The 113,326-nt window shown below is 69.1% G+C and carries 112 protein-coding genes and 2 tRNA genes (2 of these 114 running past the window's edge); 59 read left to right on the top strand and 55 right to left on the bottom strand.

All coding sequences use genetic code 11. From position 1 onward, the window contains the following. The 7 genes from pyrF to PP359_RS01655 all read left to right on the top strand — a co-directional run. A protein-coding gene (gene pyrF, locus PP359_RS01685; RefSeq protein ID WP_036317913.1) for an orotidine-5'-phosphate decarboxylase crosses the window boundary here: on the top strand, positions 1-672 show its 3' portion. 180 nt of this gene lie to the left of the window's left edge; the window shows 672 of its 852 coding nt (coding positions 181-852); its start codon lies beyond the left edge, outside the window; it ends in the stop codon at positions 670-672. Next, positions 665-1,561 carry a guanylate kinase gene (gmk, locus tag PP359_RS01680; protein ID WP_499249777.1) on the top strand — a complete coding sequence of 299 codons (897 nt, stop codon included), beginning with the start codon at positions 665-667 and terminating at the stop codon, positions 1,559-1,561. Before pyrF ends, gmk begins: the two co-directional genes overlap by 8 nt. 220 nt (positions 1,562-1,781) lie before the next feature. Further along, complete coding sequence (gene rpoZ, locus PP359_RS01675) at positions 1,782-2,036, top strand: DNA-directed RNA polymerase subunit omega (protein WP_005055218.1); 255 nt, start codon at positions 1,782-1,784, stop codon at positions 2,034-2,036. 118 nt (positions 2,037-2,154) lie between these two features. Further along, complete coding sequence (gene metK, locus PP359_RS01670; protein WP_039416011.1) at positions 2,155-3,348, top strand: methionine adenosyltransferase; 1,194 nt, start codon at positions 2,155-2,157, stop codon at positions 3,346-3,348. 9 nt (positions 3,349-3,357) lie between these two features. Continuing rightward, a complete protein-coding gene (locus tag PP359_RS01665; protein ID WP_499249776.1) occupies positions 3,358-5,364 on the top strand; it encodes a primosomal protein N' family DNA-binding protein in 2,007 nt (668 codons plus the stop codon). A gap of 41 nt (positions 5,365-5,405) precedes the next feature. Beyond that, on the top strand, positions 5,406-6,347 hold the full coding sequence (gene fmt, locus PP359_RS01660; protein ID WP_499249775.1) for a methionyl-tRNA formyltransferase: 942 nt from the start codon (positions 5,406-5,408) through the stop codon (positions 6,345-6,347). Next, positions 6,344-7,702, top strand: a complete 1,359-nt coding sequence (locus PP359_RS01655) for an RsmB/NOP family class I SAM-dependent RNA methyltransferase (RefSeq protein WP_499249774.1) — start codon at positions 6,344-6,346, stop codon at positions 7,700-7,702. The genes fmt and PP359_RS01655 overlap by 4 nt, the downstream gene beginning before the upstream one ends. A gap of 15 nt (positions 7,703-7,717) precedes the next feature. On the opposite strand, the gene PP359_RS01650 is transcribed toward PP359_RS01655, so the two are convergent. Further along, complete coding sequence (locus PP359_RS01650; RefSeq protein ID WP_499249773.1) at positions 7,718-9,007, bottom strand: hypothetical protein; 1,290 nt, start codon at positions 9,005-9,007, stop codon at positions 7,718-7,720. A gap of 120 nt (positions 9,008-9,127) precedes the next feature. Between PP359_RS01650 and rpe the strand changes: the two genes are divergently transcribed. The 14 genes from rpe to pyk all read left to right on the top strand — a co-directional run bounded on the left by rpe (position 9,128) and on the right by pyk (position 24,491). Then, a complete protein-coding gene (gene rpe, locus PP359_RS01645) occupies positions 9,128-9,790 on the top strand; it encodes a ribulose-phosphate 3-epimerase (RefSeq protein WP_269429768.1) in 663 nt (220 codons plus the stop codon). A gap of 58 nt (positions 9,791-9,848) precedes the next feature. After that, the gene (locus PP359_RS01640) at positions 9,849-10,112 is read left to right on the top strand and encodes a phosphoribosyl-ATP diphosphatase (protein WP_005055234.1); all 264 of its coding nucleotides are present in this window, start codon (positions 9,849-9,851) and stop codon (positions 10,110-10,112) included. A gap of 46 nt (positions 10,113-10,158) precedes the next feature. Then, positions 10,159-11,001 carry an ATP phosphoribosyltransferase gene (hisG, locus tag PP359_RS01635; RefSeq protein ID WP_036314931.1) on the top strand — a complete coding sequence of 281 codons (843 nt, stop codon included), beginning with the start codon at positions 10,159-10,161 and terminating at the stop codon, positions 10,999-11,001. Position 11,002: 1 nt separating this feature from the next. Continuing rightward, positions 11,003-11,767, top strand: a complete 765-nt coding sequence (gene hisF / locus PP359_RS01630; protein ID WP_499249772.1) for an imidazole glycerol phosphate synthase subunit HisF — start codon at positions 11,003-11,005, stop codon at positions 11,765-11,767. After that, the gene (gene hisI, locus PP359_RS01625; RefSeq protein ID WP_036314925.1) at positions 11,764-12,147 is read left to right on the top strand and encodes a phosphoribosyl-AMP cyclohydrolase; all 384 of its coding nucleotides are present in this window, start codon (positions 11,764-11,766) and stop codon (positions 12,145-12,147) included. Before hisF ends, hisI begins: the two co-directional genes overlap by 4 nt. Beyond that, complete coding sequence (locus tag PP359_RS01620) at positions 12,144-12,758, top strand: Trp biosynthesis-associated membrane protein (RefSeq protein ID WP_499249771.1); 615 nt, start codon at positions 12,144-12,146, stop codon at positions 12,756-12,758. Before hisI ends, PP359_RS01620 begins: the two co-directional genes overlap by 4 nt. A gap of 37 nt (positions 12,759-12,795) precedes the next feature. Then, positions 12,796-13,026, top strand: coding sequence for a DUF6704 family protein (locus PP359_RS01615; protein WP_036289479.1), 231 nt, complete (start codon positions 12,796-12,798; stop codon positions 13,024-13,026). A 1-nt stretch (position 13,027) separates the two neighbouring features. Beyond that, complete coding sequence (gene trpC / locus PP359_RS01610; RefSeq protein ID WP_499249770.1) at positions 13,028-13,804, top strand: indole-3-glycerol phosphate synthase TrpC; 777 nt, start codon at positions 13,028-13,030, stop codon at positions 13,802-13,804. Then, entirely contained in the window at positions 13,801-15,009 is a 1,209-nt protein-coding gene (gene trpB, locus PP359_RS01605) for a tryptophan synthase subunit beta (RefSeq protein ID WP_499249769.1), read from the top strand. Before trpC ends, trpB begins: the two co-directional genes overlap by 4 nt. Further along, the gene (gene trpA / locus PP359_RS01600) at positions 15,006-15,791 is read left to right on the top strand and encodes a tryptophan synthase subunit alpha (protein ID WP_036314909.1); all 786 of its coding nucleotides are present in this window, start codon (positions 15,006-15,008) and stop codon (positions 15,789-15,791) included. The genes trpB and trpA overlap by 4 nt, the downstream gene beginning before the upstream one ends. A gap of 51 nt (positions 15,792-15,842) precedes the next feature. Continuing rightward, positions 15,843-16,823: a prolipoprotein diacylglyceryl transferase gene (gene lgt / locus PP359_RS01595; RefSeq protein ID WP_294978491.1), complete on the top strand. Its 981-nt coding sequence runs from the start codon at positions 15,843-15,845 to the stop codon at positions 16,821-16,823. A 110-nt stretch (positions 16,824-16,933) separates the two neighbouring features. Further along, positions 16,934-21,535, top strand: coding sequence for a glutamate synthase large subunit (gene gltB, locus PP359_RS01590; RefSeq protein WP_499249768.1), 4,602 nt, complete (start codon positions 16,934-16,936; stop codon positions 21,533-21,535). Continuing rightward, positions 21,528-22,997 carry a glutamate synthase subunit beta gene (locus PP359_RS01585; protein WP_036315317.1) on the top strand — a complete coding sequence of 490 codons (1,470 nt, stop codon included), beginning with the start codon at positions 21,528-21,530 and terminating at the stop codon, positions 22,995-22,997. Before gltB ends, PP359_RS01585 begins: the two co-directional genes overlap by 8 nt. A 45-nt stretch (positions 22,998-23,042) precedes the next feature. Next, on the top strand, positions 23,043-24,491 hold the full coding sequence (gene pyk / locus PP359_RS01580; RefSeq protein WP_112931578.1) for a pyruvate kinase: 1,449 nt from the start codon (positions 23,043-23,045) through the stop codon (positions 24,489-24,491). A 59-nt stretch (positions 24,492-24,550) separates the two neighbouring features. On the opposite strand, the gene PP359_RS01575 is transcribed toward pyk, so the two are convergent. Beyond that, a tRNA-Leu gene (locus tag PP359_RS01575) sits at positions 24,551-24,631 on the bottom strand. A 56-nt stretch (positions 24,632-24,687) separates the two neighbouring features. Here PP359_RS01575 and PP359_RS01570 point away from each other — a divergent pair. After that, positions 24,688-25,308, top strand: coding sequence for an ANTAR domain-containing response regulator (locus tag PP359_RS01570; protein WP_036315320.1), 621 nt, complete (start codon positions 24,688-24,690; stop codon positions 25,306-25,308). 29 nt (positions 25,309-25,337) lie between these two features. Here the strand turns inward: PP359_RS01570 and PP359_RS01565 are convergent, their stop codons facing one another. Next, positions 25,338-25,769: a hotdog fold thioesterase gene (locus PP359_RS01565; protein WP_036315323.1), complete on the bottom strand. Its 432-nt coding sequence runs from the start codon at positions 25,767-25,769 to the stop codon at positions 25,338-25,340. A 65-nt stretch (positions 25,770-25,834) separates the two neighbouring features. Here PP359_RS01565 and polA point away from each other — a divergent pair, with 65 nt between their 5' ends. The 6 genes from polA (at position 25,835) to PP359_RS01535 (ending at position 33,983) form a co-directional block, all read left to right on the top strand. Next, positions 25,835-28,507: a DNA polymerase I gene (gene polA / locus PP359_RS01560; protein ID WP_499249767.1), complete on the top strand. Its 2,673-nt coding sequence runs from the start codon at positions 25,835-25,837 to the stop codon at positions 28,505-28,507. Positions 28,508-28,616: 109 nt separating this feature from the next. After that, a complete protein-coding gene (locus PP359_RS01555; protein WP_499249766.1) occupies positions 28,617-30,293 on the top strand; it encodes a DUF885 domain-containing protein in 1,677 nt (558 codons plus the stop codon). A gap of 54 nt (positions 30,294-30,347) precedes the next feature. Next, entirely contained in the window at positions 30,348-31,382 is a 1,035-nt protein-coding gene (locus PP359_RS01550; protein WP_499249765.1) for an LLM class flavin-dependent oxidoreductase, read from the top strand. Between the two features lie 13 nt (positions 31,383-31,395). Continuing rightward, entirely contained in the window at positions 31,396-32,766 is a 1,371-nt protein-coding gene (locus PP359_RS01545; protein WP_499249764.1) for an MFS transporter, read from the top strand. Between the two features lie 105 nt (positions 32,767-32,871). After that, positions 32,872-33,633, top strand: coding sequence for an SGNH/GDSL hydrolase family protein (locus PP359_RS01540; RefSeq protein ID WP_499249763.1), 762 nt, complete (start codon positions 32,872-32,874; stop codon positions 33,631-33,633). Positions 33,634-33,725: 92 nt separating this feature from the next. Next, positions 33,726-33,983 (top strand): DUF6458 family protein, encoded by a 258-nt coding sequence (locus PP359_RS01535; protein WP_039416034.1) that lies wholly within the window; start codon positions 33,726-33,728, stop codon positions 33,981-33,983. 27 nt (positions 33,984-34,010) lie between these two features. Here the strand turns inward: PP359_RS01535 and PP359_RS01530 are convergent, their stop codons facing one another. From PP359_RS01530 to PP359_RS01515, 4 genes are all read right to left on the bottom strand, one after another. Next, positions 34,011-35,348, bottom strand: coding sequence for an MFS transporter (locus tag PP359_RS01530; RefSeq protein ID WP_499249762.1), 1,338 nt, complete (start codon positions 35,346-35,348; stop codon positions 34,011-34,013). Positions 35,349-35,357: 9 nt separating this feature from the next. Then, complete coding sequence (locus PP359_RS01525; protein ID WP_499249761.1) at positions 35,358-35,840, bottom strand: DUF2087 domain-containing protein; 483 nt, start codon at positions 35,838-35,840, stop codon at positions 35,358-35,360. Positions 35,841-36,150: 310 nt separating this feature from the next. After that, on the bottom strand, positions 36,151-37,137 hold the full coding sequence (locus tag PP359_RS01520) for an SDR family NAD(P)-dependent oxidoreductase (protein WP_499249760.1): 987 nt from the start codon (positions 37,135-37,137) through the stop codon (positions 36,151-36,153). Next, positions 37,134-38,057 carry an oxidoreductase gene (locus tag PP359_RS01515; protein WP_499249759.1) on the bottom strand — a complete coding sequence of 308 codons (924 nt, stop codon included), beginning with the start codon at positions 38,055-38,057 and terminating at the stop codon, positions 37,134-37,136. Before PP359_RS01515 ends, PP359_RS01520 begins: the two co-directional genes overlap by 4 nt. A gap of 122 nt (positions 38,058-38,179) precedes the next feature. Between PP359_RS01515 and PP359_RS01510 the strand changes: the two genes are divergently transcribed. Continuing rightward, on the top strand, positions 38,180-38,728 hold the full coding sequence (locus PP359_RS01510; RefSeq protein WP_499249758.1) for a TetR/AcrR family transcriptional regulator: 549 nt from the start codon (positions 38,180-38,182) through the stop codon (positions 38,726-38,728). A 401-nt stretch (positions 38,729-39,129) separates the two neighbouring features. Next, entirely contained in the window at positions 39,130-39,681 is a 552-nt protein-coding gene (locus PP359_RS01505; protein ID WP_036317726.1) for an HdeD family acid-resistance protein, read from the top strand. A gap of 65 nt (positions 39,682-39,746) precedes the next feature. Here the strand turns inward: PP359_RS01505 and PP359_RS01500 are convergent, their stop codons facing one another. Both PP359_RS01500 and PP359_RS01495 read right to left on the bottom strand, forming a co-directional pair. Continuing rightward, complete coding sequence (locus PP359_RS01500) at positions 39,747-41,729, bottom strand: S9 family peptidase (protein WP_499249757.1); 1,983 nt, start codon at positions 41,727-41,729, stop codon at positions 39,747-39,749. Between the two features lie 2 nt (positions 41,730-41,731). Beyond that, positions 41,732-42,496 carry an SDR family oxidoreductase gene (locus PP359_RS01495; RefSeq protein ID WP_039416052.1) on the bottom strand — a complete coding sequence of 255 codons (765 nt, stop codon included), beginning with the start codon at positions 42,494-42,496 and terminating at the stop codon, positions 41,732-41,734. Between the two features lie 151 nt (positions 42,497-42,647). Between PP359_RS01495 and PP359_RS01490 the strand changes: the two genes are divergently transcribed. From PP359_RS01490 to PP359_RS01475, 4 genes are all read left to right on the top strand, one after another. Next, positions 42,648-43,163: an NfeD family protein gene (locus tag PP359_RS01490; RefSeq protein WP_036316504.1), complete on the top strand. Its 516-nt coding sequence runs from the start codon at positions 42,648-42,650 to the stop codon at positions 43,161-43,163. Then, positions 43,163-44,122 carry an SPFH domain-containing protein gene (locus tag PP359_RS01485; protein ID WP_112931589.1) on the top strand — a complete coding sequence of 320 codons (960 nt, stop codon included), beginning with the start codon at positions 43,163-43,165 and terminating at the stop codon, positions 44,120-44,122. Before PP359_RS01490 ends, PP359_RS01485 begins: the two co-directional genes overlap by 1 nt. After that, positions 44,119-44,892 (top strand): glycerophosphodiester phosphodiesterase family protein, encoded by a 774-nt coding sequence (locus PP359_RS01480; RefSeq protein WP_036316508.1) that lies wholly within the window; start codon positions 44,119-44,121, stop codon positions 44,890-44,892. The genes PP359_RS01485 and PP359_RS01480 overlap by 4 nt, the downstream gene beginning before the upstream one ends. A 101-nt stretch (positions 44,893-44,993) precedes the next feature. Beyond that, positions 44,994-45,368 (top strand): RNA polymerase-binding protein RbpA, encoded by a 375-nt coding sequence (locus PP359_RS01475; protein ID WP_036316509.1) that lies wholly within the window; start codon positions 44,994-44,996, stop codon positions 45,366-45,368. 3 nt (positions 45,369-45,371) lie between these two features. Here PP359_RS01475 and lnt read toward each other — a convergent pair whose 3' ends face one another. From lnt to PP359_RS01430, 9 genes are read right to left on the bottom strand one after another with little or no spacing between them, the layout of a single operon-like run. Further along, a complete protein-coding gene (gene lnt / locus PP359_RS01470) occupies positions 45,372-46,973 on the bottom strand; it encodes an apolipoprotein N-acyltransferase (RefSeq protein ID WP_499249756.1) in 1,602 nt (533 codons plus the stop codon). A gap of 23 nt (positions 46,974-46,996) precedes the next feature. After that, positions 46,997-49,477, bottom strand: a complete 2,481-nt coding sequence (locus tag PP359_RS01465) for a DEAD/DEAH box helicase (RefSeq protein WP_499249755.1) — start codon at positions 49,475-49,477, stop codon at positions 46,997-46,999. Continuing rightward, entirely contained in the window at positions 49,474-50,286 is an 813-nt protein-coding gene (tatC, locus tag PP359_RS01460) for a twin-arginine translocase subunit TatC (protein ID WP_499249754.1), read from the bottom strand. Before tatC ends, PP359_RS01465 begins: the two co-directional genes overlap by 4 nt. Before the next feature lie 5 nt (positions 50,287-50,291). Beyond that, the gene (locus PP359_RS01455; RefSeq protein WP_036320886.1) at positions 50,292-50,540 is read right to left on the bottom strand and encodes a twin-arginine translocase TatA/TatE family subunit; all 249 of its coding nucleotides are present in this window, start codon (positions 50,538-50,540) and stop codon (positions 50,292-50,294) included. A 59-nt stretch (positions 50,541-50,599) separates the two neighbouring features. Next, a complete protein-coding gene (locus PP359_RS01450; RefSeq protein WP_499249753.1) occupies positions 50,600-51,568 on the bottom strand; it encodes a helix-turn-helix transcriptional regulator in 969 nt (322 codons plus the stop codon). Beyond that, on the bottom strand, positions 51,565-52,569 hold the full coding sequence (locus tag PP359_RS01445; RefSeq protein ID WP_295778604.1) for a helix-turn-helix transcriptional regulator: 1,005 nt from the start codon (positions 52,567-52,569) through the stop codon (positions 51,565-51,567). The genes PP359_RS01450 and PP359_RS01445 overlap by 4 nt, the downstream gene beginning before the upstream one ends. 49 nt (positions 52,570-52,618) lie before the next feature. Continuing rightward, complete coding sequence (locus PP359_RS01440; RefSeq protein ID WP_499249752.1) at positions 52,619-53,569, bottom strand: FKBP-type peptidyl-prolyl cis-trans isomerase; 951 nt, start codon at positions 53,567-53,569, stop codon at positions 52,619-52,621. Positions 53,570-53,573: 4 nt separating this feature from the next. Beyond that, complete coding sequence (locus PP359_RS01435) at positions 53,574-54,620, bottom strand: tRNA (adenine-N1)-methyltransferase (RefSeq protein ID WP_295820231.1); 1,047 nt, start codon at positions 54,618-54,620, stop codon at positions 53,574-53,576. Further along, a complete protein-coding gene (locus tag PP359_RS01430; RefSeq protein ID WP_112931596.1) occupies positions 54,617-55,303 on the bottom strand; it encodes an HAD family hydrolase in 687 nt (228 codons plus the stop codon). Before PP359_RS01430 ends, PP359_RS01435 begins: the two co-directional genes overlap by 4 nt. Positions 55,304-55,416: 113 nt before the next feature. Here PP359_RS01430 and PP359_RS01425 point away from each other — a divergent pair, with 113 nt between their 5' ends. Continuing rightward, positions 55,417-56,283, top strand: coding sequence for a PAC2 family protein (locus tag PP359_RS01425; protein WP_036287771.1), 867 nt, complete (start codon positions 55,417-55,419; stop codon positions 56,281-56,283). On the opposite strand, the gene PP359_RS01420 is transcribed toward PP359_RS01425, so the two are convergent. The 6 genes from PP359_RS01420 to PP359_RS01395 all read right to left on the bottom strand — a co-directional run bounded on the left by PP359_RS01420 (position 56,284) and on the right by PP359_RS01395 (position 62,175). After that, positions 56,284-57,117, bottom strand: a complete 834-nt coding sequence (locus PP359_RS01420) for an undecaprenyl-diphosphate phosphatase (RefSeq protein WP_039416063.1) — start codon at positions 57,115-57,117, stop codon at positions 56,284-56,286. Between the two features lie 10 nt (positions 57,118-57,127). After that, positions 57,128-58,423 (bottom strand): M20/M25/M40 family metallo-hydrolase, encoded by a 1,296-nt coding sequence (locus tag PP359_RS01415; protein WP_294980028.1) that lies wholly within the window; start codon positions 58,421-58,423, stop codon positions 57,128-57,130. Positions 58,424-58,519: 96 nt separating this feature from the next. Continuing rightward, positions 58,520-58,604 (bottom strand) — tRNA-Leu (locus PP359_RS01410). A gap of 73 nt (positions 58,605-58,677) precedes the next feature. Further along, a complete protein-coding gene (locus PP359_RS01405) occupies positions 58,678-59,766 on the bottom strand; it encodes a VIT1/CCC1 transporter family protein (protein WP_112931599.1) in 1,089 nt (362 codons plus the stop codon). An 11-nt stretch (positions 59,767-59,777) separates the two neighbouring features. Beyond that, on the bottom strand, positions 59,778-60,305 hold the full coding sequence (locus PP359_RS01400) for an SRPBCC family protein (protein ID WP_499249751.1): 528 nt from the start codon (positions 60,303-60,305) through the stop codon (positions 59,778-59,780). A gap of 31 nt (positions 60,306-60,336) precedes the next feature. Then, positions 60,337-62,175 (bottom strand): DEAD/DEAH box helicase, encoded by a 1,839-nt coding sequence (locus tag PP359_RS01395; protein WP_499249750.1) that lies wholly within the window; start codon positions 62,173-62,175, stop codon positions 60,337-60,339. A gap of 95 nt (positions 62,176-62,270) precedes the next feature. Between PP359_RS01395 and PP359_RS01390 the strand changes: the two genes are divergently transcribed. After that, the gene (locus PP359_RS01390; RefSeq protein ID WP_036320188.1) at positions 62,271-63,143 is read left to right on the top strand and encodes an SGNH/GDSL hydrolase family protein; all 873 of its coding nucleotides are present in this window, start codon (positions 62,271-62,273) and stop codon (positions 63,141-63,143) included. Here the strand turns inward: PP359_RS01390 and PP359_RS01385 are convergent. Then, on the bottom strand, positions 63,140-63,946 hold the full coding sequence (locus tag PP359_RS01385; protein WP_499249749.1) for a TrmH family RNA methyltransferase: 807 nt from the start codon (positions 63,944-63,946) through the stop codon (positions 63,140-63,142). The genes PP359_RS01390 and PP359_RS01385 overlap by 4 nt on opposite strands. 107 nt (positions 63,947-64,053) lie before the next feature. On the opposite strand from PP359_RS01385, the gene PP359_RS01380 reads away from it, so the two are divergent. Together PP359_RS01380 and PP359_RS01375 are read left to right on the top strand one after the other, a co-directional pair. Beyond that, positions 64,054-64,929: a Sir2 family NAD-dependent protein deacetylase gene (locus PP359_RS01380; protein WP_294980036.1), complete on the top strand. Its 876-nt coding sequence runs from the start codon at positions 64,054-64,056 to the stop codon at positions 64,927-64,929. 30 nt (positions 64,930-64,959) lie between these two features. Continuing rightward, positions 64,960-65,568 carry a histidine phosphatase family protein gene (locus PP359_RS01375; protein WP_112931604.1) on the top strand — a complete coding sequence of 203 codons (609 nt, stop codon included), beginning with the start codon at positions 64,960-64,962 and terminating at the stop codon, positions 65,566-65,568. Between the two features lie 33 nt (positions 65,569-65,601). Here the strand turns inward: PP359_RS01375 and PP359_RS01370 are convergent, their stop codons facing one another. After that, positions 65,602-66,414: an HpcH/HpaI aldolase/citrate lyase family protein gene (locus tag PP359_RS01370; protein ID WP_499249748.1), complete on the bottom strand. Its 813-nt coding sequence runs from the start codon at positions 66,412-66,414 to the stop codon at positions 65,602-65,604. A gap of 9 nt (positions 66,415-66,423) precedes the next feature. Next, complete coding sequence (locus PP359_RS01365) at positions 66,424-67,620, bottom strand: acyl-CoA dehydrogenase family protein (protein ID WP_499249747.1); 1,197 nt, start codon at positions 67,618-67,620, stop codon at positions 66,424-66,426. Between the two features lie 117 nt (positions 67,621-67,737). Here PP359_RS01365 and PP359_RS01360 point away from each other — a divergent pair, with 117 nt between their 5' ends. Then, positions 67,738-68,361: a TetR/AcrR family transcriptional regulator gene (locus tag PP359_RS01360; protein WP_039416073.1), complete on the top strand. Its 624-nt coding sequence runs from the start codon at positions 67,738-67,740 to the stop codon at positions 68,359-68,361. 16 nt (positions 68,362-68,377) lie between these two features. Here the strand turns inward: PP359_RS01360 and PP359_RS01355 are convergent, their stop codons facing one another. The 3 genes from PP359_RS01355 to PP359_RS01345 are packed head-to-tail and all read right to left on the bottom strand — an operon-like array spanning position 68,378 to position 71,918. Next, positions 68,378-69,775, bottom strand: a complete 1,398-nt coding sequence (locus PP359_RS01355) for a dihydrolipoamide acetyltransferase family protein (RefSeq protein ID WP_499249746.1) — start codon at positions 69,773-69,775, stop codon at positions 68,378-68,380. Beyond that, the gene (locus tag PP359_RS01350; protein ID WP_112931608.1) at positions 69,772-70,791 is read right to left on the bottom strand and encodes an alpha-ketoacid dehydrogenase subunit beta; all 1,020 of its coding nucleotides are present in this window, start codon (positions 70,789-70,791) and stop codon (positions 69,772-69,774) included. The genes PP359_RS01355 and PP359_RS01350 overlap by 4 nt, the downstream gene beginning before the upstream one ends. After that, positions 70,788-71,918 (bottom strand): thiamine pyrophosphate-dependent dehydrogenase E1 component subunit alpha, encoded by a 1,131-nt coding sequence (locus PP359_RS01345; protein ID WP_244295669.1) that lies wholly within the window; start codon positions 71,916-71,918, stop codon positions 70,788-70,790. The genes PP359_RS01350 and PP359_RS01345 overlap by 4 nt, the downstream gene beginning before the upstream one ends. A gap of 108 nt (positions 71,919-72,026) precedes the next feature. Here PP359_RS01345 and PP359_RS01340 point away from each other — a divergent pair, with 108 nt between their 5' ends. Further along, a complete protein-coding gene (locus tag PP359_RS01340) occupies positions 72,027-72,566 on the top strand; it encodes an Lrp/AsnC family transcriptional regulator (RefSeq protein WP_499249745.1) in 540 nt (179 codons plus the stop codon). Here PP359_RS01340 and PP359_RS01335 read toward each other — a convergent pair. Next, a complete protein-coding gene (locus PP359_RS01335; RefSeq protein WP_239498598.1) occupies positions 72,496-73,545 on the bottom strand; it encodes a DMT family transporter in 1,050 nt (349 codons plus the stop codon). The genes PP359_RS01340 and PP359_RS01335 overlap by 71 nt on opposite strands. 112 nt (positions 73,546-73,657) lie before the next feature. Between PP359_RS01335 and PP359_RS01330 the strand changes: the two genes are divergently transcribed. Then, positions 73,658-74,194, top strand: coding sequence for a CGNR zinc finger domain-containing protein (locus PP359_RS01330; RefSeq protein ID WP_499249744.1), 537 nt, complete (start codon positions 73,658-73,660; stop codon positions 74,192-74,194). On the opposite strand, the gene PP359_RS01325 is transcribed toward PP359_RS01330, so the two are convergent. Further along, positions 74,154-75,053, bottom strand: coding sequence for an alpha/beta fold hydrolase (locus PP359_RS01325; protein ID WP_039416079.1), 900 nt, complete (start codon positions 75,051-75,053; stop codon positions 74,154-74,156). The genes PP359_RS01330 and PP359_RS01325 overlap by 41 nt on opposite strands. A gap of 88 nt (positions 75,054-75,141) precedes the next feature. Here PP359_RS01325 and PP359_RS01320 point away from each other — a divergent pair, with 88 nt between their 5' ends. Next, positions 75,142-75,900, top strand: coding sequence for an exonuclease domain-containing protein (locus PP359_RS01320; RefSeq protein WP_378794884.1), 759 nt, complete (start codon positions 75,142-75,144; stop codon positions 75,898-75,900). A gap of 81 nt (positions 75,901-75,981) precedes the next feature. Here PP359_RS01320 and PP359_RS01315 read toward each other — a convergent pair whose 3' ends face one another. The 3 genes from PP359_RS01315 to glgA form a co-directional block, all read right to left on the bottom strand. Beyond that, positions 75,982-76,239, bottom strand: coding sequence for a type B 50S ribosomal protein L31 (locus PP359_RS01315; RefSeq protein WP_036289266.1), 258 nt, complete (start codon positions 76,237-76,239; stop codon positions 75,982-75,984). A gap of 122 nt (positions 76,240-76,361) precedes the next feature. Then, positions 76,362-77,153, bottom strand: coding sequence for an ABC transporter ATP-binding protein (locus PP359_RS01310; RefSeq protein WP_039416081.1), 792 nt, complete (start codon positions 77,151-77,153; stop codon positions 76,362-76,364). A 70-nt stretch (positions 77,154-77,223) separates the two neighbouring features. Next, positions 77,224-78,417 (bottom strand): glycogen synthase, encoded by a 1,194-nt coding sequence (gene glgA / locus PP359_RS01305; protein WP_499249743.1) that lies wholly within the window; start codon positions 78,415-78,417, stop codon positions 77,224-77,226. Between the two features lie 46 nt (positions 78,418-78,463). Between glgA and glgC the strand changes: the two genes are divergently transcribed. The 3 genes from glgC to PP359_RS01290 all read left to right on the top strand — a co-directional run bounded on the left by glgC (position 78,464) and on the right by PP359_RS01290 (position 81,148). After that, positions 78,464-79,708, top strand: coding sequence for a glucose-1-phosphate adenylyltransferase (gene glgC, locus PP359_RS01300; RefSeq protein ID WP_039416083.1), 1,245 nt, complete (start codon positions 78,464-78,466; stop codon positions 79,706-79,708). Between the two features lie 19 nt (positions 79,709-79,727). Next, positions 79,728-80,363 carry a phosphoserine phosphatase SerB gene (serB, locus tag PP359_RS01295; protein WP_294943478.1) on the top strand — a complete coding sequence of 212 codons (636 nt, stop codon included), beginning with the start codon at positions 79,728-79,730 and terminating at the stop codon, positions 80,361-80,363. 65 nt (positions 80,364-80,428) lie between these two features. Further along, positions 80,429-81,148 carry an alpha/beta fold hydrolase gene (locus tag PP359_RS01290; RefSeq protein ID WP_294943476.1) on the top strand — a complete coding sequence of 240 codons (720 nt, stop codon included), beginning with the start codon at positions 80,429-80,431 and terminating at the stop codon, positions 81,146-81,148. A gap of 65 nt (positions 81,149-81,213) precedes the next feature. Here the strand turns inward: PP359_RS01290 and PP359_RS01285 are convergent, their stop codons facing one another. Continuing rightward, positions 81,214-81,924, bottom strand: a complete 711-nt coding sequence (locus PP359_RS01285) for a beta-ketoacyl-ACP reductase (protein WP_036318104.1) — start codon at positions 81,922-81,924, stop codon at positions 81,214-81,216. 110 nt (positions 81,925-82,034) lie between these two features. Between PP359_RS01285 and PP359_RS01280 the strand changes: the two genes are divergently transcribed. Genes PP359_RS01280 through PP359_RS01265 form a run of 4 tightly spaced genes read left to right on the top strand, consistent with a single transcriptional unit; the run spans position 82,035 to position 84,104 of the window. Further along, the gene (locus PP359_RS01280) at positions 82,035-82,559 is read left to right on the top strand and encodes a DUF4190 domain-containing protein (protein WP_499249742.1); all 525 of its coding nucleotides are present in this window, start codon (positions 82,035-82,037) and stop codon (positions 82,557-82,559) included. A 50-nt stretch (positions 82,560-82,609) separates the two neighbouring features. Next, a complete protein-coding gene (locus PP359_RS01275) occupies positions 82,610-82,999 on the top strand; it encodes a DUF3099 domain-containing protein (RefSeq protein ID WP_036318107.1) in 390 nt (129 codons plus the stop codon). Beyond that, positions 82,996-83,199: a hypothetical protein gene (locus PP359_RS01270; protein ID WP_036318109.1), complete on the top strand. Its 204-nt coding sequence runs from the start codon at positions 82,996-82,998 to the stop codon at positions 83,197-83,199. The genes PP359_RS01275 and PP359_RS01270 overlap by 4 nt, the downstream gene beginning before the upstream one ends. After that, a complete protein-coding gene (locus tag PP359_RS01265) occupies positions 83,196-84,104 on the top strand; it encodes an SURF1 family cytochrome oxidase biogenesis protein (RefSeq protein WP_499249741.1) in 909 nt (302 codons plus the stop codon). The genes PP359_RS01270 and PP359_RS01265 overlap by 4 nt, the downstream gene beginning before the upstream one ends. Before the next feature lie 22 nt (positions 84,105-84,126). Here the strand turns inward: PP359_RS01265 and PP359_RS01260 are convergent, their stop codons facing one another. Then, on the bottom strand, positions 84,127-85,725 hold the full coding sequence (locus PP359_RS01260; protein WP_039416183.1) for an ABC-F family ATP-binding cassette domain-containing protein: 1,599 nt from the start codon (positions 85,723-85,725) through the stop codon (positions 84,127-84,129). Positions 85,726-85,842: 117 nt separating this feature from the next. Here PP359_RS01260 and PP359_RS01255 point away from each other — a divergent pair, with 117 nt between their 5' ends. Then, positions 85,843-86,682, top strand: coding sequence for a GNAT family N-acetyltransferase (locus PP359_RS01255; RefSeq protein ID WP_499249740.1), 840 nt, complete (start codon positions 85,843-85,845; stop codon positions 86,680-86,682). Here PP359_RS01255 and PP359_RS01250 read toward each other — a convergent pair. Next, a complete protein-coding gene (locus tag PP359_RS01250; protein WP_499249739.1) occupies positions 86,629-87,192 on the bottom strand; it encodes a GNAT family N-acetyltransferase in 564 nt (187 codons plus the stop codon). The two genes, PP359_RS01255 and PP359_RS01250, sit on opposite strands and share 54 nt — an antisense overlap. 169 nt (positions 87,193-87,361) lie before the next feature. On the opposite strand from PP359_RS01250, the gene PP359_RS01245 reads away from it, so the two are divergent. After that, positions 87,362-87,994, top strand: a complete 633-nt coding sequence (locus PP359_RS01245; protein ID WP_036318092.1) for a biotin transporter BioY — start codon at positions 87,362-87,364, stop codon at positions 87,992-87,994. 67 nt (positions 87,995-88,061) lie between these two features. Here PP359_RS01245 and PP359_RS01240 read toward each other — a convergent pair whose 3' ends face one another. The 11 genes from PP359_RS01240 to sufB all read right to left on the bottom strand — a co-directional run bounded on the left by PP359_RS01240 (position 88,062) and on the right by sufB (position 98,282). Continuing rightward, positions 88,062-89,087 (bottom strand): iron-siderophore ABC transporter substrate-binding protein, encoded by a 1,026-nt coding sequence (locus PP359_RS01240; RefSeq protein ID WP_112931618.1) that lies wholly within the window; start codon positions 89,085-89,087, stop codon positions 88,062-88,064. Between the two features lie 13 nt (positions 89,088-89,100). After that, positions 89,101-89,943 (bottom strand): ABC transporter ATP-binding protein, encoded by an 843-nt coding sequence (locus PP359_RS01235; RefSeq protein ID WP_036318096.1) that lies wholly within the window; start codon positions 89,941-89,943, stop codon positions 89,101-89,103. Then, complete coding sequence (locus PP359_RS01230) at positions 89,940-90,956, bottom strand: FecCD family ABC transporter permease (RefSeq protein ID WP_135949277.1); 1,017 nt, start codon at positions 90,954-90,956, stop codon at positions 89,940-89,942. The genes PP359_RS01235 and PP359_RS01230 overlap by 4 nt, the downstream gene beginning before the upstream one ends. Beyond that, a complete protein-coding gene (locus PP359_RS01225; protein WP_295820290.1) occupies positions 90,953-91,963 on the bottom strand; it encodes a FecCD family ABC transporter permease in 1,011 nt (336 codons plus the stop codon). Before PP359_RS01225 ends, PP359_RS01230 begins: the two co-directional genes overlap by 4 nt. After that, complete coding sequence (locus tag PP359_RS01220; RefSeq protein WP_499249738.1) at positions 91,960-92,901, bottom strand: siderophore-interacting protein; 942 nt, start codon at positions 92,899-92,901, stop codon at positions 91,960-91,962. The genes PP359_RS01225 and PP359_RS01220 overlap by 4 nt, the downstream gene beginning before the upstream one ends. A 72-nt stretch (positions 92,902-92,973) precedes the next feature. Next, entirely contained in the window at positions 92,974-94,134 is a 1,161-nt protein-coding gene (locus PP359_RS01215) for a MalY/PatB family protein (protein ID WP_499249737.1), read from the bottom strand. Between the two features lie 58 nt (positions 94,135-94,192). Next, on the bottom strand, positions 94,193-94,522 hold the full coding sequence (locus tag PP359_RS01210; protein WP_036318394.1) for a metal-sulfur cluster assembly factor: 330 nt from the start codon (positions 94,520-94,522) through the stop codon (positions 94,193-94,195). 10 nt (positions 94,523-94,532) lie between these two features. Continuing rightward, positions 94,533-95,303 (bottom strand): Fe-S cluster assembly ATPase SufC, encoded by a 771-nt coding sequence (sufC, locus tag PP359_RS01205; protein WP_499249736.1) that lies wholly within the window; start codon positions 95,301-95,303, stop codon positions 94,533-94,535. A 14-nt stretch (positions 95,304-95,317) separates the two neighbouring features. Then, entirely contained in the window at positions 95,318-95,647 is a 330-nt protein-coding gene (locus tag PP359_RS01200) for a non-heme iron oxygenase ferredoxin subunit (protein WP_036290568.1), read from the bottom strand. Next, entirely contained in the window at positions 95,644-96,864 is a 1,221-nt protein-coding gene (sufD, locus tag PP359_RS01195; protein ID WP_039416097.1) for a Fe-S cluster assembly protein SufD, read from the bottom strand. The genes PP359_RS01200 and sufD overlap by 4 nt, the downstream gene beginning before the upstream one ends. Beyond that, positions 96,864-98,282, bottom strand: coding sequence for a Fe-S cluster assembly protein SufB (gene sufB / locus PP359_RS01190; protein WP_112931624.1), 1,419 nt, complete (start codon positions 98,280-98,282; stop codon positions 96,864-96,866). The genes sufD and sufB overlap by 1 nt, the downstream gene beginning before the upstream one ends. A 292-nt stretch (positions 98,283-98,574) precedes the next feature. Between sufB and PP359_RS01185 the strand changes: the two genes are divergently transcribed. Together PP359_RS01185 and PP359_RS01180 are read left to right on the top strand one after the other, a co-directional pair. Then, the gene (locus PP359_RS01185; RefSeq protein WP_499249735.1) at positions 98,575-99,570 is read left to right on the top strand and encodes a COX15/CtaA family protein; all 996 of its coding nucleotides are present in this window, start codon (positions 98,575-98,577) and stop codon (positions 99,568-99,570) included. An 84-nt stretch (positions 99,571-99,654) separates the two neighbouring features. Next, the gene (locus PP359_RS01180) at positions 99,655-100,068 is read left to right on the top strand and encodes a hypothetical protein (RefSeq protein ID WP_499249734.1); all 414 of its coding nucleotides are present in this window, start codon (positions 99,655-99,657) and stop codon (positions 100,066-100,068) included. 61 nt (positions 100,069-100,129) lie between these two features. On the opposite strand, the gene PP359_RS01175 is transcribed toward PP359_RS01180, so the two are convergent. Next, positions 100,130-101,056 (bottom strand): heme o synthase, encoded by a 927-nt coding sequence (locus PP359_RS01175; protein WP_061681572.1) that lies wholly within the window; start codon positions 101,054-101,056, stop codon positions 100,130-100,132. Between the two features lie 265 nt (positions 101,057-101,321). Here PP359_RS01175 and tkt point away from each other — a divergent pair, with 265 nt between their 5' ends. The 6 genes from tkt to pgl are packed head-to-tail and all read left to right on the top strand — an operon-like array spanning position 101,322 to position 109,456. Then, complete coding sequence (gene tkt, locus PP359_RS01170; RefSeq protein WP_499249733.1) at positions 101,322-103,400, top strand: transketolase; 2,079 nt, start codon at positions 101,322-101,324, stop codon at positions 103,398-103,400. Continuing rightward, positions 103,397-104,539 carry a transaldolase gene (gene tal, locus PP359_RS01165; RefSeq protein ID WP_112931628.1) on the top strand — a complete coding sequence of 381 codons (1,143 nt, stop codon included), beginning with the start codon at positions 103,397-103,399 and terminating at the stop codon, positions 104,537-104,539. The genes tkt and tal overlap by 4 nt, the downstream gene beginning before the upstream one ends. Continuing rightward, positions 104,536-106,155 (top strand): hypothetical protein, encoded by a 1,620-nt coding sequence (locus PP359_RS01160; protein WP_499249732.1) that lies wholly within the window; start codon positions 104,536-104,538, stop codon positions 106,153-106,155. The genes tal and PP359_RS01160 overlap by 4 nt, the downstream gene beginning before the upstream one ends. 24 nt (positions 106,156-106,179) lie before the next feature. Further along, complete coding sequence (gene zwf / locus PP359_RS01155; RefSeq protein ID WP_036287896.1) at positions 106,180-107,730, top strand: glucose-6-phosphate dehydrogenase; 1,551 nt, start codon at positions 106,180-106,182, stop codon at positions 107,728-107,730. Continuing rightward, positions 107,727-108,668 carry a glucose-6-phosphate dehydrogenase assembly protein OpcA gene (locus PP359_RS01150; protein ID WP_039416105.1) on the top strand — a complete coding sequence of 314 codons (942 nt, stop codon included), beginning with the start codon at positions 107,727-107,729 and terminating at the stop codon, positions 108,666-108,668. The genes zwf and PP359_RS01150 overlap by 4 nt, the downstream gene beginning before the upstream one ends. A gap of 8 nt (positions 108,669-108,676) precedes the next feature. Continuing rightward, positions 108,677-109,456 carry a 6-phosphogluconolactonase gene (gene pgl / locus PP359_RS01145; RefSeq protein WP_061681588.1) on the top strand — a complete coding sequence of 260 codons (780 nt, stop codon included), beginning with the start codon at positions 108,677-108,679 and terminating at the stop codon, positions 109,454-109,456. Positions 109,457-109,544: 88 nt separating this feature from the next. On the opposite strand, the gene PP359_RS01140 is transcribed toward pgl, so the two are convergent. From PP359_RS01140 to gap, 5 genes are all read right to left on the bottom strand, one after another. Beyond that, positions 109,545-109,901, bottom strand: coding sequence for an RNA polymerase-binding protein RbpA (locus PP359_RS01140; protein WP_036287901.1), 357 nt, complete (start codon positions 109,899-109,901; stop codon positions 109,545-109,547). Next, entirely contained in the window at positions 109,901-110,149 is a 249-nt protein-coding gene (gene secG, locus PP359_RS01135; protein ID WP_036283588.1) for a preprotein translocase subunit SecG, read from the bottom strand. The genes PP359_RS01140 and secG overlap by 1 nt, the downstream gene beginning before the upstream one ends. A gap of 169 nt (positions 110,150-110,318) precedes the next feature. Continuing rightward, positions 110,319-111,101 (bottom strand): triose-phosphate isomerase, encoded by a 783-nt coding sequence (tpiA, locus tag PP359_RS01130; protein ID WP_347417102.1) that lies wholly within the window; start codon positions 111,099-111,101, stop codon positions 110,319-110,321. Continuing rightward, complete coding sequence (locus tag PP359_RS01125) at positions 111,101-112,318, bottom strand: phosphoglycerate kinase (RefSeq protein ID WP_112931632.1); 1,218 nt, start codon at positions 112,316-112,318, stop codon at positions 111,101-111,103. Before PP359_RS01125 ends, tpiA begins: the two co-directional genes overlap by 1 nt. 9 nt (positions 112,319-112,327) lie before the next feature. Beyond that, on the bottom strand, positions 112,328-113,326 hold the 3' portion of the coding sequence (gene gap, locus PP359_RS01120) for a type I glyceraldehyde-3-phosphate dehydrogenase (RefSeq protein WP_036321523.1). It continues 12 nt past the right edge of the window; 999 of the gene's 1,011 nt are visible here — the last part of the coding sequence; its start codon lies off the right edge, out of view — the gene reads right to left on this strand; its stop codon occupies positions 112,328-112,330.

Here is a 113,326-nt window from a genome sequence, read left to right as displayed (position 1 = left end):
ACCGTCGCCGTCGTCAAGCCTCAGGTCTCGTTCTTCGAACGGTTCGGATCGGCCGGCTACGCCGCCCTCGAGGAGGTAATGGCGGCGGCCCGCGCCGCGGGTCTGCTCGTGATCGCCGACGCCAAGCGGGGCGACATCGGCACGACCATGGACGCCTACGCGGCCGCCTGGCTCACACCGGGTTCGGCGCTCGAGGCCGATGCGCTCACCGTCAGCCCGTACCTGGGGGTGGGTGCGCTGTCCACCACGTTCTCGTACGCGCTCGCGCACCAGAAGGGGGTGTTCGTGCTCGCCGCCACCAGCAATCCCGAGGCCTCGGCACTGCAGAGCGCCCTTCGTGGCACGCAGACCGTGGCCGCCACCGTGGCCGCCGAGGTCGTCGCCGCCGATGCGACCGGCGCCGGCGAGTGGGCATCGCTCGGTCTCGTCGTCGGCGCGACGGTGGATCTTGCCGCGCGCGGGCTCGGCGCGTTCGAGCGGCCGGTGCCGGTCCTCGCGCCGGGGTTCGGCGCGCAGGGCGCCGAGCCGGCCGACCTCCCGACCATCTTCGGCGATCTCGCCGAAGCGGTCATCGCGAGCGAGAGCCGCAGCATCCTCTCGGCCGGTCCGAAGGACCTCGCCGCACGCATCGCCGAGCGTGCAGACCTGTACCGTGGAGGATCCCATGGCTGATTCCCGCACTCCTCCCGAGGTCGACCGCGTCGCGGCATCCCGTCGCGCGGTCGCCGCCCGACGCGAGCGCGCCGCACTCAAGCACGATGTGGCGATGCGGGTCATCACGCCGCAGGAGCTGCTGCAGCGCGCGCTCGACGCTCCTGACGCACCCGCGGGCGCGATGCGGATCACGGAGTTCCTGACGGCGCTGCCGGCGATCGGCGAGGGCAAGCGCGACCGTGTGCTGGCCGAGCTGGAGATCGCGCCCGTCAAGCGGCTCGGGGGACTCGGCACGCGCCAGCGCGCAGCGCTCACGGCGTGGCTCGACGGCCGGTTCCCTTCCCTCCAGCCCCGCAGCGGCCGCAGCCGGCTCATCGTGCTGGCCGGCCCGACCGCCGTGGGCAAGGGCACCGTCGCCGCCTACATCAAGGACCATCACCCCGAGATCCTGCTGTCGGTGTCGGCGACCACGCGCGCACCGCGCCCGGGAGAGGTCGACGGCGAGCACTACTTCTTCGTGGACGATGACGGTTTCGACGCCCTCATCGCCGACGACGCCCTCCTCGAGCACGCGACGGTCCACAACGCGTTCCGTTACGGCACGCCGCGCGCGCCCATCGAGAAGGCGCTGGCGGAGGGGCGCACGGTGCTCCTGGAGATCGACCTGCAGGGTGCCCGCCAGGTGCGCGCTGCCGCTCCCGATGCCACCCTCGTGTTCCTGACGCCGCCGAGCTGGGACGAGCTGGTCAACCGTCTCGTCGGGCGCGGCACGGAAGGTCCGGAGGAGCGCGCGCGCCGCCTGAAGACGGCGAAGGTCGAGCTGGCCGCGCAAGGCGAGTTCGATTACCGCGTCGTCAACGACGACGTCGCCCGCGCCGCCGCCGAGATCGCCGCCCTCGCCCGCTGAGTCGGCGGGTTCATCCGTCCGCAGCCGCCGCCTCGACCACCCCGAAGCGGCGTGTCGGGACGGATGAACGGCATTCAGCAACGGCGAACATCGATGAGCTCGGCGCGGACGCGGCGCTGATAGAATGAACGGATGCCGCGGCATCCTGCGGCCACGAGTTCTCCCGCGTGGGCGTTCCCCGCGAGTTTTCCCCACCGCCATTCGATCCTGGAGGTTCATCATGGCCGGACGTGACAAGGGCATCATCGACCCGCCCATCGACGCGCTGCTCGACAAGGTCGACTCGAAGTACCAGCTGGTGATCTACGCGTCCAAGCGCGCACGCCAGATCAACGACTACTACTCCGACCTGCACGAGGGCAACCTCTTCGACAACGTCGGCCCGCTCGTCGATTCGAGCGTGGAGGACAAGCCCCTCACGATCGCGCTGCACGAGATCCACGAGGACAAGCTGCGCCTGCGCGCGGCGGAGTGATCCCCGCCTGACATCATGACGCCGTATGGCGTCGGCATGCCCGTGATCCTGACCGCGACGACGTCGTGTCGGAGATCACGGGCATGATTGTCGAGTACCCCATGTGTCTGGAGCCCCGATGAGCGCGTTGCGTCTGTTCACGTCCGAGTCCGTCACCGAGGGCCACCCGGACAAGATCTGCGACCAGATCTCCGACTCCGTCCTCGACGCCCTGCTGACGGTCGATCCCGGCAGTCGCGTCGCGGTGGAGACCCTCGTCACCACCGGCCTCGTCCATGTCGCAGGTGAGGTCCGCACCGACGGCTACGTCGACATCCCCGGCATCGTTCGCCGTGTCGTGAACCGCATCGGCTATACCTCCAGCGAGACCGGGTTCGACGGCGACTCGTGCGGCGTCACGGTCTCGATCGGTGAGCAGTCGGGAGACATCGCCGCCGGTGTCGACAACGCGATCGAGCACCGGGAGGGTGGCTCGGTCGACCCGATCGACGCGCTCGGCGCGGGAGACCAGGGCATCATGTTCGGCTACGCGACGAACGAGACGCCGCAGCTCATGCCGATGGCGATCTGGACGGCCCACCGTCTCGCCGAGCGGCTCACCGACGCCCGACGCTCCGGCGCGCTGGGGTTCCTCCGCCCCGACGGCAAGACCCAGGTCACGCTCGGCTACGACGGTCACGTGCCCCGCACCGTCGACACGGTCGTCCTCTCGACGCAGCACAACCCCGACATCTCTCTGGCCGCCCTGCGGGCCGCCGTTCAGGCCGAGGTCATCGACCCGATCCTGGCGACGACGGGCCTCGATGTCTCGAACGTGCGCTACGTCATCAACCCCGCGGGCCCGTTCGTGACGGGCGGGCCGAAGGGCGATGCCGGACTGACGGGACGCAAGATCATCATCGACACCTACGGCGGAGCCTCCCGACACGGCGGTGGCGCCTTCAGCGGAAAGGATCCCTCCAAGGTCGACCGCTCCGCCGCCTATGCCATGCGCTGGGTGGCGAAGAACGCGGTCGCCGCCGGCCTCGCCGACCGCCTCGAGGTTCAGGTCGCCTACGCGATCGGGCGCGCGGAACCGGTGGGTCTGTACGTCGAGACCTTCGGCACGGCGCACGTCTCCGACGAGAAGATCACGTCTGCCATCCGCGACGTCTTCGATCTGCGCCCGCAGGCGATCATCGACGACCTCGACCTGCTCCGGCCGATCTACGCCCAGACCGCCGCGTACGGCCATTTCGGCCGCGAACTGCCCGAGTTCACGTGGGAGCGCACCGACCGCGTCGAGGAGCTGCGCGCCGCCTCCGGCCTCTGAGCCGCGTCCGTGATCGTCGTCGCGCGCGTCCTCATCGACTCGCCCCTGCCGCAGCTGGACCGCCTCTTCGACTACGAGGTGCCGCCGGCGCTCGTGGCCGAGGCGGTGCCGGGCGTGCGTGTGCGCGTACCGCTGCGCACCGCCGGCCGCGTCGTGGACGGCTACCTCGTCGACGTGGTCACGGCGGAGGCGCCCGAGAGGCCGCTCTCGGAGATCGACGCGATCGTCTCTCCGGTTCCCGTCCTCACGCCCGAGCTGTATGCGCTCGCACGGCGCGCCGCCGACCGCGCGGCCGGTTCGGCCAGCGACATCCTGCGCCTCGTCATCCCCAAGCGGATGGTCCGAGCCGAGAAGGTGTGGCTGGCAGCGCACGCACCGGCATCCGCCGACGAGATCGCCCCCTCAGCGCCCCCGGTGTCGGGGGATGCCGAGGACTGGGCCGACACCGTGCTGGCGCCCTACCCGGGGTTGGCCAACGCGGTCGCGGCGGGGGAGCGGCTGGCGGTCGATGCTCCACCGCACCCCAGCGCATCACTGACCGTCGGAGCCTGGGCGGAACTGCTCGCCGCCATCGCCGTCCGCCAGCTGGCGGCCGGTCGCAGCACGGTGATCGTGGTGCCCGACCACCGCGACGAGGAGCAGGTGCTCGCCGTGCTGGGCGTGTGGCTGTCCGACGATGCGGTGGTCCGCGACGATGCCCGCCGGTCAGGCCCGGAACGATATGCCGGGTATCTGCGTCTGCGCTCGTCCCGGGCGTGCATCGTCGTCGGCAACCGGTCGACCGTGTACGCACCGGCGCACGACACCGCCTGCGTGATCGTCTGGGACGACGGCGACCCGCTGCTCGCCGAGCCGCTCAGCCCCGGCGTCCACGCCCGCGACGCCGCCCTGATCCGTCAGGAGCTGGAAGGCTCGTCGCTGGTGTTCGCGGGACACACCCGCACGACCGACGTCGAGCGACTGGTGCAGCTGGGGTGGGTGCGGCAACTGGCGGCGGCACGGCGCACGAGTCCGACGGTGGTGCTCTCGGCGACACGGGAGGGCGAGTCGCACGGAGCCCGCGTGCCCTCGAGCGCCTTCGCCGCCGCTCGAGACGGGCTGCGCGACGGACCCGTGCTCGTGCAGGTGGCGCGGCCCGGGTACGCCCCGGTGCTCGTGTGCGCCGAGTGTCGCACGCCCGCGCGCTGCCGCCACTGCACGGGCCCGCTGCGCGCCCGCCGCCCCGGAGCGACACCGGACTGCGGGTGGTGCGGCAGATCGGACCCCACGTGGACATGCGTGCAGTGCGGCGCGGCGAAGCTCCGGATGGCATCGTCGGGCAGCGAACGGACCGCCGACGAGCTCGGTCGAGCCTTCCCGAACACGCGGGTCATCGTCGCCGACGGTGCGCATCCCGTCACCGAGGTGGACGCGAGACCCGCCCTGATCATCGCGACGCGCGGCGCCGAACCGCATGCTCGCGGCGGCTACCGGGCCGTCATCCTGCTCGACGGCGATCGCATGCTGCTCGCCGAGCAGTTGCGCATCGGTGAGTCGGCCCTGCGCTGGTGGTCGAACGCGGCGGCCCTCGCGGCACCGGGCGCACCCGTGCACCTGGTCGGCGTCGCGGGTCCCGTCGCACGCGCGCTCGCGACCTGGACGCAGGCCGCGTACGCCCGTGTCGAGCTGGCCGACCGTGGACCTCTCGCGATGCCGCCGGTGGTGCGTGTCGCCGCCGTCGAGGGCACACCCGCCGCCGTCGAGGCCGCCCTGAAGGAGCTGCGGGTCGCGGTGCCCGCCCTGGGCGCGACCGCCGGTGCCGTCCTCGGCCCGGTGCCGCTTCCGGACGATCTGGTGCGCGCCCTGGTCCGTTTCGATTACGCGCACGGCAGGAACGTCGCCGACAGCCTCCGTGCCTCTGTCGTCGCCGAGGCCCTTCGCGGCCGACGGGCTGCTCGACGCAGCCCGGGCCGGAGCGGCTCGGGCAATCGCACTACACTGCGGGTGCGGCTCGACGTCCCCGAACTGGATCTCTGACCTCGCCCCGCCGCCATCGCCTTCGTCATCCGAGGAACCCCATGCGCATCGTCTTCGCCGGCACGCCGGCGCCCGCCGTCCCGTCCCTGCGGGCGATCGCGGCATCCGCTCACGAGCTCGTCGGCGTCGTGACCCGATCCGACGCCGCTCTCGGCCGCAAGCGCGTGCTGACGCCGTCTCCGGTCGCCGAGGCCGCCGACACCCTCGGCGTTCCGGTCATCAAGGCCGATCGTCTGGATGCCGAGGCCACCGCAGCGATCGACGTACTCGCTCCGGATCTCGGCGTCATCGTCGCCTACGGCGGCCTCGTAGGCGAACCCCTGCTGTCGCTGCCGCGACACGGCTGGATCAACCTGCACTTCTCGTTGTTGCCGCGCTGGCGCGGCGCCGCCCCCGTGCAGCACGCGCTGATCGCCGGCGAGCGCACCACGGGCGCGAGCGTCTTCCAGCTGGTCGCCGCGCTCGACGCCGGAGACGTGTTCGGCGACGTTCGTTACGACGTGCCGCGCGGCGCGACGGCGGGCGACGTTCTCGCGGATCTCGCGGATGTCGGCGCCGAGCTGCTGGTGCGCGTGACCGACGAGATCGCGGCGGGGACGGCCCGGGCGGTGCCGCAGGTCGGCACGCCCACGCTCGCCCCGAAGCTGTCGATCGCCGACGGGGCGCTCGACCTCACCGAGAACGCAGAGATCGTGCTCGACCGCTTCCGCGGGACCACTCCCGAGCCCGGAGCTCACGTGGGCTTCGCCGGCGGCCGCCTCAAGATCCTCGCCGCCCATCGCGGGCCCGACACCGACCTGCCGCCGGGGACGCTGAGCCTCTCGGGACGCGACGTGCTGCTGACCGCGGGGGAGGGCACGACCGTCGTGCTGAAGACCGTGCAGCCGTCCGGCAAGGGGGCGATGGCAGCGGGCGACTGGTGGCGCGGGCTGCGCATCGACGATCCCCGTGTCGATCTGCCCAGCGAGCGGGCGATGTCATGAGCGCGTCACCGCGCTGGGTCGCGTACGACGTGCTGCGGGCGGTGGACGAGACCGACGCCTACGCCAACCTGCTGCTGCCGCGAGCGCTCGCGCGGGCGGGACTGACCGGGACGGATGCCGGCTTGGCGACCGAGCTGACCTACGGGACCCTTCGCCGGCTCGGCACGTATGACGCGATCATCGCGGATGCCGCGCGGCGCCCCGTCGCCGACATCGATCCCGCCGTGCGCGACGCCTTGCGCCTGGGCGTCCATCAGCTCGTCGCGATGCGAACACCCGCGCACGCCGCTGTCAACGAAACCGTCCGGCAGGTCCGCAAGGCCGCCGGCGCACCGGCAGCTGGCTTCGCCAACGCCGTGCTGCGCCGCGTCAGTGAGCGGACGCCGCAGGAGTGGGACGAGCATCTCGCCGCCGCCGCGCGCTCCGACGACGAGCGACTCGCCGTTCGCTACGCCCACCCCGTCTGGGTGATCCGCGCGTTCCGCCGGGCGCTGGCCGCCGAGGGGCGGGGGGACGAGCTGGAAGCGCTGCTCGCGGCCGACAACGCCGCGCCCGTCGTCACGCTCGCCGCACTGCCGGGCCTCGCCGATCGCCCCGCCGACGCGACGCCGACGCCCTACTCGCCGCTCGGCTTCTTCTCCGGCGGCGGCGACCCGGGTGCCCTCGTCGCGGCATCCGGAGGCCGCGTCCGCGTGCAGGACGAGGGCTCGCAGCTGGCGGCACTCTCGCTCGCGCGCGTGCAGCCGGTCACCGCCGGCGAGCGCTGGCTGGATCTGTGCGCCGCCCCGGGTGGCAAGACGGCGGTCCTCGCCGCCGAAGCTCTCGCCCACGGCGCCACGTTGGAGGCCAACGAGCTCTCCCCGGCGCGGGCGGGCCTGGTGCGCGACTCGGTCGCCGCGGTCCCGCTGCCGGTGCCCGTCTCGGAGGAGGACGGCCGCACGCGCGCCGCACACGGGCGCTACGACCGCATCCTGGTCGACGCGCCGTGCACCGGTCTCGGAGCCCTCCGACGCCGCCCCGAAGCCCGCTGGCGCAAGAAGCCCGCCGATGTGCCACAGCTGGCCTCGCTGCAGTCAGAGCTTCTGTCGGCCGCGCTCGCGGCGTTGCGTCCCGGCGGCGTCGTCGCGTATGTCACCTGCTCGCCGCACCTGGCCGAGACGGCGGCGATCGTCGCCGATGCCCTGCGCACGCACGGCGATGGCGTCGAGGAGCTCGACGCGCGCGCGACCGTGGCTGCGATCTCCGAGCACCCGATCGACCTCGCCGCCCCGGCGGACGGATCGGGCCGCGCCCAGCTGTGGCCGCACCGCCACGGCACAGACGCCATGTCGATCTCGCTGCTGCGCCGCCGCTGAGCCCCGCCCCGGTGCTCAGTCCCAGCGCACGACGGGCGGCGTCACCGTGAGATCGACCAGTGCAGACCCCAGCGACGGCAGGAACAGGAACGAGCAGCCGGTGCGGCGCTGGCCGTTGACGTCGCAGTCCGCGGTGACCTCGACGCCGCCCAGATACGGCGTACGCACCTGACCCGGATCGCCGTACATCGCCTCGGGCTTCAGGTTCGCGAGCTTCGCCTGCGTCTCGGCGCGGAGGCTGCGGGTGATGGTCCCGTCGATGATCTTCGTGCCGTCGCTCAGGTTCTCCGGAATGTCGATGCCGCATCCCGCGGTGAGGTTCTTCGACGCGATGCACGTATCGACCGCGCTGCGGACGGCGGTCTGGAACAGGCTCGTCCCGGCGTCGCTGAGCTCGACGGTGGTGTCGAACCGCAGCGAGAAGTCGTTCGGGTCGGCCGCGATGAGGGTCGTCGTTCCCGACAGTGTGTAGTTGGGGTTGTCGATCTCGACCGTGACGGTTCCCGGGAACACGGTGATCGAGTCGCTGTCGACCGGCACGCCGTTGACCGTCGCGTTGAGGCCGCGGAAGCTGCCGCCCAGGTAGATGTCGACCGTGCCGTGCGCCAGCTTCCACGTGCCGTCATCCTCGTAGTCGACGACGTCGAACTGGCCGCTCGCCGGCTTTCCGCCGATCGTGTAGTCGACGCGCACGGGGATCGAGTATCCCTTGTCGCCGCCCTTCGGCACCGACACGACGACGTTCTCGATCGCACCCTTCGCGGATGCGGCGGCGAGCGCGTCATCCGACAGGAGCGTGCCCTGACGCGGCTTCGAGTCGAGCATCGCGAGCGCCGCCTCGCTGTCGCCGGCGGCGAGCGCATTCAGGTAATCGGACACGACCCTCTCGGGGCCGGTGCTGGCCGTCGTCGCCGCGCGCACCGCGAACGCCACGCCCAGAGCGATGGCCAGCAGCACCACCATTCCGCCGGCGATGATGCCGATCAGCGCCCCGGTGGGAAGCTTCTTTCGCGGCGGTACCGGCGCCTGTCCGTCTGCGGGAAGCGGCTGCGGGGCGGGCTGCGGGACCGGAGCGCCGTACGGTACCGGGCCGCCGGCCTGCTGCGGAGGTGTGAACGCCGCGACGTACGGCCCTGCCGCCGCGTGCTCCGTGGGTGCCGGCGTGACGACGGTGGCCTCGGCAGCCGCCTCCGTCGCGCGCGGCACCCACTGGGCCGCCGCGGCATCCCACCGCAATGCGCCCGCGACCCATTCGCCACGCTGGGCGTCCCAGATCGGCGCCTGACCGTCACCGTTCCCGCTCATCGTCCGCCCTTTCGTCGGTCACCCCGCCGCGCACCCCTCGGCGCGAACCACCCCCGTGGTTCTCCAGAGACCCTACTGACGGCGGGCCGAACACGCGGGCAGGGTGTGGATAATGGGGCCGTGGCACGAATCAACCCCAGCATCCTGGCCGCCGACTTCGTCAACATGCAGGCGGAGTTGGCGCGCATCGCGACCGCCGACTTCGTGCATGTGGACGTCATGGACAATCACTTCGTGCCGAACCTGACGTTCGGTCCGCAGATGGTCGAGCGCATCCAGGCGACGAGCCCCGTGCCGCTGGACGTCCACCTCATGATCTCGGATGCCGACCGGTGGGCGCCCGGGTACGCCGAGCTTGGCGCGGCATCCGTCACCTTCCATCTCGAAGCGGCGACCGACCCGGTGACTCTGGCCCGCAGGATCCGCGCGATCGGGTCGCGAGCCGGCGTCGCCGTCAAACCCGCGACACCGGTGGAAGGCCTGTACGACGTGCTCGACGAGTTCGACCAGATCCTCGTGATGACCGTCGAGCCGGGCTTCGGCGGCCAGTCCTTCATGGCCGATCAGATGCCCAAGCTCGCCCGTCTGCATGAGGAGGCCCGCCGGCGCGGTTCGCAGGTGTGGTTGCAGGTCGACGGCGGCATCTCCGAGTCGACGATCGCCCAGGCTGCCGAGGCCGGCGCCGATACCTTCGTCGCAGGATCCGCGGTCTTCGGCGCCGACGAGCCCGACCGGGCCATCGCCGCGCTGCGGAGCCTCGCCACCGAGCATCACCGCCACTGAGCGCCGCCGCCCGCGGCTGGCGGCGCGCGGGCGCGCCGAGGACCGGTAGCCTGAGAGGGTGAAGACGTTCGACGCCCTGTTCGCGGAGCTGACGACGACCGCCGAGACCCGTCCCGAAGGCTCCGGCACGGTCGCGCAGCTCGATCGCGGCGTGCACGCCATCGGCAAGAAGATCGTCGAAGAGGCCGCGGAAGTCTGGATGGCCGCGGAGTACCAGTCCGACGACGAGACCGCCGAAGAGATCTCGCAGCTGCTGTACCACCTTCAGGTGCTGATGCTCGCCAAGGGCCTCACGCTGCAGGACGTCTACCGACATCTCTGAGCGCGCTCCCGCCCCCGCTCCTCCCGACACCGAAAGCTCTTCACCCATGCTGCGCATCGCTGTGCCGAACAAGGGGTCGCTCGCCGACACCGCCGCCGAGATGCTCGCGGAAGCCGGATACACCGGACGCCGCGACCCCAAGGACCTCCACGTCATCGACCCCGTCAACGAGGTCGAGTTCTTCTACCTGCGCCCGAAGGACATCGCGACCTACGTCGGTTCCGGCGCACTGGACGTCGGCATCACCGGCCGCGACCTGCTGCTGGACGCACGGATGCCGGGTGCCCGCGAGATCGAGAAGCTGGGCTTCGGCGGCTCGACCTTCCGCTTCGCCGGCCCTCCCGGGCGCTTCACGCAGGTGAGCGACCTCGAGGGGCTGCGGGTCGCGACGGCGTACCCGGGGCTGGTCGACGGCTTCCTCGACGAGCAGGGAGTCGCGGTCGACCTGGTGCCGTTGGACGGCGCGGTCGAGTCGGCGGTGCAGCTGGGCGTCGCCGATGCCGTCGCCGACGTGGTCTCGACGGGAACGACGCTGCGCCAAGCCGGGTTGGAGATCTTCGGCCCCGTGCTGCTGGAGTCGGAGGCCGTGCTGATCGGAGCCCCGTCCGAGGCCGAGGGCACCGAGACGCTCCTGCGGCGCCTGCGGGGCGTGATGGTGGCCCGACGCTACGTCCTGATCGACTACGACCTCCCGGCGTCGCTGGTCGACGAGGCGGTCGCGATCGCTCCCGGTATCGAGTCGCCCACGATTTCGCCGCTTCGCGATCCCGAATGGGTCGCCGTGCGGGTGATGAGCCCCCGCAAGACGGTCAACCAGGTGATGGACGCGCTGTACGCGATCGGCGCGCGCGCGATCCTGGTGACCGCGATCCACAACGCGAGGCTCTGACATGTCGCTCGCACGACGGGTCATCCCCTGTCTGGACGTGGCCGCCGGCCGCGTCGTCAAGGGCGTGAACTTCGAGAACCTGCGCGACATGGGCGATCCGGTCGAGCTGGCCGCCCTGTACTTCGCTCAGGGTGCCGACGAGCTGACCTTCCTCGACGTCACCGCGACGGTGGACGACCGATCGACGACCTACGACGTCGTGCGCCGCACCGCCGAGGAGGTCTTCATCCCCTTGACCGTCGGCGGCGGCGTGCGCAGCGCCGACGACGTGGCCCGCCTGCTCGCGGTCGGCGCCGACAAGGTCGGCGTCAACTCCGCCGCCATCGCACGCCCCGAGCTGCTCGGCGAGATCGCCAATCGCTTCGGTGCGCAGGTGCTGGTGCTGTCGCTCGACGTGAAACGCGCGCCCGGCACCCGCTCCGGTTTCGTCGTCACGACCCACGGCGGTCGGACCGCGACCAGCCTCGACGCGCTCGAGTGGGCACGAGAGGCGATCGACCGGGGAGCGGGGGAGCTGCTGGTCAACTCGATCGACGCCGACGGCACCAAGGACGGGTTCGACCTCGAGCTCGTCGGCCTCATGCGCGAGCTGTCCTCCGTGCCCGTCATCGCCTCCGGCGGTGCCGGGACTGTCGATCACTTCGCCCCGGCCGTGCACGCGGGCGCCGACGCGGTCCTCGCGGCATCCGTCTTCCACTCCGGGCAGCTGACCATCGGCGACGTCAAGGACGCGCTGACGGCGGACGGGATCGAGGTGCGCCGATGAGCGCCGTCGACGACGCTCGCATCGACCGCGTCCGCTTCAACGCGGACGGGCTCGTCCCAGCGATCATCCAGCAGCACGACACGGGCGACGTGCTCATGCTGGGCTGGATGGACGCCGAAGCCCTCCGCCGCACGCTCACCGAGGGACGGGTGACGTTCTGGTCGCGCTCCCGCCAGGAGTACTGGCGTAAGGGCGACACGTCGGGTCACGCGCAGTACGTGCGCGGCGCCCGGCTGGACTGCGACGGCGACACCCTGCTGATCGCCGTCGAGCAGATCGGTGCCGCCTGCCACACCGGCGATCACACCTGCTTCGACGCCGACGACCTCTCTCCCGTCGTCGCCTTCGCACCGCTCGATCACAGCGGTGACCCGTCGTGACGGCACGCGCACGCAGTTACGCGGTCCTCTCGATCATCGCCGGCGGCGCCCTCGCGATCATCTCGTCGACCCAGACGTGGCTGGACGTCGCCTTGGATGCCGGGGCCACTGCATCCCTCACCGTCGCCGGCGCGAAGGCGTTCACCCTGCTCGCTCCGCTCAGCCTGGCGGCGCTCGCGCTGGGCCTCGCCCTCACGGTGGTCGGACGCGTGCTGCGTTACGCGTTCGGGGCGGTTGCGGTCATCATCGGCGGCACGCTGCTGATCGGTGCGGGACGCATCGCGATCGAACACCCCGTGGATGCCGTCTCGGCCGCGGTGACGACGGCCACCGGCCTGTCGGGAACGGACGCGATCGACGGGCTGGTCGCCTCGATCACGTCGACGCCCTGGCCGTGGCTCACGGTGGTCGCGGGCGCACTGGTCGCCGTGGGCGGCGTCCTGACGCTCGCCACGTCGCACCGCTGGCGCGGCAGTGGACGCCGGTATCGCACCGACAACCCGAGCCCGTCGGCGGCGGGATCGGCCACGGGTGCGGCCGCGTCGCGCCCGCACGACGCGATCGAATCCTGGGACGACCTGTCGCACGGCGACGATCCCACCGCCCGCTAGACTGGCGGGGAACCCCCGAATGAGACCGAGGAGCACCATGAGCAACAGCATCGACGACCCCGGCCACGGACACTCGCCCGCCGCCTGGACGGCTGTGGTCATCATGCTGCTGGCCGTCACGCTCGGCACGGTCTTCTACTGGTTCGACATGCCGGCGCTCGTCTGGGCCTCCGCCGGGCTGCTCGTCGTGGGCGCGCTCGTCGGCTGGGGCATGGCGAAGGCCGGCTACGGCGCCAAGGGTCCGAAGTACGCCCCGAAGCAGCACTGACATGCTCGATGGCCTGACGGCCGGCGCGGTGGAGGATGCCCGGTCGCGGGAGGACGCACGTCCGCTCCGCGACGTCGAGCGCGACGCTCTCGCGCAGGCGCCCGCTCTCGATGCCCGCGCCGCTCTCGCACCCGCCGAGCGCGTGAAGATCATCGCGGAGGTCAAACGCGCCAGTCCGTCACGCGGCGACCTCGCGGCCATTCCCGACCCGGCCCTGCAGGCGTCGCTGTACGAGAAAGGCGGCGCCTCGGCGATCTCGGTGCTCACCGAACAGCGGAAGTTCAAGGGTTCCCTTGCCGACCTCGAGGCCGTCAAGCAGCGAGTCGCGCTGCCGGTGCTGCGCAAAGACTTCATCGCGACGCCCTACCAGGTTCTGGAGGCGCGGGCTTCCGGGGCCGACCTGGTGCTGCTGATCGTCGCCGCGCTCGAACAGCCCCTGCTGCGGCAGCTGCACGACCTGGTCCTGCAGCTGGGCATGACGCCTCTCGTCGAGACGCACTCACGCGAGGAGCTGGACCGCGCCGGCGACCTCGGCGCCACGCTCATCGGCGTCAACGCCCGCAACCTCTCCACGTTCGAGCTGGACCGCGACCTGTTCGGCTCGCTCGCGGAGCATTTCCCCGCGGACGCGATCAAGATCGCCGAGTCGGCGGTGCTTGCGCCCGCCGACGTCGCGAACTATCGGGCCGACGGCGCCGATGTCGTGCTCGTCGGCGAAGCGCTCGTCACCAACGACCCCGTGACCACCCTGCACGCATTCCTGGAGGCCGGATCATGAGCCTGCGCGACCAGCACGGACCCTTCTTCGGCGACTTCGGGGGGCGGTACATGCCCGAGTCGCTCATCGCCGCCATCGACGAGCTGACGGCGGAGTACGAGGCGGCCAAGGCCGACCCTGCCTTCGCCGCCGAATTCGAAAGCCTGCTGCACTCCTATGCGGGCCGGCCGTCGGCTCTCACCGAAGTGCCCCGCTTCGCCGAGCATGCCGGAGGCGCGCGCATCTTCTTGAAGCGCGAGGATCTGAACCACACCGGCTCGCACAAGATCAACAACGTCATCGGTCAGGCGCTGCTGACGAAGCGACTCGGCAAGAAGCGCGTGATCGCCGAGACCGGCGCCGGTCAGCACGGCGTCGCAACCGCGACCGCAGCGGCCCTGTTCGGTTTCGAATGCACCGTCTACATGGGCGAGGTGGACACCCAGCGCCAAGCGCTCAACGTCGCCCGCATGCGGCTGCTGGGCGCGGAGGTCGTGCCCGTGACGACGGGATCGCGCACCCTGAAGGACGCGATCAACGAGGCGTACCGCGACTGGGTGGCGTCCGTCGAGACGACGAACTACATCTTCGGCACCGCCGCAGGCCCGCACCCCTTCCCGGCGATGGTGCGCGACTTCCAGAAGATCATCTCCGAGGAAGCCCGCGCGCAGCTGCTCGCCGACACGGGACGCCTGCCCGACGCGGTCGTCGCCTGCGTCGGCGGCGGCTCGAACGCGATCGGCATGTTCGACGCGTTCCTCGACGACGAGACGGTCAAGCTCTACGGCGTCGAGGCGGCCGGCGACGGGGTCGACACGCCCAAGCACGCGGCGTCCATCGAGCGCGGGCGCCCCGGCATCCTCCACGGGGCCAAGACGTTCGTCCTGCAGGACGAGGACGGCCAGACCGTCGAGTCCCACTCGATCTCCGCCGGACTGGACTATCCCGGTGTCGGTCCCGAGCACGCCTGGCTCGCCGACATCGGCCGCGCCCAGTACATTCCGGCGACGGATGCCGAGGCGATGGACGCGCTGCGCCTGTTGTCGCAGACGGAGGGCATCATCCCGGCAATCGAGTCCGCACACGCGCTGGCCGGCGCCCTGCGGTTGGGCCGCGAGCTCGGACCCGACGCCCTCATCGCCGTCAGCCTGTCGGGACGCGGCGACAAGGACATGGACACGGCTGCGCGCTGGTTCGGTCTCTACGACGAGGGGGCAACGGCATGACCTCTCGCGTGGCCGCCGCGATCGATGCGGCGAAGGCGGAGGGGCGCGGCGCGTTCGTCGGCTACCTGCCGCTCGGCTATCCCGACCTGCAGACGAGCATCGATGCGGCCGTGGCGCTGGCGGAGAACGGCGCCGACATCCTCGAGCTCGGCCCGCCCTACTCGGACCCCGTCATGGACGGCCTCGTGATCCAGGAGGCCACGCAGGCCGCGCTCGCGGCAGGTTTCCGGCTTCGCGACACCTTCACCGCCGTGCGCGCGATCGCCGACCGGGTGGATGTTCCCATCCTCGTGATGACGTACTGGAACCCCGTGCTGCAGTACGGCGTGGACCGGTTCGCCGACGACCTCGTCGCCGCGGGCGGGGCGGGACTGATCACTCCCGACATCACACCCGACGCCGCCCCCGACTGGATCGCCGCCTCCGAGCGCACCGGGCTCGATCGGGTCTTCCTGGCGGCGCCGACCTCTACCGACGAGCGTCTGCGGATGATAGCCGCGGCGTCGACCGGCTTCGTCTACACGGTGTCGACGATGGGTATCACGGGCGAACGCGCGGAGCTGGATGCCGCGGCGCGCACGCTCGTGGCGCGGCTGCGCACCTTCGGTGTCGACCACGCCTGCGTCGGCATCGGCATCTCGACGCCCGAGCAGGTCAGCGGCGTCCTGGAGTACGCGGACGGCGCGATCGTGGGAACGGCCCTCGTCCGGGCGCTGCGCGACGGGGGCGTGGAGGCCCTCGCCGCAGAGACCCGCGCCCTGACGGCGGGCGCCGGGCGCTGACGCCTCCGCGGCGACACGTGACGGCACCGGCGGCGAAGTAGACTGCCCCTCGTGCTTTCCTCCGCCTCCGTCGTCGCCAGCATCCCGAGCCCGCCGATCAGTTCCTTCCAGGTCGGCCCGCTGACGATCCACTTCTACGCCCTGTGCATCCTCGCGGGCATCGTCGTCGCGGCTTTCATGACCAACCACCGTCTCACCAAGCGTGGCGCGGAATCGTGGGTCGTCATCGACATCTGCCTGCTCGCCGTGCCCCTGGCGATCATCGGCGCACGCGCCTTCCACGTCGTGACCCACTGGGGGTTCTACTTCGAGCAGGGACGCGAGTGGTGGAACCCGTTCGTGCGCGATGCGATCTGGAACGTGTGGGACGGCGGCATCGCGATCTTCGGCGCGCTCATCGGCGGCGCGATCGGCGCGTGGCTCGGCTGCAAGTGGACCGGCATCCGGTTCTGGACCTTCGCCGATGCGCTCGCTCCGGGCCTGCTGCTCGCGCAGGCGCTGGGCCGCTTCGGAAACTGGTTCAACCAGGAGCTGTACGGGCTTCCCACCGATCTGCCCTGGGGCCTGCAGATCGACTACCCGAACCCGGCCTGGCCGGTCGGCCTCCCCGCTGGAACGCTCTTCCACCCCACTTTCCTTTACGAGGTGATCTGGAACACGATGGGCGTGATCGTGCTGCTGTGGGCCGGTCACCGCTTCCGCCTGCAGTGGGGTCGCCTCTTCGCGGTCTACCTCGTCTGGTACAGCGCCGGTCGCATCGTGTGGGAGAGCATCCGCATCGACCCGAGCGAAGTGTTCTTCGGTTTGCGCACCAACGTCTGGGCGGCGATCTTCGGCGTGCTGGTGGGAATCGTCATCTTCGCCGTGCAGACCCGCCGCCACCCGGGCTTCGAGCCGTCGCCGTACATGCGCGGTCGTGAGCGGGGCGGGGCTGTACAATCGCAGAACACCGATGAATTCGTGGACGTCAGCGCACCCCCGACAGCCGAATCCATCGCGGACGCAGCCACAAGCACTGTCACGTCGAAGTAGCACCGCGCCGATGCGCACGATGCTTCGACTTCTCCTCCGCTGAATACACCTCCGCTGAATGCCCAGGGCCGACGTCGTCCCCGATCAGTTTGACCATGAGGACGGTTGCCATGGCTTCGAGCCCCCGTCGTGAAGAGACCCACGAACAGCCCCGGATGCGCCCCGCATCGGGATTTCCCGCCAAGCAGGGTATGTACAACCCGGCCTTCGAGAAGGACGCCTGTGGTCTGGCGATGGTGGCCACGCTCCGTGGCGAGCCGGGCCACGACATCGTCGAGCTCGCGCTGACGGCGCTGCGCAACCTCGAGCACCGCGGGGCCATCGGCTCCGACGCCGGTACCGGTGATGGCGCCGGCATCCTGACGCAGATGCCCGACGCGTTCCTGCGCGCCGTGGTGGACTTCGAGCTGCCCCCGGTCGGGCAGTACGCCGCCGGCATGGCGTTCCTTCCGCTCGACGAGGCCACACGCGCCGAGACGAAGGCGGGTGTGGAGGCCGTCGCCGCCGCGGAAGGTCTCACGGTTCTCGGCTGGCGCGAGGTGCCGACCGAGCAGGAGCACCTCGGCAAGCTCGCCTTCGAGGCGCGACCCCACTTCGAGCAGCTGTTCGTGTCACGCCCCGCCGTCGGCGACGCTCCCGCCCTGAGCGGGATCGACCTCGACCGCCGCGTCTATCGGCTGCGCAAGCGCGCCCGCCGCGAGCACGACGCCTACTTCGTGTCGCTGAGCTCCCGCACCCTCGGGTACAAGGGCATGGTCACGACGCTCCAGCTCGAGCCGTTCTATCCCGATCTGCAGGACGAGCGCTTCCAGAGCGAGCTCGCCGTCGTGCACTCCCGCTACTCGACCAACACGTTCCCGTCGTGGCCGCTCGCCCAGCCGCTGCGGATGCTCGCGCACAACGGCGAGATCAACACGGTCGGCGCCAACCGCAACTGGATGCGCGCCCGCCAGTCCCAGCTCGAGTCCGAGCTGATCGGCGACATCCGCCCGCTGCTGCCGATCTGCACGGAAGGCGCGAGCGACTCGGCATCCTTCGACGAGGTGCTCGAACTGCTCACCCTGACGGGTCGCAGCCTGCCGCACGCGGTGATGATGATGGTGCCGGAAGCCTACGAGAAGCAGGCCGACATCGCGCCGGACCTTCGCGCGTTCTACGAGTACCACTCGATGCAGATGGAGCCCTGGGACGGCCCCGCCGCCCTCATCTTCACCGACGGCACCCTCGTCGGCGCGACGCTGGACCGCAACGGTCTGCGCCCGGGTCGCTGGACGGAGACCACCGACGGACTCGTCGTCATCGGCAGCGAGACCGGTGTGCTGGACTTCGCACCGGAGCGCATCAAGCGCCGGGGGCGTCTGCGCCCCGGACGCATGTTCGTGGTCGACACCGCCCAGCGTCGCATCATCGAGGACGACGAGGTCAAGGCTGAGCTGGCCGCACTGCAGCCGTGGCAGGAATGGCTGGATGCCGGTCGCGTGCGTCTGAAGGAGCTGCCCGAGCGCGAGCACATCGTGCACCCGATCGCCTCGATCACCCGCCGTCAGCGCACCTTCGGATACACCGAGGAGGAGGTGCGCATCCTTCTCACGCCCATGGGCCAGACCGGCGCCGAGCCGCTCGGCGCCATGGGATCGGACACGCCCATCGCGGTGCTCAGCGAGCGTCCGCGCCTGCTGTTCGACTACTTCGTGCAGCAGTTCGCGCAGGTGACGAACCCGCCGCTGGACTCGATCCGTGAAGAGGTCGTGACCTCGCTCGCCCTCGGGCTCGGCCCCGAGCGCAACCTCCTGGAGTGGGGCCCCGAGCACACGCGCACGATCACTCTGGACTTCCCGGTCATCGACAACGACGAACTGGCGAAGCTGCAGAACATCGACAAGGCGCTGCCCGGGCGTCGCTCCGTCACCATCCGCGGCCTGTATCACCTGGAGCACGGCGAGGATGCCCTCGAGCGCCGCCTCGAGGAGATCTCCGCCGAGGTGGACGCCGCGATCGCCGACGGCGCCGAGTTCATCATCCTGAGCGACCGCGACTCCAACAAGGACCTGGTGCCGATTCCGTCGCTGCTCATGCTCTCGGCCGTTCACCACCACCTCATCCGCCAGGAGAACCGGATGAAGGTGGGCCTGGTGGTCGAGGCCGGTGATGTGCGCGAGGTGCACCACGTGGCCACGCTCATCGGCTACGGCGCTTCGGCCGTCAACCCGTACCTGGCGATGGAAACCGTCGAGTACCTCGTTCGGGCCGGGTTCATCACGGGGATCACCCCCGAAAAGGCCGTCAAGAACCTCATCTACGCGCTCGGCAAGGGCGTGCTGAAGATCATGTCGAAGATGGGCATCTCCACGGTGTCGTCGTATGCCGGGTCGCAGGTCTTCGAGGCCGTGGGCCTGTCGGAGGAGTTCGTCCGCAAGTACTTCACGGGTACCGAGACGAAACTCGGCGGCGTCGGGGTGCGCGAGATCGCGGTCGAGAACCAGGCCCGCCACGACTACGCGTATCCCGAGGACGGCGCCGCACGCGCGCACGAGCGGCTGTGGACCGGCGGCGAGTACCAGTGGCGCCGCGACGGTGCACCGCACCTGTTCACGCCCGACACGGTCTTCCGCCTGCAGCACTCGACGCGCACGCGGCGCTACGACATCTTCCGGGAGTACACGAAGCTCGTCGACGACCAGGCGGCAGAGCTAAAGACGCTCCGCGGGATGTTCCGCCTGAAGACCGGCGTGCGTCCGCCCGTGCCGATCGACGAGGTGGAGCCCGTCTCCTCGATCGTCAAGCGTTTCTCCACGGGTGCGATGAGCTACGGCTCGATCTCGAAGGAAGCGCACGAGACCCTCGCCATCGCGATGAACTCGATCGGGGCGAAGTCGAACACGGGTGAGGGCGGCGAGGATGTCGAGCGCCTCCTCGACCCGCAGCGTCGCAGCGCCATCAAGCAGGTCGCCTCGGGGCGTTTCGGTGTCACGAGCATGTACCTCACGCACGCCGACGACATCCAGATCAAGCTCGCCCAGGGGGCGAAGCCGGGCGAAGGAGGCCAGCTGCCTCCCGGAAAGGTCTACCCGTGGATCGCGCGCACGCGCGGCGGCACCCCCGGCGTCGGCCTCATCTCGCCCCCGCCGCACCACGACATCTACTCGATCGAAGACCTCAAGCAGCTCATCTTCGACGTCAAGCGTGCGAACCCGAAGGCGCGCGTTCACGTCAAGCTCGTGAGCCAGTCGGGCATCGGGGCCGTCGCGGCGGGAACCGCGAAGGCTCTCGCCGACGTCATCCTCGTCTCGGGACACGACGGCGGCACGGGCGCAAGCCCGCTGAACTCGCTGAAGCACGCCGGCACGCCGTGGGAGCTGGGTCTGGCCGAGACGCAGCAGACGCTCATGCTCAACGACATGCGCGACCGTGTCGTCGTTCAGGCCGACGGTCAGCTCAAGACCGGCCGCGATGTCGTGATCGCCGCGCTGCTGGGCGCCGAGGAGTTCGGGTTCGCCACCACCGCGCTCGTGGTAGAGGGCTGCATCATGATGCGCGTCTGCCACCTCGACACCTGCCCGGTCGGTGTGGCGACGCAGAACCCGGTGCTGCGCAGCCGCTTCACCGGCAAGCCCGAGTTCGTCGTCAACTTCATGGAGTTCCTCGCCCAGGAAGTGCGCGAGTACCTCGCCGAGCTGGGCTTCCGCTCGATCGAAGAGGCGGTCGGCCACTCCGAGATGCTCGACATGAACGGCGCGATCGACCACTGGAAGGCCAGCGGACTCGATCTGACGCCGATCCTGGAGGGCCCGGCGTTCGCCCAGGACGTGCCGCGTCGCCACCTGCGCAACCAGGAGCACGAGCTGGATCACCACTTCGATGTACCGCTGATCGAGCACGCTCAGGACGTCATCGCCCACGGCGGGCACTTCTCCATCGACCTGCCGATCCGCAACACCGAACGGGCCGTGGGCACGATGCTCGGCAACCGGGTCACCCTCGCTCACGGCGAGCACGGCCTGCCGGCGGGCACCATCGAGATCAATCTCACCGGCTCGGCCGGTCAGTCCTTCGGCGCCTTCCTGCCGTCGGGCATCACCCTGCGACTCGAGGGCGACTCGAACGACTACGTCGGCAAGGGACTGTCGGGAGGCGAGATCATCGTCCGCCCGCCCCGCGGCGCGACCTTCGATGCGGCGCAGAACGTCATCGCGGGCAACGTGATCGGCTACGGCGCCACGCAGGGCACGCTGTTCCTGCGCGGAGTGGTGGGGGAGCGCTTCCTCGTGCGCAACTCGGGGGCGACCGCCGTCGTCGAAGGTGTCGGCGACCACGCGCTCGAGTACATGACCGGCGGCCTGGCCGTCATCCTCGGACCGACCGGGCGCAACCTCGGAGCCGGCATGTCGGGCGGCACCGCGTACATTTACAAGCTCGACCGCGCTCTCGTGAACCGCGAGGCGCTCGCCAGCGGCGAACTCGAGCTGCTGGAGATGGGTTCGGGTGACGTCGAGATCCTGCGCGATCTGCTTCAACGGCACGTGACCGAGACCGACTCGGTGCTCGCAGCCGCTCTCTTGGACGATCTCGAGGCCGAGGCCGCGAACTTCGTCCGTGTCCTGCCGCGCGACTACGCCGCGGTACTGCAGACCCGCCAGAAGGCGGCCGCCGAGGGGCTCGACCCCGACAGCGACGTCGTCTGGACCCGCATCCTGGAGGTGACCGGTGGCTGACCCGAAGGGCTTCCTGAAGACCACCGAGCGCGAGCTCCCGGCGCGCCGGCCGGTTCCCGTGCGCATCATGGACTGGAAAGAGGTCTACGAGCCAGGCGACACCGCCGTCCTGCGTCGTCAGGCCGGCCGCTGCATGGACTGCGGCATCCCGTTCTGCCACAAGGGCTGCCCGCTGGGCAACCTGATCCCGGAGTGGAACGACCTCACCTGGCGCGGCGAAGGTCGCGCGGCGATCGAGCGCCTGCACGCCACGAACAACTTCCCGGAGTTCACGGGACGGCTCTGCCCCGCTCCGTGCGAGAGCTCGTGCGTGCTGGGCATCAACCAGCCGGCGGTGACGATCAAGCAGATCGAGGTCTCGACGATCGACGAGGCCTTCGCCAACGGCTGGGTAGAGCCCGAGCCGCCGGCGCGGCTGACCGGCAAGACCGTCGCGGTCGTCGGCTCCGGTCCGGCCGGACTCGCCGCAGCCCAGCAACTGACACGCGCGGGCCACACCGTCGCGGTGTACGAGCGCGACGACCGCATCGGAGGCCTGCTGCGCTACGGCATCCCCGACTTCAAGATGGAGAAGCGTCACCTCGAGTCGCGCCTGCGTCAGATGCAGGACGAGGGCACGCGGTTCCGCGCGGGCGTCGAGATCGGCAAGGACATCTCGTGGAGCGATCTGCGCGCCCGCTACGACGCGGTCGTCATCGCGACCGGCGCCACCCTGCCCCGAGAGCTCGCCATCCCCGGACGTGACCTCGCCGGTGTGCACTTCGCGATGGAGTACCTCATCGAGTCGAACAAGGCCGTCGCCGGCGACCAGGTGCCGCAGCAGATCCACGCCGAGGGCAAGCACGTCATCGTCATCGGCGGGGGTGACACCGGTGCGGACTGCATCGGGACCGCACACCGCCAGGGTGCGCTGAGCGTCACGAACCTCGCGATCGGCAAGCAGCCGCCGGCCAGCCGGCCCGATCACCAGCCGTGGCCGATGACACCGACCGTCTTCGAAGTGTCGTCGGCACACGAGGAGGGCGGGGAGCGCAGCTTCCTGGCCTCGACGGTGGAGTTCCTGGGCAACGAGGCGGGAGAGGTGCGCGCTCTCCGCGTTGCGGAGACGGAATACCTCCCCGACGGCCGCCGGGTTCCGCGCAGCGGCACCGAGCGCGAGATCCCCGCTGACCTCATCCTCATCGCGATGGGTTTTACCGGCCCCGAACGCACCGAACTCGAATCGCAGCTCGGTACCGTGTTCACGGGCCGCGGCAACGTCGAGCGCGGCGATGACTACCAGACGACCGCGCCCGGCGTGTTCGTCGCCGGAGACGCCGGGCGTGGCCAGTCCCTGATCGTCTGGGCGATCGCGGAGGGTCGCGCCGCGGCGGCGGCCGTCGACGAGTACCTCATGGGACGCACGAGCCTGCCGTCACCGGTGCGCCCGACCGACGTCGCGATCGGCCTTCAGCCCGCGTAGGCTGAAATCACCCCCGAACAACCCATAGAGACCGGAGAGTCTTCAGTGAGACGCGCGAAGATCGTCGCAACCCTGGGTCCGGCCACCGAATCGTATGAGATGATCCGCGCGATCATCGATGCGGGCGTGGACGTCACCCGAATGAACCTGAGCCACGGCTCCTACGCCGAGCACGAAGTCCGCTTCGCGAACGTGCGCAAGGCCGCTGACGACGCGGGCCGCGCCGTCGCCATCCTCGTCGACCTGCAGGGCCCAAAGATCCGCCTCGGCAAGTTCAGCGACGGACCCCACGACCTCGCTGTCGGCGACACGTTCCGCATCACCACCGAGGACGTCGTCGGCACGCGCGACCTCGTCGGCACCACCTTCAAGGGCCTCGCCGGCGACGTGAAGCCCGGTGACTTCCTCCTCATCGACGACGGCAAGGTGCGCGTCCAGGTGGAGAGCGTCGACGGCCCCGTCGTCACGACCAAGGTCATCGTGGCGGGCACCGTCTCCAACAACAAGGGCATCAACCTTCCGGGCGTCGCCGTCAGCGTCCCGGCTCTCTCCGAGAAGGACGAGTCGGACCTGCGCTGGGGTCTCCAGGCCGGCGCCGACCTCATCGCGCTGTCGTTCGTGCGCGACGCCGCCGACATCACCCGCGTGCACGAGATCATGGCGGAGGAGGGACGCAAAGTCCCCGTCATCGCCAAGATCGAGAAGCCGCAGGCCGTCGACAACCTCGAGGAGATCATCGATGCCTTCGACGGCATCATGGTCGCGCGCGGCGACCTCGCAGTCGAGCTGCCGCTGGAAGCCGTGCCGGTCGTCCAGAAGCGCGCCGTCGAGATGTGCCGCCGCATGGCCAAGCCCGTCATCGTCGCGACGCAGATGCTCGAGTCGATGACCCACGCTCCGGTGCCCACGCGCGCCGAGGCCTCGGACGTCGCCAACGCCGTCCTCGACGGCGCGGACGCCGTCATGCTCTCCGGCGAGACGAGCGTCGGCGACTACCCGGTCGTCACCGTGCAGACGATGGCCCGCATCGTCGAGTCGACCGAGGAGCACGGCCTGGAGCGGATCCGCCCCTTCAGCGCCAAGCCGCGCACACAGGGCGGCATCCTGACCCTCGCCGCGAACGAGGTCGCCGAGTTCATCGAGGCGAAGTACATCGCAATCTTCACGGAGTCCGGGGACACCGCCCGTCGCATGTCGCGGCTGCGCCCCGGCATCCCGATGATGGCCTTCGCCGTCGACCCGGCCATCCGTCGCCGCATGGCGCTCACGTGGGGCGTGCAGTCGACCCTCGTGGAGCACGTTGCGCACACCGACATGATGTTCATGCAGGTCGATGAGTTCTTCCTCGGCCAGGGCCTCGCCCAGGAAGGGGACAAGGTCGTCGTGATCTCGGGTTCCCCTCCCGGAATCATCGGCTCGACCAACGACATCCGGGTGCACCGGATCGGCGACGCCGTTCACGGCAAGGCGCCGATCTACCAGTCGGAGAAGTAGGTCGCAGAGACGCCAGAGGGCGGATGCCGGGATCACCGGCATCCGCCCTCTGCGTATCGTGCCGGTGGTGGGAGTCGAACCCACACGTCCGAAGACAACCGAGTTTGAGTCGGTCGCGTCTGCCATTCCGCCACACCGGCGCACGCGGACGTTCATCAGCGCACGTCCGGGATTGACCATACCGTAGGATTCAAAGGTGACTGAGCAGGAACCGAGCACGACTCCCACGGCATCCTCCCCGCGACGCGTCGTCGTCGCCGAGGACGAATCGCTGATCCGCCTCGACATCGTCGAGATTCTCCGCGACAACGGCTTCGACGTCGTGGGGGAGGCCGGTGACGGGGAGACCGCCGTGCAGCTGGCGACCGAGCTGCGCCCGGACCTCGTCATCATGGACGTGAAGATGCCCGTCCTCGACGGCATCAGCGCCGCCGAGAAGCTCAGCAAGAACCACATCGCCCCCGTCGTGCTGCTGACTGCGTTCAGCCAGAAGGAGCTCGTCGAGCGGGCCAGCGAGGCCGGCGCCCTGGCCTACGTGGTCAAGCCCTTCACCCCCAACGACCTGCTCCCGGCGATCGAGATCGCCCTCGCGCGGTACGAGCAGATCATCACCCTCGAGGCCGAGGTCGCCGACATGGTCGAGCGCTTCGAGACCCGTAAGCTCGTCGACCGCGCCAAGGGCCTGCTCAACGAGAAGATGGGCCTGAGCGAGCCCGAGGCGTTCCGCTGGATCCAGAAGGCCTCGATGGACCGCCGCCTGACGATGCAGGACGTCGCCAAGGCGATCATCGAGCAGCTCTCGCCAAAGAAGGGCTGACCCTCGCCTCGAGGCGCGGACGCGCCGGCTCAGGACGGCGTGCGCTCCCTGATCATGTTCGTGATGCGGATCGTCGAGCAGCGCCGCCCCTGATCGTCGGTCACGACGATCTCGTGGACCGTGAGGCTGCGGCCGAGATGCACAGGGGTGCAGACCCCGGTGACGACGCCGCTCGTGGCCGATCGCGTGTGGGTCGCGTTGATGTCGACGCCGACGGCGAGTCGACCGGGGCCGGCGTGGAGATTGGCCGCCATGGAGCCGAGGGACTCCCCGAGAACGACGTACGCGCCGCCGTGCAGCAGTCCGACAGGTTGGGTGTTGCCCTCGACCGGCATCGTCGCGACGGAGCGCTGGATGCTGAACTCCGTGAACTCGATGCCCATCTTCTCGGCGAGGGCTCCCATTCCGCGCTGACGCGCCCAATCCATGCCGTCGTCGACAGGGGAGTTCTCAGCGGTCATCGTCCACCTTCGGAAGTGATCGGGTCGGGAGTTCCAGTGTCCGTCCCCGCGTCTAGAGTTGCAGGGTGACGGACTCCGCAAAGCCTACTCTCCTCGTCGTAGACGGCCATTCGCTGGCGTACCGCGCCTTCTTCGCCCTTCCCGTGGACAACTTCACGACGCGCGACGGTCAGCACACGAACGGCATCTACGGCTTCCTGTCGATGTTCGTCAACCTCGTCAAAGCGGAGCAGCCGACGCATCTCGCCGTCGCCTTCGACACGTCCCGTCACTCCTTCCGCACCGAGGAGTACCCCGAGTACAAGGCGAACCGCTCCGAGTCGCCGGCGGAGTTCAAGGGCCAGATTCCTCTGCTGCAGGACTGCCTCGCCGCGATGAACGTGACGGTGCTCACCAAGGAGGGCATCGAGGCCGACGACATCCTCGCGACCCTCGCCACGCGCGGTGCGGCCGAGGGCTACGACGTCCTCGTCTGCTCCGGCGACCGTGACACCATCCAACTCGTCACCGACGATGTGACGCTGCTGTACCCGAGCGCGCAGGGCGTGTCGCAGCTCAAGCGCTACACGCCGGATGCCGTCGTCGAGAAGTACGGCCTGCCGCCGGCCAACTACCCCGACATCGCCGCGCTCGTGGGCGAGACCAGCGACAACCTGCCGGGGGTGCCGAAGGTGGGCGAGAAGACGGCCGTCAAGTGGCTCACGCAGTGGGGGAGCCTGGACTCTCTGCTCGAGAACGCCGACAAGATCACGGGTGTCGTGGGGGGCAACCTGCGCGACCACCTCGACGACGTGCGCCGCAACAGGAACCTGAACGCGCTGCTGCGCGATGTCGAGCTGGGCGTCGGACCGGCCGACCTTGCGGTGCACCCGATCGACGCGCAGGCCGTTCGCGATATCTTTGCTCGACTGGAGTTCCGCACCCTTCTGCCGCGCGTTTTCGAGGCCGTCGGCGCCGACCTCGACGACGGCGCCGACCACGCGGCGAACACGATCGCAGCGCCCCAGCCCGTCGAGGCCGACGCGGCCGCGCTCAAGGCATGGGTCGCCGCCCGCACGGCGGCCGACGACGCCGAGGAGGTGGCGCTCACGCTCACGACGGAGGGCGGCCTTCCCGCACGACTGGGCCTCGCCACCGGCGATGAGGCCATCGAGACGACCTGGTCGACGGACGTTTCCGCGACTCTCGGGCCCTGGTTGAGCAGTGATGCGCCGAAGGTCATCGCCGATGCCAAGGCGCAGGTGAAGGCCCTCCGACGTGCCGGAGTGCGACTGCGGGGCCTGGTTTTCGACCCGATCCTCGCCGGGTGGCTGCTGCGCCCCAGCTTTCCCGACAAGGGGCTCGGTGACCTCGTCGACCGCTATCTCGACGAGAAGCTGCCCGAGGCCGATCCGACGCAGCTGGTACCCGAGACCGAAGGCGCCACCCCGGGTCAACTGTCGTGGTACGCACTGCGCGTCGCCGACGCCATGCGGGCCCAGATGCCCGCGTCGGTCGCCCGTGTGATGACCGAGATCGAACTGCCCACTCTCGACACCCTGGCCGACATGGAAGTGGCCGGCGTCGCCGTCTCGCACGAGAAGCTCTCGGGGTTCTCTGCGGAGCTGGGCGCGCGCGCCGAGGCCGTTGCCCAGCTCGCCTACGCCGAGATCGGGCGGGAGGTGAACCTGGGCTCACCCAAGCAGCTGCAGGAAGTGCTGTTCGAACAGCTCGAGCTGCCGAAGACACGCAAAACGAAGACGGGGTATTCCACCGACGCCGCGGTGCTCGCCGACCTGCAGGAGTCGAACCCGCACCCGTTCCTCGATCTGCTTCTGCAGCACCGTGAGGCGACGAAGCTCCGTCAGATCATCGAGTCGCTCGATGCATCGATCGGCAATGATCGCACCACCGCCGGCGACGGGCGCATCCACACCACGTACGTGCAGACGGGAAGCCAGACCGGGCGCCTGTCCAGCACCGACCCGAACCTGCAGAACATCCCGATCCGCACCGAGGAGTCTCGACGCATTCGTGCCGCGTTCGAAGTAGGCGAAGGCTATGAGACGCTCCTGACCGCGGACTACTCGCAGATCGAGATGCGGATCATGGCGCACTTGTCCGGTGACGAAGGTCTCATCGAGGCGTTCAACTCCGGCGAGGACCTCCACCGGTTCGTCGGTGCACGCGTGTTCGGCGTCGAACCGGCCGATGTGACCCCGGCCATGCGGACGAAGGTCAAGGCCATGAGCTACGGACTCGTCTACGGCCTCAGCGCCTTCGGCCTGTCGAAGCAGCTGCGCATCGAACAGTCCGAGGCCAAGCTCTTGATGACGGAGTACTTCGCCCGCTTCGGCGCGGTCCGCGACTACCTGCGCTCCTCCGTCGAGCAGGCCCGCATCGACGGGTACACCGAGACGATCTTCGGTCGGCGTCGACCGTTCCCGGATCTGGCCAGCCCCAATCGGGTGCTGCGCGAGAACGCGGAGCGTGCGGCACTGAACGCACCGATCCAGGGCAGCGCGGCCGACATCATGAAGATCGCCCTCTTCCGCATCCACGACGAGTTCCGAGCCCAGGGTGTCGCTTCGCGGGTGCTGCTGCAGATCCACGACGAACTCGTCGTCGAGGTGGCCCCGGGGGAGTGGGACCTCGTCGAGCAGATCGTCCACGACCGCATGGGTGATGCCGCAGAGCTGTCCGTGCCCCTGGACGTACAGATCGGTCGCGGGGAGAACTGGGACGTCGCCGGCCACTGAGCTCGCCCGAGGAGGATCGCAGGCCGCGGGGGAGCACGGCTGAGATCGCGTGCCGTCCGCCCCGGCATCCGGACCCACGCGAGGAACGCGTCGGGATTAGGCTCGAAGAATGACTGACTCCTCACGTACCCCCACGCCGATCGACGCGATCGCCGAGGCATGGGTCGACACCTCTGCCGAGCTTTCTCCGGGACTGGCTACCTACATCGGACGCTTCGAGCACAACGACCGTCTCGATGACCTCTCACCCGCGGGCACGGCGGCGCGCATCGACGCCACGCGTGCCACGCTGTCGGCCTTGCAGGCGGCCGAGCCGGTCGACGACGTGGACGTGGTCACCAAGGCCGACCTCGCCGGCGACCTCGAGCTCTCGCTCGCGCTGCACGAGGCCGGTGCGCACCTGCGCGACCTCAACGTGATCGCCTCGCCCGCGCAGGAGCTGCGCAACGTGTTCGACCTGATGCCCACCGACACGGTCGAGGACTGGTCGGTGATCGCTGCGCGACTGTCGGCCATCCCCGACGCGATCGGCGGGTACATCGAAACACTGCGCGAGGGCATCGCGACGGGCGTCGTTCCCGCCCGCCGTCAGGTCACGGAGGTCGTGGGGCAGATCGCCCGCTATACCGCCGACAACGGCTTCTTCGCGACGTTCGCGGCTGACGCGGCCCCGGCGCAGGGACAGCTCCCCGCCTCTCTCGCGAAGACCCTCTCCGGCCACGCGGGCGCCGCCCGCGTCGCGTACGACGAACTCGCGAACTTCCTGCGCACCGAGCTGGCACCCGCGGCATCCGAGAACGATGCCGTCGGACGCGAGCTCTACGCCCTGCATTCGCGCGGCTTCCTCGGCGCCGTGATCGACCTCGACGAGACGTACGAGTGGGGTCTCGAGGAACTCTCCCGCATGGTGGCGGAGCAGGAGGCCATCGCCAACGAGATCCTCCCCGGTGCGAGCGTCGAAGAGGCCGTGGCGTTCCTCGAGAACGACGAGGCGCGCAAGCTGCGCGGCACGCGGGCCCTTCAGGAGTGGATGCAGGCCACGAGCGATCGTGCCGTCGAGGAGCTCGGCAAGACGCACTTCGACATCCCGGAGGAGATCCGTCGGCTCGAGTGCATGATCGCGCCGACCAACGAGGGCGGCATCTACTACACCGGACCGACCGACGACTTCTCGCGTCCCGGCCGGATGTGGTGGTCGGTGCCCGAGGGCGTCGACTCGTTCGACACGTGGCGCGAGCTCACCACGGTCTACCACGAGGGCGTTCCCGGCCACCACCTGCAGATCGCCCAGGCGGTCTACAACCGCGCGGAACTCAACTCGTGGCGGCGACTGCTTGCCGGCTCCAGCGGACACGCGGAGGGCTGGGCCCTTTACGCCGAGCGCTTGATGGAGCAGCTCGGCTACCTCGACGACCCGGCCGACCGGCTCGGCATGCTGGACGGCCAGCGGATGCGGGCCGCCCGCGTCGTGCTGGACATCGGCGTGCACCTGGGCAAGCCTCGTCCCGACGGCGAGGGCATCTGGGACGCCGACTTCGCCCTTGAGTTCATGCGTCGAAACGTCAACATGTCGGACGAGTTCATCCAGTTCGAGGTCAACCGCTACCTCGGCTGGCCGGGGCAGGCACCGTCCTACAAGGTCGGCCAGCGCATCTGGGAACAGATCCGCGAAGAGACCGCCGATCGCGAGGGCGCCGACTTCGACATCAAGCGCTTCCACATGCGCGCGCTGCGTCTCGGTGGGGTCGGTCTCGATACGCTGCGCATGGCCCTCGCACAGGGCTGAGCACGACCACACCGCGCACGGAATGATCACGGCACAGGGAGGGTTCTCATTCGTATGAATGTAGAACTGGGACTGGACACCTTCGGCGACGTCACCGTGGGCGAGGACGGCGAGCGCCTGAGCGACGCTCAGACGATCCGCGACATCGTGGATCAGGCGGTGCTCGCCGACCAGGTGGGGCTCTCCTTCTTCGGGGTAGGGGAGCACCACCGCCACGAATTCGCGGTGTCCAGTCCGGAACTGGTGCTGGCTGCGGCGGCGGCCCGTACCGAGAGGATCCACCTCGGTACGGCTGTCACCGTGCTCTCCAGCGACGACCCGGTGCGCGTGTACGAGCGCTTCGCGACGCTGGACGCGCTGTCCGCGGGGCGCGCCGAGGTGATCCTCGGTCGCGGTTCGTTCATCGAGTCCTTCCCGCTGTTCGGCTACGACCTCGGCGACTACGAGGTGCTCTTCGAGGAGAAGCTCGACCTCTTCTCGCAGCTGCTCACCGAGAAGCCCGTGACCTGGCAGGGCACGACGCGGGCAGCACTGAACAACGCCGACGTCTTTCCGAAGACGGAGAACGGCATTCGCGCGTGGGTAGGAGTCGGTGGCTCGCCGGAGTCGGTCGTGCGCACGGCCCGCTACGGCTACGGACTCATGCTGGCCATCATCGGCGGCTCGGCCGATCGCTTCCGCCCCTACGTCGACCTCTACCACCGCTCGCTCGCGTCGTTCGGGCACAGCGGGGCGATGCCCGTCGGCGTGCACTCACCCGGCCACGTCGCGGACAGCGACGCTCAGGCGTGGGATGAGCTGTACCCGGCGATGGAGGCCAACCGCAACGCGATCGGCGCCGAGCGCGGGTGGCCGCCGTACAGCCGGCTGCAGTTCCAGCATGACATCGGCCCGGAGGGCGCCGTCTACGCGGGATCGCCCGAGACCGTCGCACGCAAGATCGCCGCCACCATGAAGACCCTCGGGGCGACGCGCTTCGACCTCAAGTACGCCAACGGCACCCTCTCGCACGCGAAGCTCATGCGCTCGATCGAGCTGTACGGTACGAAGGTCGCCCCCCTCGTGTCGGAGATGCTCTCGGCATCCTGAGTAGCATTCAGGCATGACGGATGCCGCTGCCTCTCCCTCTGCGCCGACGCCGACAGGTATCGACGTGGGGGAGCGGCTGGACGCTCTCCCGTTCACCCGCCGGCACCTGCGGGTCTTGACCGGTTCGGGTCTCGGCTGGGCGCTGGACGCGATGGACGTCGGCCTCGTCTCCTTCGTGCTGACCGCGTTGATCGCACAGTGGTCGTTGACCGGCGAGCAGGCGTCGTGGATCGCGTCGGCCGGTTTCGTCGGCATGGCGGTGGGCGCGAGCCTGGGCGGTCTGCTGGCGGATCGTTTCGGCCGCCGCTCCGTGTTCGCCGTCACACTGCTCGTCTACGGTCTGGCAACCGGCGCGAGCGCTCTGGCCGGAGGACTCGCGGCTCTCATCGCCCTCCGCGTCATCGTCGGGCTCGGTCTGGGAGCCGAGCTGCCGGTGGCGAGCACGTACGTCAGCGAGGTCGCGCCGGCGCGCATGAGGGGCCGGCTCATCGTCATCCTCGAGGCGTTCTGGGCCCTGGGATGGACGGCGGCGGCGCTGATCGGCTTCTTCGTGATCCCGGCATCCGCCGACGGATGGCGCTGGGCCTTCGCGCTGGGGGCGATCCCCGCGATCTACGCGCTCATCGTCCGCTGGTCGCTGCCGGAGTCGCCGCGATGGCTCGCGCGGCGTGGGCGCCACCGCGAGGCCGACGCGGTCACACGTGCGTTCGAGTCGTCGCCGGCGCTGCAGGGTACGCCTCGTCGCCACGCCCCGGTGGGCTCCGCGGCCGGCGCGCAGCTGGCGGACCGCGGCCTGCGCGCACTGTGGTCGGGCGAGTTCCGCGTGCGTACGGGGGCGCTGTGGATCGTCTGGTTCTGCGTCAACTTCTCCTACTACGGCGCGTTCATCTGGATGCCGACGATCCTCTTCGCGCAGGGGTATGGGCTGGTGAAATCGTTCGGCTTCACCCTGATCATCACGCTCGCACAGTTGCCGGGCTACGCCGTGGCGGCCTGGCTCATCGAGGTATGGGGGCGGCGCGTGACGTTGTCCGTCTTTCTGGCGGGATCCGCGGTCGCCGCGCTGTTCTTCGGCACCGCATCGACGGAAGGCGTGATCATCGCGGCCGGGATGGCGCTGTCGTTCTTCAACCTCGGTGCCTGGGGCGCACTGTACGCCGTCACGCCGGAGAACTACCCCACGTCGCTGCGTGCGACCGGAGCGGGTTGGGCCGCGGGTGTCGGGCGCATCGCGTCCATCGTCGCGCCGTTGAGCGTGCCGCCGCTGCTCGCCACCGGCGGCGCGGCGCTGCTGTTCATCGTGTTCGCCGCCTTCTTCGTGCTGGCGGCAGCGGCGGCGTGGGCCCTCGCCGACCACCGCGGCGCGGCTCTCGACGACCGCTGAGGTCGCGGCATCCGCGGCATCCGCCCGCATCTGCCGCTTTCGCTGCGCCGCAGCGACCGAAGGGGACCGGTGAGCCCGCGGCAGAACGCGGCGTAGGCTGATCGGATGGCAGAGGTGCGGTTCGTGGCGATCGGGGACTCGTTCACGGAGGGCGTCGGCGACGAGCGGCCCGACGGCAGCGTACGCGGGTGGGCCGATCTGACCGCGCAGGGGTGGGCGGACTCCCGGGGCGAATCCATCCAGTACGCGAACCTTGCGATCCGCGGCAAGCTCATCTGGCCGATCGTCGCGCAGCAGCTCGAACCGGCTCTCGCCCTGAAGCCCACCCACCTGTCCTTCAACGGGGGCGGCAACGACATGCTGCGGCCGCGCACCTCGATCGGCCACATCGCCGACGCGTTCAGCCAGGTACTCCGGCGGTGCGACGAGGAGGGCGTCACGCTCATTCTGCTGTCGGGCGCGAATCCGTCGGCACAGCTGCCCCTGAGCCGGGTCATCCAGCGCCGCGGTGACCTGATGTCGGCGGCCGTCGTCGATCGCATCGCGGCGCGTCCCGACGTCGTCCGCGCGCTGAACTGGCCGGATGCCGAGCTGTCGGACCCGTCGTTCTGGTCTCAGGACCGCCTGCACATGAACAGCCGCGGTCACCATCGGGTCGCCGCCCGCGTTCTGGCGTCGCTAGGAGAGCGGGTGCCGGAAGGCTGGTGGTCGATGCCCGAGATCACCGACGTCGCGCGTCTCGCGCAACGCGAGTACATGCGCGAACACCTCGGTCCGTGGGTGCGTCGGCGTCTCACCGGCACCTCGTCGGGCGACGGTCGACAGCCGAAGTTCGGCGGGACGTGGATGCAGGTCGACCCGAGCTAGCCGTCCGCCCTCGCCTCTGTCAAGGGCATAGGCGAGCGTCGTGGGTTCCGCCACCATGAGGACGTCCCATCCCCGAACAAGGAGACGCACTCATGAGCATCGGAGCCGGAATCGCACTGTTCGTCATCGGAGCGATCCTCGTGTTCGCCGTCAACGTCGACGTCCCCTACGTGAACCTCGACATGATCGGGTACATCCTGATGGGCGCGGGCGTGCTCGTGTTCCTCATCGGCCTGATCCTGATGCTGCGACGTCGCTCCACCGAGCAGATCACCCGCACCGTCGAGCCCGGTGTGGGCGAGCGGATCACCCAGACCGAGTCGCGCACTTCCGGCGACGGAACGGTCTGATTCCCGCGCGCCGGCCGCGCACGCCGATCACTCGGCGCGCGGTCGGCGCGGCGGGTCCATCCCCAGCAGGACCCGCGTCTTGCGCCGCTCGATCACGATGAATGTCCAGCCGAGCGCCCAGAGCGGAACCTGTGCGAGGAACGCCAACCGGAACGCATCGAGTCGGTAGGTCTCTGGCGTGCCGGCGCCCTGTAGGTCGAGGGCGATCCCAATCGCGAAGATCGCCACGAGCGCGGCGAGGAAGCCGCCGACATTCGTGATTCCCGTCGCAGTGCTCAGGCGGTGGGCGGGGTTGTGGGTGCGCGCGTGGTCGAAAGCGATCATCGAGGCGGGTCCGCCCATCGCCAGCGCCACGGCAAGTCCATAGAGCAGCCACAGCGGGGCGGGTCCGGGCCACGCGAGCACCACCGTCCACGCGACGAACTGGGTGCCCACCGCCGGGAGCACGAGTGCGCGCGAACGCAGATGGGGAATGCGCCGTGAGATGTCACCCATGATCGGACCGAGGGCCATGCCCACCACGACGTAGGTCGACAAGACGCCCGCGGCCTGCGCGAGCGTGAGTCCCTCGCCTGCGGTGAGGAACGGCGTTCCCCACAGCAGCACGAATGCCGTCCCGGCGAACGGCGTGGTGAAGTGCGACCAGAAGGCGAGGCGGGTGCCCGGGTGTGCCCACGCGGCGCGGATGCCGACGCCGGTGTCCATCGAAGAGCGCACAACACGGATCGCCCCGGTATTCGTATCGACCGAGACGTCCGCTCTCATCGCCGGCGGACGGTTGCGGATGACGGCCCACACCAGGATGCCGAAGAGCACGCAGAGCCCGGCGATGCCCCCGAAGACGATCTCCCAGCTGGTCGCGTGGAGCATCGCGGCGAGCGGCGCAAGCGCGAGGAGCTGCCCGGCTTGGCCGACGAGCCCCGTGAGCTGGCTCATCAATGGTCCGCGCTGGGCAGGAAACCAGACGGCGACAAGGCGCAGAACTCCCGGGAAGATCGCCGCATCGCCGGCGCCGAGCAGCATGCGGGCGAAGATCGCGACGCCGACGCTAGGGGAGAACGCGAGCGTCAGCTGTCCGGCCGCCATCAGGAGCATGCCGATGGTCATGATCGGACGGGCACCGTAGCGATCCAGCAGGAGGCCGATCGGAATCTGCATGCCGCCGTAGACCGCGAGCTGGACGACCGCGAACATCGACAGCGTCGCGGCATCCGCTCCGAAGCGCTGGGCGGTATCGACGCCCACGGCCGAGAGCGAGCTGCGATTGATCACCGCGAGCATGTAGGCCGCGACACCGACTCCCCAGATGATCCACGCCCGGTAGTCCGGTCCGGCTGACGCAGGGGAGGGGCGGGCCGTGGTCACCCCTCCACGCTACTCGCGCGTGAGCACGTACTCGGACCCGGATGCCGTGCGGCGAAGGAACCCGTGATCGACCAAGTGACGCCGCAGCAGGGCGACGTCGCCGTTTCGTGCGTATGCATCGAGCCGCTCGTTGACATCACGCTCGTTCATGACGGTATCGGGGGAGAAGGCGCGTTCGGATACGAACCGCAGCAGCGCGACGCGCTCAGCGGCCTGTGCGGGGTAGCGATCGATGCGGCCGTCGCTGTCGAGGAAACGTTCGGGTCCGTGCGGTCGCGGAGCGGTAGCCAGAAGGTCACGCAATGGAGTGTCGTCGAATCGGATGCCGTCGCCGTGGTCGACCACGAGACCCAGTGCGATCAGCCGCTGATGAGCCCGCTCACGCCGTCGTGGTGTCAGCGCGGCGGGCGCCGTCTCACCGAGAACCGCCCGCACATCGTCGTCACGCAAGGCTGCGATGACGGCGCGCCAGGCGTCGGGGGATGCGCTCATGGCTTCAGGGTATCTGCGCGACCCAGAGCGAATCTCTCCGCCCGGCGCCACGTGCCCAGATCCGCCTCGATAATGCGTGCGGCATGCGCAACCTTCCCACAAAGCCGGCAGCGTGGGCGAGATCTGCTCCTCCGCACGCCGCAGGGCGGCCTGAGATCCACTGTCGCTCACCGTCGCGTGCGGCATAAGCCCATCGCGCGCCATCACAAGGACCGCAGTCCGGAAACTTTGCAAGAACCGATTGAGTCATACGCCGAAAAGGCTCAGGATCAACAGATAGAAAACATCCTGGAAACCAGGGCAGGCTCCGTTAGAGGTTGAGTAGCTGACAGGTGGTGGCCCAGAGTTGTTCGGCGAGTTCCGGGTCTGTTGCATGGTCGGCTATGCCGGACTGGGCTTCGTCTGGGTTGCTTGCACGCTTGGCGATGCGGTTGTCCTCGAAGTACTTCCCTGTGATGCCTGCGATGCTCGGTGATGCTGCCAAGAGGACGGTGGTGGAGGCGCCTTCTTGTCTGCTCTTCCATCCGGTGGGGATTGCGATGGGGTTACCGTTTTGATCGTCGGCGCCCATGGCTTGGAGTTCTTCGGTGGTGTAATGGCGTTGGAGCGGGGTTCGGATCACTCCGGGGTGAAGGGCGTTGGCAGTGATGCCGTCGCCAGCCCAGTGGTGCGCGGCGGCGACGGTGAATAGCACGACTGCGGTCTTGGCCTGCGCGTATGCGGAGATCGGGTCGTAACGGCGGTGCTCGAAGTGGAGATCGTCGAAGTGCACGGGGGAGCGCAGGTGAGCTGCGGAGGATACGGCGACCACGCGGGCGTCTTTTGCCGCTGTGAGTGCGTCGTGGAGGCGCAGTGTGAGCGCGGCGTGTCCGAGGTGGTTCACGGCGAACTGCTTCTCCCATCCATCCTTCGTCACTTCTCGCTCAGGGAGGGCCATGATGCCGGCGTTGTTGATCAGGACATGGAGCGGGCCGTCCCATTCTTCAGCGAAGCGAGCGATCGAGGCTTGGTCTTCGAGGTCAAGCTGTCGCACATGGACTTTGCTGTGCGCCCCTGCGCGGGTGACTTCCTCCGCCGCCGTGTTGCCAGCGTCGAGGTTTCGCACGGCGAGGGTGATGTCAGCCCCGGCTCGTGCCAGCGTTCGTGCTGCTTCGAGTCCGAGGCCGGATGCGCCGCCGGTGATGATCATGCGTCGACCGGTGAGGTCGATACCGGCGACGACCTCTTCCGCCGTGGCCGTAGGGGGAAAGGGGGTGTTCACGATGAGGTTCCTTCTGGTCGGTGTGATCGTCGTCACGCTTTGCGTGTGGGGTCGTTGAGGGGGAAGGTGACGCCGGTGAGGTCCTCGGAGACGGCCCATAGGCGCCGGGCGGCGGCGGGGTCGCTGGCTGCAGGTGATCGGCCGACGAGTGTCGGTTCGCCGCTCGTTTCGAATCGACCGCTCGGGCCGACATAGCTCGCGCCGGGTAGATCTTGGACGGCTGCGTACAACGTGCTGCGTGCGCCGTCATCGTCGTCTTGAGCGACGAAGCGGTTGACGAAGCGGTAGAAGCCGGTGCGCAGGCGGCTGGCGTCGTGGCTCTGCAGATTCGTCGCGGCCAGCCCCGGGTGTGCGGCTACGGCACGGACGGGCGAGCCGGAATCGGCCAGCCTGCGCTGGAGCTCAAGGGTGAACAGAAGGACCGCGAGTTTGGACTGGCTGTATGCAGTCAGTGGGTTGTATTCGCCTTCGAGGTTGAGGTTTTCGAAGTGGATGACGGGACTGCCGGGCGACTTGTGCGCCCCAGAGGATAGTGAGACCACGCGGTCGGTGATCTGGGGGAGTAGCAGATTTGTCAGGGCAAAGTGTCCGAGATGGTTCGTGCCGAATTGTCGTTCGAAGCCGTCCTTGGTGCGCCCCTCAGGGACCGCCATGATGCCCGCGTTGTTGATCAAGACGTCGACCTCCCCGGTCCAGCCGGCGGCGAACGCTCGCACCGACGAGAGGTCTGCGAGGTCGAGCTGTCGGACGTCGACATGCCCGTGCATGTCGGCTGCAGCTGCCCTGCCTCTCTCGAGGTCCCGGACTGCGAGGACGACGTGTGCGCCGGCCGTTGCAAGCGCGGCGGCTGTCGCGCGTCCGAGTCCGCTGTTGCCGCCGGTCACGATGATCGTGCGGCCGTTCTGGTCGGGGATGCTAGGCGTGCTTCGGGGGTCGGAGGTTGTGCTCGCTGACATAGCCCCCAATGTATACGGTGATCACAATGTACGCAACGTTCACAATGTGAATGCCGCCCACACTCGAGTAGTGTGGGGGAATGGCTGCTCGTCCCTATCACCACGGAGACCTGCCTGCAGCCTTGCTCGCCCTCGCCGAGCAGGTGCTGCGGCGAGGCGGGGTTGCATCGCTGTCGCTCCGAGAGCTGGCTCGAGAGGCCGGAGTCAGCCCGGCGGCGCCGAGCCGCCACTTCACGTCCAAGCAGGCGCTGCTCGACGCCCTCGCGCTCAGCGGGTATGAACGACTCGCCGATGCCATCTCCGCGTCACAAGAAGACGCGGATGCCGCCTACGGGTCACGCCTCGCGGCTGCGGCGCGTGCCTATGTCGCGTTCGCCGTTGAGAACGCGGCCTTGCTGGATCTGATGTTTTCGGTCAAGCGCGAGTCCGACTTGTCCGAAGAGCAGCGAGCGGGCGTGCGACGCTGGTCCGATCAGCTTCTGGAGCTCATCGACAGTGGACAACGCGCGGGTGAAGTCCGAGAGGGATCACGAGAAGCGATTGCTCTGCCGGTCATGTCGGCCCTCCACGGGTACGCGAGCCTCGCCGCGAAAGGTCTCTTGCCCACCGAGGCGGCCGCTGGCGATCTCGATGAGCTGATCGCTTTCATTCTCCGCGGCAGTGCAGTTTGAGCCGAGTCCCGGCGAATCATGCTCGGTGAGGCAAGGAGTCCCAGCTGTCCACCCACGGATCGCGCCTGCGCCGGGGCAGCCCGTCAGAGCAGGAAAACCGTGGCCACGTCTCGTATCTCAGAGCAACATTGAAGGCCATCGGGGGAGGGTGCATCTGCAAATGCGCCCCGTACACCGGTTATGATCTGACATAATGTGCATTATCAGCAAATACCTCTACAGGCGCGACGCCGGTCGAGCGGCATCACTGCTCATCCGGCGCGAACGGGCGGATTCCGCACCGCCGAGCGACAGAACGGGCCCGATGACGCGTGCGGCGCGTCTTGGATCGCACGACCGAGCTGTCAGCGCTAACCTGAGAACATCTCCACTCACAGGAGATTTTCAGAAAGGGCTTCGCCATGACTGCTGAACCTACCCTCGAGAAGACGGCGACCAACGGCATCCGGACCGCTCTCGGTCTGGGCGGCGCGCTGTCCGTCATCCTCGGCATCGTCATTCTCGTCTGGCCAGGAAAGACCGCGATGGTCGTGACCGCGATCATCGCGATCTACGCCATCGTCGCCGGACTCGTGTACGCGGGAATGGGAATCTTCGCAACCGGAAAGGGCGGGTGGTCGCGCGTCGGTCACGTGCTCCTCGGCGTGCTCTACGTCGTCGCCGGTATCGTCGCGTTCTCCAACCTCGGCCTGGCCGCACTCTCGCTGGCCGTCTTCCTCGGCATCCTCGTCGGCATCATGTGGGTCATCGAGGGCGTCGTGGCGCTCTCGACGCTCGATCTGGCGCCCTCCCGGGGATGGACGATCTTCTACGCGATCATCTCGATCATCGCCGGTGTCACGCTGCTCTTCTCGCCGCTGTGGGGCGCCGTCGTGCTGTGGTGGCTCATCGGAATCTCCGCGGTCGTCATGGGCATCATCCAGATCGGACGCGCCTTCTCGTTCGGCAAGTGACACGACACGAAGCGCCCCGCTCGCCGTGAGGCAGCGGGGCGCTTCGTCGTGGCGGATGCCGTGACTCAGTCGGCCGGGAGGTGACGCGACCACCAGTCGAGGACCGCGTCGAATCTCTCCACGCGATGGCGAGGGCGTCCCGAGCGCGTCAGTTCGTGGTTCTCCCCCGGGAAGATGAGCATCTCGGCATCCGTCCCCTGTCGCTTCAGCGCTGCGTAGTAACGCGTCGCCTGCTCGAGGGGGCAGCGGAAGTCCAGCTCGGAGTGCAGGACGAGAGTCGGCGTGCGCACGTCGTGCACGACGGCCATCGGGCTTTGCCGTGCCATGTCCTCCGCATCGGTGCCGACGTATTCGTCTCCGAAGAACGATCCGATATCGCTGGTGCCCTGGAAACTCACTGGGTCGAGGAAGCCGCGCTCGACGATGGCACCGGCGAACCGGTGGTCGTGTGCGATGGTCCACGCGGTGAGATAGCCGCCGTAGGACCCGCCCTGGATGCCGACGCGCGCGCCGTCCAGACGAGCATCGCCGGCGACGACACCGTCGAGGAAATCGAGGACGTCCGTCATGTCGACGGTGCCCATGGCGCCGCGAATGCTCCGACCGTGCGCCCGCCCGTATCCGGCGCTCCCCCGCGGGTTGCAGTAGACGACGGCGTAGCCGGCATCGACGAGAACCTGCGTCTCATCGAACAGATGTATGCCGTACGACGCATACGGCCCGCCGTGGATCTGCAAGATCACCGGGAAGGGGCCCACCCCCGCGGGGACGGCGACCCAGCCGTGCACGGGATAACCGTCACGGGCGACGATCTCCCGTTCCTCAGGCCCCACGATGGCCCGGGCCGCGGCGGCCTCACCGAAGGTCGTCAGCGGACCGGACCCGAGCAGTGATACCTCGCCGAGACTGGACGGCGTCGCGTGGGAGAAGACGATGCGCTCCCCCGCCGCCGCGTGACCGACGACCTCGACATCGCCGTCGACCAGCACCGAGACATCCCCGGCATGCGTCACGCGCAGGAGCTCGACGCGGCCACGCGTGCGGTTCTGGACGAGGAAGTCTTCTCCGAACGGGGTGATGTGGGAGCCCACCTCGCCGAGGTCGACGGCGTCGGGGTCGGTGAGCGCGCGCGGCGCTGACGCAGACAGCGGTCCCTCGAGGACGTAGAGCGCGACGTTCGGAGCGATGAAATCGATGCCGGAATCACCCGGTCGTGACGCCAGGACGGCGATCGTGCCGTCGTCGGCGACGCCCACGTCGTCGACGGAGTAGCCCGCATCGCGAGAGAGCACCTCGATCGCGCCCGAGCCGTCGACGGCCACGGCGACCAGCGGGGTACGCAGATCGCGACGATCGTCCTCGATCTCGTCGACGACCGTCAGCAGATGAGCGCCGTCGGCCGTGAACACGACGCCGTGATGCGAAGCGGCGCCCGAGGTCAGCGCGGTCGCCTGTGCCCCGACTCGCCGTTCCTTGCCCGCCTCGCCCGCAGCCGTCGGCGCGGGCGCATAGAACGGCTCCGCACCGGTGTCGGGGGCATCGATGATGAAGAGATGCGACGGACGGTCGGCGAGGTAGCCGAGACCGTTGGCATGCCAGCGCACACCCGTGATGCGGCGCGGCGATTCCGCCTCTGCCGAGCGGCCCTCGACGGTGCCGTAGCGCCCCTGCTCGGGGACCCGAGCCGTGAACGCGATGCGTCCTGCGTCGGGCGACCACGCGAAGGAGCTCACGCCACCGCGGGCCTCGGTCGTCTGCACCGGCTCGCCACCGGATGCCGGGATCACGAAGATCTGCGGGATTCCGTCGGCGTCGGCGCGCACGAAAGCGACGTGCTGCCCGTCGGGCGCGACCTGCGGCGACGAGTCCGACACTCCGCGCGTGAGGCGCCGCGGTGCGCCGTCCGGCAGGTCGATCCGCCAGATCTGACCCACGTTGCGGTCGGCATCGAGGTCGGGACGCGAAGTGGCGAAGACGGTGAAGGATCCGTCCGGGGCGAGGCTGGGGCGCCCGACGCTGACGAGGGAGGCGATATCTGCGGCGCGCATGCTCACTCTCCGCCGAACGAGCTCACGTCTCCGACGAGACGCGTGTTGTCGGCCGGAACCGGCTCGACGGCCGCGAGGGCGACCTCCGCGGCGAACTCCGACACGTTGTACAGCTTGCCGGCCGACTCGCGGCGATCGGCGATGGCGCCCGGGTTGGCGCGCTCGAGAAGCGTGGCGGTGATCGTGCCCTCGATCATGTCACCCGACACGACGACGAAGTCGATGCCCTGTTCGGCGAGGGCGGGGATCCGCTCGCGCAGCGCGTCTTCACCGGCACGCTTGGACAAGGCGACCGGCTCGTACTCGGGCATCGTCGGTGTCGTGCGGATGAAGTGGGCCTGGTGGCTCGTGACGAAGACCACCCGAGAGCCGTCGTGCAGCAGGGGCAGCGCGGCCTCGAGGACTCCCAGCTGGGCGTCGCGGTTGAGGACGAGCGCATAGTCGGCGCCCATTCCGCTCTCCATTCCGCCCGACGCGTTGAGCACGAGCAGATCGAGAGTTCCGAACGTCTCCTTGACGGCTTCCATCATCGCCGCCACCGAACCGGCATCGGTCAGATCGGCGCCGACGACCAGCACCTCGACGCCGAGTTCCCGCAGCTCGGCAGCGAGCTTCTCGGCTCGCGGTGCCTTGTTGCGGAAGTTGATGACGACGTTCGCGCCCCCCTCGGCGAGGTAGCGAGCCGTGTCGGCACCGATGCCGCGCGAAGATCCGGTGACGAGGGCCGTCCGTCCGGCGAGCGAGCCGGCGGGGATGGGCTGGGACATGATTGCTCCTGCAAGAAGACGGATGCCGGGCGGGTGTCGCCGCAGCCCTCTCGACACTATCAACCGGTGCCACACGAACACCCGGCGGGAGGCCACCGCGTCGAGACGGGCGGGTGTTAGGGTTCGAACAAGGCCCACGAAGGGAGCGCACATGCTGCCCGATCTCACGCAGTATCTCTGGATCGCCTGGCTCGTGCTCGCCGTGGCTTTCGTGATCATCGAGCTGCTGACCCTCGAGTTCACCTTTCTCATGCTGGCCGCAGGCTCGGTCATCGGCGGCCTCGGAACGAACCTGCTCGGGGGCCCCTGGTGGCTGCAGGTGCTCCTCGCCGCCGCGGTCTCGGCATTGCTGCTGTTCACGATCCGCCCGCTGCTGCTGAAGGCGTTGCACAGATCGAGCCAGCCGCATCCGACGAACGTCGACGCGCTCTACGGCATGGCCGCGCGCGTCACGACGCCCTTTGTCGACGGGCGCGGATTCGTCCGCCTCGACAACGGAGAACTGTGGACGGCAGAGCTCGCCCCGGCGTCGCCCGCGTTCTCTGCCGGCGACCGAGTGGTGGTCACAGCGATCCGTGGTGCCACGGTCGAGGTGGCGCCACTTCCCTCCTCCCCCGCCGCCGGCTCCTCGGCGGCATCCGACTCTCCCGAAAGGAGTGCCGACTGATGGTCGACGTCGGAGCGTTCGTGGGTCAGATCTTCGTGATCGTCCTGCTCGTCGTGATCGCGATCTTCGTGATCGTGGTTCTCTTCCGATCCATTCGGATCATCCCGCAGGCCTACTCCGGTGTCGTCGAGCGCCTGGGCCGCTACCAACGCACCCTCTCCCCCGGGCTGAACCTCCTGGTGCCGTTCATCGACCGCCTGCGACCCCTCGTCGACATGCGCGAACAGGTCGTGTCCTTCCCGCCGCAGCCGGTCATCACCGAGGACAACCTCGTGGTCTCCATCGACACCGTCGTCTACTTCCAGGTCACCGACGCGCGCGCCGCGACGTACGAGATCGCAAACTACCTGTCGGCCGTCGAACAGCTCACCACGACGACGCTGCGAAACGTCGTCGGCGGGCTCAATCTCGAAGAAGCCCTCACCAGCCGCGACAACATCAACGGTCAACTGCGCGTCGTTCTCGACGAGGCCACCGGAAAGTGGGGGCTGCGGGTTTCGCGCGTCGAGCTGAAGGCGATCGATCCGCCGCACTCGATCCAGGACTCCATGGAGAAGCAGATGCGCGCCGAGCGTGACCGACGGGCCGCGATCCTCACCGCCGAAGGATCCAAGCAGTCCCAGATCCTCGAGGCCGAGGGCCGCCGGCAGGCGGAGATCCTCAAAGCCGAGGGCGACAAGCAGGCGGCGATCCTTCGCGCCGAGGGTGAGGCCGCCGCCATCGAGAACGTCTTTTCGGCGATCCACGCGGGCCGCCCCGACGACAAGCTGCTCGCCTACCAGTATCTGCAGACGCTGCCCAAGATCAGCGACAGCTCATCCAGCAAGCTGTGGATCATCCCGAGCGAGTTCACGGAGGCGATGAAGGGCCTCGGAAGCGCGTTCGCCGCACGCACGGATGCCGGAGGCGCACCCGCTTCGACCGCGACGACGGGCGCGCCTCCCACCGAGCCCTCGTGAGCCACCCGTGGTTCGCCGCCAGCGCCGCTCCGCGTGTGCTGGCTCATCGCGGCTTCGTCCCGACGGACGCCGAGGGCATTGTGGAGAACACGGTCGCCGCTTTCGCCGCCGCGCACGCGATCGGTGCGAAGTACGTGGAGTCGGACTGCCATCTGACCGCTGACGGCGTCGTGGTCTTCTTCCACGATGACGATCTGCTCCGGGTGACCGGTGATCCGCGAAAGATCGCGGCCGTGCGCCACGACGAGCTCGTGGAGATCATGGCCGACCGCGGGGGGCTCGCGAGCGCCGCCGACACGATCGAGGCGTTTCCGACGCTGCGCTTCAACATCGACGTCAAATCCCCCGATGCCGCCCTTCCGCTGGGGCGCATCGTCGCCGGTCACGCGGATCGCGTGCTGATCACGAGCTTCTCGGATGCGCGTCGGCGGCGCGCACTCGAGGCGGCGCGTCATCTCGGCGGCGAGCCGGCGACGTCCGCCGGCCGTGAGACCGTCGCAAGGCTGCTCGCCGCCGTGTCGACCGGATCGAGCGCTCTGGTCAGACGCGTACTTCGTGGGGTGGATGCCGTGCAGATCCCCGAGCGCCAGGGACCGATGCGCATCGTGACGCCACGCCTGCTGCGCCTCGTTCACGACGCCGACGTCGAGGTGCACGTCTGGACGGTCAATGACCGCCACGACATGGATCGACTGCTGGCTCTCGGCGTCGACGGTCTCGTCACCGATCGCGCCGACCTCGCACTGAACGCCACCGCCTCGCGCCCCTGATCAGGGCTGGGGATCCCCTGTGAAAGGGCGATTTGGCACGGCCGTTCGGATGAGGCACACAGGTCCGCACGTTATACCTGACACGACGAGAGGACCACACAATGGCAGATCGCAGCCTGCGCGGCATCCGACTCGGCGCCTCGAGCCTACAGAGCGAAGAAGGCGTCGTGTTCCATGAGCGCGCCAACCACACCTATGTCTGCACGCAGTGCGGACGCGAGACCGTGATGACCTTCGCGGCCGACGCCGAGCTTCCCGAGGCCTGGGAATGCCGCACCTGCGGCGCCGAGGCCGTGCTCCGCGTGGGCGACTCGGTCGTCGAGGTCGACCACTCCGGCGACAAGGCTCCCCGTACCCACTGGGACATGCTGCTGGAGCGTCGCACCGTTCCCGAGCTGGAGGAGCTGCTCGAAGAGCGCCTCTCCCTGCTGCGCGCCCGTCGCGGCGCCGCGGACGACTCGCGCCTGAGCGCCTGACGCTCACTCCCCCGCTTCGACGCCGGCCCCTTCGGGGGTCGGCGTCTTCGGCGTGCGCGCGCGACGGCGGACGATGAGACCGACCAGCGCGAGCGCCACCACACTGCCCCATCCGAGCAGGGTCTGCACGGCATCGCCGAGGAGGATGCCGGGGGTCAGCCCGGTGCGCAAGGGCACATCGGTGACCATCGCCCCCGGCTCGTCGGCGGGCAGTGCGTCGATCGTGCGACCATCGGGCCCGATGACTTGACTGGTGCCGACGGTGGACAGGTTGACGACGGCACGACCGCTCTCCACCGCGCGGATGCGGGCGAACGCGAGCTGCTGCAGGTTCTCGTCAGTACCGCGGAAGTCGGCGTTGTTCGTCTGGAACATGTAGACCTGGGCGCCGGCGAGAGCACCCTCGCGGATCACGTCGTCGTAGATCACGTCGAAGCAGATGGCGAGCCCGACCCCCACCCCGTTGACATCGAACATCGGCGTCGTCGTTCCCGGGGTGTATTCGCGCTGGATGAGGCCGATGAGATCCGGCGCGAGCATGTTGTAGAACCAGCGGTCCGGCACGTACTCACCGAACGGAACAGGGTGGCGCTTGTCGTACAGGGCGGTCGGGTTCTGAGCGCCCGCCTGCCACAGCAGCGAGGAATTGAAGTACTGCTCACCGCGCTGGGTGACCCCACTGACCAGTAAGGGTGCGCCCACACGGGCGGCCAGAGCGTCCAACGCCGTTCGGACCGACGCGTTCGACAGCGGGTCGGCGTCGATCCCGCCCTCCGGCCACAGCAGCAGATCGATGTCGCGGTCTTCGATGGGTCGCGTCGCCGCCAGCTGCGCACGGAACACGTCGTAAGCCGCATGCTGATCGAAGTAGCCGGCGGGCCCGTTGCCCTGCACCGCGCCCACGCGGATGCGGCCGGCATCCGTTGTCGGAAAGGCGGGAAGAAGAAAAAGCATGAGGACGGTGACCGCCGCAGGCAGTACGCGCAGCACTGCGAGCGGTCGACTGCCGGCCCGTCCACGGCGCGCCACCTCGATCGCCGCCGCACAGGCGAAGACGATGAGGAACGACAGACCGCTCATTCCCGTCCACGACGTGACGTGCGCGAGCGGCGAGTCCGCCTGCGTCACGGCGATGCGGGTCCAGGGAAAGCCTCCGTAGGGGAAGGTGCCCTGGAGCTCCTCCCGCGACACCCACAACCCGGCCACGAGAGCAGGCAGTGCGATGAGTCTTCCCGCGGTACCGGGGGCCCAACGAGGCATCCAGCGATACGCCCAGGCGATGGGGATCGCCATGACCGCCGTCAGCACCGACTCCAGCGCCGACAGGGCGATCCACGGCACCGGTCCGAGATAACGTGCGGTGAAGGAGAAGTTCACGAAGAACAGCCCCGCGCCGAAAAGGAGCCCGACCACGAACGCGCCTCCGGTGCGCCGTCCGACGAGCGTCAGCAGCGCCAGCGGCACAGCGACGAAGACCACCGGCCACCACGACAGAGCGGGAAACGCGAGCGTGAGCACCAACCCCGCGGCGGTCGCCACGACAGCGGCGGCCCACAGCGGAAGTAGCGGTCGCGCCGACGCGGCAGGGCGAAGTCGTTCGGACACAGATCGAGCCTAGGCGAGCAGATTCAGTACGAGCCGTATGCAACGATCCCGCGCCGGACGGCGTCGAGGGCCGCCCGGGCCGTCGTGGCGAGCGGAGCGTCAGCGACCATCGACAGCTGATCGAGCAGGTCGATGGTCTGCTTCGTCCAGCGTACGAAGTCGCCGGCGGCGAGATCCGCCTCCTGCAGCACGCGGTCGAGCGAAGCCCCCCGCGCCCAGGAGTGCATCGCCTGGGCAAGACCGGTGGCGACCGGTGACGACCCGGGCAGACGATGGTCCTGCTCCAGATCGTCCAGACGCGCCCACAGCTCCTGCGTCGCCGTCAATGCCCCGCGGAATGCGCCGCGTGGAAGTCCGTGCTCTCCGGGGCCGCTCTCGTCGCGACGCGGCTCGTAGACGAGGCAGCAGGCAAGAGCGGCAAGACCCGCCGGGTCGAGGTCTTTCCAGATACGGGTGCGCAACGACTCCGCGACGAGGAGATCACGTTCGCCGTAGATCCGCTTCATCGTCGCGCCGGCGGCGGTCAAGGCGGTGGCGCCGTGAGGATCGAGATGCACGTAGTCCAGCGCGGTGAGCACATCGACGACCCGGTCGAAGATGCGGGCGACGGTGCCGGTGCGCATGTCGATCTGCTGACGCAGTTTGTCGGTATGGCGCCGGAGTTTGCCGTACCGCTCGGCCCATCGGGCGTGCTTCTCGCGATCGGGACAGCTCTGGCACGGGTGCCGCTTGATGCTGCGCCGCAGCGACTCGATCCGCTCCTGGCGCTGCTGGCGCACCTTCGGCGGTCCGGACCGGTCGCCCTTGCGTTCGAGATCGCCCAGCTCGCGCCTCATCCGGGCAAACTCGGCGAAATCGCCCCTCTCACATGCCATCGACGCCGCATAGCCGGCGAGGGACTCCTCGGCATCCTTGACCTCGCGCGCCAGCCCCACCACGGCCCGGTCGGCCTGGAACTGGGCGAACGACGACTCGAGGATCTCGCGCGCCCGGGCCCGACCGAACTGGTCGATGAGGTTGACCGCCATGTTGTATGTCGGACGGAAGCTCGAGTTGAGCGGGTAGGTGCGCCGCGAGGCGAGGGCCGCGACGGCCTGGGGATCGAGACTCTCGCTCCACTGGATGACCGCGTGACCTTCGACATCGATGCCGCGGCGTCCCGCACGTCCCGTCAGCTGCGTGTACTCGCCGGAGGTGATGGCGACCCGCGCCTCGCCATTGAACTTCTCCAGCTTCTCGAGGACGACGGTGCGTGCCGGCATGTTGATGCCGAGCGCGAGCGTCTCGGTCGCGAAGACGACTTTGACGAGCTTTCGCTGGAAGAGCTCCTCGACGATCTCCTTGAATGCGGGGAGCAGGCCCGCATGGTGGGCGGCGACACCGCGTTCGAGGTTCTCCCGCCACTCCCAGAAGCCGAGGACGGCAAGATCCTCGTCGGGAAGCGTCAGCGTGCGCTCGTCGACGATGCGACGGATCTCATCGCGCTCGTCGCGGTCGGTCAAACGAACACCGGAGCGTCGGAGCTGCTGCACCGCTGCCTCGCACCCCGCGCGACTGAAGATGAAGAAGATCGCCGGCAGGAGGTTCGCCCGCGCGAGCAGTTCCACCACCTGCGGGCGGTCGATGCGCTCGATGCGCTGCGCGTTGGCGGAGCGCAGGGGGCGCACTCCCCCCTTCGGAGGCCGCGGACCGCCCGATCGATCGCCCTGCATCCGATGACGCTGCGAGCGATAGTCCTGCGCCCGCCGATTGCTCTCGAAGGTGGAGCCGCGCACCGATCGCAGGCGCATGAGCTCCTGATTGACCTGCGCGGTCGCGATTCCGGCCCGGTCGTCGAACAGCGGCAGCAGGTCGCCGCGCACCAGGACATGCTGCTCCAGCGGAACAGGGCGGGTCTCGGAGACGATCACCGCGGTGTCACCGCGCACGGTGTCGAGCCAGTCGCCGAACTCCTCTGCGTTCGACACGGTCGCCGACAGCGATACCAGCTTCACGCGCGCGGGCAGATGGATGATGACCTCCTCCCACACCGCCCCGCGGAACCGATCGGCGAGGTAGTGGACTTCGTCCATCACCACGTACCGCAAGCCGCGCAGTGCCGGCGAATCGGCGTAGAGCATGTTGCGAAGAACCTCGGTGGTCATCACGACGACGCGGGCGTTGCCGTTGATGTTGGTGTCCCCCGTGAGCAGGCCCACCTCGTCCTCGCCGTAGACCTGCTGCAGCTCGCGGAACTTCTGGTTCGACAGCGCCTTCATCGGGGTCGTGTAGAACGCCTTCTCATCGGGTTCGCGCATGGCCAGATGCACGGCGAATTCGCCGACGATGGTCTTTCCCGCGCCGGTGGGCGCTGCCACCAGGACGCTGCGTCCGTCCTCCAGGGCATGACAGCCCGCGATCTGGAAGGGGTCGAGGTCGAAGCGCTGCTCGTCGGCGAAGGAGGCCGTGATCGGATGCGCCTGACGGGCCTGCGCCTGCGCGTAGCGGCTGGCGGGATCCGTCACAGGTCGAGCCCGAGCGCCTTCTCGCGTTTGGCGCGTCGGCGATCGAAGATCACCGAGAGCCCGGCGGCGGCGAAGTAGAGCACCGTCAGGATGCCGGCCAGCAGCAGCATGCTGACGATGTCGGCGGCGGGCGTGGCGAGGGCTGCGAACAGCGACGCCACGAGAACGGCCACTCGCCAGCCCTTCAGGATCGCCATGCCGCTCATCACCCCCGCAAGGTTCAACGCGACCAGGAACACCGGGAGCACGAAAGAGACGCCGACGACGAGCAGCAGCTTGAAGACGAAGTCGTAGTAGTACTTCGAGTCGTAGATGTTCGACGCGCCCTGCGGAGTGAACGAGGCCATGAGCTCCACGATGTGGGGCATGATCAGCCACCCGACGAACACCCCGGCGGCGAACAGCGGCACGGCGGCGCTCACGAACCCGATGGTGTAGCGGATCTCCTTCCGGGTCAGACCCGGAACGAGAAACGCCCAGATCTGCCATACCCACACCGGTGCGGAGAAGATGACGCCCACCGCCAACGCGATGCGCAACCGCATATCGAACGGACCCGTGATGCTCTGGTACATCAGCGTCACGACGTCGCCGTCGCCGCGCTGGGCGGCGACGACCCGGATCGGCTCGGTCATGGCCCAGATGATGGCGTCGGTGAAGATCCAGGCGATGATCATGCCGACCACGAGCGCGATGATGCCGATGATGAAGCGTCGGCGCAGCTCCGTGAGGTGCTGCGCCAGCGACATCCGTCGATCACGACGGGGCACGTCGTCCTCGCCGAGACGAGCGGACTCGACCGTGGCCACCGACGTCAGGGCTTGGTGTCGGGTCCGGGCTCGGCGCTCGAAGCGGCCGTCCCGGCTGCGCTTCCCGTCACCGGCGGCGCGGGCGGCGTCGCGGTCGCGGCGTCATCTTCCTTCATCGCCTTCATCTCGCCCTTGAAGACGCGAGCGGACTGACCGACGCTCTTGGCCAGCGCGGGGAGCTTCGCCGCCCCGAACAGGAGCAGGATGATGACGACAAGGGCCAGCAGGTGCCAGCCGGTCAAGCCTCCGAGCATGAGGGTCTCCTCGGGTCTGGGGATATCGCCCAGTCTACCTGCCGGCCCCGCCGCCGGGCTCAGGCGTACTGGGCGAGCCCTGCCTCGGCCCACGCGGCGGCCGCGCGACGCGCGGCGTCGGGACTGACGATCTCCAGATCGCCGCCGAGCTTGGCCGCCACACGTTTCAGACTGCGGGCGTCGCCCACGCGCACCCGCGCTGAGCGCACCGTTGCGTCGGCATCGGCCGGGTCGTCGATCACGACGTAGTCGGCCAGCAGCGATGCCGCAGACGCCCGGTAGCGGACCGCGACCTCGACGTCGCGGGCGGCGCCCTCGAACAGTCCCGGAACGCTGTCGTCACCGTGGGTGCTCACGATGTCGGTGAGACGCACGTCGGAAACGCGGTCGAGGTGGAAGGTGCGCATCGCCTGACGCAGGTGGCACCACCCCTGCAGGTACCACTGGCCGCCCGCGATGTGGACCTTGACCGGGTCGACCGTGCGAGTGGTGGGCGCGGCATCCGGGGCCTGGTAGGTGAAGGCCACGGCGACGCCGTCACGCAGGGCGCGATCGACGGTCAAGCGCACCTCGTCCACCTCACCGGGCGCGACGATGACGTCGGCGGGCACGCCGGAGGCGCCGCGCGCCAGCTTGGCCAGCAGACCCTGGATGACTCCGCTCTCGCCGACACCGGGCAGCGACGCCGCAACGCGAAGTCCGGCGAGCAGGGCCGCCGCCTCCGGGGCGGTCAGACGCGGGGTGCGCTCGAGCCCGACGCTATTGGTGATGACGACCAGGTCCTGCTGATCCAGAAGATCCCAGTCGATGTCGAACAGATCGTTCGCCATCTGCCAGAAGCCGCCGTCGCCGGGCAGCCCGATGACGGTCAACTTCTCCACCATCGCCCGCATCTGTTCGACGGTGACATCGAACTCCTCCGCCGCCTCGGTGAGCGACACCTCGCCCTTCCCGATCAGATACGGCACGAGCTGCAGGATCAGGGCCGCGCGATCGGTGGCCAGCAGAGGTTTGCGTCGCGCACTCATGACCGCTCCCCCACCGCACCGCCGTGTATCTGCACGGTGCGTTGCAGACGTGCGATCACCTGATCGCGCAGGTCTTCCGGTTCGACCACGCGCACCTCCGGACCGTACGACGCGAGCTCGTCGGCGAAGATGTGCACGTCGACATAGGGAACGCGGATCCCCTGGCCGGCGGGCGTCGCCCGCCGCGTGAGACGCAGAGCGGCCTCGGTGCCGGGGGCGATCTCCAGCAGTGCCTGCTGACGGGCGGCGAGTTGCGCCAATCCGGTCAGGGCACGCTCGCCCGCCCCCTCGCGGAGGGCGAGGTCGAAGGTGGTCCGCGTGATCGCGACGTCCGACACGATCCGGGACAGCAAGAAGGTGCGCACATCTCCCTGCGCCAGATCGAAGCCGTACACGTGCCACCTCGCCTCGTACTCGACCAGCGCGTAGGGCTGAACGCGTCGCACCCGTGCGTTCGCCTCGCCCGCCTTCAGGTAGGAGAACTCGACGACACGTCCCTGTTCGATCGCACGCTGCATCGGCGAGAAGGCAGGCTCGCGCAGATTGACACGCGGAGAGTAGCCGATGATCGGCGCGTCGACCTCGATGCCCAGCGCGCGGATCTTCCGCAGGCCGCTGCGGGCGTCGGCCGACATGGAGCTCTCGCTCCAGACACCACCGGCGAGATTCAGCACGGCGAGCTCGGCCGGCGTGAACTCGATGTCGGCGGGAAGCTCGTACTCCGCGGTGGGAATGCGGTACCGCGCCTCGCGGAGGTCATCGGGATCGGCATAGTCACCGATGGTCTCCACGGGGATGCCGAGCGAGCGGAGATTCTCCTTGTCGCGCTCGAACATCTTCTCCAGCGCGTCCTTGGAAGCCCCCGCGGAACCCTGCTCGCGGTAGCCGGCCACCGACGACAGGATCGTGTCCTTCGTCAGCCCCTGCTCCGTCGCCATGAGTGCGACCACCAGGTTGACGAGGCGCTCCTCGGGCGCGCTGCGGCTGGTCTCGGTGGGCACCCGTCAATCTTAGGCGCCGCCTGTGGAGCGGCGGCGGTGCCGCGCGGGGTCAGGGGGCGGCGGGAGTGTCCACGCCCAGCACGTCGATGACGAACACGAGCGTCGAGCCCGCGGGGATCGATGAGGTGGTCTTGTCCCCATAGCCGAGGGACGGCGGGATCACCACGAGGATCTGCGACCCGACCGTCTGCCCCTTCAGAGACTGCGCGAAGCCCGGCACGACGGCATCCAGCGTGACCGCCGTCGATGCCCCCTTGTCCCATGTCGAGTCGAACACTTTACGATCGGCCCACGTGAGGCCCGTGTAGTTGATCCGGATCTGATCGCCGTCTCCGACGGCGGGGCCGTCGCCCTTCTTCAGCACCTCCACGGCGAGGTCGGACGGCGGCGCGGTGTCCGGGATGATGATCCCCGGCGTGCCGTTGGGAGCCAGCACGACCGAGGGCATCCCCCGTCGATCGTTGTACTGAGGCGTGCCGTCCGCCGCGGCGAGGTAGACCTTCTGTAGGTCGATCGCCACGACGATCGAGTCTGCGCCGGTGAGGCCCCACCCCTGCGCGGCCTCGGCCGACAGCGCGCTGGCCGGAACGGCGCCGAGGATGCGGGAGCCCTCGGTCGCGCAGGTCATCAGCTCAGCGAAGCCGGCGTACTGCTCACGCCACTTCGACAGCGGCGTCACCTGCGTGCCCGACGTCAGGATCTTCTGACCGGTCGACCCGCTCATGATCGTGATGGTGAACTGCACATCCTGCATGTCGGAGGTGACCCGCAGGCCGGAGCCGACGGTCTCGTCGACGGCGACCGTGTGATCGACGTAGACCGGAGCGCTCAAGGTCAGGTTGGGGGCGCCCTCAGCCCCGGAGACGCTCACCGTGTTGAGCACACCCGAGCTGTCGGTGGGGCGGTCGCACGAGGCCGCCGATCCGGGCGTCGAAGCGCATCCGACGAGGGTCAGAGCAGACAGGCCGATGACGGCGAGGGCAGCAGGGATCCGGCGCACCGGATCAGTCTACGTCGTCCGGTGCACCGCGCCCGGCCGTGACGGCGTCGGCCGTCGCCTGCCGAGCGCCGTCCGCTGCGCGCTGTGCCTCGCGCACGCGCTTGCGGAGGTTCTTGTCGGTGATCTGACGGTCGCCGACGGCCCCGGGCGTCCAGAGTTCGACGTCCTCATCGGCATAACTGGGCTTCTTCAGTGCGCGCTTGCGCACGTCCGGGGGCATCGCACCCGGTGCCAGGCGACGCGCCGTGATGAGAAACCCCGTGTGTGCGACCATCCGATGATCCGGTCGTACCGCGAGCCCTTCGACATGCCATCCACGCACCATCGTCTCGGTCGCTTCGGGCTCGGTGAACAGACCGGTGGCACGGATGTACTCCGCGACACGACTGAGTTGGGTCGCGGTGGCGATGTAGCAGAGCACCACACCACCGGGCGTGAGAGCGTCGGCAACCGCGTCGATGCACTCCCACGGGGCCAGCATGTCCAGAACGACGCGATCCACGGATGCCGCGCCCACCGCACCGGGAAGCTCTTCCACGAGATCACCGACGACAACTTCCCAGCTGTCGGGCGTGTGCCCGAAGAAGGTCTCCACGTTGGCACGAGCCACCTCCGCGAACTCGTCACGGCGCTCGAAGGAGATCAGGCGCCCCGCCGGACCGATCGTGCGCAGCAGCCACATCGACAGCGCGCCCGAGCCCACACCCGCCTCGACCACCGTCGCGCCGGGGAAGATGTCGGCGGACGCCAGAATCTGCGCGGCATCCTTCGGGTACACGATGGCAGCACCGCGCGGCATCGACATCACGAAGTCGCGCAGCAGCGGCCGCAGTGCCAGGTACTCGTGACCACCGGAGTTGGTCACCACCGATCCGTCGGGCTGACCGAGCAGCTGTTCGTGTTTGAGCACGCCGTGGTGGGTGTGCAACTCGCCGCCCTCCCGCAGGGTGACGGTGTGGAGGCGGCCCTTGGGTCCGGTCAGCTGCACGCGGTCGCCCAGGCGGAACGGGCCGCTCGGGCGCAGGTCGACGAGGGATGTCGGGGTGGTCATGCGTGCTCTCCTGTGCGGTGGGTCCGGTGCGCCGCGTGGACCGCGGCGATGTCCTCGGGCGTACGGCCTGCGAGTGTCGGCCACACGGTGTGGGCGCCCGTCCCGACGAGCGAGACCATCAGCGGCACCCCGATCGTCGTGACGCCCGCGGCGACGGCGGCGCGCACGCCCGTCGGCGAGTCCTCGATCGCGACGGCGTCGGCGGGGTCGATGCCGAGGGCACGGCACGCCTGCAGATATGCGTCCGGGAACGGCTTGGGACGCGTGACGTCATCGCCCGCGACGATGATCTCGAACAGCTCGGGAAAGGGCGCGACGACCTGTGATGCCATCCGCCGCATCGACATCGTCACCAGCGCACAGCGGATGCCGGCGCCGCGCAGCGCGGTCAGCAGCTCGTGCGCCCCGGGACGCAGAGGGTTCCCCCGCTCCGAAAGCAGGCGCGTCACCTCTGCGGTGAGGTGGGCGATGATGTCGGCGACGGACATCCGCACGCCGGCCTCCTGAAGGATCGCCCCGGAGGTCTCGAGTCCCTGACCCACCAGAGTCAGGGCTTGTTCGTGCGTCCAGGTGCCGCCGAAGCTCTCGACGAGGGCCGTCTCGGCCTCCATCCAGTAGGGCTCGGTGTCCACGAGGGTGCCGTCCATGTCCCAGAGAACGGCGGCGGGGAGGGCGGAGCTCATCGGTCCATGCTACCGACGCCCCTCGGCGCCGCTGTCGCGCGCGTTACGGCCGCCCTCGCGAGGGCGTCGGCGCGTATCGTGGAGGAATCGATGGACCGTGCGAGAGGGGCGGAGTGGACGAACTGGGTAATCGCGTGCTGATCGTGGCCTTCGACGGCTGGAATGATGCGGGTGAGGCCGCCTCCGCCGCCGCGGCGCACATCCGCGAGTCCGGCGCGTACCGGGAGGTCTTCGCCGTCGACCCGGAGCTGTACTTCGACTACCAGTACACCCGCCCTCAGATCACTCTCGACGCCGACGGCTCGCGCACGCTCACCTGGCCGGACGCCACACTGTGGCGACCGCTCCATCCCGCCGACGGCACACGCCTGTGGGTGCTGTCCGGGGTCGAGCCCGCACGCGCCTGGCAGTCGTTCGCCGCCGAGCTCGTGGACGCCGCGCTCACGGAGGGCATCACCGGCATCGTCGCGCTGGGCTCGATGATGTCCGACGTTCCGCATACGCGACCGATCTCGGTGTTCGCCGGCAGCGAGAACGACACACTCCGCGCCGCGCTCGGCCTCGAGAAGCCCACCTACGAGGGCCCGGCGGGCATCCTCAGCGTGCTCACTGCGGCCGCCGAGGCGGCCGGCATCCCGACGGCGGCGCTGTGGGCGAACGTTCCGCATTACGTCGCCGGCCATACCCCGTCGCCGAAGGCCACGCTCGCGCTGCTGGACCGCGTCACCGATCTGACGGGCGCGGTCGTGGCGCGCGGGGAGCTCCCCGCTCAGGCACTGGCCTGGGAGGCATCGATCGACGCGGCCGCGGCCGACGACGAGGAGATGACCGAGTACATCCACCAGCTGGAGCAGACGCGCGACACCTGGGACTCGCCCGAGGCGTCCGGCGACGCCATCGCGCAGGAGTTCGAGCGGTACCTGCGCCGGGGCGGCGAGGGTCCCGGCAAACCTGGTCCGCCCGACCCTCGCCGCTCCTGATCAGTAGGCCTGCAGCACGCCGAAGCTGAGCAGGATGATCAACAGGATGCCGAGCGCAAGCCGGTACAGCACGAACGGCAGGAAGCTGCCGCGCTTGAGGTAGCGCATCAGGAACGCGATCACGGCGAGGCCCACCCCGAACGCGACGGCGGTCGCGACGCCGGTCTCGACCATCGTGTAGACCTGGTCGCCCGGATCCTTGATGGCCTGGATCAGCTCGTACAGGCCACTGCCGAAGACAGCGGGCACGGCGAGCAGGAACGCCACTTCCGCCGCCGCGGGCCGGGTGTAGCCGAGCGCCAGCCCCATCGTCGTGGTCGCCCCCGAGCGGGAGACGCCGGGGATGAGCGCCAGCATCTGCGCGAGGCCGAGGGAGAGGCCGTGTCCGTAGGTCAGATCTTCCTCCGTGCGGGTGCGCCGTCCGAGAGCATCGGCGGCCCCCAGCAGGAGACCGAAGACGATGAGAACGGTGGCCACGAGCCAAAGATTGCGGAACGTGTCGCGGATCACGTCCTGGAAGAGGTAGCCGGCGATGCCGATCGGGATGGTGCCGATGATGACGATCCATCCCATGCGCGCATCGGGGTCGTTGCGCGGCACGCGGCCGGTCAGCGACTTCGCCCACTGGGAGATGATCCGCACGATCTTGCCCCAGAAGTAGACGAGCACCGCGAGTTCGGTGCCGATCTGGGTGATGGCGGTGAAGGTCGCGCCGGGGTCTTCGGCGGACGGGAGGAACTCGCCCATGATGCGCAGGTGGGCACTGGAGGAGACGGGGAGAAACTCGGTGAGTCCCTGGACCAGGCCCAGGATGATCGCCTCGAACAGGTGCATGGGGGGCCTTTCAGTACGTGCGGATCAGATCGGTGAGCACGCGCTGCCCGAAGACCAACGCGTCGATGGGGACGCGTTCGTCCACACCGTGGAACATACCGGTGAAATCGAGATCCGTGGGAAGCCGCAGCGGCGCGAACCCGTATCCGGCGATGCCGAGCTCGGCGAGCGCCTTGTTGTCGGTCCCGCCGCCCATGAGATACGGCAGGACGGGGACGCCCGGGTCATGACGCTCGAGGGCCCCGACCATCGCGTCCACGAGCTCCCCCGCGAAGGGCACCTCGAGCCCGATGTCGCGATGCGAGACCTCGACGACGACGTCCTCGCCCACGATCCGCTGGATCTCGGCGAGCACGCGTTCTTCCTGCCCCGGAAGGGTGCGCACATCGATCGTGGCGACCGCGGCATCCGGGATCACGTTGTGCTTGTAGCCGGCGACGAGACCGGTCGGGTTGGTCGTCGTGCGGAACGTGGAGCGGAGGAAGCCGGATGCCGGTCCGGTCGCGTCCGCCACGGCATCCGGATCCCGCGGGTCGGCGCCGCACAGCGCCGCCAGGCCGTCGACCGTCTGACGCGTCGTCGCGGTCAGCTCCAGCGGCCAGGAGGACCGCCCCAGAGCGGCGACCGCCTCGGCCAGTCGCGTCACCGCATTGTCCGGGTGGAAGCGGCTGCCGTGCCCGGCTGCGCCGCGAGCACGAAGGCGCAGCCAGACCAGCGCCTTCTCGCCCACCTGCAGGAGGTACGCGCGTCGCTCGCCCACCGGGATGGAGTAGCCGCCGACCTCGCTGATGGCCTCCGTCGCCCCCGCGAACCACTCGGGCCGGTCGCGGACGACGAGCTGAGAGCCCTCGACGCCACCGTTCTCCTCGTCGGCGAAGAACGTGACGATGAGATCGCGGGCGGGCTGCTCCCCCGCCCGCAGCAGATCGGCGACGGAGGTGAGGATCATGGCATCCATGTCCTTCATGTCCACCGCACCGCGTCCCCACAGCATCCCGTCCTTCACGACGCCGCCGAAGGGATCGACGCTCCAGTCCTCGGCGACGGCCGGAACCACGTCGAGGTGGCCGTGCAGGACGAGGGCGGGCTTGTCGCGGTCGCGGCCGGGCACGCGGACGCTCAGGTTCGTGCGTCGCGGGATGGGCTCGTAGTACTCGGGACGCAGGCCGAGCGCCTCGAGGTAGGCGCCCACGTACTCGGCGGCCTCTCGCTCCCCGTGCGCGCGCCCCTCGCCGAAGTTGGTGGTGTCGAAACGGATCAGGTCGCGCGCGACGCGGGCGACCTCGGGCAGTTCGGAGGAGGGCATGCCTCCACGCTAGCGCTCCCGATGCCACGATCCGAGAGCGGAGGACACGTCTGGAGACAAAAGAAAAAGGCCCCTGACGGGACCTTTTTCCTTCTGTGCGCGAGGGGGGACTTGAACCCCCACGCCCTATACGGGCACTAGCACCTCAAGCTAGCGCGTCTACCTATTCCGCCACCCGCGCAGGTGGTTTTCGGTTTCGCAACCGAAGATCGACAGTACCAGATTCCGAGCCAGACGCGGAATCGGTGCCGGGCTCAGCCCGCCGAGACGCCGAAGAGCAGACCGAGGACGTACGTCACCGCAGCGGCCCCGAAACCGATCGCCAGCTGCCGCAGCCCTCGTCGCAGGGGCGGCGCCCCCGAGAGCAGTCCCACCATGGCTCCCGTGCCCAGCAGCGCCGTCCCGACGAGCACGAGGGCCAGGACGACGGCGGGGAGCCCGCTGAGCCCGAAGATCCAGGGCAGCACCGGGATGATCGCGCCGGACGCGAAGAAGAGGAAACTCGACCCGGCGGCGCCCAGAGCACTGCCGACCACTTCGTGATCGGCGCCGGCGGCGCGATGCAACCGGTATGGCTGGCTGCGGTCGGCGGCCTGGGCGGCTGCGATGATCTGGCGCGCACGCTCGTGCGCATCGCGTTCACCCAGACCGCGCGCTCGATAGACCAAGGCGAGCTCGTTCGCATCAAGATCGAGGTCCGGCAGCACATGGTCGGCGTAGTCGCTCGGCTCGGTCGCATCCAGCAGTTCCCGCTGCGAGCGCACCGACACGTACTCCCCCGCGCCCATGGACAGAGCACCGGCGAGAAGACCGGCGACGCCGCTGAACAACACGAACTGCGCCCCCACGCCGGTGGCGCCGATACCCATCACCAGAGCGAGGTTGGAGACGAGGCCGTCGTTGGCGCCGAAGACGGCCGCGCGGAACGTGCCCGACAGCCGCCGCCGTCCTCGCGCCGCCAGGCCGCGCACGACCTCGCGGTGGATCTTCTCGTCGGCGACCATGCGTGCGGTGGCGAACGGTTCACTGTCGTACGGCGAGCGTCCTTCCGCGTTCTGCGCCAGAGCGAGCACGAAGATCGAGCCGAACCTCCGGGCCATCCAGCCCAGAAACACCGAGCCGATGCCCGGAGACGGCAACCGCGACGGTTCGCCGCCCAGCAGCTCGAGCCAGTGCGCCTCGTGGCGGCCCTCGGCTTCGGCAAGGGCCAGCAGGATCTCGCGCTCCTCGCCCTCCCGACGCTGGGCGAGGTCGCGGTAGACCTGGGCCTCCGCGCGCTCGTCGGCGAGATAGCGCGCCCAGCGGCGGCGGTCACGGGAGGTGGGCTCCGAACGCGTGGTCACGGGATCCCACGCTAGCCGCGGCGGCGGCGGCGCAGAGCGCGGCCGCCGCGATTGCCAGCTTTTCGGACGTCCGAACCGCGCGTGAGATGCGCGATGAGCCCGCGCTCACCACGGCGCATGATCAGTGTGTGCGCCGCCGCGAAGACCGGTCGCAGCACGGGAGCGGTCAGACGCATCCAACGACGCGTCGCCGACACCTCCCAGACCCAGGTCAGACGCGCGCCTGTCGCGGGAGCCGACGCAGGGGCGAGGTGAAGACTGCCCTTCCCGACCAGGTCTCCGTCGCTCACCGCCGCCAGCCGCCGCGCCGGCACGAGATCGGTGACGGTGAGCACGACGCGCAGGCGGTAGCCCCAAGGACTGCGAACGCGCAGATGCACGATGTCCCCCGGCGCGAGGGCGGTCCTCCGCGGCTCGAGGCGCACCGCCGGCCACCACGGCACCTCGCCCGCCATCAGGGCGGCTTCGCACCGCGCCCAGCACTCCTCCACCGAGACCGGCAGGAGCCAGTGCGACGTGAAGGAGTATTCCTGCGGCATGCGCGCGAGTGTACGCGCCGGCGGCGAGAGCTCAGGAGCGCACGCGCGAGCGCAGCACCTCGATCCGCGCCTGCAGCTGCGCGACCGTCGCTCGCGCGACCTCGGGGCCGCCGCAGATGCGGCGCAGCTCGGCATGCACGGCTCCGTGCGGCTCTCCGCTCTGGCGGGCATAGAGTCCGACGAGGCTGTTGAGCAGCTGACGCTGTTCGCGCAGGGTGCGGTGCAGCGCCGGCGGGAGCGCGCCGTCGGCGTCCACCGCCTGCGTGGCGACCGTTCCTTCTTTCGCTTCTCGGGCACGGCGGTGCCGGCTCTGACGCGACTGGCGCTGCATGAGAAGTTCGTGCACGTGCTCGGGTTCGAGCAGCCCCGGCAACCCCAGGAACTCCTCCTCCTCCGGGGTGCCCGGCACCGCCAGCTGGCCGAACTCCTTGCCGTCGTAGAGCACACGGTCGAAGTGGGCGACCGAGCCGAGCGCCTGGTAGGAGAACTCCTGTTCCAGCTCGTCCGAGGCTTTGTCTTCGCGCTCCGCCTCGGCGAGCAGAGTGTCTTCGAGCCCGTCGTCGTCGCCGCCCTCGCGGTCGAGAGCGTGGTCGCGCTCGCGCTCCATCTCCCCGGCGAGCGTGAGCAGCACCGGCACGTTGGGAAGGAAGACGGATGCCGACTCGCCCCGGCGCCTGGCCCGCACGAAGCGGCCGATCGCCTGCGCGAAGAACAGCGGCGTCGACGCGCTCGTGGCATAGACACCGACCGCGAGGCGAGGAACGTCGACGCCTTCTGACACCATGCGCACGGCCACCATCCAGCGGGTCGTCGCATTGCCGAACGTCTCGATGCGGCCCGAGGCGGCCTTGTCGTCGGAGAGCACGACGGTCGGCGCCTCGCCGGTGATCTCGCGCAGGATCGCGGCGTACGCGCGCGCCGCCGTCTGATCCGTGGCGATCACCAGTCCCCCGGCATCCGGGACGTCCTGGCGCACCTCGCTCAGACGGCGGTCGGCGCTGCGCAGCACCGCGGGGATCCAGTCGCCCTCCGGATCGAGGGCGGTGCGCCAGGCCTGGGCGGTCACGTCCTTGGTGTTGTCCTGACCGAGGTGGGCTTCCAGCTCGTCGCCGGCCTTCGTGCGCCAGCGCATCTTGCCGGCGTAGACGAGGAACAGCACGGGACGCACGACGCCGTCCGCGAGCGCGCGCCCGTAACCGTAGTTGTAGTCGGTGCGCGAGAGGCGGATGCCCTTCTCGTTCGGGTGGTACTCGACGAACGGGATCGGTGCCGTGTCGCTGCGAAACGGTGTGCCCGACAGCAGGAGGCGGCGCGGCGCGCGACCATATGCCTCGCGCAGCGCATCGCCCCAGCTGAGCGCGTCACCGCCGTGGTGCACCTCGTCGAGGATCACGAGCGTGCGCGCGTCCATCGTCAGACGTTGATGCACCGACGCCTTCACGGCGACCTGAGCGTAGGTGACGGCGACGCCGTGGAAATGACGAGCGGGCGCGCTCTGACGGTTGGTGAACCGCGGGTCGAGTCGGATGCCGACACGAGCTGCCGCATCTGCCCACTGGGTCTTCAGGTGCTCGGTGGGCGCGACCACGACGAGGCGGTCCACGATGCCGCGGCGCAGCAGTTCACTCGCCAACCGCAGGGCGAAGGTCGTTTTACCGGCGCCCGGGGTCGCGGCGGCGAGGAAGTCGCGCGGGCCGGAACCCACGCCGTCCGGTCCGTCGGCGGAGAAGTACGCCTCGAGCGCTTCGGCCTGCCACGCGCGGAGATTCTGCGCCGTTCCCCAGGGGGCGCGCTGCGGGAAGGCGGGCGAAAGGTGTTCGGCGGCGAAGCTGCCGAAGTGCTCCTGTCCTCGCTCGTCCGTCCCGTCCACGACTGACCACCCTAAACGACGCCTCCCCCACGGCGGCTCTCTGCGGGAAGGCCTCTGGCCGGTAGCCTCGAAGAAGACCACGAGTCAGGAGAGTCATGCGCAGGAACGAAGCCACCCCCGACGAGCACCGTTCGCCGTACATCCCCAACGAGAGCGCGCACCCCTGGCGTCGCATGGTCTCGATCGGCGACTCCTTCACCGAAGGCATCGGCGACCCCATTCCCGGCACGGCCGACGACCATCGGGGGTGGGCCGACCGCGTCGCCGAGGTGCTCGCCGCCCAGGTGGACGATTTCGCCTACGCCAACCTCGCCGTCCGGGGCAAGCTGATCGCGCAGATCATGGCCGATCAGGTCGAGCCCGCGCTCGCACTCAACCCCGACCTCATCACGTTCTCCGCCGGCGGAAACGACGTCCTGCGTCCCAATGGAGACCCGGACGCCGTGGCGCAGCAGTTCGAGGATGCCGTCGCCCGGCTGAGTTCGCAGGGTGCGACGCTTCTCGTCTTCACCGGTGTGGACACCGAGTTCACGCCGGTGTTCCGCGGCATCCGCGGGCGCGTCGCCATCTACAACGAGAACATCCGGGCGATCGCCGACCGCTACGACTGCATCGTGGCCGACCAGTGGGCGCTGAAGGAGGTTCAAGACATGCGGTTCTTCGACGACGACCGCCTGCACTACAACGCTCTCGGACACCACGAGATCGCCCGCATGGTGTTGCGCGCGCTCAACGTGCCGAACGATCTGCAGCCGATGCAGCCCGATCCCCTGCCGCAGCTTACCTGGCGCGAGGCGCGCACCAACGACCTCGTCTGGGCGCGCACGCACTTCGTTCCCTGGGTGCTGCGTCGCCTTCGCCATCAGTCCTCGGGCGACAACATCACCGCGAAGCGCCCCGAGCCGCTTCCGGTCCTGGTGGAGGCCCCGGGCCGCGATCGCGCCGCGGGGCCGGACCGGCAGGCCTAACGCAACGCCCAGAGTGCGACCGCCGCGGCGGCGGCGACGTTCAGCGAGTCGACGCCGCCCGCCATCGGGATCGTGACGACGGTGTCGGCCGCGGCCAGCGCCCGATGCGACAGCCCGTCGCCTTCGGCACCCAGAAGTAGCGCGACCTGCGGCGGGCGCGCAGCGGCGAACGCGTCGAGGGCCACCGCGTCGTCGGCGAGCGCGAGGGCGGCCAGGTGCAGCCCGGCATCGTGCAGCAGGTCGCGGCTGGCGCCCCATCCCCCGGCCGCGTCATCGGGAAGGCGGGTCCACGGCACCTGGAAGACCGTCCCCATGCTCACCCGGACGCTCCGACGGTAGAGAGGGTCCGCGCAGCGTTGCGTGACCAGGACGGCGTCCGCACCGAGGCCGGCGGCGGCGCGGAAGGCGGCTCCGACATTGGTGTGGTCGACGATGTCCTCCAGCACCAGTACCAGCCGCGCCCCGGCGACGACCTCGCCGACGGACGGCAGCGCCGGCCGGTGCATCGCCGCGAGAGCTCCGCGGTGCACGGCGTAGCCGGTGAGACGCTCGGCCACGTCGTCATCGACCAGGTAGACGGGGGCGTCACCGGCGAGGGGCGCGGTGTCGTCGAGCCACTTCTGCTGCACCAGCACGGATCGTGGCCGATGACCGGCGGCGACGGCGCGGGCGATCACCTTCGACGACTCGGCGATGTAGAGACCGCCCGCCGGCTCCAGCACACGCCGCAGAGCGACGTCGGTGAGGTCGCGGTAGTCCGCGAGACGGTCGTCGGCAGGATCGTCGATGCGCACCACAGGCATCCGTCCATGCTGGCACGCCCCGGACGCCGCGGCGACGGACCAGCGTGTAACCTCCGCGAAAAGCGGGACGCGTAGTCTCGAAGAGGGAGTGTGGGAGGGAGGACGCCATGTCGACGCTGCTGGATCACTCGTTCGAGGCCGGGCCGCACCTCGACCGTCAGGCGGCCGATGCGGTTGAGCGCGCCCTGGACGCCCTGTCCGGGCGGCGGATCGCGGTGCTCACCGGCGCGGGTGTGTCGACGGACTCCGGCATTCCCGACTATCGGGGCAAGGGTGCCCCCACGCGCACCCCGATGACGGCGCAGCAGTTTCTCTCCAGCGCCTCCTCGCGCCGACGCTACTGGGTCGGCAGCCACCTGGGATGGCGGGCTTTCGCCGCCGCGCAGCCGAACGACGGCCATGTCGCCCTCGCCGAGCTGGAGAGCCGGGGCATCGCGAGCGGGGTCATCACCCAGAACGTGGACGGCCTGCACGTGCGCGCGGGCAGCCGCCGTGTCGTCGAACTGCACGGCACGATGCGCCGCGTGCTCTGTACGCACTGCGGGCAGGTGTTCGATCGCCGCGACCTGGCGGCGCGCGTCGAGGCGGACAACCCCTGGATCACGGTGCCGGACGCGGTCGAGCTGGGCCCCGACGGCGACGTCCTCCCCTCTTCCAGCGAAGGCTTCGTCGTGCCGGATTGCAGCGTGTGCCACGGGATGCTCAAGCCCGACGTCGTCTTCTTCGGCGAGTACATCCCCGTCGCCAAGTTCACCGAGGCCGAGCAGCTGGTACAGACCAGCGAGGCCCTCGTCATCGCCGGCTCGTCTCTCGTCGTCAACTCCGGCATCCGACTGCTCGAGCGCGCCCGACGTCGCAAGCTCCCGGTCGTGATCGTCAACCGCGGCCAGACACGCGGCGATGCGCGGGCGACGGTCAAGATCGACGCGGGCACGACCGAGGTGCTGCGCGCGTTCGCCCGCGCGCTGCCGGCGGCGCGCTGAACCCACGCCGACCTCGCCTAGGCTCGAAGCGTGACGACCCTCATCCTCGTGCGCCACGGCGAGACGGACTGGAACGCGATGCGACGCATCCAGGGCTCCACCGACATCCCCCTCAACGACACCGGCCGCGCTCAGGCGCGAGAGGTCGCCGAGCGACTTCAGCAGGAGCTCTCGGCGGTCGGGCCCGTGGTCGTCGCCTCGAGCGATCTGTCGCGCGCCGTCGAGACCGCTCGGATCATCGCCGCCACTCTGGCAGTGCCGGCGCCGCGAACCTACCGGCAGCTGCGCGAACGTTCGTACGGCATCGCTGAGGGCGCGAGCGTCGAGGAGTTCCGCGACCGGTGGGGATCGTGGGCCGAGGCAGAGGTGCCGGAGGCGGAGACCTGGCCGCAGGTGCGCCGCCGCGCGCTCGCGGGTCTCCAGCGCGCCGTCCGAGACGCCCGCCGCGACGCCGCACCGCAGGCGCCCACCGTGGTCGTCGTCTCCCACGGCGCCCTCATTCGCGAGGTCATCCGGCACGCGTCTGCCGGTGCGTTCCCGCTCGAGGGCGAGCGTCTGGCCAACGCGTCCACGCATCGCTTCCTCGTGGAGCGCGACCGTCTCAGCGTGCAGTCCTACGCCGCGATCCCGATGACCTGACCTCCGCGCGATCCCTCCGTGGATGCCGCGGCATCACATTCCGCGGGCGAGGAGGGTGCGGGCGTGACGCAGCACCGGTTCGTCGATCATCCGACCACGGAACGCGAAGACGCCACGCTCGCCGACGGCGGCATCCAGCACGTCGCGGGCCCAGGTGAGCGTATCGGGGTCGGGCCGGTAGGCGGCCCGGATCGTCGCGACCTGCGCCGGATGAATGCACGCGGTGGCCCGAAAGCCGCTCGCGGCGGCATCCCGCGCCTCCTTCGCCAGCCCCTTCTCGTCGGCGATGTCGAGGTGCACAGCGTCGATCGCCGCGATACCCGCCGCTCCCGCCGCCAGCAGAAGACGCGAACGGGCGGCACGTGCGACGTCGCGGTAGCGCCCCTTCGGCGTGCGACTCGATGTCCCTCCGAGCGAAGCGACGAGGTCCTCCGCGCCCCACATGAGGGCGACGACGTTGTCCTGAGCGGCGATCTTCTCGGCCGCGACGATGCCGCGAGCGGTCTCGCACAGCGCGATGACGTCGAACCGCGGGTCGATGCGGGAGATCGCTTTCGCCGATTCCGCCTTGGCGACCATCACGCGGCGGTAATCGGTCTGCGAGAGCGACGCAAGGTCGGAGACGATCTCGGCGGACCCGAGGGCATTCACTCGGACGATGACGCGCTCGGGGTCGAGCTGTGAGTCGATCAGCGTGACCCTCGCCGCCACCTTGTCGGCGGGTGCGACAGCGTCTTCGAGGTCGAGGATGACGCCATCGGCGCGATCGAGGGCCTTCTCGTAGCGTTCCGGACGATCAGCCGGGCAGAACAGCAGGGCGGGTCCGAGCGTGAAATCGGCGGTCATGCGTTCACGCTACCGGGCCGGTCGCGCGCCCGATCCGAGGCTGGTCAGTCCGAGGGCGCGAGCGATCAGGAGGAGCTGCACCTCGGTGGTCCCCTCGCCGATCTCGAGAATCTTCGCGTCTCGATAGTGACGCGCGACAGGGTACTCGTTCATGAATCCGTTGCCGCCGAAGATCTGCGTCGCATCCCGCGCATTGTCCATCGCCGCCTCCCCCGCCGTGAGCTTGGCCAGCGTGGCAGCGGTCGCGAAAGTCCGTCCGGCATCACGCAGGCGCGCGGCGTGCAGCCACGCCAGGCGCGACAGATGCACGCGCTGCTGCATCCGTGCCAGCAGGAACTGGATCGACTGGCGCGAACCCAGCGGTTCGGCGAACACGATGCGACTGCCGGCGTAGTCCAGCGCCGCTTCCAGACAGCCTTCCGCCGCACCGGTGGCGAGGGCCGCGATCGCGATCCTGCCCTCGTCGAGGATGCTGAGGAAGTTGGCGAAGCCACGGCCGCGCTCGCCGAGCAGGTTCTCCGCCGGAACGCGGGCGCCCGAGAAGCTCAGTGGATGGGTGTCGGACGCGTGCCAGCCCACCTTGTCGTACGACGGCCCGACGGTGAAGCCGGGCGTGCCGGAGGGCACGATGATCGTCGAGATCTCCTTGCGCGCACCGCTCTCACCGGTCACCGCCGTCACGGTCACGAATCGCGTGATGGCCGTGCCCGAGTTCGTGATGAACTGCTTGCTGCCGTCGATGACCCACTCGCCTGCCTCCAGGCGAGCGGTCGTGCGCGTCGCGCCGGCATCCGATCCCGCTTCGGGTTCGGTGAGACCGAAGCCGGCGAGCGCGCGCCCCGCGAGCAGGTCGGGAAGAAGTGCCTCCCGCTGCGCGTCGCTGCCGAATCGGTACACGGGCATGGCACCGAGACTGACGGCGGCCTCCAGCGTGATGGCGATCGACTGGTCGACGCGGGCCAGAGCCTCGATCGCGAGTCCGAGCGTCGCGCAATCGCCACCTTGCCCGCCCACGTCCTCGGGGAAGGGCAGGCCGAACAGCCCCATCTCCCCCATCTCGGAGACGATGTCCAGCGGCAGCGTCCTGGTGCGGTTGGCCTCGTACGCCTGCGGCGCGATCCGCTCGTCGGCGAAGGCGCGGACCATGGCCGCCAGTTCGCGCTCCTCGTCGTTCAATCCGTAGTCGTGGGGGTCGAGGATCGCCATGCCATCTCCTTCGATGTCGCGGTCGCGTAACGGCTGACGCGCACGCATGGCGCGCGGACGAGCCAGTGGGTTAGTGTTCGTTAACCCACCAGCTCAGGTTATCGAGGATTAACTGGAATGACAACGCACTCCCGGGCCGCGCGCACCACCCGCGAGCGCGCCAAGGCGGAGCGTGCGGACGCGCTCGTGGAGGCGGCGGCGCGCCTGTTCGCCCAGCACGGGTTCGACGGGGTGAGCCTCGAGGATCTCGGATCCGCCGTCGGGGTCAGCGGCCCGGCCGTCTACCGTCACTTCGACAGCAAGCGCGCGCTCCTCGGCGCGATTCTCCTGCGAGCCAGCACGGACCTGCTCGAGGGCGGACGTCGCGTGACGTCCACCGGGCACGACGCCCGACGCTCCCTGCGCGAACTCGTCGATTTCCACGTCGATTTCGCGGTGCGAAGCGCCGATGTCATCCGCGTGCAGGACCGCGACCTCACGCGGTTGAGCGACCAGGACCGCCGTACCGTGCGGCGGCTGCAGCGCGAGTACGTGGAGCTGTGGGTGGACGTCCTGCGCGCCGTGCACCCGGAGCGCGGCGACACCGACCTGCGCGTGCGGGCTCACGCCGGCTTCGGGCTGATCAACTCCACCCCGTACGTCGTGCGCACGCGCCGGGAAGTGGCGGTGGATGCCGAGACGGACACCCTTCTGCGCAGGCTCCTCTCCGACATGGCTTACGCGGCCCTCGCCACCCCCTGACCCGCGCGACGGCGCGTCACCCGAACAGCAGCGCACGGCCCGGCTCGCGCAGGACGTCACCGACCGTCGTCAGAAAGCGCGATGCCTGCTCGCCGTCGACGAGTCGGTGGTCGAACGACAGGCTCAGCGTCATCACGTCACGCAGCGCGATGTCGCCCTCGTGCTCCCAGGGCCGACGCCGAACCGAGCCCAGCCCGAGAATCCCCGCCTCGCCGGGATTCAGAATGGGCGTACCCGCGTCGATCCCGAAGACGCCGAAGTTGGTGATCGAGAACGTGCCACCGCTGAGCGCGGCCGGGCTCGTGCGTCCCGCGCGCGCCGTCTGGGCGAGACGGCCGATCTCGTCGGCGAGATCGACCAGACCGAGCCGGTCGGCGTCGGCGACATGCGGGACGATGAGGCCACGCTCGGTCGCAGCCGCGATGCCGAGGTTCACGTAGTGGTACTGCACGATCTCCCCGGCGTCTTCGTCCCACGCCGCATTCAGGGTCGGCTCGACGCGCAACGCGAGACACACGGCTTTCGCGGCCACCGCCATGATGCCGATGCGATGTCCGTCGAGTCGGCGGTCGGCGCGCAGGTTCGCCACGAAGCGCGTGGTCTCGGTGACGTCGACCTCCAGGAAGGTCGTGACGTGAGGCGCTGTGAAGGCGCTGCGCACCATCGCCGCCGCCGTGTGCTTGCGGACGCCGCGGATCGGCACCCGCGTCTCCCGCTCGGCGCCGTCCCGCCCGGTGCCCGCCGGCGACACCCGTCCCGCATCCGCGGGCGACGCACCCGATGCGGCGGGAGTGCGGTCGGCGAGAAAGCGGTCGACGTCTTCGCGTCGGATGATTCCCGTGACTCCGGAGGCCTCGATGAGTGCGAGATCGACGCCGTGCGCACGCGCGTAGGCGCGCACGGGCGGGGTCGAGCGGGGACGCTCGTCACGCACATCGTCTCGCAGCGGTGTCACCGCATCGTGCGGGGCGTCGTGCAGGACCTGCGCGGCGATCATCGGAGTGGCCTCACGATCTTCGTCGGTGCCCGCGAGCACACGAGCGCGGCGTCGGGGGCGCCCCGCCGCGCGTGGCGCCGCGCCGTAACCGACGAGATTCGGCAACGAGGGCTCCGGCTCCACGTGCCCGGCCGGCGCGGACGTCGCCTCGGGCACGTCGCCGGACGGGGAGTCGGCGGCCTCGACCTCGAACGCGATCAGGGGCGACCCCACCTCCACGACGTCACCGGCTGCCGCGTGCAGCGCGCTGACCGTCCCCGCGAAGGGCGAGGGCAGCTCCACGATGGCCTTGGCGGTCTCGACCTCCGCGATGGGCTGGTTCAGATGCACGTCGTCACCTTGGGCGACGAGCCACTGGACGATCTCCGCCTCGGGCAGCCCCTCGCCGAGGTCGGGAAGGAGGAACTCCGCGATCATCGTTCCACCCCCGCCGCCGACGTGAGGCTGTTCGGCCGGTCGAGAACGCGATCGACGGCGTCGAGGATCCGATCGAGGTCGGGCAGGTGGTGCTTTTCCAGCTTGGCCGGCGGATACGGGATGTCATGTCCCGTCACACGCTGCGGGGGTGCTTCGAGATAGTGGAAGCACTGTTCGGTGATGCTGGCGACCACCTCGGCACCGACGCCGGCCTCCCCCGCCGCCTCATGCGTGACCACGACGCGACCCGTCTTGCGGACGGATGCCGCGACCGTGCGGTAGTCGACGGGTGAGAGCGAACGCAGGTCGATGACCTCGATGGAGATGCCGTCGTCCTCGGCGGCGAGCGCGGCATCCAGCGCCGTCGTGACCTGCGCGCCGTAGGCGATCAGCGTGACGTCGGAACCTTCTCGCTCGACGCGCGCGAGACCCATCGGAGCCGCATCGGCCACGTCGCCGTCGAGATCGACCTCGCCCTTCGTGTGATACAGCCGCTTGGGCTCGAAGAAGACCACGGGATCGTCACTCGCGATCGCCTGCTGCAGCATGGTGTACGCATCCTGGGGATTCGAGACGGCCACCACGCGCAGCCCCGCCGTGTGCACGAAATACGCCTCGGGCGACTCCGAGTGGTGCTCGACGGCGCCGACGCCTCCCGCCCAGGGGATGCGGATGGTCAGCGGCATGCGAACGCGCCCGCGCGTGCGGTAGTGCAGCTTGGCCACCTGACAGACGATCTGGTCGAAGGCCGGGTACACGAACCCGTCGAACTGGATCTCCACGACGGGGCGGAACCCGCGCATCGCGAGTCCGACCGCCGTGCCAACGATGCCGGACTCTGCGAGCGGGGTGTCGATGACGCGCGTGGGGCCGAACTCATCGAGGAGGCCGTCGGTGATGCGGAACACGCCGCCGAGGCGGCCGATGTCCTCGCCCATCACGATCACACGCTCATCGGCTGCCATGGCCCGGTGCAGGCCCGCCGTCAGCGCCGCGCCCATCGTCAGCGACGTCATCGCGCACTCCCCGCCTCGGCGGCGAACGAGTCCAGATACGCCGCAAAACGCGCGCGCTGATGCTCGAGGCCGGTGTGCGGTTCGCAGTACACGTCATCGAAAACCTCGATCGCCGGCCGGGTGCGCGCCGTCAGCACCGCCTCACGCATCTGCGCGGCGAGCCCGTCGGCCTCCCTCCCGATCGCGGCGATCGTCTCATCGTCGAGGTCACCGGCGGCGCGCAGGAACGCCTCCACGCGCGTCAGCGGGTCGCGCGCCCGCCACGCCTCGAGTTCTTCGCGATCCCGGTAGCGCGTGGGGTCGTCCGAGGTGGTGTGGGGACCCATGCGATACGTCACGGCCTCGAGGAACACGGGACCTCCACCGCGACGGGCGTGCTCCAGCGCCCAGCGCATCGCCGCGGTGCACGCCAGCACATCGTTGCCATCCACCCGCATGCTGGGGATGCCGAAGCCGGGGGCGCGACCCGCGATCGGGAAGCGCGACTGCACCGCGACCGGCTCGGAGATCGCCCACTGGTTGTTCGAGCAGACGAAGACGACGGGGGCCGTGAACGACGACGCGAACACCATCGCCTCGTTGACATCGCCCTGGCTTGACGCTCCGTCGCCGAAGTAGGTCACCGCCACCTGATCGCCACCATCGCGCTGGATACCCATCGCGTATCCGACGGCATGGAGGGTCTGGGCGCCGATGATGATCTGCGGAGATGCCAGGCGGAGCTCGAAGGGGTCGTATGTGGAGTGCACCTCGCCGCGCCAGGCGAGAACGAGGTCGGCGGGCACTCCGCCGCGAAGGATCGCGATGCTCAGCTCGCGGTAGCTCGGAAAGAGGAAGTCGTCGGCGCGGCAGGCGCGCGCCGTCCCGACGGCGATCGCCTCCTGTCCCTGAGCAGGCGCCCACAGTCCGAGGTGACCCTGGCGCTGGAGCGCCACACCCTCGGCATCCATCCGGCGCGCGATCGCCATATCGCGGTACAGACCGCGCAGCGCGGCGCCGTCCAGGTCCTCGACCCAGGGGTCCAGCCGCGCGTCCGCGATGCGGCACCCGTCGGGGGTCAGCAGTCGCGCCGTGTCGTCGAGCGCGGTCATCGCTTCGTCTGTCGTCAGGGTGTACATCGTCGTCATCCCTCTCTGGCTCAGCCGCTGTCTTGTGGACCGCGGCGGCCGCCCGGGCCGGCCTCGTCGCCGGTTGCGTGGAAGATTACGTCGAACTGGCACCTAGCTCAAGCATCTTTGCTCGCGCTGAGCATGTTGCCCATGCGGCACCGGCTGCTGCTGGTACAGTTGGGCAGTATGGGACCTCTTGACCGCGTCGACCTCGACTTGTTGAACGCGCTCGCCGACGATCACCGCGCCACGGTCGTGGCGCTCGCCGAACGGCTCGGCCTGTCCCGCAACACCGTCCAGGCGCGGCTGGCGCGCCTGGAGCGCGGCGGCGTCTTCCAGTCGTTCGAGCGGGCCATCCCCCCGCTCGCACTGGGCCTGCCGATCGAAGCGATGGTGAGCGTCACCGTGCGCCAGGCGGAGTTGCCTCGCATCACGCAGGCGATCGCGACGCTCCCCGAGGTGGTGCAGGCCTACGGCATGAGCGGGCAGGTCGACCTGCTGGTGCGCGTCGCTGCGCGCGACACCCAGCACCTGTTCGACGTCGACGCCCGAATCCTGGCGATCGACGGCGTCGAACGCACCGAAACGTCGTTGGTCATGGGCGAAGTGATCGGATATCGGATCCGACCACTCCTGGAGTCGGCACGGGAGGACGCGATCCGCTGACCTCGCCGGGCGAGAACTCGGGCGTCGGCGGCAGCACGGCATCCGCCGCAAGCGGGGCGAGAGGTGCGGCGCCGACATCCATTCGCACGAGCACGACCCCCGCCAACAGCACCGCACCGCCGATGATCTGGACCGGCGATGGGGCCTCGCCGAGGAGGAGCCAGGCGAAGCCGAGCGCGAAGAGCACTTCGCTGAGGCCGATGAACGACGCCAATCGAGCGCCTACGCGAGGCACGGCCATGACCCCGAAGGCATAGCCGAGGGTCGTTCCGACGGCTCCGACCCACCCGAGGGCGAGGATGCCGGGAACATCGATCCCTCGGAACGTGAGCGTGACGGCCGGCGCGGACAGGGGCATCGCACCGACGACCGCCAGCAGGAGCATGAGACCGGCCCCGACCATCAACCCGCCGGCGGCCAGGGCGAGCGGAGGCAGGTCATCGCCGGTGCGCTCGCTCATCACGAAATAGACACAGACGCAGAGTGCCGCGCCCAGCGCCAGCAGCGTGCCCAGCAGGTCGAATCGGGCGCCGGTGACGTCGACGACGAGCACGAGTCCCACGATCGCGACGACGGATCCGATGATCACGAGTCGCGACGGGGCGCGTCGCGTACGGATCCAGACGAATCCGACGAGCATCACCGGCGCGAGGTACTGGATGAGAAGCGCGACGGCGACGGGCATGCGCTGCATCGCGGAGAAGAACAGCAGCTGACAGCCCAGCACCGGGATGAGCCCGAACGCGACGAGCGAGAGCGCGTGCCGGCGGAGGAATCCGCGCTCACGCCGCGCCGCACGCACGAGAGCGGGCGACAGGATCAGCGCGGCGAGTCCCATGCGCACGACCAGCGCTGCCGAGAGCGACCACCCGGCCTCGAGCAGCGGCTTGACCAGCGGTCCGCTCGAAGAGAAGGCGAGGGCCGAGACGACGGCCATGACGATCCCCGTCGTGCGGGCGGATGAAGCGGTGCGAGACACCGGCGGTCCTCGGGTTCGAGTGCGGGCTGTCATGACTGAACAGCGAATACACTGGTGACACTATCGCCCGGCGAGGTCAGGAGTCAACGTGGTCTTCATCCATGACACCGAAATGTCTCTGCGTGCCGCCGCAGCCCTGGTCAACACCCTGCCGGACACCGACACATCCGGCGTCGACCGCCTCCAGACGCAGGCGGATCTGGCAGCCTACCTCGCCGAGTTCTCCTACACCGGAGCCTTCCGCCGAGATGCCGCCGAGCTCACCGCCGTCCGCGCGAACCGCTCGCGCCTTCGGGCGCTGTGGGACGTCGATCGCGACCGCGCCGTGCCGCTCGTCAACGCGATGCTGCGCGATGGTCGGGCACTGCCCCAACTCGTCATCCACGATCAGTTCGATTGGCACATCCATGCCACGGCGCCCGACGCCCCCCTGGCGATGCGGATGCTCGTGGAATCGGCGATGGCGTTCGTCGACGTGATCCGCTCCGATGCGTGGGATCGCGTCCGCGTCTGCGCGGCGGACGACTGCGAGTCGGTCTATGTCGACTTCTCGAAGAACGGTTCGAAGCGCTACTGCGACACCGGAAACTGCGGCAACCGCATGAACGTCAACGCGTACCGTCGCCGGAAGGCGCGAGAAAACGCCTGACCGCCTCTGCGGCCGCCTGCGGAGTCTCGTAGTGAATGAGGTGGCCGACGGCGGGGATCTCGACCAGCTCGGCGTCGGGGAACATCCCTTGCAGCCGCCGCTCGGCCTCGATCGGCGTGATGTCGTCCTTTTCCGCGGCGATCAGCAGCGTCGGCTGCGCGATCGCCGGTGCGAAGCGGCGGACGTCGTTCGAGACGGAGGTGACGAAACCCTCGTACAGCACGTCACGATCGTGGAAGAGGGAGAAGTAGGTGTCGTGCTGGTCGTGGATGAAGCGGCGCAGCAGCGGGTCACGGGTCTTGGCCATCGAGACGCTCATCACGCGGACGATCATGCGGTTTCGCAGGAGCGCGTCACCGATCCGCTTCGGCAGCTTCGCGCCGAGGCGGTAGTAGAGCACCGCCAGTCGCGTGAGGACGCCGCGCGGCCCCTCCAGTGCCGGGGCACCGATCGGGTTGACGAGGATCACGCGCGGGGTCTGCAGTCCTGCGGCGACCGCCGCGGCGACGACGATCGACCCGAAGGAGTGCCCCAGCACGACGGCTCCCGGCGCCACGGCATCCACGAAGGCGCGCAGCCACTGCGCGTAGGCGTCGAGCGTGTGCTCCACTCCCGGAAGCGGTGGCGTCTCACCGAAGCCGGGGAGGTCGGGCGAGATGACGCGGATGCCGTCGAGGTAGGCCACGACCGGCTCCAGTCCGTGGTGGTCACCGCGGTATCCGTGCACGGCGACGAGCGTGATCGGCGCCGCGGGATCTCCGTACACCCAGTACGCCGTCCGCGTCCCGGAGATCTCGATCTCGTCGCGCCCCACGGCGATGGCGGCCAGGCGGTCGGCGTAGGGCGAGGCGACGGTCATCCCAGAAGTCTAGAAGGCTGCCCCTCGCCGGCGGGCGTGCCCGCGCGCCTGCGCCGCGATGTCGGCGCCCACACATAACCTCGGGGGCATGCAGACGTGGCAGACGATTCCCCTGTGGGAGGAGGATCCGGCCGCCGCGACCGCTCCCACCCGGCCTGCCGGCCTCGGCTGGGCGGATGCCGTGGGCGTCTTCGATCTGGAGACGACCGGCGTCGACGTGACCTCCGACCGTATCGTCACGGCCCATGTCGGTCTCCTCGACGCCAGCGGCACGGCCGTTCGGGCGCGGTCGTGGCTCGCCGATCCGGGTATCGACATCCCCGAGGGCGCCACCGCCGTCCACGGCATCACGACGGCACACGCCCGCGCGCACGGCTCCGCCGCGCCCTCCGTGATCGCGGAGGTCGTCTCTGCACTGCGCGATCTGCTGGACGCCGGCATCCCGGTGGTGGCCTACAACGCCCCGTTCGACTTCTCGCTGCTCAAATACGAGGCGCTCCGACACGGCATCCCGCCGATCCTGGAGCCCTCGCCGGTCATCGATCCCCTCGTGCTGGACAAAGCACACGACCGCTTCCGCCGCGGCAAGCGCACCCTCGAAGCCGTCGCGGCGCATTACGCCGTGCCGCTCGTCGGCGCGCACGACGCGGCCGCCGACGCGATCGCGGCGGGCCGGGTCGCACAGGCGCTGGCACGACGGTTCGAGCTCGATGCACCCGTCCACGAGCTGCACACCCGTCAGATCGGGTGGGCACGCGCGCAGGCCGACAGCCTCACCGATTACTTCATCCGCATCGGCCGGCTCGACCCCGACGACCGCCTCGACGGCAGCTGGCCGATCCGCTGATCGACCGCTCGCGTCGTGGTGGGCGTTCGACGCCCACCACGACGAAAGCCCCGCCGGAGCGGGGCTTTCGCGGGATTCGGATTACTTGCTCGAACCGCCGAAGTTCTTGAAGCGCTGGTTGAACTTCTCGACGCGACCGGCCGAGTCCATGATGCGCTGCTTGCCCGTGTAGAACGGGTGCGAGGCCGAGGAGATTTCGACGTCGATGACCGGGTAGGTCTCACCGTCGAGCTCGATCGTCTTGTCGCTCGTGACCGTCGAACGGGTCAGGAAGGTCTCGCCGGAGCCGAGGTCGCGGAACACGACCGCCTGGTACTCGGGGTGGATGTCAGTCTTCATGGGGTTCCTAACGTGGTGCCCTGGATTTTGCCAGGGCGAGGGAAGTCTGTGATGCGGGCGCGGGCGCGCATGCACCAAGGGTCGATCATACCAGCCTGAGGCCGCTCGGAAGAATCCGGATCTCAGTCGCCGTGCGTAGCCCGCGCGGCGTAGCGCCCGCCCTCCTCGGTCAGGGCGATCGGCATGCCGAAGGTGGCCGAGAGAGTGTCAGCGGTGAGGGTCTGCGCGATCGGTCCGGCAGCGACGAGGGCGCCCTCGCGAAGGAGCAGCACGTGGGTGAAGCCGACCGGGATCTCCTCCACGTGGTGGGTCACCATCACCATCGCCGGCGTCGTCGGCGCCTGAGCGTACCCGCTGAGCAGTTCGAGGAGTTCTTCGCGCGCGCCGAGGTCGAGGCTCGCCGTCGGCTCGTCCAGCAGCAGCAGCTCCGGATCCGTCATCACCGCGCGCGCGATCTGCACCCGCTTCTGCTCGCCGTCGGAGAGCGTCCCGAACGTGCGCTCGGCGAGATGGTCCAACTTCCACTCGGCCAGCACCCGGCGCGCACGCCGCTCGTCGATCGTCTCGTAGGTCTCGTTCCAGCGCCCCAGCACGGAGAATGCGGCGGTCAGGACGACGTCGAGCACCGTCTCCTCCGGCGGAACCCGGCGGGCCATCGCCGACGACGCGAACCCGATGCGCGGCCGCAGATCGAACACGTCGGTGCGTCCGAGACGCTCGTCCAGGATCGTGACCTCACCCGATGTCGGGTGGATCAGCGTCGCCGCGAGCTGCAGGATGGTGGTCTTGCCGGCACCGTTGGGTCCGAGGACCACCCAGCGCTCATCGTCGGCGACGTGCCAGTCGATGCGATCGATGATGTTGCGAGCATTGCGGCGGACGACGACATCGACGAATTCGAGCACCTGAGGCATGCGCCCAGCCTATCGGGGGCATCCCGGCCATCCCGGCGGTACGCGCCGGACGCGCACGCAGTCCGCGAACTCAGTCCGCGCGCTCGGCGACCTCACGGTAGAGAGCCTCCGTGGCGTCGGCGATCGCCTGCCAGCTGAAGGCCGTGGCGGCGCGTTCCCGGCCGGCCGCGCCGTACGCGCGCGCTCTCTCGGGGTCGGACACCACTTCGGTGAGCACGGCCGCGAGATCGGCGACGAAGCGGTCGGGGTCGACGGGCGTCCCGGTCCCGTCCTGCACCTGCTCGATCGGAACCAACCGCCCGGTGACCCCGTCGACGACGACCTCGGGGATGCCGCCGGTCGCGGTGCCCACGACGGCGGCACCGCACGCCATGGCTTCGAGGTTCACGATGCCGAGCGGCTCGTAGACGCTCGGGCACACGAAGGTGGTGGCCGACGTCAGGATCGCGCAGAGCTGGTCGCGCTGCAGGAACTCGTCGATCCACACCACGCCGTCCCGGCGCGCCTGGAGGTCGCGGACGAGACCTTCGACCTCGGCCATGATCTGCGGCGTGTCCGGAGCGCCGGCGCAGAGGACGATCTGCACGTCGGCGGGCAGCTCAGCGGCGGCCCGCAGGAAAAAGGGAAGACCCTTCTGCCGGGTGATACGACCGACGAACACCACCGACGGGCGGTTCGGATCGATGCCGTAGCGCTCGAGAAGCGCATGGTCCTCGCGCGGATGCCACGCCTCCACGTCGATCCCGTTGTAGATCACGCGCACTTTCGCGGGATCGAGCGAGGGATAGCTGCGCAGGATGTCGCGGCGCATTCCGTCGCTGACCGCGATCACGGCAGCGGCGTTCTCGTACGCGGTCTTTTCGATGTAGCTCGACACGGCATACCCGCCTCCGAGCTGCTCCGCCTTCCACGGTCGCAGCGGCTCGAGTGAGTGGGCGGTGACCACGTGCGGGATGCCGTGCAACAGCGAGGCGAGGTGCCCCGCGAAGTTCGCGTACCACGTGTGCGAGTGCACCACATCGGCTCCCGCGACACCGCCGACGATCTCCAGGTCCGTGCCGAGCGTCTGCAGCGCGGGGTTGGCGCCGGCGAGCTCGACCGGCACGCCGTAGGACGTCGTGTCGGCCTCCTCGCGGTCGCCGCCGAACGCACGCACCTGCACGTCGATGCTCCGTCGCAGGGCAGCGACGAGTTCGGTGACGTGGACGCCGGCGCCGCCGTAGATCTCGGGCGGGTACTCCTTGGTGACGATGTCGACGCGCATGTCACGAACGCTAGTACACGGTCGAACGGGGGCCTAGTGTGGTGACATGCCTGCAGCGCCGAAGGTCTTCGGAATCATCCTCGCCGGCGGCGAGGGAAAGCGCCTCATGCCTCTGACGGAGGACAGAGCCAAACCCGCGGTGCCCTTCGGCGGCCAGTACCGGCTGATCGACTTCGCGATCTCGAACCTGATCAATTCGGGACTTCGGCAGATCGTCGTGCTGACGCAGTACAAGTCGCACAGCCTCGACCGGCACGTGTCCCAGACCTGGCGGATGTCCGCTCTGTTGAACTCCTACGTGGCCTCGGTGCCGGCGCAGCAGCGTCTGGGCAAGCGCTGGTTCTCCGGCTCGGCAGACGCCATCCTGCAGTCGTTGAACCTCATCCACGACGAGAAGCCCGACATCGTGGTGGTGATCGGCGCCGACCACGTGTACCGGATGGACTTCGAGCAGATGCTGGCCGCGCACATCGAGTCGGGAGCCAAGGCGACGGTCGCCGGCATCCGCCAGCCCATCGGGCTCGCCAACCAGTTCGGGGTGATCGATCTCGACCCGAGCGACAACGTCACGATCCGCGACTTCCTCGAAAAGCCCCAGAACCCGACCGGACTGGCCGATGCGCCGCACGAGGTGCTGGCATCGATGGGCAACTACATCTTCGATGCCGACGCCCTGATCGCGGCTGTGGAAGCGGACGGCGAGCTGCCGGGCTCGAACCACGACATGGGCGGCGACATCATCCCCTATTTCGTGGGGCGCGGCGAGGCGGCGGTGTATGACTTCAAGCGCAACGACGTGCCGGGCTCGACCGATCGCGACCGCGACTACTGGCGGGATGTGGGCACGATCGACTCGTTCTTCGACGCGCACATGGATCTCATCTCGACGCTGCCGATCTTCAACCTCTACAACGTCGACTGGCCGATCCACTCGCAGTCGGTGAACTCGCCGCCCGCCAAGTTCGTGCGCGACGGCGTCGGCCGTATGGGCAACGCGATCGACTCGATCGTGTCACTGGGCTCGGTGCTGTCGGGAACCCATCTGGAGCGCTCCGTGGTCGGCCCGTGGACGTTGTCGGGCGGAGGCTCGACCATCACCGATTCCGTGCTCTTCGATCACGTCCAGGTCGGTGCCGGCGCGCGGGTGCATCGCGCGATCCTCGACAAGAACGTCGTGCTGGAGCCGGGGGCGACGGTCGGCGTCGATCGCGCCTTCGATCTCGCGCGCGGCTTCACCGTGACCGACAGCGGCATCACCGTGGTGGGGAAGAACGCCTACGTCGCACGCTGACGGCCGATAGGTTGGACGGGTGCCTGACGCCCGCTTCCTCGTCGTGTTCGACGCCGACTCCACTCTGCTGCGCAACGAAGTCATCGAGCTCATCGCCGACGAGGCCGGCCGTGGCCCCGAAGTCGCGGCGGCCACCGAGGCGGCGATGCGCGGTGAAGTGGATTTCGCGACGAGTCTGCGCTCGCGCGTGGCCGAGCTGCGCGGCGTCCCGCTGAGCGCCTTCGACCGCGTGCGGGCGCGCGTAGAGCCCACCCCGGGAGCGGCCGAGCTCGTCGCCGCCATTCACGCGCGCGGCGGGAGGGCCGCCGTCGTATCCGGCGGATTCCACGAGATCCTGGACGTCATCGCACCCCGGCTCGGAATCGACGAGTGGCGCGCGAATCGACTGGCCGTCGACGGCGGCGTGCTGTCTGGCCTGGTCGATGGCGAGATCGTGGATGCCGCCGGCAAAGCCGCAGCACTGCGCGAGTGGGCCGCGGCATCCGGTGTTCCGCTCTCCCGCACGATCGCCGTGGGCGACGGCGCGAACGACCTGCAGATGATGGCCGTCGCCGGGCTCGGCGTCGCGTTCAACGCGAAGCCCGCGGTACGGCGCGACGCCGACGTCGTCATCGGCCCGGTCGACCTGCGCGAACTCATCCCGATGCTCCCCTGACCTTCCGCGACCGCATCGCGCGTCGTGGACGCACAGATGTCGGTGGCCCGGCGTACCGTGAGCGCATGGACGTCATCATGATTCCCGGTCTCTGGCTCGACGCATCGTCGTGGGACGACGTGCTTCCTGCGCTGCGCAGTGCAGGGTTGACCCCACGACCGTTGACGATGCCGGGCCTGGGGGCGCCCGGCGTCGAGAGCGCCGGCATCGGCATCGCCGACTGGGTCGCGGCGGCCGTCGCCGCGATCGACGAGTCTGTCGGACCCGTTGCGGTCGTCGGCCACAGCGGAGGCGGCAACGTCGCCTGGGGAGCAGCGGATGCCCGCCCCGAACGCGTGGCTCGGGTCGTCCTGGTCGATACTGCGGTGCCGCACGACGGGGGCATGATCTCGGAGTTCGACGTCGTCGACGGCGTCGTGCCGTTCCCCGGCTGGGAATTCTTCGACGAGGACGACGTGGCTGATCTCGACGCGCAGACGCGGGCGCGCACCGCACCGCTGACCCGCTCGGTGCCGGCTCGGGTCCCCACCGACGCGATCGCGCTGCACGACGAACGTCGCTACGAGCTTCCCGTCACCGTGCTCTCCGGATCACTGGGCGAAGAGGAGTTCCGCGGCTTCCTCGCACAGTGGGGCCGGTACGCCGACGAGTTCTCGGCGATCCGCGACACCGAGATCGTCCGTCTGGGCAGCGGCCATTGGCCGCAGTTCTCCCAGCCACAGCGGCTGGGCGACGCGATCGCCGCCGCCATCACGCGAGCGCCGCTCCCTTCGTCGCCGCGCTGAGCGGGCCGCAAGACCCACCGGTCACGGCGAGAGGGTCTCCGCAGCGAGCCGAGATGCCGAGGGGCTCAGTGCCCCATCCCGAGACCGCCGTCGACGGGGATGACGGCACCCGAGATGTAGGCGGCATCCTCCGACGCCAGCCACGTGACGACGCCGGCGACCTCGTCGGGGGTCGCGAAGCGACCGACGGGAATGTTCCGCTTGTACTCGTTCTGCGTGTCTTCGGGCAGTTCGGCGGTCATGTCGGTCTCGATGAATCCGGGCGCGACGACGTTGGTCGTGATCCCGCGACCGCCGAGCTCTCGAGTCAGCGAGCGCGCAAAGCCGACGAGTGCCGCCTTCGACGACGAGTAGTTGATCTGGCCGGGCGAACCGTACAGACCCACGACGCTCGAGATGAGGATGACCCGTCCCCACTTGGCGCGCAGCATGCCCTTGGACGCACGCTTGACGACGCGGAACGTTCCGCCCAGGTTCGTGGCCACGACGGAGTCGAAATCGTCCTCGGTCATCCGCAGCAGCAGCGTGTCCTTCGTGATCCCGGCGTTCGCGACCACGATCTCCACGGGACCGAGCTGCTTCTCGACCTCGGCGAACGCGGCATCCAACGACGCAGCATCCGTCACGTCGGCCCGCACCGTGAGCGTGCCCTCCGGGCCCTCGCCGGAGCGGGCGGTGACCGCGGTGCGATACCCCTCCGCGACGAAGCGGGCGGCGATGGCGCGGCCGATGCCGCGGTTTCCGCCGGTGACGAGGACGACACGGTCGTGCGACATAGGGGCTCCGTTTCGCTCGGGAGGAACCGCCCCAGCCTACCCGTCGCGCACGACGGATCCCCTCTCGCGCGCGGCGCCCGATAGGCTGGCACGGCGAGACAGGAGAGATCATGACCGACGCGACGAACCCTCAGTCCCCGGATGCCGCGGCCACCCCGCCCGTGACGCCTCCGACTCCGGCACCTGCGGCCGATGCGACCTATGCGCCGCCGGCGGCACCCGCCTACCAGCCTCAGGCGTATCAGCAGCCGTCCTATCCCTCCGCACCCCCGGCGTACGGCGCGAGCACCGGCGCTCCGGTGCAGCCCGCTCCGGGCGCACCGCCCGTGTACGGGTCCGCTCCCTACTACGGGGCGCCCGCCGCGAAGACGAACGTGCTCGCCGTCATCTCGATGATCGCGTCGATTCTGGGCTTCGTGTGGATCCTTCCGCTGATCGGCTCGGTCGGTGGTGCCATCATGGGCCACATCTCGCTGAACCAGATCAAGCGCACGGGTGAAGGCGGCCGCGGAATGGCGCTTGCGGGCGTGATCGTGGGATGGGTCGGCACCGCGATCTCGCTCTTGATCATCGGCTTCTTCGTCTTCTTCATCATCCTCGGGGCCGCCGCCAGCTCGCGTTACGGCTCGTACTGATCGGGCGACGCCGCGCCCGCGACGCCCACGCGGCGTAGGCTGAGGGGACCGTGAAAAGCTCCCGTGCTCAGTCCGCCACGTCGTTGCCGCGCGCGCCGCGCGACGACGCGAGCGCGCGCATGACGAAGTACTTCACGATGATGGTCATCCGGGTGATCTGCTTCGTCCTCATGGTGGCCGTCACCCCCTACAGCTGGTACACGTGGCTGTTCGGAGCCGGAGCGATGTTCCTTCCGTACTTCGCCGTGGTGATCGCCAACGTCGCCTCCGGATCGGCCGAACGTGCCATCGCCCCCGAGCGCGCGATCGAGGCCTCTCCGACCCTGCGTCCACCGTCGGACGCCCCGAACGCCGCGGTCGACGAGACGCCCCGCGTGATCAGACTGAGCGAGTCCTCGCGGCAGCCGCCCGCACCCCGGACGCCGTCGGACGACGAATGACCGAGGCCATCTGCTCGAGGACCGGCTGCCGCGCGCCCGCGACGTGGCAGGTGCAGTGGCGCAATCCGCGCATCCACGCGCCCGAACGACGCAAGATCTGGGCCGCGTGCGGCGATCACGTCGACTATCTGCGCGACTATCTCGCCGCCCGCGACTTCCCGGTGGACGTGGTCGCCTTCGATACGGAGGCGACCAGATGAGAGAACGCACGGCTCGGCAGCAGACGGCGCTGCGCTGGGCAGGATACGTCGCGATCGCGATCGTCTTCGCGATCGTCTGCGCCTTCCTGTCGAACTGGCAGTTCACGCGCAACGCGGAGCGAAGCAGCCAACTCGCCCTGATCGCCGCGAACTACGACGCCGCGCCGGTGCCGCTGGGGCAGGTGATCGGCGCCGACGGCGCGTTCCGACCCGGCGACCAATGGCGCCCGGTCTCCCTGACCGGTCAGTATCTGACCGACCACACGCTGTTGGCTCGTAATCGCGCGCACGGTGGGACGAGCGCCTTCGAGGTGCTCGTCCCGTTCCGGACGGTCGACGGAGCGGTCTTCCTCGTCGACCGCGGCTGGCTGCCGCCCGGCTCCTCCCAGCCCGAGCCGGACGCGATCCCCACTCCCCCCGCCGGCCAGGTACAGGTGATCGCGCGACTCAAGCCGGGCGAGCCGCTGCCGAACTCGGGACGCTCCGCGCCGGACGGCCAGGTGCCGACCATCAATCTCCCCCTGATCGCGGAGACCACCGCTCAGCCCGCGCTCATCACGAGCGCCTACGGACTGCTGGTGTCCGAACAGCCCAGTCCCGCGGAGACACCCAACGCACTCGAGTCGCCATCGGACGACCCCGGCCCCTACCTCTCGTACGCGATCCAGTGGATCCTCTTCGCGCTGATGGGATTCGTCTTCATCTGGTACATGATCCGCACCGAGATCCGTCACCGGCGAGAGGATGCGGAAGACACAGCCGCGGAACGGGCAGGCGAGACCCCGACGCCGGACGAGGAGGAGGCGTCTCCCGCCGCTCGTCGGCGCCGACAGCGCGAAGCCCGGCGACCGGATCGCGACATGCAGGAAGAAGACGCCCTTCTCGACGAGCTGACGTCCCGCTGAGCAGTCCGACGCGGAATCGGCGTCAGGCGAGGGTGATCAGGTCGACGTAGTCGCGACCCCAGATGTCCTCGACGCCGTCAGGCAGGATCAGCACCCGTTCGGGGTTGAGGGCCTGAACGGCGCCCTCGTCGTGGGAGACCAGCACCACCGCACCTTCGTAATGGGCCAGTGCGCCGAGGATCTCCTCGCGCGAGGCGGGGTCGAGGTTGTTGGTGGGTTCGTCCAGCAGCAGCATGTTCGCCGACGAGACGACGAGCGTCGCCAACGACAGGCGGGTCTTCTCACCGCCGGAGAGCACACCGGCGGGCTTGAGGACGTCGTCACCGGTGAACAGGAACGAACCGAGCACCTTGCGCGCCTCGGTGGCGTTGATATCCGGCGCCGCCGACATCATGTTGTCGAGGACCGACCGGTTGACGTCGAGGTTCTCGTGCTCCTGCGCGTAGTAGCCGATCTTCAGGCCGTGGCCGGGTTCGATGATGCCGGTGTCGGCCTTGTCGACGCCGGCGAGGATCCTGAGCAACGTGGTCTTGCCGGCACCGTTGAGCCCGAGCACGACCACTTTCGATCCGCGATCGATGGCCAGGTCGACGTCCGTGAAGATCTCCAGCGATCCGTAGGACTTCGAGAGGTTCTTCGCCATGAGCGGCGTCTTGCCGCACGGCGCCGGCTTGGGGAAGCGCAGCTTCGCGACGCGGTCCTCTTGGCGGACCTCCTCGAGACCGGAGAGCATCTTCTCGGCGCGAGCGACCATCTGGTGGGCCGCGGCGGCCTTGGACGCCTTCGCACCGAAGCGCGCGGCCTGCAACTGCAGCGCCGTCGCCTTCTTCTCGATGTTGACGCGCTCCTTCTTGCGTCGTTCCTCATCGGCGACCCGCTGGCGCAGGTAGTTCTTCCAGTTCATGTTGTAGACGTCGATGACCTGACGCATCGCGTCGAGGTAGAAGACACGGTTGACCGTCTCGCCGACGAGTTCCACGTCGTGGCTGATGACGATGAGCCCGCCCTTGTAGTTCTTCAGGAACTCGCGCAGCCACACGACGCTGTCCGCGTCGAGGTGGTTCGTCGGCTCGTCGAGGATCATCGTCTGCGCGTCGGAGAAGAGGATGCGCGCAAGCTCGATGCGACGACGCTGACCGCCCGACAGGGTCTTCAGGGGCTGGTCGAGGATGCGGTCCGGCAGCGACAGGTTGTGCGCGATGGATGCCGCTTCCGACTCGGCCGCGTACCCGCCGAGCGCCTCGAAGCGCTCCATGAGGTTGCCGTAGCGGCGCATCGCCTTCGCGGCCGCCCTTTCGTCGGCATCCCCCATCTGCAACGAGGCCTCGTGCATCTGCAGGGCGAGCGTGCCGAGCCCTCGCGCATCGAGGATGCGGGTGCGCGCCAGCATCTCCGGATCGCCGGAGCGCGGGTCCTGCGGCAGGTAGCCGAGCTCGCCCGAGCGTTCGACCTTTCCGTCGGCCGGCAGCAGGTCGCCCGCGAGCACCTTCGTGAGCGTCGTCTTGCCGGCTCCATTGCGGCCGACGAGACCGATCTTGTCGCCGTCGGAGACGCGGAACGACACCTCCGACATGAGCGTGCGAGCGCCCACGCGGATCTCGAGGTCGTGCACGGCAAGCACAGCAGACGTCCGTTCGTCGGGGATGGGGAACGGCCCGGAGACGGACCAGCCTCCCATTCTACCGTCCACGTCCGGCGTCGACCGCCGCTCGAGTCCAGAGGTGCCAGACTCGGGACCATGCGATTGCGCCCCTTCGCCGACGACGATCTGACGCTGCCCTTCCTCGGCACGATCGCGTTCCGCACCGATAGATGGCGTGATGCGCATACCCGCTCGACCGTGCTGGAGGTGGACGGGCACCCCGTGGCCGCCGGCATCATGTGGACCTCGCGCGTGCACGGGGACCGGTACTGGGTCGCCATCGTGGTCGAGCCCGCATCGCGTGGCCGCGGTTACGGGAAGGCCGTGTTCGCCCACTTGTCGACACTGCGAGATGCGCCACTGACCTTCATGACGCGCGGGTACGTCGACGACGATGCACTCGGCTTCGCCGACGCCCTGGGAGCACGGACCATACAGGTGGTGCCACCCGCGGACGTGCCGGCGGCGTCTCGCGCGGTTCTGCGGCCGCACCCGGCGGTGCAGAGCGTCCGCGATCTGCCCTGGGACGACGTCCTCGATGCCAACGCGGCCGTCTACGCCTGGACGCACGAGGGCTGGTCGCCCGTCGCTCCGGATTTCGCGGCGGCTCTCTCGGAAGACCTCGAGGCCGAGGTCGACCTCGACGCGAGCAGCGCCGCCGTCGTCGACGGCGAGATCGTCGCGCTGGCGCTCGTCTATCACGACTCGACACCCCCCTGCCTCACGGCGGAGGCCACGAGGAGGGAGACGGCCGACGGTGAGCGCTTGATCGAGGCCTGCGTCCGGCGCTCCCTCGACGTGCTGGCAGCTCGCGGCGTCGAGCGGGTCACCTTCGACGGCCATGTCAGCGATCCGCACTTCCTCCCCGTATGGGCGCGCCTCTCACCGAGGGGCCGCTGGTTCCGCCTCGTCGAGATCCCTCCGGCCGGCGGCTGACGAGCGAGCGGGACGGGTCATCCTCAGCTCGTGCACGCCCTCGTCGACACGCACGGTTCCGTCGGGCACGAATCCGTGCTTGGCAGAGAAGGCCTGCGCGCGAGGATGGGGATCGGCCACCCACAGCATGTGCGCTGCGGATGCCGGGGCCACCGCGTCCAAGAGAGCGGCGCCGACGCCGGTGCCGTGGTGATCGGCAAGGACGTAGAGCACGTGGAGCGCACGATCCGGAGTGCCATCCGTCCGGTCCTCTTCCGGGGTGGGACCGGTCATCGCGATCCCCACGACCTCGTCGTCGACGAGGGCGACGGCCGCAGCGACCTGCGCGAAGCGGGGGTCGTCGCCCAGCACCGCGGTCCAGAAGCGCTCGCGACGGTCCACGAAGTCGGGCGCGTCGAGGATCTCGTCAGCCATGAGGCCGCGGTACGTCTGCCGCCACCCCTCCACGTGCACGCGCGCCATACCGGCGGCATCCGCGGGACGAGCGGAGCGAACGGTGAAAGTCATCATGCGGCGAGTGTCGTCAGCGAGGCGGGACCGGGATCGTGACGGGCTATCGCCGTCAGATTGTCTCGATGCGACAACGAATCGTCCTCTCTTCCATCGATCTCGGCCAGGTGGCCCGCGTGGCGAGACTTTAGGCTGAGCCATGAACCGTCCACCTCTCGAAGGAGACCGCATGTCCCTCGCCGCCGCCGGCCGCCGCCTCGTGCTCGCCGATCTCATCGCCCGCCCGACCGACCGGGCCCGCGCCGCCGCCCTGGACACAGCCCTCGTGATCGCGGGCGCCGCCGTGGTCGCGGTGCTCGCGCAGGTCGAGGTTCCGCTCTGGCCCGTGCCCATCACGGGACAGACTCTCGCCGTCGTCGTCGTGGGCGCCGCCCTCGGCGCCCGTCGCGGCGCCGCCGCTCTCCTCACCTACCTCGTCGCCGGCCTCGCGGGTCTGCCGGTCTTCGCGGGATTCACGGGAACCATCGCAGCCGTCGCCAAGCCGAGCTTCGGGTTCATCATCGGCTTCGTCTTCGCCGCCTTCGTCGCGGGATGGTTCGCGGAGCGCGCGTGGGACCGACGTCCCGTCCTCGCGTTCGTCGGCTTCGTGGCGGCGAGCGTGATCCCGTTCCTGTTCGGTGTGCCCTACATGGCCTTCATCCTGAACACCGTCCTCGGCAAGGGACTCGGTATCGAGGCGATCCTCGCCGCTGGCGTCACTCCGTTCATCGTCGGCGGCATCGTCAAGGCCGCGCTGGCGGCGCTGCTGATCCCGGCGGCATGGGCGGGCGTGCGTGCCGTGGAGAACCGTTCCGGCCGCTGACTCCTCACCTCACGACGACGGCCCCGACCGCAGTGGTCGGGGCCGTCGTCGTGAGGTGGAGGCCGCGTCAGCCCTTCGCGACGGCCACCGCGGCGGCCAGCTTCTGCGTGATCGTCGGCAGTGCCCAGGGCAGCGTCAACGCGGTCGGCGAGACCGCCGCCACGTTCTCCGCGCCCACCATCGCTGCGACGGCACCCTTCTTGACGGCGGGGATCAGCTGACCCCGCGCAGATGCGAGGAAGTCGTCGAGCGTCTTCTGATCCTCAGCCTGCGTGAAGATGACCTGAGCATCGATCTTGTCGAGGTTCTCCTGACTGACCGTGGTGTAGAAGGTCCCCTCGCCCTTGTCGAGCGCGGTCACACTCGACGGCGAGACGAAGCCGAGATCCTGCAGAACCTCCACGCGCGGGTCGGCCGGAAGATACATGTAGAACGTGTCCACGTCGTCGTCCACGTAGGCGATCGTGACGCCGGCGAACTCCGGATGCGCCGACGCCGCGTCCTTCACCTGCGCGTCGAGGCTCGTCAGCAGATCGGCGGCCTGCGTGCTCATCCCGAGAGCCTTGCCGGTGATCGTGATGACATCACGCCAGGGGGTCGCCCACGGCGCGGTCGGGTAGGCGACGACGGGGATGCCCGCCGCCGTGATGGCGTCGTAGTCCTTCTGCGTGAGCCCCGAGTAGGGTGCGAGCAGCACATCCGGGTTCGTCTTCAGCAACTCCTCGAGGGGGATGTCGTTCGAGCTGACGTCGAGGATGGTGGGCTTGGCGCCTCCGAGCTTGTCCACGGCGTCTGCGATCCACGGCGGCATCTTGTCGTCGCCGCCCGAGTAGTTGTCGGCGGGGATCGCAACGGGCTGGATGCCGAGAGCGAGGACGGCATCCGTCGCCCCCCACCCCCATGTCGCGATGCGCTCGGGCTTCTTCGTGATCGTCGCGTCGCCGAGCGCGGAGGTGATGGTGACGGGGAAGCCGTCACCCGCAACGCTTTCGGAGCTGGCGGGCGCGGCTGATCCGGCGGCGCAGCCCGACAGCAGGAGCGCGGTCACTCCGGCGATCGCGGCGAGTCCGAGTGCTGTGCGGAGTCGTCTCATGGGTCTTCCTTTCTCAGGGACGTGCAGGGGTGGCCTCGTCGATGAGTGCAGCAGAGCTCGTCGACGGGACGGGGATGACGATCGGGGTGGCGGTGAGGGGGTCAGGGATCACCAGTGCGGACAGTCCGAAGGCACGGCGGATCGTCTCGGCGGTCATGACCTCGGCGGGAGCGCCATGGGCGATGATGGCGCCGGCGTGCATGACGACGAGGTCGTCGGCGTAGCGGGCCGCGAGGTTGAGGTCGTGCAGCACGGCGACGACCGTCGTCCCGCGCTCGCGGTTGAGTTCGCGCAGCAGGTCGAGAACCTCGAGCTGATGACTGAGGTCGAGGAAGGTGGTGGGCTCGTCCAGCAGCAGGATGCGCGGATCCTGCGCCAGGGCCATCGCGATCCAGACGCGCTGACGCTGACCTCCCGACAGATCCCCCACCGGACGCTCGGCGAGCTCGGTGATGCCGGTCCATGCCATCGCCTCGTCGACCCGCGCCGTGTCCTGGGCGCTCCAGCGCTGCAGCAGCCCGCGGTGGGGATGCCGCCCCCGACCGACTAGCTCGGCCACCGTGACGCCGTCAGGCGCGGTCGGATGCTGCGGAAGAAGACCCACTGTCTGGGCCAGCGAGCGGCGCGGGATGCCGCGAACGTCCGCCCCATCGATCTCCACACGACCCGCGAGCGGAGCGTGCAGCCGTGCGAGCGTGCCGAGCAGAGTGGACTTTCCCGAGGCGTTCGCGCCGATGATCATCGTGACGCGACCCGGGGCGATCTCGAGGTCGAGGCCGTCGATGACGCGACGCCCGGGATAGCCGGCGGCGAGGGCACGCGCGGTCAAGCGGGGGGAAGCGGAGTGCGAGGTCACAGCCGGCGTCCTTTCGAGGTGGCCAGAAGCCAGAGGAGGAAGAGAGCCCCGACCGCACCGGTGACGATGCCGACGGGCACGGCCATGCCGGGGAGGGCGTACTGGGCGACGAGGTCGGCCGCGAGCAGCAGCGCGGCGCCCACGACGGCGCTCGTGCCGAGGCCCACCGCTCCGTGGCGCAGGAGCGCCCGAGCGATCGCGGGGGCACAGAGCGCGATGAAAGAGATGGGCCCGACGAACGCACAGGTGACGGCGGTGAGCAGCACGGCGCTGGTGACGACCACGACACGCACCGGTCCGCTCGCCACACCCAGCCCGTGGGCGGCTTCGCGCCCGAGCTGCACGAGAGGCAGCCACCGCGACGCGACGATCAGCGCGGGGACGAGCGCGACGAAGACGACGAGCACGACGAGCACCTGCCACCACGGCGTCGAGGCGAGGCTTCCGGTGAGCCAGAGAAGCGCGACCTGGGCCTGTTCGATCTTGGCGCGCACCATCATGAGGTTGATGAGTGCCGAGGTGAGGAACGAGACACCGATACCGGCCAGGATCAACCGGAAGCCGCCGTCACGCAGCGATCGACCGGCGAGCATGAGCACGACCGCGACGGCGGAGCCGCCCACGAAGGCGAACACGGCGACGAGCGGTCCGGTGGTGCCGAGGAGGAGGATCGCGGACACCGCCGCCAGCCCGCTCCCCCCGGAGATGCCGAGCAGGTCGGGACTGGCGAGGGGGTTGCTGAGGAACGATTGCAGGAGCGCACCGGCAGCACCGAGCGCGGCGCCGGCGACGAGCGCCATGGCAGCGCGCGGCGCGCGCACCTGGAACACGACGTACTGCTCGATCCTCGTTCCCGACCCGGTCAGCGTCGCCCACAGGCGATCGGGGGTGATCGGGTAGTCGCCGACCGAGATCGCCACTGCCGCGGCCAGCACGACGGCGACGATGACCGCGACGACGACGACGCGACGACGACGCGTAGCCGCGCGCCGGACGGTCAGCGCGGCGCTCACAGCATGCTCCGACGCGGCTGGAGGACGAGCCCGATCAGAACGGGAGCGCCGATGATCGCGACGACGATGCCGGCCTGCACCTCGCCCGGCGGCGCGACGATGCGTCCCGCGACGTCGGCCAAGAGCAGGAACACTCCGCCGTAGAGCATTCCGAGCGGCAGCAGACGTGCGTAGCTGCCACCGACGACGGCGCGCAGCGCATGCGGGACGAGCAGTCCGAGGAAGACGATCGGGCCGGCGATCGCCGTCGCTCCGCCGCACAACAGCACCGTCGCGACGATGCCGAGCACGCGGCTGCGGCCGACATCGTGCCCGAGACCGGCGGCGGAGTCCGTGCCCAGGGCGACGAGGTCGAGGCCGCGGGCCGATAGCAGGGCGAGCACGGCGCCGACGACGAGTGCGGGAAGCACGAGCGCGACGGCATCCAGACCACGTGTCGACAGGCCTCCGGCTGCCCAGTACCGATAGACGTCCAGCGCGTAGGAGTTCGTGTTGAGGATCAAGAAGGTGACCGCGCTGAGTCCGGCCGTCACGGCCGCGCCGGTGAGGGCGAGCCGCGCGGGTCCGCCGTCCGCTCCGCGGCCGCCGATCATCGCCACGATCACCGCCGCCAGGGCGGCACCGCCGAAGGCGAACCACACGAAGCCGTCCGGCGTCGACAGTCCGAACAGGGTGATCGCCGCCAGCACCGCGACGGAGGCACCCGCGTTCAGCCCGAGGAGTCCGGGATCGGCGAACGGGTTGCGTGTGAGCCCCTGCATGACCGTGCCCGCCAGCGCGAGCGCGGCGCCGGCACAGACGCCGATGACGGTGCGCGGCACGCGCTGCGTCACGACGACGATGTGGTCGGGATTGGAGCCGTCGAACGCCACGAGGGCCTGCCACACGTCGGCCGGGGCGATCTGCCGTGCGCCCACACCCAGCGAGAGCACGACGAACACCGCGAGGAGGGCGGCTCCGATCGCCGCGACGACCAGTGTTCGTCGCGGTCGTACCGGCGCGCTCATTCGACGCGCTCGGACTGCCCGAGACGCCAGTAGCCCATGAAGGCCACGCGCTTGCGGTCGACCCCGCACTCCGACACGAGCAGCCGCCGCAGCGTCTTGACCGTCGCCGACTCCCCCGCCATCCACGCGTAGAACTCGCCGTCGCCGTCCTCGGGGCTGTCCCACAGCAGCTCACGATCGACGTCGATCTCATCGAGGGCCTGAGGCCGGGGCGCCGCGGCGCGCGCGATCACCTCGGCGTGATCCCGCGTCCACCTGGTCACCGCTTCGACGAGCGCGACCCCGTGCGGACGGTCTGCCCGCACGATCCAGCTGAACCGCGCGTTGGATGCCGCCGGCAGCTGCGGTCGCAGCGCATCGTCGTCGTCGGGCACCTCGACGAACGCGTCGACCTCGCACCGCGGATCGAGTGACTCCAGGATGCTGCAGATCGCGGGAGCGGCGGTCTCGTCTCCGGCCAGCAGCAGCCGTCGGGCGGTGCCGGGATGCCAATCCAGGCCGATGCGCGACTGCGGGCTGCGCTCATCGGGACCGATGATGACGAGCTCGTCGCCGACGGCAGCGCGCTCGGCCCAGGATCCCGCCGGGCCGGCATCGTGATGCACGACGAAATCGACGGCGAGCTCGCGAGCGGCGGCATCCACACGACGCACCGTGTAGGTGCGGAACGGATTGCGGCGCGCAGACGGCAGCGCCCGCCATCTGTCGTACCAGTCGCCGGCATGCTCCGCCTGACCGAAGTCGGAGTATCCCCCCGCGACATCGGCCAGGGGCAGGACGATCTTGATCCGCTGATCGAGACCCGCGGTGCCGAACCACTCCAGCTCGGGACCGGTGAACCATACCCTCACGAAGTGCGCAGAGAGCCGCTCGACGGCGCGGACACGGACGGCATACGGGCGGTAGGCCGGGCGGACGGCGGTCGCAGATTCGGTCACACCCTAAGGGTAGCCTTACCTTCTTCAGATGTCACACCGGCGACGCGGAGCTGCGCTCGTGGGGCGCACGCCTCACGCGTCGACGAGACGCCCGATCCGCGCGATGGCTTCGGTGAGAACCTCCGGCCCGCAGCCGAAGTTCACGCGAACGTGGCCGGCGCCCTGCGGCCCGAACTGCGGTCCATGATGGACGGCCACTCGCGCCTCGGCGAGGATGCGGGTGGCCGGGTCGTCGCCCCAGCCGTAGGCGCTCAGATCGACCCAGGCGAGATAGCCCGCGTCCGGCACGCGATAGCGAGCGCGCGGGAGGTGCGCGGCCAGCAGATCGGCAAGCAGACGGCGGTTGAGATCGAGTCGGGCACGCAGGGCGTCGAGCCACTCATCGGATGCCGCGTCCAGTGCCGCGACACTGGCGATCGCGCCCAACAGCCCCGTACGCCACTCCACCTCCGACGGCAGGCCGCGCACGACGGCGGCGGTCCGTTCGTCTCCCGTCACCATCACCGCGCACTTCAACCCCGCAAGGTTGAACGCCTTGGAAGGGCTGGTGACCGTATAGCCGACCGCGGCGGCTTCCGCCGATGACGCGAGAAACGGGGTGAAGGTCGCATCGTCGTAGACGAGCGGCGCATGGATCTCGTCACTGATGACCGCGGCACCGTGACGCGCCGCGATCCGGGCGAGAGCGGCCAGCGTCTCGCGCGAATGGACGGTACCGGTGGGGTTGTGGGGATTGCACAGCAGCACGGCGCGCGCGCCGTCGGCCAGCGCCGCGTCGATGCCGTCCAGGTCGAGTTCCCAGGCCGCTCCCGTATCGCGCAGCGGCACGGGCGCCACACGGCATCCGGCTTCTTCCACCGTCATCGTGAAGGGCGGATACACCGGCGGGGTGATCACGACCGCGTCACCGGGCGCGGTGACCGCGCGCAGGATCTCGACGACGCCCATCATGACATCACCCGTCGTCCGCACGCGGTCGGCATCGACCACCCAGTCGAAGCGGCGAACGGCGAACGATGCGAAGGCATCGCGCACGCCGGGATCGGGTGGTGTGTACCCGGTGTCGCCGAGCTCGACCGCCGTGCGCAAGGCGCTCGTGATCAGCGACGCGAGGGGGAAATCCGTCTCAGCCACGAACAGGGGAAGGACATCGGAACCGTACGTCCGCCACTTCGTACTGGAGCGCCGTTGCAGGGTCTCCAGCGGAAGTGCTTCCAGAGGAATGATGCTCACCCCTCGAGCCTAGCGACGGCGACGCTGCGGCCGCTCAGCCGCCGACATCTGATGACGATCAGATGGCGAACCCCAGCGCGCGCATCATGTCGCGTCCGTCGTCGGTGATGCGTTCCGGTCCCCACGGCGGCATCCACACCCAGTTGATGCGGAAGCGATCGACCACGTTGTCCAGAGCCTGCGCGGTCTGCTCTTCGAGCACGTCGGTGAGCGGACAGCCGGCGGAGGTCAGCGTCATGTGAATGACGAGGGCGTCGTTCTCCTCGTCCCAGCTGAGATCGTAGATGAGACCGAGGTCGACGACGTTGATCCCGAGCTCGGGATCCATCACGTCCTTGAGCGCCTCGGTGACGTCGTCGTACTTCTCCGGACTGAGGGTCGCAGTCATGCGTTCGATCCTATGCCTCGACGATGTCGGAGGGCTCGAGGTAGCGGTCATAGCCCTCGTCCTCCAGACGCTCGGCGAGCTCCGGGCCGCCCTCCTCGGCGACGCGGCCCTTCACGAGCACGTGCACGAAATCGGGCTTAATGTAGCGGAGGATGCGCGTGTAGTGGGTGATCAGCAGCACGCCGAGATCGGTCGCGTCCTTCGCACGGTTCACACCTTCGGAGACGATCTTCAGTGCGTCGACGTCGAGGCCGGAGTCGGTCTCGTCCAGCACGGCGATCGCCGGCTTGAGCAGTTCGAGCTGAAGGATCTCGTGGCGCTTCTTCTCACCGCCGGAGAATCCCTCGTTGACGTTGCGAGCGGCGAACTTCGGGTCCATGCGGAGGTTCTTCATCGCCTCCTTGACGTCCTTCGTCCAGGTGCGGATCGCGGGCGCCTCACCGTCGATCGCCGTCTTCGCCGTACGCAGGAAGTTCGTGACGGTCACCCCGGGAATCTCGACCGGATACTGCATCGCGAGGAAGAGCCCCGCACGCGCACGCTCGTCGACCGACATCGCCAGCACGTCCTCGCCGTCCAGAGTGATCGTGCCCTGGGTCACGGTGTACTTGGGGTGACCGGCGATCGTGTAGGCGAGGGTCGACTTTCCGGAGCCGTTGGGACCCATGATCGCGTGGGTCTCGCCGGTACGCACCGTCAGGTCGACGCCATTGAGGATGGGGGTCTCCCCCGCTTCGGTCTCGACCGTCACGTGGAGGTCGCGGATCTCGAGAACAGCCATGTCAGTTACCTTCTTCAGTTCACGTCTTTGAGGACAGCGGGATCGATCAGGACGTCATCCCCGTCGATCGTGACCGCGTACACGGGCACCGGCTCATAGGCCGGAAGGTTCAGGGGGCGGCCGGTGCGCAGCGAGAACGCCGAGCCGTGGGCCCAGCACTCCAGGGTCTCCCCTTCCACGAACCCGTCCGACAGCGAGATGTCGCCGTGCGTGCAGGTGTCGCCGATCGCATGGACCTCACCGTTCGAATCCAGGACGACGGCCATCGGAACGCCGTCGATCTCGACGCGCACCGCGGTGTCCTGGGTGAGGTCGCTGAGGCTGAGCGCCTTCTGCGCGGTCATGCGTGTTCTCCTTCGGCCGCCGTCGCCAGAGCCAGCTCGTCCTCGATCGCGGCGATGAGCTCGTCCTGCAGAGCCGGCACATCGATCTTCTGGACGATCTCGGCGAGGAATCCCAGCACGACCAGACGTCGAGCCTCGTCCTCCGCGATTCCACGCGCCTGCAGGTAGAACAGCTGCTCATCGTCGAAGCGCCCGGTCGCGCTCGCGTGTCCCGCGCCGCGGATGTCGCCCGTCTCGATCTCGAGGTTGGGGATCGAGTCGGCGCGTGCACCGTCGGTGAGCACGAGGTTGCGGTTGGCCTCATACGAGTCGGTGCCCACGGCATCCGGTCCGATGAGCACGTCACCGACCCAGACGCTGCGCGCGGACTCGCCCTGCAGCGCTCCCTTGTAGAGCACGTCTCCGACCGTCTGCGCACCCTTGTGGTGCAGGTAGACCTGGCTCTCCAGGTGCTGACCGGCGTCGGCGAACGACAGACCGTAGAGTCTGCCCTCCGCACCTGCTCCCGCGAGCTCGACAGACGGGTTCACGCGAACGACGCGTCCACCGAGACTGACCACGACGTGGGTCAGCGTCGCGTCGCGATCGACCCGCGCCTGGTGAGATGCCAGGTGAATGGCGTCATCGTCCCAGCGCTGTACCGAGACGACCGTCAGCGCGGCGCCGTCACGAACGATGATCTCGACGTTCTGCGCCTGCTGTGCGGTACCGGCGTGGCGCAGCACGACCGTCGCCCGTGAGTGCGCCTGTGCCTCGATCACGACGTGCGCATGCGCGACACCGCCGCGTCCGGTCAGCTGCACGACGATCGGCTCGTCGAGTTCGACGCCCGAGGGGATGCGGATGAGCGGAGCCTCGTCCTCCTGCGCCCAGGCGATCGCGCTGACACGGTCCTCGGGACGGAAGACCTCACCGCGTGGGGCCTCCCCGACGCGCAGACGGATCTGCTCGACGGACGAAGGCGCACTCACGTCGACGCCGATGACGTCGTGGGGGGCCGGCTCGTCCCGCAGCAGGTCGCCCAGGAGCGCCAACGGGGTGTGCTTCCAGTTGACCTCGCGACCGGTCGGCACGGCGAAATCGGCGGGATCGAACGACGTCGGCCGCTCCGATCGGGTCTGCACCGGTACGAAGCCGGAGACCAGCGTGGCCGCAGGGTCGATGTGACCCTCCGCCCGGATGCTCTCGCCGGCAGGGGTCTGAGTCGCTGTCGTCATCAGCCGACGGATCCTTCCATGCCCATCTCGATGAGCTTGTTGAGCTCGAGGGCGTACTCCATGGGCAGTTCGCGTGCGATGGGCTCGATGAAGCCGCGCACGATCATCGCCATCGCCTCGTCCTCCGGCATGCCGCGGCTCATCAAGTAGAAGAGCTGTTCTTCGCTCACCTTCGAGACCGTCGCCTCATGACCCAGCTGCACGTCGTCGACGCGGATGTCGATCGCGGGGTAGGTGTCCGAGCGCGAGATCGTGTCGACCAGAAGCGCGTCGCAGCGCACGGTGTTCGCGGAGTGGTGGGCGTTGGCGTCCACGCGCACCTCGCCGCGGTAGCCGGCCCGGCCGCCGCCACGGGCGATCGACTTGGAGACGATCGAGGACTGCGTGTAGGGAGCCATGTGGATCATCTTCGCGCCGGCGTCCTGGTGCTGTCCGGGACCGGCGAAGGCGACCGACAGCGTCTCACCCTTGGCATGCTCACCCATCAGGTAGATGGACGGGTACTTCATCGTGACCTTCGACCCGATGTTGCCGTCGATCCACTCCATCGTCGCGCCCTCGTGCGCGATCGCACGCTTGGTGACGAGGTTGTAGACGTTGTTCGACCAGTTCTGGATCGTCGTATAGCGCACGCGCGCGTTCTTCTTCACGATGATCTCGACGACGGCCGAGTGCAGCGAGTCGCTCTTGTAGATCGGGGCCGTGCAGCCCTCGATGTAGTGGACGTAGCTGCCCTCGTCGGCGATGATCAGCGTCCGCTCGAACTGGCCCATGTTCTCCGTGTTGATGCGGAAGTAGGCCTGCAGCGGGATCTCGACGTGCACGCCCTTGGGGACGTAGACGAACGATCCGCCCGACCAGACGGCCGTGTTGAGGGCAGCGAACTTGTTGTCACCGGCGGGGATGACGGTGCCGAAGTACTCCTCGAAGAACTCGGGGTGCTCGCGCAGCGCCGTGTCGGTGTCCATGAAGATGACACCCTGATCCTCGAGCTCCTGCTGGATCTGGTGATAGACGACCTCGGACTCGTACTGAGCGGCGACGCCGGCGACGAGGCGGGCGCGCTCCGCCTCGGGGATGCCGAGCTTCTCGTACGTGTTCTTGATGTCCTCGGGCAGGTCCTCCCACGACTGGGCCTGCTTCTCGGTGGAGCGCACGAAGTACTTGATGTTGTCGAAGTCGATGTCCGACAGATCGGCACCCCAGGTCGGCATCGGCTTGCGGCCGAACAGCTGATATCCCTTGAGGCGGGTCTTCAGCATCCACTCGGGTTCGTTCTTGAGAGCCGAGATCCCGCGGACGACGTCCTCGTTGATCCCGCGCTGGGCGACGGCGCCGGCGGCGTCTTCGTCGTGCCAGCCGAATTCATAGACACCCAGTCCCTCGAGTTCGGGACGGTCGATGAGCACATCCGACATGGGGTTTGCCTCCTTCGTGCCCGGCGGTGTCATCCGCTCCGGCATTCCTGCGCCTGCGCCTGTCTCACGATCGGAGTGTCGTGGGCGAAGGTCGGATGCCGCTTCCAGGGCCGTTTTCGTGTCGTTTTCTCCGACGGGGTCTTCGTCGGGGCGCGCACCACGCGCGCCTAGACTGTAGGGGGCGTGACGCGCTTCGCGCGCCGCTGTTCCCACCCCTTCAGTCTATAGGCAACACCCCGACGCGGGCGTGGCCGGCGCCCGTCCGGGCGCGCATCCGGGAGGCGACCCCACCATGTCCGCACCGCAGACCTCCAGCCCCGAGACCGACGCCGCGGCGTCCGACGCCCCGGTCGGGCGCGGACTGCTGACGCGACTTCCCGCGCGTGTCGGACGGCCGACGCGCGTGCTCGCGTGGCTCGTGCTGATCAGCAACATCGTGATCGTCGGCACCGGTGGTCTCGTGCGTCTGACCGGTTCGGGGATGGGCTGCGAGACGTGGCCGTACTGCACCCCGGATTCGCTCGTCCCGACGCAGGAACTCGGCATCCACGGGCTCATCGAGTTCGGCAACCGCACCCTCACGGGGGTTCTCGTGATCGTCGCACTGCTCGCCTTCCTGTCCGTCGTGCGATTGTGGCGCACACGCCCGGAGCTGCCCCGCCTCGTCCTGGCCATCGGCATCGGCATCATCCTCCAGGCCGTCATCGGCGGCATCACGGTGTGGCTGCACCTGCACCCCAGCATCGTCGGGCTGCACTACCTGCTGTCGGCGGCGCTGGTCGCGATCGCCGCCGCCTACGTCGCCCGCGTCTACGCCCGACCCGGCGCGCGCGTCCTCGTCGTGCCGCGCGGGTATGCCGTCGTGGCGCACGTGACGAGTGTCGTCGTGCTGGTCACCGTGATCATCGGCATCCTGCTGACCGGCTCCGGCCCGCACGCCGGCGACACGGCCGCCGCCCGCAACGGCCTGGATCCGATCTTCTGGCAGCACGTGCACAGCTGGCCCGCATACGCCCTCTTCGCGCTCACACTGGTGCTGTTCGGATGGTCGTACCGGCTGAGCCCGGCGACCGGCATGAGGAGATGGACCGGTCTGCTGCTGTGCGTGGAACTCGTGCAGATCGCGATCGGGCTGTGGCAGGCGCGCACGGGCCTTCCGATCGCGCTCGTGAACATCCACATGATGCTCGCCGTGACGCTCGTGGCGGCGATGACCGCGCTGATCCTGCACATGAAGCAGCCGCGTGACGTGCTGGATGCCGGCGACCGGTCCACAGCGATCTCATAGCCGACGCATCACTGCTCCTCTGGTGGTTCGCAGATAGTCGAAGTGTCGTCGCGCGTGCGGCGACGTGACAGAAGGAGCTTCCCCATGCCCAACACCGCCCGTGTGATCCGCAGCATCCCATTCTGGGTGCTCGTGGGCGGCTCGCTCGTCGCCGTCGGCGGCGGCGTCTACCTGCTCGTCGACAAGCTGACCGTCATGGCCAGCACTCTCGCCGATGGCACCGCCACCGGTGTCGAGGTCTACGCCGGTCAGATCTGGGCCGTTCTCGGCGCGATCCTCATCGGCGTCGGCCTCATCGGTCTGGCTCTGGCGCTCACCCTCGGTACCATGGGCTCGCTCGCGCGCGGCGCGACGCCGAGTGTCGTCGCCGAAGAGATCGACGTGGTCGAGATCGTCGAGCCGGCGACGAACGCCGCACCGGTGGCCGAGACGGTCACCTCGCCTGTGTCGGAGACCGACGAGCCCGCTCAGGCGTCCGCCGAGCGTCCCACCGTCTGATCCCGCACCCGAAGACACGAAGGCGCCGATCCCCGCGGGGACCGGCGCCTTCGTCGTCCGATCAGAACGGCAGCAGCGGGTCGATCGCGATGGCGACGAACAGGAGCGTGAGGTACGTGATCGACGCGTGGAAGACACGCATCGGACGACTCTGCTCCCCGCGGACGGCGCGGTTGTAGAGCACATGGGACTCGACGATGAACCAGCCGCCGAAAACGAGGGCGGATGCCGTGTACACGAGTCCCATACCCGCGACCGGGATGAGCAGGAGCGAAGAGGCCACGGTGGCCCAGGCGTAGAGGATGACCTGCAGCCCGACCTGCCGACCGTTGCGGGTGGCGCCCAGCATCGGCACGTCTGCTTCTCGGTAGTCACCCTTGTACTTCATCGAGAGCGGCCAGTAGTGGGGCGGAGTCCAGAGGAAGACGAGGAGGAAGAGGACGAAGGGAGCCCAGGTCAGCGATCCCGTGACCGCAGACCACCCGATGAGCACGGGGAAGCACCCGGCGATCCCGCCCCAGACGATGTTCTGTTCGGTGCGGCGCTTCAGCAGCATCGTGTAGATGACCACATAGAAGAAGATGGCGACGGCGCTCAGTGCCGCGGCCAGCCAGTTGGTGGTCAGCAGAAGCCAGAGCGTGGACCCCACGGCCAGACTCCACGCGAACACCAGGGCGCCTCGCGGCGTCACCTCGCCCGTCACGAGTGGCCGGTTCTCGGTGCGCCGCATATGCGCATCGATGTCGCGATCGAGGTACATGTTGAAGGTGGCAGCCGATCCCGCGCTCATCGCGCCGCCGATCACCGTCGCCAGCACGAGCCAGAGGCTCGGCATCCCCCCTTGCGCCAGGATCATGACCGGAACGGTCGTCACCAGGAGCAGCTCCAAGACGCGCGGCTTCGTCAAGGCGACGTAGGCGCGGACCTTCTGACCGAGGGAACGAGCGACCGCGACGTCGTTCACCGCGGACACGCTCGACTGCACCATGTCCGCTGACCCCTTCCCCGGCTCACTCCAGATCCTCGTCCAGTCTAGGTCACCACCAATCGGGTGATCGCCCGGGCCATGGACGCCCTGCGACCGGCCGGCATCCGCCGACGAATTGTCACGGACGACACATGCGGCCTGCGACCCGCGGCACTTCGCTAAGCTGAAAACACAGGCGTCGCCGAGCGCCGGCAGGCAGCGCTTCGACGCCGCCGCGGCCGGCTCGAGAGTCGGACGCACTCCCCTCTTTTCGAAAGGGCACCACGTGTCGGAACTGGTTTGGGATGAGATCGATCGGCGCGCGGTGGACACCGCTCGCGTGCTGGCCGCGGATGCCGTGGAGAAGGTGGGCAACGGACACCCCGGCACGGCGATGAGCCTGGCGCCGGCCGCGTACCTGCTCTACCAGCGCGTCCTGCGCCACGATCCCTCGGACACGCACTGGATCGGCCGCGACCGCTTCATCCTCTCCGCGGGACACTCGTCGCTGACCCAGTACGTCCAGCTCTATCTCGGCGGTTTCGGACTCGAGCTGTCCGACCTGGAATCCCTCCGCACGTGGGGCTCCTTGACCCCCGGACACCCCGAGTACGGGCACACGAAGGGCGTCGAGATCACCACGGGCCCGCTCGGTCAGGGCCTGTCCTCGGCCGTGGGCTTCGCCTACGCGGCCCGCTACGAGCGCGGCCTGTTCGACCCCGAGGCGGCCGCCGGCACGAGCCCGTTCGATCACTTCGTGTACGTGATCGCGGGAGACGGCGACCTCCAGGAAGGTGTCACGAGTGAGGCCTCGAGCCTGGCCGGACACCAGAACCTCGGAAACCTCATCGCCATCTACGACTCGAACCAGATCTCCATCGAGGACGACACCAACGTCGCCTTCACGGAAGACGTCGCGGCGCGTTACGAGGCCTACGGCTGGCAGGTGCAGACGGTCGACTGGAAGAAGACCGGCGAGTACGTCGAGGACGTCGCCGAACTGTACGCGGCCATCGAAGCCGCGAAGGGCGAGACCGACAAGCCGTCGCTCATCATCCTCAAGACGATCATCGGCTGGCCCTCGCCCGGCAAGCAGAACAGCGGCAAGATCCACGGCTCCGCCCTCGGCGCCGAGGAGCTCGCGGCGACCAAGAAGGTGCTCGACTTCGACCCGGAGGCCTCGTTCGTCGTCGCCGACGACGTCATCGCCCACACCCGCGCTCTGAAGGACCGGGCCGCCGAGGCGCGTGCGGCCTGGCAGGCCGACTTCGATGCGTGGGCGGCCGCGAACCCCGAGCGCAAGAGCCTGCTCGACCGCCTCGAGGCCGGCGAGCTGCCCGCCGATGTCTCCGTCCCGGAGTTCACGCCCGGTAAGGACGTGTCCACGCGTGCGGCATCCGGACAGGTCATCAACGCGCTCGCCGCGCAGCTGCCCGAGCTCTGGGGTGGTTCTGCCGATCTCGCCGAGTCCAACCTCACCACGATCAAGGACGCCAAGTCGTTCATCCCCGCGGAATGGTCCACCCACGAGTGGTCGGGCGACCCCTACGGTCGTGTGCTGCACTTCGGCATCCGCGAGCACGCGATGGGTGCGATCGTCAACGGCATCAAGCTGCACGGTCCGACGCGTCCGTTCGGCGGCACCTTCCTCATCTTCAGCGACTACATGCGCCCGCCGGTGCGTCTGGCCGCTCTGATGGACATCCCGTCGATCTTCGTGTGGACGCACGACTCGGTCGCCCTCGGCGAGGACGGACCCACGCATCAGCCGATCGAGCAGCTGTCGACGCTGCGCCTCATCCCGAACTTCACCGTGGTGCGCCCGGCGGATGCGAACGAGACATCCGCGGCCTGGCTGGAGATCGTCCGTCGCACGAGCGGCGGCCCGGTCGGCATCGCGTTGACGCGTCAGAACATCCCTGTGTTCCCCCGCGGCGAGGCGGGCTTCGCGACCACCGACGGGGTCGCCAAGGGTGCCTACGTCCTCATCGACGCCGAGGGCGGGGAGCCGGATGTGATCCTCATCGCGACCGGCTCCGAGGTGCAGCTCGCGGTCGCCGCGCGCGAGACGCTCGCCGGCGAGGGTATCAAGGCCCGCGTCGTGTCGGCGCCGTCGCTCGAGTGGTTCGCCGAGCAGGATGCCGCCTACCGCGAGAGCGTGCTGCCGGCGGCCGTCACGGCACGCGTGTCGGTGGAGGCCGGCTCGACGCCGCTCTGGCGCGGGATCGTGGGCGACAGCGGCCGCACGGTCGGCATCGATCACTTCGGCGCGTCCGCCGATTACAAGACCCTGTTCGAGAAGTTCGGTATCACCACCGATGCGGTCGTGGAAGCGGCCCGCGCAACCGTCAAGGAGAACGCATGAGCACCCCCACTTCGGGCTCGACCCCGACCCAGCAGCTCGTCGACGCCGGCGTCAGCATCTGGCTCGACGACCTCTCCCGCGCGCGCATCGCTTCGGGGAACCTCGCCGACCTGATCTCGTCGCGCAACGTCTCGGGCGTCACGACGAACCCGTCGATCTTCCAGGCTGCGATCGGCAACCAGAACGACGACTCGTACGACGCCCCCCTGGCCGCCCTGGCCGAGAGCGGCGCCGACGTCGACTCCGCGATCTTCGAGCTCACGACCACCGACGTGCGCGACGCCGCAGACATCTTCCGCGGTGTGTTCGACGCCACGGGCGGCGTCGACGGCCGCGTGTCGATCGAGGTCTCCCCCGACCTCGCCCACGACACCGACGCGACCATCGCCGAGGCCGAGAAGCTGTGGGCCAAGGTCGATCGCCCCAACACCCTCATCAAGATCCCCGCGACCAAGGCCGGGCTCCCCGCGATCACCGCGGTCATCGGTGCGGGGATCTCGGTCAACGTGACGCTGATCTTCTCGCTCGAGCGCTACGCCGAGGTCATCGACGCCTACCTGGCAGGCCTCGAGCAGGCACGGGCGGCCGGCCACGACCTGTCCGGCATCCACTCCGTCGCCTCGTTCTTCGTCTCGCGCGTGGACACCGAGGTCGACAAGCGTCTGTCGGCTTTCCAGAACGAGGATGCCGAGGCGCTCAAGAGCCGTGCGGGGCTGGCGAACGCGCGTCTGGCGTACGAACTCTTCGAGCAGCGGTTCGCGACCCCGCGCGCTCAGGAGCTCATCTCCGCCGGTGCGAACGTGCAGCGTCCGCTGTGGGCATCGACCGGCGTGAAGGACCCTGCGCTGCCCGACACGCTCTACGTCACCGAGCTCGTCGCGCCCGGCACCGTCAACACGATGCCGGAGAAGACGCTCGAAGCCACCTTCGACCACGGTGTCATCACCGGCGACACCGTCACCGGTGCCTACGATGACGCACACCTGGTCTTCTCTCAGCTCGCGGAACTCGGCGTCGACATCACCGATGTCACCCAGACGCTCGAGGACGAGGGTGTCGCGAAGTTCATCGCATCGTGGCAGGACCTGAAGAAGACCGTCGCCGAGGCGCTGGCGAAGGCCCCGGAGACCAGCCGGTGAGTTTCGAGATCCACGTCTCGGGTCACGTCAAGCAGGTCGTCGACCAGACCGTTCCTGGTCTGGTCGACAGCCTGGTCGCCAGCGGTATCACCGCCGGCGACCCCGACCTGTGGGGACCCGAGGCGGCATCCGAGGCGGCCGTCCGCCTCGGATGGGCGGACGCGGTCAGCGTGTCACGGCCCCTCGTCGACGAGATCCTCGCGTTGCGCGCAGATCTCGTCGCACGGGGTCTCACCCGCGTCGTGCTCGCGGGGATGGGAGGCTCATCCCTCGCGCCGGAGGTCATCACACGCACGGCAGGTGTACCGCTGGTGATCCTCGACTCGACCGACCCGGCGCAGGTCCTGGCCGCGATCGACGGGGATGCCGAGTCCGGCAGCCTCGCGCAGACGGTTCTCGTCGTCGCATCGAAGTCGGGCTCGACCATCGAGACCGATTCTGCGCAGCGCGCCTTCGCGGCCGCCTGGTCGGATCTCGGCATCGATCCGTCCGAGCGCATCGTCGTGGTCACCGACCCGGGATCCCCGCTCGAGCAGTCCGCCCGCGAGGCCGGCTACCGCGTGTTCACCGCCGACCCGAACGTGGGGGGACGCTATTCGGCGCTCACGGCCTTCGGGCTGGTGCCCTCTGGGCTCGCGGGCGTGGACATCGCTGAGCTCCTGGACGAGGCGGAGGCGACGCTTCTGGAGGTCGCCATCGACGACCCCCGCAACCCCGCACTCACGCTCGCCGCGGCCATCGCCGGTGGCGACCCGCGGCGCGACAAGCTGGGCCTGATCAGCGACGGCACGCACATCGTTGGCCTGCCCGACTGGATCGAGCAGCTCGTGGCGGAGTCGACGGGCAAGCACGGCACCGGCATCCTTCCCGTGGTGCTGCTGCCGCTGTCCCCGGAGGTCGACCGGACTCCGGCGGACATGCAGCTCGTACGCCTGGTGGACGACGCGGTGCATTTCCGGCTCATCGAGCAGCACCCCGACGAAGTACTCGTCAGCGGTTCGCTGGGCGCTCAGTTCGTCGTCTGGGAGTACGCGACGGCCATCGCGGGACGCATGCTGGGCATCAATCCGTTCGACCAGCCCGACGTCGAGTCCGCCAAGGCCGCCGCTCGCGCGCTGCTCGATTCTCGCCCCGCCCTCAGCGACCCCGCCTTCACAGCGAACGGCGTCGAGGTGCGCGTGTCCGATCCCGAGCTGGCCGCGTCCGGCACACTCGCCGGGGTGCTGGACGCCCTGTGGGCTCGTCTCGGTCCCGACGGCTACGTCGCCGTGCAGGCCTACGCCGATCGCACCTCGGTGCCTCAGCTTTCCGGCATCCGCGAACTCATCGCCGCCGACACGGGGCGTCCGACGACGTTCGGCTGGGGTCCCCGCTTCCTGCACTCGACAGGGCAGTTCCACAAGGGCGGACCGGCCAGCGGAGTGTTCTTGCAGATCATCGGAGCCGGAGAGGTCGATCTGGAAATACCCGGTCGCCCGTTCACGTTCCGTCAGTTGATCACCGCTCAGGCGGCCGGCGACGCGGATGTGCTCGTCGCGCACGGACGACCCGTGGTCACCCTCACCCTGACCGACCCTCAGGTCGAGGTGCTTTCCCTGTTCGAGGCCGCGCAGTAGCGCGACCAGGAGGAGTCTTTCTCGATGACTGCCGAGATTTCGCGCGACCACAATCCGTTGCGCGATCCCGATGACCGCCGCCTCAACCGCATCGCCGGTCCCAGCGCGCTGGTGATCTTCGGCGTGACAGGCGATCTGTCGCGCAAGAAGCTGATGCCGGCCGTGTACGACCTCGCCAACCGGGGACTTCTGCCTCCCGGTTTCGCCCTCGTGGGCTTCGCGCGTCGCGACTGGGAGGATCAGGACTTCGCGAACGTCGTCCACGATGCCGTTCGTCAGTACGCGCGCACGCCGTTCCGCGAGGAGACGTGGAAGCAGCTGCTGCAGGGCATCCGCTTCGTGTCGGGCGAGTTCGGCGATGACGACGCGTTCCGCCGTCTGCGCGAGACGGTGGAGAAGCTCGACGTCGAACGGGGAACGATGGGAAACCACGCGTTCTACCTGTCGATCCCGCCGCGCGATTTCCCGATCGTGGCCAAGCAGCTGAAGGCGTCCGGACTGGTCGACGACAAGTCGAACAACCCGGATGCGTGGCGTCGGGTGGTCATCGAGAAGCCGTTCGGCAGCGACCTGCAGACGGCTCGCGAACTCAACGCCACACTCGAGGTCGCCTTCCCGGCCGACTCGATCTTCCGCATCGACCACTACCTCGGCAAGGAGACGGTGCAGAACATCCTCGCACTGCGCTTCGCGAACGAGCTGTACGAGCCGCTGTGGAACGCCAATTACGTCGATCACGTGCAGATCACGATGGCCGAGGACATCGGTGTCGGCGGACGCGCGGGCTACTACGACGGAATCGGCGCGGCACGCGACGTGATCCAGAACCACCTTCTCCAGCTGCTCGCACTGACCGCGATGGAGGAGCCCATCTCGATGGACGCGAAGGACCTGCGGGCCGAGAAGGAGAAGGTCCTGGCGGCGGTTCGCCTGCCCGATGACCTGTCCACGGCCACGGCGCGCGGCCAGTACGGCGGCGGCTGGCAGGGCGGCGAGAAGGTCACGGGCTTCCTCGAAGAAGACGGCATGAACCCGGAGTCGACGACCGAGACGTACGCGGCCGTGAAGCTCGAGATCGCGACGCGACGCTGGGCGGGCGTGCCCTTCTACCTGCGCACCGGCAAACGCTTGGGACGACGGGTGACGGAGATCGCCGTCGTGTTCAAGCGCGCACCGCAGCTGCTGTTCCAGCGCAACCAGACGCTCGAGCTCGGACAGAACGCGCTCGTGATCCGCGTGCAGCCCGACGAAGGTGTGACGATCCGATTCGGCTCGAAGGTGCCCGGTGCGGGCAACGAGGTGCGCGACGTCACGATGGACTTCGGCTACGGCCACGCGTTCACCGAGTCGAGCCCCGAAGCTTACGAACGCCTCATCCTCGACGTGCTGCTGGGCGACCCGCCGCTGTTTCCCCGTCACGAGGAGGTCGAGCTCTCGTGGAAGATCCTCGACCCCGTAGAGGAGTACTGGAGCGCCCAGGGCGGACCGCTCGAACAATACTCCCCCGGCTCGTGGGGTCCTCCCTCGGCCGATGAACTTCTGGCCCGCGACGGCCGCGTCTGGAGGCGTCCATGATCGTCGACCTGCCCGACACCACGGTGTCGAAGATCGCGCGTTCGCTCGTGAGCGTGCGCGAAGAGGGCGGCGCCGTAGCCCTCGGTCGTGTGCTGACCCTGGTGATCGTCACGACCCACGGCCTGCACGAGGAAGCGATCGAGGCTGCCAACGACGCCTCTCGTGAGCACCCGATGCGCGTCATCGTGCTCATCGCGAATCCCGAAGGCGATGCCAAGCTCGACGCGCAGATCCGCGTCGGAGGCGACGCCGGCGCCAGCGAGGTCGTGGTGCTGCGCGCGCAGGGCGACGTCGCAACCAATCAGGAGGGCCTCGTGACCGGGCTCCTGCTGCCGGACGCCCCCGTCATCGCGTGGTGGCCCGACTTCCCTCCCACCGAGCCCGCGGCATCCGACATCGGCCGCATGGCGCAGCGCCGCATCACCGACGCGTCGACGAAGCCCTACGCCAAGGATCGCCTCTCGCGTCTCGGGCCGTCGTACGAGCCCGGCGACACCGACCTCGCGTGGACACGCCTGACGCACTGGCGGGAGCAGTTGGCGGCGGTGCTCGACCAGCCGCCCTACGAGCCGGTGACGGGCGTCGAGGTGGTCGGAGCCGGCAGCTCGCCCTCGACCGGTCTGCTCGCCGCATGGCTGCGACTCAAGCTCGACGTGCCGGTCACCTGGCGCTACTCGCCCCCGGAGGAATGGGAGCACGGCATCCAGAAGGTGCGGCTGACGCGTGCGAGCGGCGACATCGTGCTCGAGCGGACGAACGACATCGACGCCACGCTCACGCAGCCCGGACAGCCGTCGCACGACATCGTCCTCCCCCGCCGGACACTGCGCGAATGCCTCGCGGAAGAACTGCGCAGGCTCGATCCGGACCTCCTGTATGGTCGAGTGATCACGGAGGGCTGGGAGCTTCTCGGCCCGGCGACCACGAGCGAGTCCTAGGAGTTCCGATGGCGCAGATGTGGACCGAGAAGCGCGTCGTGATCAGCCCTGACGCGCCGACGCTGGCGGCGGCGGTCGCCGAACGCCTGCTGTCCCGTCTCGCCCGTCGATCGGCCGCAGGCAAGACGACCCACATCGCTCTGGCGGGCGGCCAGATCGGCACTGCGGTGCTACGCGCCGCCGGCGACAGCCCTCGGCGTGCCGACATCGACTGGTCGCTCGTGCACATCTGGTGGGGCGACGAGGTGTTCACGACGCCGGACGACGTCGATCGCCACGACAGCGCCGCCCGCGCCGCGCTCTTGGACCGGGTCGCGCTGCCGGCGAGCAACATCCACGCGATCGCGGCCAGTGACGTCGCCGCCGATCCGGATGCCGCCGCGGCCGCGTACGCCGACGAGCTGTCGCGCTTCGGCACGCCGGAGCAGGCGTGGCCGGAGTTCTACGTCTGCTTCCTCGGCGTCGGCTCCGATGGACACGTCGCGTCGCTCTTCCCCGATCGGGTCGAGATCCAGCTGACGGACCGTACGGTGGTCGCCGTTCGTGACGCCCCGAAGCCGCCCCCCGTGCGCGTCACGATGACCCGCCCGGTGATCAACTCGGCGCGCTGCGTCTGGCTCGTCGTCTCTGGTACCGACAAGGCCGCCGCCCTCGGCCTGGCCCTGGCCGGCGCCAGCTATGAGACGGTGCCGGCCGCAGGCGCAAAGGGCCGCAAGAAGACGATGTTCTTCGTCGACGAGGCCGCCGCGGCGAACGTGCCGGCGGAGCTCATCGACCAAGACTTCTGATCGACGCCGCTATCACGCCAGAAGCCCTCGTACGCAACGATCGTTCGTCGCACGAGGGCTTCTTCGTCGGCCGTGAGGCCGGAGGAACTCAGGCTTGGCCGCGGCGTTCGCGCAGCTGCTGCAGTGCATCGTCGAGGAGGGCGTCGGCCTCTTCGTCGGTGCGGCGCTCCTTCACGTAAGCCAGGTGTGTCTTGTAGGGTTCCGTCTTCGCGAGCGCAGGGGGATTGTCCTTGTCGCGTCCCGCCGGCAGACCCGAGTGCGGCGAATCGATGACGTCGGGGATCTCCTCCTCCGCGATACCCGCGGCGAAGTAGCGGACGGTCTCGTTGCCCAGCGCATCCCAGTACGACACGGCGATGCGGTCGGCGTGATGGCCGTGATCCTGCTCGCCCATGGGTCCGGCACCCACTCGGGTGCCACGAATCGCGTTTCCGCCGGTTGCCATCAGAGCCCCTGGAATTTGGTGATGAGTCCGAGCGCGACGATCGCGACGAACCAGACGAGTGCGAGGACGACCGTGAAACGGTTGAGGTTGCGTTCCGCGAGACCCGACGATCCGAGCGCTGAACTCATGCCGCCGCCGAACATGTCGGACAGACCGCCACCGCGCCCCTTGTGCAGGAGGATCAGGAGGGTCAGCAGGAGGCTGGTGATGCCCAGCACCACCTGCAGTACGAACTCGAGGATATCCACAGTCGAAAATGCCTTTCGCGGCGCCCGCGTCATCGAGCGCACAAAGGTCGAGTATACCGACGTTTCGGCTCGCACCCGCGGTGCTGCTCAACGACCGGGCCTTGGATCCCGGTCGTTGAGCGAGCGAAGCGAGTCAACCGCAGGCCGACGCGCGCGGAACCGCAGCGTGTCAGACGCCGACGTGCTTCTGGTAGCGGATGATGGCGGCGAACTCGTCGGCCACCAGGCTCGCGCCGCCGACGAGCGCGCCGTCGACATCGGGCTCACGCATGAAGCTGGCGATGTTGCCCGACTTCACCGAACCGCCGTAGAGCACACGGGTACGCGCCGCGGCGTCCGCACCGAGAGTCTCGGCGAGCACCTCGCGCAGGGCCGTGCACACCTCCTGAGCCTGCTCGGGAGAGGCCACCTGACCGGTGCCGATGGCCCAGACGGGCTCGTAAGCGACCACGATGTCCGCGTCGGCTGCGACTCCGGCGAGAGCCGCCTGGAGCTGAGCGACCGACACCGCCGTGGGCCCCGACTGTTCGCGCTGCTCCAGCGTCTCACCGACGCAGATCACCGGGACCAGGCCGTGCCGCAGCGCGGCCTGGACCTTGTCGGCGACGATCGCGTCGGACTCGTGGTGGTAGTCACGACGCTCGGAGTGACCGATGATCACGTAGCGGCAGGCCAGCTTGCTCAGGAAGGCTCCCGAGACCTCGCCGGTGTACGCGCCGCTGTCGTGCGTCGACAGGTCCTGCGCCCCGAGTGCGAAGGGGATCTTGTCGGCGTCCAGCAGCGTCTGGACTGTGCGCAGATCGGTGAACGGCGGGAAGACGGCCACCTCGACCGAGCCCTCGTCGTGCCCGGCATCCTTGAGCGTCCAGTGCAGCTTCTGCACGAAGGCGACCGCCTGCAGGTGGTCGAGGTTCATCTTCCAGTTGCCGGCGATGAGCGGTGTGCGCGACATCAGGCCTCCCATCCCAGGATCTCCAGCCCGGGGAGCTTCTTGCCCTCCAGGAACTCCAGGCTCGCGCCACCACCGGTCGAGATGTGACCGAACTGGTCGTCCGCGAAACCGAGCTGACGAACGGCTGCCGCCGAGTCACCGCCACCGACGACCGACAGACCGTCGACCTCGGTGAGCGCCTGCGCGACCGTCTTCGTCCCGGCCGCGAAGGCCGGCATCTCGAACACACCCATCGGGCCGTTCCAGAACACCGTCTTCGCGCCGCGGATCGCGTCGGCGAAGATCTCCGCCGTACGCGGACCGATGTCCAGACCCATGCCGTCGGCGCCGAAGGGAGTGTCCTCCAGCGCGTCGGCGGCGGCGACGACGTGATCGGCGTCGGCGGCGAAGCCGGATGCCATGACCGCGTCGACGGGGAGGATCAGCTCGACCCCGCGCGCCGCGGCATCCGCGATGTAGCCCTTGACGGTCTCGATCTGGTCGGTCTCGAGGAGGCTCTTGCCCACCGAGTGGCCCTGAGCGGCCAGGAAGGTGAAGAGCATGCCGCCGCCGACGAGGATCTTGTCCGCGCGAGGCAGCAGATGGGCGATGACACCCAGCTTGTCGCTCACCTTCGACCCGCCGAGGACGACGGCGTAGGGACGCTCGGGGTTCTCCGTGAGGCGATCGAGGACGTCGACCTCCTTCTCGATCAGATAACCCGCGGCCGACGGCAGAAGCTCGGCGAGGTCGTAGACCGACGCCTGCTTGCGGTGCACGACGCCGAAGCCATCGGAGACGAGCACATCGCCGAGGTCGGCCAGCTGCTCCGCGAAAGCGCGACGCTCGGCGTCGTCCTTCGCGGTCTCACCGGCGTTGAAGCGCAGGTTCTCGATGACGGTCACATCGCCGTCCTCGAGGGCCGCGACGGCCTCCTGCGCGGACTCCCCCACCGTGTCGCGGGCGAAGACGACGGGCTTGCCGAGCAGCTCGGAGAGGCGCTGAGCGACCGGCTCGAGGCTGTACTTCGGATCGGGCGCGCCGTCCGGGCGTCCGAGGTGGGAGCACGCGATGACGCGCGCGCCCTGGTTGATGAGCTCGTTGAGGGTCGGAAGAGCCGCCCGGATACGGCCATCGTCCGTGATGACGCCGTCCTTCAGAGGGACGTTGAAGTCAACACGGACGATGACACGCTTACCGGCCAGCGACCCGAGGGATGCAAGGGTGCGCAAAGCCATGGTGAAACCTCAGAGCTTGTCGGCGACGAGCTCGGTGAGGTCGACGAGGCGGTTCGAGTAGCCCCACTCGTTGTCGTACCAGGACGAGACCTTCACGAGGTTGCCGGAGACATTCGTCTGACCCGCGTCGAAGACCGACGAGTGGGGGTCGAGCTGGATGTCGCTGGAGACGATGGCGTCCTCGTTGTACTTGAGGTAGCCGACGAGCTCACCTTCCGCCGCAGCCTTCTTGTACGCCGCGTTGATGACCTCGGCCGTGAGGCCCTCGGTCGGGGTGATGATCGTGAGGTCGACGATCGAGCCGGTGGGAACGGGCACGCGGTACGACGAACCGCTCAGCTTGCCGTTGAGCTCGGGCAGCACGAGACCGATCGCCTTGGCCGCACCGGTGGAGGCCGGGACGATGTTGATCGCCGCGGCGCGGGCGCGGTGCAGGTCGCTGTGCGGGCCGTCCTGCAGGTTCTGGTCGGCCGTGTAGGCGTGCGCCGTCATCATGAAGCCGCGCTCGATGCCGAAGTTGTCGTTGAAGACCTTGGCGAGGGGGGCGAGGCAGTTCGTGGTGCAGGAGGCGTTGGAGATGATGTTCATCGTCGCCGAGTCGTACTCGCCGTCGTTGACGCCCATGACGAAGGTGCCGTCGACGTCGGTGCCGGGAGCGGAGATGATGACCTTCTTGGCACCGCCTTCGATGTGCTTCTTCGCGTCGGCGGCCTTGGTGAAGCGACCGGTCGACTCGATGACGATGTCGACACCGAGCTCGCCCCACGGGAGGTTGGCCGGGTCGCGCTCTTCGAAGACCTTGATGGACTTGCCGTTGACGGTGATGGAGTCGGCGTCGTACGAGACCTCGGCGTCGAGGCGGCCGCCGACGGAGTCGTACTTCAGCAGGTGGGCGAGGGTCTTGTTGTCGGTGAGGTCGTTCACCGCCACGATGTCGAGGTCAGCTCCCTGCTCGAGCGCGGCACGGAGGAAGTTGCGGCCGATACGGCCGAAGCCGTTGATTCCGAT

It is taken from the genome of Sphingomonas sp. BLCC-B65 (assembly GCF_028550675.1).
Classification (GTDB): Bacteria; Actinomycetota; Actinomycetes; order Actinomycetales; family Microbacteriaceae; genus Microbacterium.
Note: the sequence above shows the minus strand (reverse complement) of the source record. Positions and strands in the feature narration are given on the sequence as shown.

Coding starts and splice junctions, on each gene's coding strand:
- rpoZ (WP_005055218.1), top strand. CDS start 1,782: ATGGCCGGACGTGACAAGGGCATCATCGACCCGCCCATCGACGCGCTG.
- PP359_RS01320 (WP_378794884.1), top strand. CDS start 75,142: ATGCAGACGTGGCAGACGATTCCCCTGTGGGAGGAGGATCCGGCCGCC.
- trpA (WP_036314909.1), top strand. CDS start 15,006: ATGACCTCTCGCGTGGCCGCCGCGATCGATGCGGCGAAGGCGGAGGGG.
- PP359_RS01550 (WP_499249765.1), top strand. CDS start 30,348: ATGAATGTAGAACTGGGACTGGACACCTTCGGCGACGTCACCGTGGGC.
- PP359_RS01175 (WP_061681572.1), bottom strand. CDS start 101,056: ATGGTGCAGTCGAGCGTGTCCGCGGTGAACGACGTCGCGGTCGCTCGT.
- trpB (WP_499249769.1), top strand. CDS start 13,801: ATGAGCCTGCGCGACCAGCACGGACCCTTCTTCGGCGACTTCGGGGGG.
- fmt (WP_499249775.1), top strand. CDS start 5,406: ATGCGCATCGTCTTCGCCGGCACGCCGGCGCCCGCCGTCCCGTCCCTG.
- gmk (WP_499249777.1), top strand. CDS start 665: ATGGCTGATTCCCGCACTCCTCCCGAGGTCGACCGCGTCGCGGCATCC.
- PP359_RS01185 (WP_499249735.1), top strand. CDS start 98,575: ATGTCCGCACCGCAGACCTCCAGCCCCGAGACCGACGCCGCGGCGTCC.
- tal (WP_112931628.1), top strand. CDS start 103,397: ATGAGCACCCCCACTTCGGGCTCGACCCCGACCCAGCAGCTCGTCGAC.
- PP359_RS01140 (WP_036287901.1), bottom strand. CDS start 109,901: ATGGCAACCGGCGGAAACGCGATTCGTGGCACCCGAGTGGGTGCCGGA.
- PP359_RS01325 (WP_039416079.1), bottom strand. CDS start 75,053: ATGACCGTCGCCTCGCCCTACGCCGACCGCCTGGCCGCCATCGCCGTG.
- PP359_RS01350 (WP_112931608.1), bottom strand. CDS start 70,791: ATGACGTCGCTGACGATGGGCGCGGCGCTGACGGCGGGCCTGCACCGG.
- PP359_RS01270 (WP_036318109.1), top strand. CDS start 82,996: ATGACCGAGGCCATCTGCTCGAGGACCGGCTGCCGCGCGCCCGCGACG.
- PP359_RS01500 (WP_499249757.1), bottom strand. CDS start 41,729: ATGCGCGCCGCAGATATCGCCTCCCTCGTCAGCGTCGGGCGCCCCAGC.
- hisF (WP_499249772.1), top strand. CDS start 11,003: ATGTCGCTCGCACGACGGGTCATCCCCTGTCTGGACGTGGCCGCCGGC.
- trpC (WP_499249770.1), top strand. CDS start 13,028: ATGCTCGATGGCCTGACGGCCGGCGCGGTGGAGGATGCCCGGTCGCGG.
- gltB (WP_499249768.1), top strand. CDS start 16,934: ATGGCTTCGAGCCCCCGTCGTGAAGAGACCCACGAACAGCCCCGGATG.
- PP359_RS01655 (WP_499249774.1), top strand. CDS start 6,344: ATGAGCGCGTCACCGCGCTGGGTCGCGTACGACGTGCTGCGGGCGGTG.
- PP359_RS01615 (WP_036289479.1), top strand. CDS start 12,796: ATGAGCAACAGCATCGACGACCCCGGCCACGGACACTCGCCCGCCGCC.
- PP359_RS01225 (WP_295820290.1), bottom strand. CDS start 91,963: ATGAGCGCGCCGGTACGACCGCGACGAACACTGGTCGTCGCGGCGATC.
- PP359_RS01385 (WP_499249749.1), bottom strand. CDS start 63,946: ATGCCTGTGGTGCGCATCGACGATCCTGCCGACGACCGTCTCGCGGAC.
- glgC (WP_039416083.1), top strand. CDS start 78,464: ATGCCTGCAGCGCCGAAGGTCTTCGGAATCATCCTCGCCGGCGGCGAG.
- PP359_RS01355 (WP_499249746.1), bottom strand. CDS start 69,775: ATGATCGCGGAGTTCCTCCTTCCCGACCTCGGCGAGGGGCTGCCCGAG.
- PP359_RS01420 (WP_039416063.1), bottom strand. CDS start 57,117: ATGCACCTGTTCGAGGCGATCATCCTGGGCCTGGTCCAGGGACTCACC.
- PP359_RS01475 (WP_036316509.1), top strand. CDS start 44,994: ATGGCAGATCGCAGCCTGCGCGGCATCCGACTCGGCGCCTCGAGCCTA.
- PP359_RS01280 (WP_499249742.1), top strand. CDS start 82,035: ATGACCGACGCGACGAACCCTCAGTCCCCGGATGCCGCGGCCACCCCG.
- PP359_RS01565 (WP_036315323.1), bottom strand. CDS start 25,769: ATGACCGCTGAGAACTCCCCTGTCGACGACGGCATGGATTGGGCGCGT.
- PP359_RS01485 (WP_112931589.1), top strand. CDS start 43,163: ATGGTCGACGTCGGAGCGTTCGTGGGTCAGATCTTCGTGATCGTCCTG.
- PP359_RS01650 (WP_499249773.1), bottom strand. CDS start 9,007: ATGAGCGGGAACGGTGACGGTCAGGCGCCGATCTGGGACGCCCAGCGT.
- PP359_RS01540 (WP_499249763.1), top strand. CDS start 32,872: ATGGCAGAGGTGCGGTTCGTGGCGATCGGGGACTCGTTCACGGAGGGC.
- PP359_RS01495 (WP_039416052.1), bottom strand. CDS start 42,496: ATGTCCCAGCCCATCCCCGCCGGCTCGCTCGCCGGACGGACGGCCCTC.
- PP359_RS01210 (WP_036318394.1), bottom strand. CDS start 94,522: ATGACTGCGACCCTCAGTCCGGAGAAGTACGACGACGTCACCGAGGCG.
- pgl (WP_061681588.1), top strand. CDS start 108,677: ATGGCGCAGATGTGGACCGAGAAGCGCGTCGTGATCAGCCCTGACGCG.
- PP359_RS01240 (WP_112931618.1), bottom strand. CDS start 89,087: ATGAGACGACTCCGCACAGCACTCGGACTCGCCGCGATCGCCGGAGTG.
- PP359_RS01200 (WP_036290568.1), bottom strand. CDS start 95,647: ATGACCGCGCAGAAGGCGCTCAGCCTCAGCGACCTCACCCAGGACACC.
- sufD (WP_039416097.1), bottom strand. CDS start 96,864: ATGACGACAGCGACTCAGACCCCTGCCGGCGAGAGCATCCGGGCGGAG.
- PP359_RS01285 (WP_036318104.1), bottom strand. CDS start 81,924: ATGTCGCACGACCGTGTCGTCCTCGTCACCGGCGGAAACCGCGGCATC.
- sufB (WP_112931624.1), bottom strand. CDS start 98,282: ATGTCGGATGTGCTCATCGACCGTCCCGAACTCGAGGGACTGGGTGTC.
- PP359_RS01455 (WP_036320886.1), bottom strand. CDS start 50,540: ATGCTCGGAGGCTTGACCGGCTGGCACCTGCTGGCCCTTGTCGTCATC.
- PP359_RS01400 (WP_499249751.1), bottom strand. CDS start 60,305: ATGCCGCAGGAATACTCCTTCACGTCGCACTGGCTCCTGCCGGTCTCG.
- PP359_RS01250 (WP_499249739.1), bottom strand. CDS start 87,192: ATGATGACTTTCACCGTTCGCTCCGCTCGTCCCGCGGATGCCGCCGGT.
- PP359_RS01330 (WP_499249744.1), top strand. CDS start 73,658: ATGTCTCTGCGTGCCGCCGCAGCCCTGGTCAACACCCTGCCGGACACC.
- PP359_RS01360 (WP_039416073.1), top strand. CDS start 67,738: ATGACAACGCACTCCCGGGCCGCGCGCACCACCCGCGAGCGCGCCAAG.
- zwf (WP_036287896.1), top strand. CDS start 106,180: ATGACTGCCGAGATTTCGCGCGACCACAATCCGTTGCGCGATCCCGAT.
- PP359_RS01310 (WP_039416081.1), bottom strand. CDS start 77,153: ATGCCTCAGGTGCTCGAATTCGTCGATGTCGTCGTCCGCCGCAATGCT.
- PP359_RS01370 (WP_499249748.1), bottom strand. CDS start 66,414: ATGACCGCCGATTTCACGCTCGGACCCGCCCTGCTGTTCTGCCCGGCT.
- PP359_RS01535 (WP_039416034.1), top strand. CDS start 33,726: ATGAGCATCGGAGCCGGAATCGCACTGTTCGTCATCGGAGCGATCCTC.
- hisI (WP_036314925.1), top strand. CDS start 11,764: ATGAGCGCCGTCGACGACGCTCGCATCGACCGCGTCCGCTTCAACGCG.
- PP359_RS01290 (WP_294943476.1), top strand. CDS start 80,429: ATGGACGTCATCATGATTCCCGGTCTCTGGCTCGACGCATCGTCGTGG.
- PP359_RS01150 (WP_039416105.1), top strand. CDS start 107,727: ATGATCGTCGACCTGCCCGACACCACGGTGTCGAAGATCGCGCGTTCG.
- PP359_RS01525 (WP_499249761.1), bottom strand. CDS start 35,840: ATGAGCGCATCCCCCGACGCCTGGCGCGCCGTCATCGCAGCCTTGCGT.
- sufC (WP_499249736.1), bottom strand. CDS start 95,303: ATGGCTGTTCTCGAGATCCGCGACCTCCACGTGACGGTCGAGACCGAA.
- tpiA (WP_347417102.1), bottom strand. CDS start 111,101: ATGTCGCGCACACCGCTCATCGCCGGCAACTGGAAGATGAACCTCGAC.
- PP359_RS01345 (WP_244295669.1), bottom strand. CDS start 71,918: ATGACGACGATGTACACCCTGACGACAGACGAAGCGATGACCGCGCTC.
- PP359_RS01545 (WP_499249764.1), top strand. CDS start 31,396: ATGACGGATGCCGCTGCCTCTCCCTCTGCGCCGACGCCGACAGGTATC.
- PP359_RS01390 (WP_036320188.1), top strand. CDS start 62,271: ATGCGCAGGAACGAAGCCACCCCCGACGAGCACCGTTCGCCGTACATC.
- PP359_RS01515 (WP_499249759.1), bottom strand. CDS start 38,057: ATGTCAGCGAGCACAACCTCCGACCCCCGAAGCACGCCTAGCATCCCC.
- PP359_RS01490 (WP_036316504.1), top strand. CDS start 42,648: ATGCTGCCCGATCTCACGCAGTATCTCTGGATCGCCTGGCTCGTGCTC.
- PP359_RS01365 (WP_499249747.1), bottom strand. CDS start 67,620: ATGGCGATCCTCGACCCCCACGACTACGGATTGAACGACGAGGAGCGC.
- PP359_RS01505 (WP_036317726.1), top strand. CDS start 39,130: ATGACTGCTGAACCTACCCTCGAGAAGACGGCGACCAACGGCATCCGG.
- PP359_RS01255 (WP_499249740.1), top strand. CDS start 85,843: ATGCGATTGCGCCCCTTCGCCGACGACGATCTGACGCTGCCCTTCCTC.
- PP359_RS01380 (WP_294980036.1), top strand. CDS start 64,054: ATGTCGACGCTGCTGGATCACTCGTTCGAGGCCGGGCCGCACCTCGAC.
- PP359_RS01430 (WP_112931596.1), bottom strand. CDS start 55,303: ATGAGCTCCGCCCTCCCCGCCGCCGTTCTCTGGGACATGGACGGCACC.
- PP359_RS01125 (WP_112931632.1), bottom strand. CDS start 112,318: ATGGCTTTGCGCACCCTTGCATCCCTCGGGTCGCTGGCCGGTAAGCGT.
- PP359_RS01450 (WP_499249753.1), bottom strand. CDS start 51,568: ATGAGTGCGCGACGCAAACCTCTGCTGGCCACCGATCGCGCGGCCCTG.
- PP359_RS01415 (WP_294980028.1), bottom strand. CDS start 58,423: ATGCCCTCCTCCGAACTGCCCGAGGTCGCCCGCGTCGCGCGCGACCTG.
- glgA (WP_499249743.1), bottom strand. CDS start 78,417: ATGCGCGTCGACATCGTCACCAAGGAGTACCCGCCCGAGATCTACGGC.
- PP359_RS01265 (WP_499249741.1), top strand. CDS start 83,196: ATGAGAGAACGCACGGCTCGGCAGCAGACGGCGCTGCGCTGGGCAGGA.
- metK (WP_039416011.1), top strand. CDS start 2,155: ATGAGCGCGTTGCGTCTGTTCACGTCCGAGTCCGTCACCGAGGGCCAC.
- PP359_RS01245 (WP_036318092.1), top strand. CDS start 87,362: ATGTCCCTCGCCGCCGCCGGCCGCCGCCTCGTGCTCGCCGATCTCATC.
- PP359_RS01435 (WP_295820231.1), bottom strand. CDS start 54,620: ATGACCACCCCGACATCCCTCGTCGACCTGCGCCCGAGCGGCCCGTTC.
- PP359_RS01555 (WP_499249766.1), top strand. CDS start 28,617: ATGACTGACTCCTCACGTACCCCCACGCCGATCGACGCGATCGCCGAG.
- PP359_RS01315 (WP_036289266.1), bottom strand. CDS start 76,239: ATGAAGACTGACATCCACCCCGAGTACCAGGCGGTCGTGTTCCGCGAC.
- hisG (WP_036314931.1), top strand. CDS start 10,159: ATGCTGCGCATCGCTGTGCCGAACAAGGGGTCGCTCGCCGACACCGCC.
- PP359_RS01180 (WP_499249734.1), top strand. CDS start 99,655: ATGCCCAACACCGCCCGTGTGATCCGCAGCATCCCATTCTGGGTGCTC.